The sequence below is a fragment of the Polaromonas sp. genome (assembly GCF_010365105.1).
Taxonomy (GTDB): Bacteria; Pseudomonadota; Gammaproteobacteria; order Burkholderiales; family Burkholderiaceae_C; genus Polaromonas.
Map to the genome: position 1 here is coordinate 113381 of NZ_JAAFGZ010000003.1, position 84913 is coordinate 198293.

The window sequence follows — 84913 nt, forward strand, 5'->3', positions numbered from 1 at the left end:
ACTTCACCCATAAGGCCTGGCACGACACTTCAGAAACCATCGGCAAGGTCCAGTATCCGCTGATCGGCGACCCGAGCGGTAAGCTGACGCGTGCGTTCCAAGTCATGATTGAAGAAGGCGAAGACGCTGGACTGGCCTACCGCGGCACCTTCGTGATTGATCCCGAAGGCAAGATCAAGACCATCGAAGTTCATGACAACGGAATTGGCCGCGACGCCGCCGAATTGCTGCGCCGCGTGAAAGCTGCTCAATACGTGGCATCCCACCCCGGTGAAGTCTGCCCTGCCAAGTGGACCGAAGGCGCCGAAACGCTGAAGCCTTCTTTCGACCTGGTCGGCAAGATCTAAAAAGCTGAGCTTGCGCCACAGCCCGGGCGCAATTGCTCCCGGGCTTTTTTTGTCCCAAATTTCCATTTGAAAGCAAGTCCACCATGCTCGACGCCAGCACAAAAGCCCAGCTGAAAAGCTACCTCGAACGCGCCACGGCACCGATCGAAATCGTTGCATCACTTGACGACAGCAAGGCGTCGAGCGAGTTGCTGTCGCTGCTCAGGGACATTAGCGATGTATCGGCACTGGTCAGTGTCAGCGAAAGCTCGAGCGACAATCACCGCAAGCCGTCGTTCTCCATCAATCGCCCCGGCGAAAATCACGGTCCGCGCTTTGCCGGCCTGCCAATGGGACACGAGTTCACTTCGCTGATCCTGGCCCTGCTGCAAATTGGCGGCTACCCGCCCAAGGTGGATGAAGCGATCCTGGAACAGATTCGCGCACTTGATGGAGACTTCAAGTTCGAAATTTATGTCTCGCTGACCTGCCACAGTTGCCCCGACGTGGTGCAGGCACTCAACCTGATGGCCGTCCAGAACCCGCGCATCACGAACACCATGATTGATGGCGCCCTGTTTCAGGACGAGGTTAAGGAACGCCAAATCATGGCGGTTCCCACCGTGTACCTCAATGGGACCGAGTTCAGCCAGGGCCGCATGAGCCTGGAAGAAATACTGGCCAAGATCGACACCAGCGGTATCGACCGTGAAGCGAAAAAAATCTCGGCCAAGGCGCCGTTTGACGTTCTCATCGTTGGTGGCGGCCCGGCCGGTGCTGCTGCAGCGGTGTACGCAGCACGAAAGGGCATTCGCACGGGCGTGGTGTCGGAACACTTTGGCGGTCAGGTGCTTGACACCCTGGGCATCGAAAATTTCATTTCGATCCAGCATACCGAAGGCCCTCAATTTGCTGTCGCGCTTGAGCAGCATGTCCGTGATTACGATGTCGATATCATGAATCTGCAGCGCGCCAAGGCGCTGGTCACCCAAGCCGGTCCAGGCAAGAACATGATCGAGATCCAGCTCGAAAGCGGCGCATCACTTCAGGCCAGATCGGTCATCATTTCTACCGGCGCACGGTGGCGCAATATCAACGTGCCCGGCGAGCATGAATACAAGAACAAGGGCGTCGCCTATTGCCCGCACTGCGACGGCCCTCTATTTAAGGGAAAGCGCGTGGCGGTCATCGGAGGCGGCAATTCAGGCGTCGAGGCGGCCATCGACCTGGCAGGCATCGTCGGACATGTCACGTTGATCGAATTCGACAGGGTGCTTCGCGCAGATGACGTGTTGCAGCGCAAGTTGCACAGCCTTCAGAACGTCACCGTGTTCACGCATGCCCAGACGACTGAAATTACAGGTGACAGCCAGAAAGTCAACGGGCTTGTGTACAAGGACCGATCTACTGGCGAATCACACAAAGTAGAACTTGAGGGCGTGTTTATTCAGATTGGCCTGGTTCCCAACACCGACTGGCTCAAGGGAACGGTTGAGCTTTCAAAGCATGGCGAAATCGTGGTTGACGCAAGGGGCCAGACTTCATTGCCAGAGGTTTTTGCAGCAGGCGATGCAACCACCGTACCCTTCAAGCAGATCATCATTGCAGCCGGTGATGGCGCCAAGGCAGCATTGAGCGCTTTTGACCACCTGATCCGGACATCGGCGCCTGTGGTCGAACTGGAGCCGGTTCTGGCAGAATGATTTGCATAGACGGGAAAGACGGCAACGCATGACACTGCAAGAATGGCCATGCGCAACTATCCAATAGTAAAGAATTTACTGTGGGTAAATTTTTAAAAAATTTACCCACATGTCATCCGTACTTTACTTCGCACCAGACAATCGCCAGCGATAGAAAAAAAAGCCTGCTATTTTTAAAATAGCAGGCATTTCAATGCGGTTAAGCTTGTTTGGCTCCTCAACCTGGGCTCGAACCAGGGACCTACGGATTAACAGTCCGGCGCTCTACCAACTGAGCTATTGAGGAATCTAGCCTCAAATTATAGCGTCAAATTTCAGAGCTTTTGAGAATGTCTTCGTTTCGGCAATGTTTTTAGGTCAACATGACCGAAACCATCTATAGATGGCGGCAGGTAGGAAGGCAAACAGCAATTTATCGAGCAATCCGACAATTACCGGGGTCAAGCGTGCGTAAGACGACCTACGATTGCACGTGCATCCATACTGTCAGTCTTGCCCATTACCCACGCGGAAAATTTCATGATCAAAACATCAACGGATAAAAATAAAATCAAATTTCTTCTTTTGGAAGGCATTCATCCATCGGCCATTGATGTGCTGAAGGCAGCGGGCTACACGCAGATCGAAAGCCTGGCCGGTGCCATGCCCGACGACGAACTCAAGCGCAAGATTGCGGATGTCCATTTTGTCGGCATCCGATCACGCACACAACTGACTTCAGATGTGTTTGCCCATGCGTCGAAACTTGCAGCAGTCGGCTGCTTTTGTATTGGCACCAACCAGGTCGACCTGATAGCAGCACGCGAACGCGGCATTGCAGTATTCAATGCGCCCTTCTCCAATACCCGCTCGGTTGCTGAACTGGTGCTGGCAGAAGCTATCTTGCTGCTACGCGGGGTTCCTGAAAAAAGTGCTGTCGCACACCGGGGCGGCTGGCTCAAGTCTGCCGAAAATGCTTACGAGATTCGCGGCAAGACCCTGGGCATCGTGGGGTACGGGTCGATTGGCACGCAACTGTCGGTGTTGGCCGAGGGACTTGGCATGCGCGTAGTGTTTTTCGATGTAGTCACCAAACTGCCTCTCGGCAATGCACACCAGGTGGGCAGCCTGAAAGATCTATTGGCGCAGTCTGATGTCGTTACCCTGCATGTTCCGGAAACGCAGGCAACACAATGGATGATTGGCGCTACCCAGCTTGCTGAAATGAAACCGGGCAGCGTGCTGATCAATGCCTCACGAGGAACAGTCGTTGCGATTGAACCGCTTGCCGAAGCCTTGCGACAGAAAAAACTGCTTGGAGCTGCGATCGATGTATTTCCAGTCGAACCGCGCAGCAACAAGGACATGTTCGAATCACCCTTGCGCGGCCTGGACAATGTCATCCTGACGCCGCACGTTGGTGGTTCAACGATGGAGGCGCAAGCCAACATTGGTATCGAGGTTGCCGAAAAACTGGTGAAATACAGTGACAACGGCACGTCAACATCTTCCGTCAATTTTCCCGAAGTGGCCTTGCCCGCCCATCCTGGCAAACACCGTTTGCTGCATATTCACCGCAATGTACCGGGTGTGCTGTCCGAAATCAATCGCGTATTTTCCGATAACCACATCAACATCGCTTCCCAGTACTTGCAGACCAATGATGCGGTCGGTTACGTTGTCATTGATATTGATGCAACGCATTCCGACATGGCACTTGCCAAGCTGGCAAATGTCCCAGGAACCATTCGCAGTCGCGTTCTTTTCTAGAGCGTATCCGCTCTAACTATCAAAGACTGTGAAGGAACCGGGCCGAATAAAGTGGGATCGAAGCCAAATTTGGAGGTGCAAATCATGCCCTGGCAACGAGGAAAAGCGTATGCGAAGGATCTGCGTGAGCGGGTATTTGCGGCAACGGGCACTCTTGGGCAGATGGCTGTTCGATTTGGCGTGAGTGCGTCATATGTGTCGCGAGTGCGTTCGCGCCACAGCCGACTGGTCCAGGCCAGCCCAGGGGTTCAAGGCAACCACATGCCGCTGCGTCTGGGGCCGTTCAAGCCCGATTTGCTCAAGCAAGTTGCCTTGGCGTCCGAGCAGACGCTGGCTCAACTTTGCCAGTAGGTCAAAGCCGAGCACGGCATTGCCGTGGGAACAAGGGCGATGTGCAAGACGTTGGCCCGGTTCGGGCTGACGCTAAAAAAAAGACGCTCTATGCCCGCGAGCAGCAGCGCCCCGACGTTGCACAGGCGCGAGCGGCCTGGAAGTCCGAGCAGCCCGTGATGCAGGCGGGGCGGTTGATCTTTCTTGATGAAACGTGGGCCACCACCAGCATGACGCCCACCTGGGGCCGCTCGCCAAGAGGCGCGCGCTGTGTGGGCTATGCCCCTCAAGGCCACTGGCACACCACGACGTTTGTCTGCGCGTTGAGTGTCCGGGGACTCCTGGCGCCCTTGGTGCTTGCCGGCCCATCAACGGCAATGCCTTTGTAGCCTGGATTGAGCAATTCCTTGCGCCCGAGTTGCGGGCCGGGGACACCGTGGTGATGGACAACCTGAGCTCTCACAAAGTCGCCAGAGTCCAGGCAGCCATTGAAGCGGCAGGCGCGACGCTACGCTAACTGCCGCCCTACAGCCCGGACCTCAACCCGATCGAGCAAAGCTTTTCCAAGCTCAAGACCTTGCTGCGCAAAGCTCAGGCACGCACGCTCCAAGCACTGTGGAGCGCCGTTGGCGCCTTGCTGGACCTTTTTGGCCCTAGCGAATGCGAGCGCTACATTCGCCATTGCGGCTATTGCCAGTTAGGGTGAAACCGCTCTAGCATTGCGCGTCATCGACACCCAAAACCGAATCTTGGAAAATTACAGAAAATAAGTTGCTTTATCCGATCAATGCGCCAAGCCGCACAGTCAGATCAATTAGAACAAGCCACGACTCGCCGCAAAGCTCACCGCTTGCGCGCGTGTGCGGACATTGAGTTTTCGGTAAATATTCTTGATGTGCGTGTTGACAGTCTGGGCACTGATAACCAGACGGGAGCCAATTTCAGTGCTTGTGTAGCCTGAAGCAACCAGTTTAAGAACCTGCTTTTCACGCTCCGACAGCTTTTCCTTGTTTTTGCTTTCCTGCAGAGCTTGCGTCTGGGTCTGGGGCTGTTCAAACTTGTTGAGCAATCGACGTGCGAGATTGGGAGTGATCGACGCGCCACCATTGACGACCTGGAGAACAGCTTGCGGAAAATTACCAAACCAGGAATTTTTGACCAGGTAACCGGTGGCACCCAGTTCAAAGGCATGCAAGGCATGCTGCTCGTCTTCCATTGCCGAGATAACAATGGCCTCCGCCATGGGACGAACGGTCTTCATGTACTCGATCAGCGCAAAACCGGTACCGTCTCCCAAGTTGAGATCGACCAGCATCACATCAAACTCATTTTGGCTGATCAGGCGACGGCCTTCCTTGACACTGCTTCCCTGACCCAGCAGATTGATGCGCAGGTCGGCCAACAATTCATGTGCAATGACGCGGCTCATGTGTGGATCGTCATCAATCAACAGCACACGAACAGGTTGTTCCGCCTGGCCTGTCAAAAATCCAGGCCACATCGACGGCAAGCCGCTGTGCGGCGCCAAATTGTGACTAGACGACATGGCTGTGTTTTTTATCAGAAAGTCTGAAGCGACTTGTGATTCGTTACGAATTTCCATGGTTTTTCCCTTGCCTTTCGCTTCCAGACTATTTTTTTAAGCATGAGACATTCGGTTGTCAGCTTACTGACTTTTACGGATGTTTATCTGGAAATTTGTTACTTATTTACTCCTCATGCTTACACCGTAGAGCCTATTGATACGCAAAACCAAGGAAAAATCTATCGGTCATGGGCCTTATTTACTTTTAGTAACGTGAATTTCTCACGGATACTCATCTTTTCAATCTTGGAAAACATGTTGAAGGTCAGTCTTTATGTTCAGTCAAGAGCAATGGCTGAGCTTTCCATAACTTTTGAATTACAAAAAACTATGTAACCGACAAAAGTGCCCGTGGATGGCATGGACAAATGCCTGTTAGCCAGCCCTTAGCGCCGCCTTCAGATCACGCCCAATCTCGGGCCGCTCCGCAAACGGATCGGTCGGATGGGTCTGCTGCACGATGCATTCCATGCGGTTTTTCACATTTCCCAGCGCCTTGGGATGGCTGAAGATGTAGAACTGGTCAGCCGCCATGGCGTCGAACACTTTTTGCGCGACCTCCGCCGCCGTCACCTTGCCGGAACCCACGGCCTTGTCGGTCATGGCCTGTCCAATCAGCTGGCTTCGCGTCGGTTTTTCAGCCTCCACGCCAGCGGGACGGTTGCGGTGACTCTGGCTGATGCCGGTGGGCACGAAATACGGACACAGCACGCTGGCGCCGATCTGGTCGCTGACCAGCCGCAAGTCCTGGTAAAGCGTTTCGCTCAGGGAGACCACAGCATGTTTGCTGACGTTGTAGACACCCATATTGGGGGGATTGAGCAGCCCGGCCATGCTGGCGGTATTGACGATATGTCCCTGCCATGACGGGTCTTTGGCGGCAGCGGCCAGCATCATGGGTGTGAACAGCCGAACGCCGTGAATGACGCCCCACAGATTGACGCCCAAAACCCATTCCCAGTCCTTGACCGTGGTTTCCCAGACCAGTCCGCCCGATCCGACGCCGGCGTTGTTGAAGACAAAATGCGGCGCGCCAAATCGCTCGAACACCGCCTGGCTCATGGCTTCCATCTGCTGTGCATTGGCTACGTCGAGCCTGAAGGAAAGCACCTCTGCGCCCGCCGACGTCATCTCGGCACTGGCCTGGTCCAGCGCGTCCTGCTGCACATCGACCAGCACCAGGTTCATGCCCAGTTTTGCGCCAATGCGCGCACATTCGAGGCCAAAGCCCGAACCGGCGCCGGTCAGCACGGCGGTCTTGCCCCTGAAATTCGTGATCATCTGTAACTCCTTGAAAATTAAATGCTGCGCAACATTTCGATATGGGCAATGCCGTCTTCGAAGTAAACCGGCCCGGCCTTGTGAAAGCCATGCTGTCGATAAAAACCCTCCAGATGGGCCTGCGCGCCTATCCTGATCACTTGCGCGCCCCACGCCTGCAACAGGCAGTCCACGGCGTGGCGCATCAGGGCATGCCCTGCCCCGGTGCCCCGCACAGCAGCCCCGGTCGCCACGCGGCCAATGCTGGCTTCGGCAAACTTGCGGCCCGCGTCAAAACAACGGGCATAGGCCACCAGTCTGCCTTGCAAGCTGCCCAGCAAATGGATCGCCTGCGCGTCGGCACCGTCCATGTCCTGAAAAATGCAGGCTTGCTCGACCACAAAAACTTCACTGCGAAACTGAAGCACGGCATAAAGCTGGGCAGCGCTCAGCTGATCGAACGCCAGACAACGCCATTCAATGCCGTTCATGCCGACTCGGCGGCCTTGAGCAAATAGCCGACGCGCGGGAAATGCACATGCACCAGACCGGCCTGTTCGTCGGTGCGGCGCAGCGTGTAATGCATCCGGGTGGCGGCCACCAGTTCGCCCTGCGTCGGCTCCTGGCCGAAGGTCTCGGCACAGACCTGCACCGCGCTGCCCAGTGCAAGTCCATGCTCATTGAGAAAAACATCGTCGTGCAGGGCAGAAGGTGTGGACGCGGCGGCAACCGCGATGGCTTCCTGCGCACTGGATTTTTCCATGGCACCATGGCCAATCGCGGCCATGCGGTCCATCCATTCCGGCACCGCCGGCGTGGCATCGAGCAGTCCGGCGAGTACCGAGGTGCGCACCCTTGTGAACCACAGCGGGTGGTACATCGCGAAGTCGGTGATGCACGGCATGTCGCCCAGCAGGAAAGGCCGGTCGTCGAGCATGTCGGACAGGCGGCGCAAATACGACCGGTATGCCGCGGCAGCATCCTGCGGGCGCTGGCGGGCCATGCCGCCGCTCATCGCCTTGCGGTCCTGGGCAAACGCCTGGGCTGATTCAGGTGGTGCGTGCTCGAACAGCTGGGCGAATCCCCTGGGCTGCAGGTTGTACGCCATCGAAGTCCAGAACAGCGTGGTGTCGGCCCATTGCGCCAGGGTGCGCGCCATGCCCTTGCTGGGCTCGGGGTACAGCGGGGGCAGCGGCGCGATATGCTCCAGCACGTCGGCAATCAACGCCGTGTCGCAGTAGATGTCGGCGCCAATCTGCAGCACCGGCGCCCGGCGATAGCCACCGGTCAGGGCGATCAGGTCGGGCTTGGGGCTCACCATCGGGATGACCACCGACTTCCAGGGAATATTCTTGTAGCCCAGCATCAGCCGGACTTTTTCGGAAAAGGGCGAGGACGGGTAGTGGTGAAGGATCAAGGTCGGCGGCGTGGTCATGCAGTACTCCTGAAAAATTGGGATTATTGGACGACTCAAACTTGTCGGGGCATGGCCCGGTCGATGATGCTGTCGAAATCGGTGCCTGAAGCCAGCGTGCCGAAGGTCTGGCCCCAATGGCCGGCCAGGCGCGAGTCGCAAAAGGCGTCTGCCACCGCAGCCGGGGCGCTGCGCCACAGCAGCGCGGCCTGCAAGGCCAGCGCCACATCCTGCGCGAGGCGCCTGGCCTGCCATTCGGACGCCAGGTCTTCAAGACGCGCGGGCAAGGCGGCGGCCAGCCGGTCAAGCGCCGGATGCGCGCCTTTGGCGACCAGCAATTCCTGCACCAGCGCGGCCACGGCGTCCGGCTTGCGCAGGGCGCGCAGCAGGTCCAGCGCCATGATGTTGCCCGCGCCTTCCCAGATCGAATTGACCGGCATTTCGCGGTAGATGCGCGCCATGACGCCTTCGCCGCCCTCCTCCACGTAACCGTTGCCGCCCAGGCATTCCATGGCTTCCTGCGCAAACTGGCTGCCGCGCTTGCAGATCCAGAACTTGGCCACCGGCGTCAGCAGGCGCGACAAGGCTTGCTCGTGCGCGCTGTCTTGATGATCAAAACACCTTGCAAGCCTGATGGAAAGAGCGCAGGCAGCTTCACTTTCAATCGCAAGGTCGGCCAGCACGTTGCGCATCAGCGGCTGCTGAATCAGCGGCTTGCCAAAAGCGGTGCGCTGGGTCGTGTGGTTCAGCGCCAGGCTGAGTGCCTGCCGCATCAGCCCGCTGGTGCCCAGCGCGCAGTCGAGCCGCGTCATGGTGCCCATGGCGAGGATTTGCGGCACGCCCCGGCCTTCCTCGCCGACCAGCCAGGCGCTGGCAGCGCTGAACTCGACCTCGGCGCTGGCATTGGCCTTGTTGCCGAGCTTGTCCTTCAGGCGCTGGATCTGGATGGCATTGCGCGTGCCGTCGGGCAGCACGCGCGGCAAAAACAGGCACGACAGACCGGCCGGCGCCTGCGCCAGGATCAGGAAGGCGTCGCACATCGGCGCCGAGAAGAACCATTTGTGGCCGGTCACGGCAAAACGCTGGCCCCAGGCATCGCTGCCGTCAGGCGCGGCCTGCGTGGTGTTGGCGCGAACGTCCGAGCCGCCCTGCTTTTCCGTCATGCCCATGCCCATGGTGACGCCCGGCTTGTCGCGCCAAAGCTTGAGCGCCGGGTCGTAGTGGCGACTGGTGAGTTTGGGCGCCCAGTCGGCGTAGATCGCTGCATTGCTGCGCAGCGCCGGCGTGACGGCATAGGTCATGGACACCGGACACAGGCTGGACGGCTCCAGTTCAGTGAACAGCATGAAGCCTGCGGCGCGTTCGACATGCGGGCTGCGCCCACCCCGGCCCTTCCCCAGAGGGGGAGGGAGTAAGTCAAGCGGTTCCTGCGCAGGAGCGTCGCCTTTTTCAGCCCACGGCGCGCCATGCAGCCCCGCACCCACCGATGCTGCCATCAGCGCGTGGTAGCTCGGGTGAAATTCGACTTCATCGAGGCGCCGGCCGAAACGGTCATGGGTGTGCAATTCGGGCAAATGCACATTGGCCAGCCGCGCATGTGCCTGCATCCCGGCCGTTCCCAGCCGGGCGCCGAGTTGCATCAGTCCGGTTGTATCCAGCCCCGGCGCGTTGAACTTCAACGCATCGCGCAAGGGCCGGTTGCCCTCGAACAGGTTGTAGTTGACCAGCGGCTCGGGCTGGTTGAAGACTTCATGGGTTCTGTCCATGGCGGCCTCCTGGCTTGCAAACAAGCTAGTTCAGCTTGACCAGTTGCTTGCCGAAGTTCTTGCCCTTCAGCAGGCCTAGAAAGGCTTCAGGCGCAGCTTCCAGTCCTTCGGCAATCGACTCGCGGGGATGCAGCTTGCCGGTGGCGACCAGCGTGGCGAGTTCCTTCAGCGCTTCCGGCCAGATCTCCATGTGCTCGCTGACGATGAAGCCCTGCACCTTGAGGCGATTCGTCAGGATCAGCGCCGGGTAAGTCAGCGGCAGCGGCTTGCCGTCATAGCCGGCAATCATGCCGCACACGGCAATGCGGCCAAAGGCATTCATGCGCAGCAGCACGGCATCGAGCACCATGCCGCCGACGTTTTCAAAGTAGCCGTCGATGCCGTCGGGACACGCTTCTTTCAGCGCCCTGGACAGCGATGCCGCGTCCTGGTGCAGCTTGTAGTCGATACAGGCGTTAAACCCGAGTTCCTCGACGGCGTAACGGCATTTTTCCGGGCCACCGGCAATGCCGACGGTGCGGCAGCCGCGCGCCTTGGACAAGGCCGCAAACGCGCTGCCGACAGCACCGGTGCCGGCGCTGACCACCATGGTTTCACCGGCCTTGGGCGCAATGACCTTGACCAGGCCATACCAGGCCGTGACGCCCGGCATGCCGACCGCGCCCAAATAATAGGACAGCGGCACATGCGCGGTATCGACCTTGCGCAGCGCGCCGGGCTCGTCGGCGTTCACCACGCTGTAATGCTGCCAGCCGCCCATGCCGACCACCTTGTCGCCTGCCTGGAACTTGGGCGAACGACTTTCCACCACTTCGCCGACGGTGCCGCCGCCCATCACTTCACCCAGCGGCTGCGGTGCGGTGTAGCTTTTGGAGTCATTCATGCGGCCGCGCATGTAGGGGTCAAGGCTGAGGAAATGGTGGCGTACCAGAACCTGGCCGTCCTGCAAGGCAGGGGTTTCAGTGCTGACCAGCTTGAAATTGCTGGCGCTGGCTTCACCGGCGGGCCGGTTGTCGAGCAGGAATTGTTGATTGGCGGGCATAAAAAATCTCCTTGGGTTGGCTTGTCGTTCTGAAATCAGAATTTACTATGAAATCAATAGCTGTCAGCGCAGGTACAGCATGCGAAAAAGCATGATTTGACCTATAAAAACCGGTTTTCAATCGGTTGAAATCGGGCCACCGGGCGAACCGGACACCTGCGCATTCCCTGCAGTGCCGGCTTGGCGCCTGACGTATTTGAAGGTGCCGGTCGCGTGGGCGCACGCCTGGCCTTTGGCATCGTAAATCGTGGCTTCGGTAAAAGCCAGCGACGCGGTGCGGTGCATCAGCCGGCCCTTCGCGATGAGCTGGCTGCCGTCGCCCGGCGCGGGCCGCATGAAGCTGGTTTTCATCTCGATGGTGACCACGCCCATGTCTTTTTGCACGCTGCGCGCGGCCACCGCCATGGCCACGTCGAGCAGCGTCATGCAGGCGCCGCCATGGGTGACGGCAAAGGAATTGAGGTGTTCGGGCCGGGGCGTGTAGCCAAGCGTTGATTCGCCACCCTCGAACCGTTCGAGCGTGAAGCCCAGCAGCGTGACAAAAGGAATTTCTGCGCCGAAGTTCATGACCTGCCTAACAAAATGGAAGCATCACCTTCAACCCCGCAGGGGCCGCGGAACCGGCTTTGCCGGGCCGCAGGCGCAGCGACCCCTTCGGGGGGCAGCGAACCACACGAAGTGGGGAGCGTGGGGGCCATTCCTAACCACCCGTGATGACCGACACGCCGCCATCGACCGCCAGCCACTGGCCTGTGATGTGCTTGCCGGCATCCGACGCATACAGCACGCACAGACCCTTCAGGTCTTCGTCGTCGCCCAGACGGCCCAGCGGCGCATGGGCAGCTAGCTTTTCCTCGCCCATGGCCTTGAGCGTGCCCACCGTCATGCGGCTGGGGAAAAAGCCCGGGCAAATCGCATTCACGGTGATCTGGTTCACGCCCCATTCACAGGCCAGCGCGCGGGTGAAATTGATGACTGCGCCCTTGGACGTGTTGTAGGCAATGGTGGTCATGCCGCGCGGGTTGCCGCCCAGGCCGGCAATCGACGCCACATTGATGATGCGGCCGCTCTTGCGCGGAATCATGCTGTGCTTGGCGATGTGCTGCGACAAGATGAAGTAGCCGCGCACGTTGAGGTTCATCACCTTGTCCCAGGCATCGACCGGATGGTCTTCGGCGGGAGCCCCCCAGGCGGCGCCGGCGTTGTTGACCAGAATGTCCACATGGCCGAAACGCTTGATGGTTTCATCGGCCAGAGCGCGGATGTCAGCCTCTTTGGAGCAGTCGGCGGCAATCCAGTCCACGTCGATGCCGGCGGCCTTCAGCACGGCGGCGGACTCCTCCAGGTCTTCGGCCTTGCGGGAACTGAGCATGACGCGGGCGCCTGCTTCACCAAGCGCCTGTGCCAGTTGCAGGCCCAGGCCACGCGAGCCGCCGGTAACAAGTGCGGTTTTGCCCTTGAGGTCGAAAAGTTGCTGGATGGTACGGGTCATGGATCAGTCTCCTTGCAGGGTTTGTTGAATTTCGTAGTCGGACGGGTTCAAAACAGGCATCATTCTTTAATTTTCGAACGTATATAGATCAGGAAAAAGCCGATGGCCGCTGCCAGCGCGCCGCCCATCATCATCAGCCAGCCCGTGTCCTCGTCGCTGCGCTCGACCCAGACGCCCCAGACCAGGGCCAGCAGTCCACCATAGATCAATATCCAGGTCAGCGCACCCAGGCGTGCCAGGGATTTATTGATCTCGGCTCCAGCCGATTTCTTGAAATAGCCCATCAGAAAGACGCTTCAGGAAAGTCGGCACATGTGCGGTCGCGGTTGCAGACCACCTGAAGCCAGGCGGCTGTTTTTGGCAGCTCATAATGGTAAAAGTAGCGCATTGCGCCCATCCTGCCTGTATTTTCAGCTATTGATTGTGTAGCATCCGACGCTTGCACGGCCAGCGCCACGTCCAGCCATATCCAGGCCAGTACGGTATGGCCGAAAGCCTGCATATAGGGCACGGCATTGGCCAGCGCATCGCCGGGTTCGCCTGTGGCCCAGGCCGCCCGTGTGGCTTCGCGGACTTGTTCCAGCGCTTCGGCCAGCGCATCGGCATGGGTGGCGAGCTCGGGCAGGTGGCTGGCACGGGCGGCCGTGGCCGTGATTCGCGCGGCCAGCAGTTCAAGGCCCCGACCGCCTTCCATCAGCACCTTGCGGCCCAGCAGATCCATCGCCTGAATGCCGTGCGTGCCTTCGTGGATCATGTTCAGCCGGTTGTCGCGCCAGTACTGCTCGACCGGAAAATCGCGCGTGTAGCCGTAGCCGCCAAGCACCTGGATCGCCAGCGAATTGGCTTCGAGGCACCATTCGCTGGGCCAGCTCTTGGCGATGGGCGTCAGCACTTCGAGCAGCAGCCGCGCCTCGTCGGCCGCCTGCGGGGCGGCGGTGTGCTGCTCATCGACCAGCCGGGCGCAGTAGAGTTCGAGCGCCAGCGCACCCTCGCAGTACGACTTTTGCGCCAGCAGCATGCGCTTGACATCGGCATGCTCGATGATGCGGCTTTGTGGAGCGGAAGCGTCCTTGCCGGCGCCCGTCATGGGCCGGCCCTGCGGCCGGTTCCTGGCGTAGTCGAGCGACGCGTGATAGCCCGCCATGCCGAGCATGGTGGCCGCCATGCCGATGGCGATGCGCGCCTCGTTCATCATGTGGAACATGCAGCGCAGGCCTTCATGCGGCTTGCCGACGAGATAGCCGACCGCGCCGGCCTCTCCATTGACGGGGTACTTGCCTTCGCCAAAGTTAAGCAGCGTGTTGGTCGTGCCGCGCCAGCCGAGCTTGTGGTTGAGCCCCGCCAGCGCCACGTCGTTGCGAACGCCGGTCAATTCGCCGTCGTTACCGACCAGCTTCTTGGGCACGATGAACAGCGATATGCCTTTGGTGCCGGGGATCAGGCGACCGTCGGCGCCGGGAATCTTGGCCAGCACCAGGTGGATGATGTTGTCGGTCAGCTCGTGCTCGCCGGCCGAAATCCACATCTTGTTGCCCTTGAGGCGATAGCGCGGGCCAAGCGGGTCGGACTCGAAATCAGCGCCGTCGGGCAGCGCACGCGTGGTGATGTCGCTCAGCGAGGAACCGGCCTGCGGCTCCGATAGACACATAGTTCCCGAAAAACGGCCTGAAAATTCGTTTTTGGCGAACACGTCCTTTTGCATCGGCGTGCCATGCACCATCAGCAAATTGGCATTGCCCGTGGTCAGCAGGCTGGACCCCATGCTGACCGACGCCATGGCAAAAAAAGCGTTGGCGGCGGCTTCGACCGTGTAAGGCAGTTGCATGCCGCCAACGTTGTAGTCCTGCGCGGCGCCAAGCATGCCCGACGCGGCATAAGCCTTTTGCGCATCGTGCGTGGCTTGCGGCAGGATGACTTTTTCACCGTCAAACTGCGGCTCCTGCGTATCGACCAGGCGGTTGAACGGCGCGTATTTCTCGCGCGCGATGCGCTCGCAGGTGTCGAACACCGCATCAAAGGTTTCACGGCTGTGGTCGGCAAAGCGCTCGCGCTGGTTGAGCGATTCGGCGCCCAGCCAGGGGTAGAGCAGAAAATCGATGGTGGAACGAAGGCTCATGGGGTGATCCTCAAGGCAAGGGCTGCAGCGCAAACCGGACACCGAAGATGCGAAGATTTCGCAAAAAGTTACAAAAACCCAATGAGGCCAGGCTTTGCAATTTCTTCGGCGTGCCGGACAGGTTTGTTGCCAAGCCGGTTTTACAGCACTTCAAAAATACCCGCAGCGCCCATTCCGCCGCCAATGCACATGGTCACGCAGACATGCCTGGCACCGCGCCGCTTGCCTTCGATCAGCGCATGGCCGGTCAGGCGCTGGCCGGTGACGCCGTAGGGGTGGCCGACGGCAATCGCGCCGCCGTTGACATTGAGCCGGTCCATGGGAATGCCCAGCTTGTCGGCGCAATACAGCACCTGCACGGCAAAGGCTTCATTCAGCTCCCACAGATCAATGTCGCTGACCTTCAAGCCCAGCTTGGCCAGCACCTTGGGAATGGCAAACACCGGGCCGATGCCCATTTCGTCAGGCTCGCAGCCGGCGACGGCAAACCCCAGGAAGCGGCCCAGCGGCGCCAGGCCCTTGCGTTCGGCGGTTTTCTCGTCCATCACCACCACCGCGCCGCCGCCGTCCGAGAACTGGCTGGCATTGCCGGCCGAAATCAGGCCGCCGGGAATGGCAGAGCGCAGGCCGCTGATGCCTTCCTGGGTGGTGCCGGCGCGAATACCCTCGTCCTGGCTCACGGTGACCTGTTTGGTCATCAAGCCCATGACCTTGTCGGCGACGCCCATGGTCACGGTGATGGGCGCAATCTCGGCCTCGAACAGGCCGGCGGCCAGCGCAGCCGTGGCTTTTTGCTGGCTGGCGGCGCCGTATTCGTCCATGCGCTCGCGGCTGATTTCATAGCGCTTGGCGACCTGCTCGGCGGTCTGCAGCATGTTCCAGTAAATCTCGGGCTTGTTCTTGAGCAACCAGTCTTCACGCGCCATGTGGGTGTTCATTTCCTGCTGGACACAGGAAATACTTTCAACGCCACCGGCGACAAAAATATCAGCCTCGCCGGCAATGATGCGTTGCGACGCCAGCGCAATCGCCTGCAAGCCGGAGGAGCAAAAGCGGTTTACGGTCATGCCAGAGACAGTGACAGGGCAACCGGCACGCAGGGCAATCTGGCGCGCAATGTTGTAGCCCGTTGCACCTTCAGGGTTGGCGCAGCCGATGATGACGTCGTCGACTTCACCGGCTTCGATGCCGGCGCGTGCAATGGCATGCTGGACGGCATGGCCGCCCAGTGTGGCACCGTGCGTCATGTTGAAAGCGCCCTTCCAGCTCTTGGCCAGAGGGGTGCGTGCGGTGGAAACAATTACAGCTGAAGTCATGAAAATCTCCGAATAGGGGCTTGGGCGTTAGGGGCAGCGGATCAGTTGAAGGATTTGCCTTCAGCGGCCAGCCGGGCCAGCAGCGGCGCGGGCTGCCAGAAACTGGCATCGTCCAGCGGATTCCTGGCAAAGCGCTTCATCGCCTGCACCACGTTAAAGAGGCCCACCTGGTCGGCGTACAGCATCGGGCCGCCCCGGTAGAGCGGAAAGCCGTAGCCCATCAAATACACCATGTCGATGTCGCTGGCCTTGGAGGCAATGCCTTCTTCGAGGATGTGCGCGCCTTCATTGACCAGCGAATACACCAGCCGCTGGACGATTTCCTCATCCGAAATCTTGCGCGGCGTGATGCCCAGCGAGGCGCGGTGATCCTCGATCATCCTGACCACTTCCGCATTGGGAATGGCGTCGCGTTTGCCGGCCGCGTAGTCGTACCAGCCAGCGCCGGTTTTTTGGCCAAAGCGGCCTTTCTCGCACAGCAGGTCAGCGGTCTTGCTGTACTTCATGCCTGGTTTTTCCTGGTAGCGGCGCTTGCGAATCGCCCAGCCAATGTCGTTACCTGCCAGGTCGCCCATGCGGAACGGCCCCATAGCAAAGCCGAATTTCTCAATCGCCTTGTCCACCTGCGCCGGCGTGCAGCCCTCGTCGAGCAAAAAGCCACCCTGCCGGCCGTACTGCTCAATCATGCGGTTGCCGATGAAACCATCGCACACGCCCGAGACCACGGCCGTCTTGCGGATTTTCTTGGCAACGGCCATGACCGTGGCCATGACGTCCTTGGCGGTCTTGTCGCCTCGCACCACTTCGAGCAGCTTCATGATGTTGGCCGGGCTGAAGAAATGCAGGCCGACCACGTCCTCGGGACGCTTGGTGAACGAGGCGATCTGGTTCAGGTCCAGCGTGGAGGTGTTGGAGGCCAGAATCGCACCAGGCTTCATCACACGGTCGAGTTCAGTGAAAACTTTTTCCTTGACGCCCATTTCTTCGAACACGGCTTCGATCACCATGTCGGCATCGGACAGGTCGTCGTAGCTCAGCGTGGTGCTGAGCAGGCTCATGCGCTGCTCGTACTTGTCCTGCTTGAGCTTGCCTTTCTTGACCTGCGATTCGTAGTTTTTGCGAATCGTGGCAATGCCCCGGTCCAGTGCATCCTGCTTCATCTCCAGCATCTTGACGGGAATGCCGGCGTTCAGGAAATTCATGGCAATGCCGCCACCCATGGTGCCGGCGCCAATGACGGCAATCGAATTGATTTCACGTTTTGGCGTGTCGGCAGGCACGTCGGGAATTTTGGATGCTGCACGCTCGGCCATGAAGATATGGCGCAGCGCGCGGCTTTCGGGCGTGAACATCAGGCTGGTGAAGAACTCGCGCTCAATGCGCATGCCTTCGTCAAATTTCTGCTTCGTCGCTGCTTCCACCGCATCGACGCACTTGAGCGGTGCGGGGAAATTCTTCGCCATGCCCTTGACCATGTTGCGCGCGAACTGGAAATAGGCATCGCCGTTGCGGTGCTTGCACGGCAGGTCGCGCACCAGCGGCAGCGGGCGGGTGTCGGCAATCGCCTGGGCAAAGGCAAATGCCTCGTCGGCCAGCGTCTCAGGCGACGAGGCCATCTTGTCAAACAGCTTCTGGCCCGGAATTTGCGCCAGCATTTCGCTCTTGACCGGCTCGCCGCTGACGATCATGTTCAGTGCCGGCTCGACGCCCAGGGCGCGCGGCAAACGCTGGGTGCCGCCCGCGCCCGGCAGCAGGCCGAGCTTGACTTCCGGCAGCGCCACGCTGCAGCCTGGTGCGGCAATGCGGTAATGGCATCCCAGCGCCAGTTCCAGACCACCACCCATGCAGACCGAATGAATCGCGGCCACCACCGGCTTGGACGAATTTTCAACTGCCAGGATGACGCTCAGCAGATTGGGTTCCTGCATGGCCTTGGGCGAGCCGAACTCCTTGATGTCGGCGCCGCCCGAAAAGGCCTTGCCGGCGCCGGTGATGATGATGGACTTGACGGCCATGTCGTCGTTGGCCTTTTGCAGGTCGTTCGTGATGCTCAGCCGTGTGGCATGGCCCAGGCCGTTGACGGGCGGATTGCTCAGGGTGATGACTGCCACCGAGCCGTGAACTTCGTAGAGGGTTGTCATTGCGATTGTCTTTCCTTGATTGAAATTTCAGTGGTGAGGCAACGGCCAGCAAACAGCACCGTGGCGGGCAACTGGCAAGCGCCAGGAAAATAGTACGACCGTTCTTTTCTTATTGTAGGGAGGCTTGCGGGAGTCACTAAGCGCGAAAGATACGGGTTTACCCGGTTTTTGTCCCAGCCGTGACAAACCCGCCAGATTCTTACACCTCCAGCCACTCCTTTCGGATATAGGCATCGGCGCGCAGGCTGTCAGGCGTGCCGTCGAACACAATGCTGCCGTGGCCCATGACCAGCGCCCGGTCCGAAATGGCCATGGCGATCGTCAGTTTCTGCTCGATCAACAGCACCGAAATACCTTTGGCCTTCAGGGTTTGAAGGTACTGGCCGACCAGCTCGACGATCTTGGGCGCCAGGCCTTCGGTCGGCTCGTCGATGATGATCAGGTCCGGGTCGCCCATCAGCGTGCGGCACAGCGTGAGCATCTGCTGCTCGCCGCCTGACAGCACGCCCGCTTCGGTGTGCTGGCGCTCGCGCAGCCGGGGGAACAGCGCATACATGTCGTCGAACGACCAGCGCGAGCCCTTGCCCGAACCCTTCTGGCCGAGCAACAGGTTCTGGTACACGGTGAGCTTGGGAAAAATGTCGCGGTTCTCGGGCACGTAACCCAAGCCCAGATGGGCAATCTGGTAGGCCTTCCTGCCGACGATTTCTGCATTTTTCCAGAGGATGGAACCCTTGCAATCGACCAGCCCCATGATGGCCTTGGCAGTGGTCGAACGGCCAGAGCCATTGCGTCCCAGCAGGGCGACAATTTCACCCGGCCGGACGTCGAAAGAAACGCCATGCAACACGTGGCTCTTGCCGTAATAGGCATGGAGGTCGGTGAGTTTGAGCATGGAAGAGGCGACGCTGCCTTTGAGGTCATGTTGCATGTCAGTGTCCCTGCCCTTGCGCATCCGCCACCGATGAGCCCAGGTAGGCTTCCTGCACCCGCTGGTCGGCGCGAACGGCTTCGGGCACGTCATAGGCAATGATTTCTCCATAGACCACCACGGCAATCTTGTCGGCAAGTCCGAACACCACGCCCATGTCGTGTTCGACCGTCAGCAGGGTCTTGCCCACCGTGACTTCCTTGATGAGGGTGATGAAACGGCTGGTTTCGGAGCGGCTCATGCCCGCCGTCGGCTCGTCCAGCAGGATCACCCCGGCGCCGCCCGCAATCGTGATGCCGATTTCCAGCGCGCGCTGCTCGGCGTAGGTCAGGTTGGTGGCGAGGACATCGCGCTTCTTGTCGAGCTTGATCATGGCCATCAGTTCGTCGGCCCTGGCATTGGCGTCAATCAGGTTGGCGAGGAATTTGAGGAAGGTGTATTTGTAGCCCAGGCTCCACAGCACGCCGCAGCGCAGGTTCTCGAACACGCTGAGCTTGGGAAAGATGTTGGTGATCTGGAAACTGCGCGACAGCCCCATGCGGTTGATCTCGAAAGGCTTTTTGCCGTTGATGCGCTGGCCGCCCAGCAGCACGTCCCCGCTGCTGGGCTCGAAGCGCCCGCTGATCAGGTTGAACAGCGTCGATTTGCCAGCGCCGTTCGGCCCGATGATGGCCACCCGTTCGCCCGCGTTCACGGCCAGGTTGATGCCGCGAATGATCTCGGTCTTGCCGAAGCTTTTTCTAAGGTTTTTAAGCTCCAGCGCAGGACTGGCGTGAGGCGCAATGTCAGATTTCATAGCAGCTCCCGGCGTTTTATTTCGGTTTCAATCTCGTCCTGGGTACGGCTCCATTGCATCCGGAACTTGCGGCGTGCCAGTTCGAACAGCCCCAGTCCAACCAGGAAAACAAGAGCCGAAGCCATCCAGGTGCCGGTCCGGGTGGCGTTCAGCGTCAAGCCCATGAACTTCAGTTCCGGGCCGACCGCTGCGTTGAGTTGCAGGTGATAGATCATCTCGACCATGGCGGCAGCGCCCATCAGGGCGGCGAAGGCGGTGACGGCCAGCGCCAGATAGCCAGGCCAGAGTGGCCTCAACTTGCCAAACGACGCGACCCGCAGGTTCATCATGATCAGGCTGGCCAGGCCGCCGGGCGCATACATCACCATGAACAAAAAGATCAGGCCGACATACAGCAGCCAGGCCATCGACAGCTCGGACAGGAGAATGAGCGACAGCACCAGTAGCCCAGCCCCGATGATCGGCCCGAAAAAGAAGGTGGCGCCGCCCAGGAAGGTGAACAGCAAAAGGCTGCCCGAGCGCACGCCGCTGACCACCTCGGCGGTCACGATTTCCGAGTTGATGGCCGCCAGCCCGCCGCCGATGCCGGCAAAGAAGCCGGCAATGATGAAGGCGTAGTAGCGCACGCGCTGGGTGTTGTAGCCGATGAACTCGACCCGCTCGGGGTTGTCGCGCACCGCATTCAGAATGCGGCCCAGCGGCGTCCGGGTGAAGGCGAACATGGCGGCAGTACAAAAAAAGCAGTACACGGCGATCAGGTAATACACCTGAATTTGCGGACCAAAGGTGATGCCGAATACCGGCTGGCCGTAGGCGCGATTCGTGGTGATGCCGCCCTCGCCGCCAAAAAATCCGGGAAACATCAGCGACATGGCAAACACCAGTTCGCCCACGCCCAGCGTGATCATGGCAAAGGTAGTGCCGGCTTTCTTGGTGGTGACATAGCCGAGCAGCACGGCAAAGAACAGTCCCGACAGGCCACCGACCAGCGGTATCAAACTGAGCGGGATGAAAAAACGGCCGCTGGCCGCCAGGTTCATCGCGTGGATCGCCAGGAAGGAACCCAGCCCGGCATACACCGCATGGCCGAAGCTGAGCATGCCGCCCTGCCCCAGCAAAATGTTGTAGCTCAGGCAGATGATGACCAAGTAGCCGGCCTGCGACAGCATGGTCAGCGACAGGCTGCTCTTGAACAGCAGCGGCGCGGCGATCAGCAGCAGTGCATACAGCGACCAAATCAGCCAGCGGCCGATGTTGAGAGGTTTGAACTGGTAATGCCTGCTTGGTGTGTTTGTTGTGGTCATGTGCTGGTTTCCTTAACCTTCCCGCGTACCCAGAAGGCCCTTGGGCCGGAAGATCAGGATCAGCACCAGAAACAGAAACGGCAGGATGGGCGCGACCTGCGAAATGGTCAGCTTGAGCAGTGGATAGCCAAAGGTTTCGGGCGTTACCGCGTAATTGAAATGGCTAAGGAGCGTCACCAGCGACTGGTCCATGGCCACGGCAAAGGTCTGGATCAGGCCAATCAGGATGGACGCCAGAAAAGCGCCGCTGAGCGAGCCCATGCCGCCCACCACCACCACCACGAAAATGATGGCGCCGACCGAGCCGGCCATGGCGGGCTCGGTGATGAAGGTGTTGCCGCCGACCACGCCGGCCAGTCCGGCCAGCGCCGCGCCGCCACCGAACACCAGCATGAACACCCGGGGCACGTTGTGACCCAGGGCTTCCACCGTTTCCGGGTGCGTCAGGGCAGCCTGAATCACCAGCCCGATTCGGGTGCGTGTCAGCAGCAGCCAGATGCCGGCCAGCATGGCCAGCGAGATGAACATGATGAAGGCGCGCGACTTGGGAAAGTTGGTGCCGAACACGGTAAACAGCGGCCCCTGCAAACCTTCGGGCAGCACGTAATTGACCGCCGCCCGGCCCCAGATGAGCTGCACCAGCTCGAGCAGCAGGTAAGACAGGCCAAAGGTCACCAGCAGTTCCGGCACATGGCCGAACTTGTGGACCTTGCGCAGACAAAAGCGCTCAAAGGCCGCGCCCAGGGCAAACACCACCAAAGGCGCGAACAGCAGCGACCACCAGAAGCCGATGACCTGTGACAGGCTGTAGGCGACATAGGCGCCGACCATGTAAAACGAAGCATGGGCAAAGTTGAGCACGCCCATCATGCTGAAGATCAGCGTCAGGCCGGAGCTGAGCATGAACAGCAGCAGCCCGTAGCTCAGTCCATTGAGCATGGAGATGGTAAAAAACTCCAGATTCATCGTGTCGTGCCCGGAAAATAAATGAAAAGGCCCGAGCTTGTCGGGCCTTGGAGGTTCAAAGCCGGCCTGTCAGCGTCTGGTTAAAGACCTGCTCAGGAAGGCCGCTTCATCTGGCACGAGGTTGGCGTGCTGGCCACATAGGCTTCGTAATACTTCACCGGCACAAAGGTGTAGCCGGTGTTTTCAGAGTCATACGGGTACTTGCCGCCGGCTTTTTCCCAGCGGTCAATAAACAGGCCCTGCTGCAACTGGTGGTCAGTCTTGCGCATCTCGACCTCGCCGTTGAAGCTCTTGAAACGCAGGCCTTCCATGGCCTTGGCGACCAGAGCAGGCTCGGTCGACTTGGCCTGGGCCATGGCCTCTGTCAGGATGGTGAAGGCGTGATAAATGGCGCCGGTGTACATGTCGTCATTGAATTTCTTCTTGAATTCGGCCATGGCCTGCTGGATGTCGCCGCCCAGGTTCAGGTGGTTGTAAGAAACCTGATAGACCCGACCCGCCGAAGCGGCGCCCATGGCGGTTGGCGTGCCGGTTACGCCGCCATAGTAGGTGTAGAACTTCACATTGTTCAGCCCGGCCTCGTTGGCGGCCTTGATCAGCAGCGACAGGTCCGAGCCCCAGTTGCCGGTGATGACAGTGTCGGCACCCGACTGCTTGATCTTGGCCACATAGGGTGCGAAGTCGCGCACCTGCGCCAGCGGATGCAGGTCGTCGCCGACGATCTGGATGTCGGGCCGCTTGGTGGCCAGATTGGCCTTGGCAAACTTGGACACCTGCTGGCCGTGCGAATAGTTCTGGTTGATCAGGTAGACCTTCTTGATGTCTGCCTGGTCCTTCATGAAGGCGGTCAGCGCCTCCATCTTCATCGACGTGTCGGCGTCGAGCCGGAAATGCCAGTAATCGCACTTGCTGTTGGTCAGGTCCGGGTCAACTGCTGCGTAGTTCAGGTACACCACTTCCTTGCCCGGATTGCGCTCGTTGTACTTGGACAGCGCGTCGATGATCGCCAGCGCCGGGCCCGAGCCGTTGCCCTGCACCACGTAGCGCGCGCCCTGGTCGATGGCCGACTTGAGCGCGTTGGTGGTTTCCTGCGGGCTGAGCTTGTTGTCGATGCCGATGATCTCGAACTTCACGCCGGCCTTGTTTTTCTGGCTGAAACGCTCGGCCAGAAACTGGAAGCTCTTGAGCTGGTTGGTGCCCACCGCCGCCATCAGACCCGACAAGGGGTCGAGCCAGGCGATTTTCACCGTCTGGTTCAGGTTGACCGCGCCGGCCGCTGGCGCAGCCGCCCTGGCGGGCGCGGGTGCCTGGGCCAGGCTCAGGCCCGAATACAGCAGGGCCGATGCGGCCACGGCGATTGCTACACGCCGGCGAACCAAATAACGATGGGTTGTCATCCCTTGTCTCCTGAATAATGGGTGGAACTGCAAACGGACCGAACCAGTCAGTCACCGGCAAAGGTTAGGGGAAAAGCTCTTTCACCCTGTCAGGGAATCCCCTATCGGATGTCGCTAGAGAGACTGTTGCCCCCACGGTCGCCCACTGCGTGTGGCTTCCTGCCCCCCGAGGGGGCCACTGCGCCTGCGGCCCGGCGAAGCCGGTTCCGCAGCCCCACTCTGGCTTGGAGAGTGCCATGCCCCCACGCTTGTTGCTTCGCGTACTGCCCCCGGGGCCGTTGCGCTTTCACCTGCGGTCCTGGCTGGCATGGGCATGGCGTCACGCATTAATCGCTTTCAAGCCTGTGGCAATTGGTAATCCTTGAGCAACTCGCGCAGCCGTGTCTTGAGCATCTTGCCGGTCGCGCCCAGTGGAATTGCATCGACGAAGACCACGTCGTCGGGAATCTGCCATTTGGCGGTCTTGCCTTCGTAGAACGCCAGCAGTTCCTCACGGCTGACCTCCATACCGGGCTTTTTCACCACCGCGATGATAGGACGCTCGTCCCACTTCGGGTGCGCCATGCCGATGCAGGCGGCCATGAGGATGGCAGGATGCGCCACGGCGATGTTCTCGATGTCGATCGAGCTGATCCATTCACCACCCGACTTGATCACGTCCTTGCTGCGGTCGGTGATCTGCATGTAGCCGTCGGCGTCGATGGTCGCCACATCGCCGGTCGGGAACCAGCCGTCCACCAGCGGGTCGCTTGTGCCTTTGTAGTATTCGCGGATGATCCACGGCCCCTTGACCAGCAGGTCGCCATAGGTCTTTCCGTCCCATGGCAGTTCCTTGCCCGAGCCGTCCACAATCTTCATGTCCACGCCGTAGATGGCCCGCCCCTGCTTGAGGCGGATCTTCATCTTCTCGTCGGCCGACAGGCTGTCGTGCTTGTTCTTCAGGGTGCACAGCGTTCCCAGCGGGCTCATTTCGGTCATGCCCCAGGCATGCAGCACTTCCACGCCGTAGTCGTCGTTGAATGCCTGGATCATGGCCGGCGGGCAGGCCGAGCCGCCAATCACCGTTCTGCGCAGGCTTGAAAAACGCAGGCCTGCAGGTTTCATGTGCGTCAGCAGCATCTGCCAGACGGTAGGCACGCCGGCGGCATAGGTCACTTTTTCGGCCTCGATCAGCTCATACACCGACTTGCCGTCCAGCGCAGGACCCGGAAACACCAGCTTGGCGCCGGTGAGCGCTGCCGAATACGGAATACCCCAGGCATTGACGTGGAACATCGGCACGACCGGCAGGATGGCATCGCGCGCCGAGATGCTCATCACGTCGGGCAGCGCCGCTGCATAGGCATGCAGCGTGCTGGAGCGGTGGCTGTAGAGTGCCGCCTTCGGATGGCCGGTGGTGCCGCTCGTGTAGCACATGCTCGACGCTGTGTTTTCATCGAAGCTTGGCCAGTCGTAATCGCCCGCCTCCCCGCCCATCCAGCTTTCATAGCTTTGCAAGCCGGGAATACCGGTATCTTGCGGAAGCTTGTCCGCATCGCACAGGGCGATGTAGTGCTTGATGGTGGTGCAATTGGCATGCACCGCCTGCACCAGCGGCAGGAAGCTCAGGTCAAAGCACAGCACCTGGTCTTCGGCATGGTTGGCGATCCAGGCGATCTGCTCCGGGTGCAGGCGCGGGTTGATGGTGTGCAGCACCCGGCCCGAGCCGCTGACGCCGTAGTACAGCTCGAAGTGCCGGTAGCCGTTCCACGCCAGCGTGGCGACACGGTCGCTGAAACCGAGCTTCAGCGCGTCCAGCGCATGGGCCACCTGGCGCGAGCGCCGGGCTGCTTCCCGGTAGGTGTAGCGATGGATGTCGCCCTCGACCCGGCGCGAAACGATTTCCGCGTCGCCGTGGTGGCGCGCAGCAAACTCGATCAGTGATGAAATCAGCAAGGGCTGGTCCTGCATTAAACCTAACATCGTCTGCGTCCTTTTTTTATCGCCCGGTCGGGCATGCCATGAAAATCGTGTGAACCGGCCTGCATGGTACAGGCCGCTTTTCACGGATTGCTTCGGGAAAGTGCCTACCTACGCCGCCTTGGCGACAGGCTGCAACGCAAAACACAACACTTACCCCTTGCTGCACAGGGCTGCTTGCCCTACTACACAATAAAGTCATGAGCACTGCCTTGGACATCCCCTTCACCCTCCACCCGCCGTCTGCCGTGCCTGATATGGCCTGGACCAACTCCTTTGCCACGCTGGGCACGGATTTCTTCACCGAACTGAAGCCTCAGCCGCTGCCTTCGCCCTACTGGGTTGGACGCAACCGTGCGCTGGCCCGTGAACTGGGGCTGCAGGACGAGTGGCTTGAATCGGCCGAGACGCTGGCCGCGCTCACCGGCAACCAGTTGCTGCCCGGCACCCGGCCACTGGCCAGCGTGTACAGCGGACACCAGTTTGGCGTCTGGGCCGGTCAGCTGGGCGATGGCCGGGCCATCCTGCTGGGCGAAATGCAGACACGCAAGGGACCGCAGGAAATCCAGCTCAAGGGCGCGGGCAAGACGCCGTATTCGCGCATGGGCGATGGCCGGGCCGTGCTGCGCAGTTCGATCCGCGAATTTTTGTGTTCCGAAACCATGCACGGGCTGGGCATTCCCACCACGCGCGCGCTGTGCGTGACCGGGTCGGACGCGCCGGTGCGCCGCGAAGAAATCGAAACCGCGTCCGTCGTGACGCGTACCGCGCCGAGCTTCATCCGCTTCGGCCATTTCGAGCATTTCAGCCACCGCAACCAGCACGTCCAGTTGAAAACCCTGGCCGACTACGTCATTGACCGCTTTTATCCCGAATGCCGGGAAGCGAAGCAGCCTTATGCAGCCTTCCTGCAGGCGGTCAGCGAACGAACCGCGCACATGATGGCGGCCTGGCAGGCCGTCGGCTTTTGCCATGGCGTGATGAACACCGACAACATGAGCATCCTGGGGTTAACGATCGACTACGGCCCGTTCCAGTTCCTCGATGCGTTCGACCCCGGCCACATCTGCAACCATTCGGACGAACAGGGCCGCTATGCCTACAACCGTCAGCCCAACATGGCCTACTGGAACCTGTTTTGCCTGGGCCAGGCCTTGCTGCCGCTGATAGACAACCAGGAAGACGCGCTGGCCGCGCTGGAATCGTACAAAACCGTGTTTCCCGAAGCCCTGCAGGCACGGATGCGCGCCAAGCTGGGCTTGCCCGATGCGCAGGAAGAAGATCAGGCGTTGATTGAAAGCACCTTCCGGCTGCTGGCGGCCAACAAGGTGGACTACACGATCTTCTGGCGCCGGTTGTGCGGCTTTACCGCGCAAAGCGGCCATGAACCGGTACGCGACCTGTTTTTCGACCTGGAATCGTTCAATGCCTGGGCGCTACAGTATTCAGAGCGCATAGCACCCGTGGATATTGCGCAAAGAGCCGATTTGATGCTTAAAAGCAATCCAAAATACGTGTTGCGCAACCACCTGGGTGAAGAAGCCATCCAGGCGGCGAAACTAAAAGACTTTTCGCAGGTCGACACCTTGCTGACGCTGCTGCAGGCCCCGTTTGACGAGCATCCCGGCCACGATGGTTTTGCCGGTTTTCCGCCCGACTGGGCCTCTTCGATTGCCATCAGCTGCAGTTCCTGATCACCTCCCACCCCCCGTTATCCAACACAACAGGACCCCACACCATGAGCGCCAAAATCCAGAAAACCGATGCCGAATGGAAAGCCCTGCTGGCTGAAAAAGGCGCGGAGCCCGTGGCGTTCAACGTCACCCGCCACGCCGCAACCGAGCGCCCCTTCACCGGCAAATACGATGCCAACCAGGCCGAAGGCACCTACCGCTGCATCTGCTGCGACGCCGAACTGTTCGACTCGTCGGCCAAGTTCGACGCGGGCTGCGGCTGGCCGAGCTTCTCAAGGGAAATCAAGGACGGCGCGATTGAAGAGCATGTGGACCGCGCCCACGGCATGACGCGAACCGAAACGGTTTGCGCGAATTGCGGCGCGCACCTGGGCCATGTGTTTCCCGATGGACCGACCGACACCGGCCTGCGCTATTGCATGAACTCGGCATCGCTGGATTTCAAGAAGCTGTGAGCCCCCACGCTCCCCACTGCGTGTGGTTCGCTGCCCCCCCGAGGGGGCCGCTGCGCCTGCGGCCCGGCAAAGCCGGTTCCGCGGCCCTTGCTGGGTTAGAGCGGGCAAACTGCCACTGTCTGCAGTCCCCGCTGCTGCTTCTTCAAAACCAAAACCGCTCCGCCATAATCACGCCATGAAAATTTTGTTCGATTTCTTGCCGATTGCCCTGTTCTTTGGCATGTTCAAGTACGCCGAAGGCAACAAGGACTGGGCGGCCAGCACTGCCACCGACTGGCTGGGCTTTATGGTTTCAGGCGGTGTCGTCGGTCCGGCCGAGGCGCCGGTGCTGCTGGCCACGGTGGTGGTGATTGTGGCCACGATGGCGCAGATCCTGTGGCTCAAGGCACGCGGCCGCAAGGTCGATACCATGCTCTGGGTCAGCCTGGGGCTGGTCACTGCGCTGGGCAGCGCCACCATCTACTTTCACAGCGAAAGCTTCATCAAATGGAAGCCGACCGTTCTCTATTGGGTGATGGGCGCGTCGCTGCTGGTGGGCGAACTGGTGTTCCGGAAAAACGGCATCAAGTCGCTGATGGGTGCCCAGATGAGCCTGCCCGATGCGGTATGGCGCAAGGTCAACTTCAGCTGGGTGGCATTTTTCGCCGCCATGGGGTGCATCAACCTGTGGGTGGCCTTCAACTTCCCGACCAGCACCTGGGTCAACTTCAAGCTGTTTGGCGGCATGGGCCTGATGCTGGTGTTCATCCTGGCGCAGGCATTTTTCCTCAACAAGCACATCAAGCCGGACACCACGCCATGAGCCACTCTCCCAGCGAAAACACCGCACTGCCCGTGCGTGTCAAGGAAATCGAGCAGCAGCTCCATCAGCGCCTTGCACCGACCCTGCTGCAAGTGCTGGACGAAAGCGCGGCCCATGCCGGCCATGCCGGCGCCAATGCGCAGGGATTCGGTTCGCACTTTCGGGTTCGCATTGCCAGCCCGGCGTTTGCCGGCAAGAGCCGGGTAGCGTGTCACCGGCTTGTGTATGATGCAATGCAAAATTTCATCGACCAGGGCCTGCATGCCCTGGCCATTGAAATCGTCAAAGACGCTTGATGGTCTTCGGGTTAAACCGGCCCGCTTGATCTTTCGCAACAGTGACGGCCCTCTGGCTGGAACAATCACCCCTACAAACACCCTTCCTAAGGATTTTCACTTGATCATGAAGAAACAATTTTTAATGGCCACGGCCATGGCGAGCCTGCTGGCGCTGAGCGCTGGCGCCATGGCCCAAAACCTTGCCATCGTCAATGGCAAGGCCGTTCCCAAGACCCGGCTGGACGCGCTGGCCCAGCAGGTGGCCAAGGCCGGCCGCCCGGTGACGCCGGAAATGGAAGGCCAGTTGCGCGAAGAAGTCATTGCCCGCGAAGTGTTCATGCAGGAAGCCGAAAAGCAGGGAATTTCCGGCAGCGACGACTTCAAGGCACAGATGGAACTGGCGCGCCAGACCCTGATGATCCGCGAGTTGTTCGCCAACTACCAGAAAGCGCATCCGGTCACGGATGCCGACCTGAAGGCCGAATACGACAAGTTCGCCGCAGCCAATGGCGGCAAGGAATACAAGGCGCGCCACATTCTGGTCGAAAAGGAATCCGAAGCGACGGCCATCATTGCCAGCCTGAAAAAAGGCGGCAAGTTTGAGGACATCGCCAAGAAGCAATCGAAAGACCCTGGTTCCGGCGCCAAGGGCGGCGACCTGGACTGGGCCAACCCGTCCAGCTACGTGCCCGAGTTCACCGAAGCGCTGCTCAAGCTGAACAAGGGCCAGACGACCGACACGCCGGTCAAGTCGCAGTTCGGCTACCACGTCATCCGGGTGGACGACATCCGCTCGGCGCAACTGCCCGCGTTTGAAGAAGTCAAGCCGCAAATTGCCCAGCAGATGCAGCAGCAAAAGCTCTCGGCCTTCCAGGAAGAATTGCGCAAGAAAGCCAAGATCGAATAAGCAGGACGCTTGAAGCATAAAAAAACGCGGCCAAGGCCGCGTTTTTTCATGGATGGCCCGGCATCACACCCGGGGCGGGTCGGTTTCCCTCTCCGGATGGCGGTGCTGCGCAATCCCCTTGATGAAGGCGGCGACAGCATCGGCCGCACTTTTCGAAGCGGCGACGATGATCCCGCTATCGGGTTTGCCGTCTGGCAAGGTGGTTGGCACGCCCGCTTTTTCCAGCAGTGCGGTGGAAGCACCCAATACCAGCATCGTCTTGCCATGCCGGTACTGGTCCTTGATGAACTCCATGGTGTGCCCGTCCAGGGCCAGCGCATCGACGCCCGCCTGTCCATCGGGAAGCACCAGCGCATCGAACAGGAAACCTGGTTCGTTTTCAAGCGAGGCATCGGCGTCCAGCGTGTCGCCTTCTGCCGTGGCCACGGAGCCGATGTGGGGCGCCACCAGTCGCGGAACCGCACCCTCGGCCAGCAAAGCCGCCTGCACTTGAGCCACCAACGCACCCATGACGCCTGGCGCAATCAGCATGGCAATTTTCCTTGCCTTGATGCTGCCGTCGCCCGGCCGTGCCAGCAGCGACAGCATCGGTGAAACGGTCACCTCGGGCGCTGCTGGCTGCGCTAGCGCCGGCGGCATGGCGTCGGGAAGACTCTCCATGCCCAAGCCTGTGGCTACCTTCTGCGCCAGTTCTTCCGACGCATTGCGCAGCATTGACACGGTGCGCTGGCGAATCGCCGGCACCGTGACCTTGCTCAGCTCGAAGCGAAAGGCAGCGGCAATATGCGCTTTCTCGGCCAGCGTCTGGCTTTCGTAAAACAGCGTGGCCTGGGTGTAATGGTCGGCAAACTTCTCGGGCTTGCCACGCACCTTGGCTTGCTCTTCCTGCGCCTGCAGCCGTGCCGGCACGGTGACAAAACCCTGACCCGCACCCGCCTGGAAAGGACAGCCACCAGCCAGTGAATTCGGCTCATAGCTCACCCGGCCGCGATGAATCGCCTGGCGGTGCATGCCGTCTCGCTGGTTGTTGTGTACCGGCGCAATCGGCGAATTGATCGGGATTTCATGGAAATTCGGGCCGCCCAGGCGGGAAATCTGGGTATCGACATAGGAATGGATGCGTCCGGCCAACAGCGGATCATTTGAAAAATCGATGCCCGGCACGACATGCGCGGTGCAAAAAGCCACCTGCTCGGTTTCGGCAAAAAAGTTGTCCGGATTGCGGTTCAGCACCATTCGCCCGACCGGCTGGACCGGCACCAGTTCTTCGGGAATGAGCTTGGTCGCGTCCAGAATATCGAAGCTGAACTGCTCGGCCTGCGCTTCGGTGAAGATCTGCACACCCAGTTCCCACTCAGGGTAAACGCCCGCTTCAATGCGCTCCCACAGGTCGCGGCGGTGGTAGTCAGGGTCGGCGCCGGAAATTTTCACCGCTTCGTCCCAGACCAGCGAATGCGTGCCGTATTTGGGATTCCAGTGGAACTTGACGAACACCGACTCGCCGGCGTCATTGACGAAGCGAAAACTGTGAACGCCAAAGCCCTGCATGGTGGAAAGACTGCGCGGAATGGCCCGATCCGACATCACCCACATCAGCATGTGGGTCGATTCGGGCATTAACGAAACAAAATCCCAGAAGGTGTCGTGCGCGCTGGCAGCCTGCGGCATCTGGTTGTGCGGCTCGGGCTTGACGGCATGCACCAGGTCGGGAAACTTCATCGCGTCCTGAATGAAAAACACCGGCATGTTGTTGCCCACCAGGTCCCAGTTGCCCTCGTCGGTGTAGAACTTCACGGCAAAGCCGCGCACGTCGCGCGCCGTATCCTTGGATCCGCGCTCGCCGGCGACGGTGGAAAACCGCACGAACACCGGCGTGACCTTGCCAGCCTCCTTGAACGGCGCGGCCTTGGTGTATTGCGTGAGCGGCGCGTAGCATTCAAAAAACCCGTGTGCGCCGGAACCCCGTGCATGCACGATGCGCTCGGGGATACGCTCGTGGTCGAAATGGGTGATTTTCTCGCGCAGCACAAAGTCTTCAAGCAGCGCCGGCCCGCGCAGGCCGAACTTCAGCGAATTCTGGTTGTCGGCTATGGGCACGCCCTGGTTGGTGGTGAGCATCTGGCCCGACGAATCCACACGCACGCGGTCCAGCGTCTCGATGATGGCGTTTACGCCTTCGGGTGCAATGGTCCCAGTCTTGTCGCTGCTGTTTTCTTCAGACAGCGTGCTGCCGCTGGGCAGCCTGGAGTCCGGTTTGACAGTGACGCCTTGTTGGGGCGAGATGGCATTTTCAAATCCGTGCTCGGCAGGCTTGGTCGGGTTGAAGGGCATGGCGGCGGCCAGCGCTTCAGTTTGCAGCATTTTTTCAACATGCTTGTCGCCACCTGAATCAGGCTTCACCTTGGCAGGGCCGCTATCGGTATTGCGGGCGGCTGCCTTGGCGGGAGTGTTGCTTGAAGAATTTTTTCCGGTATTTTTTCGGCCATCGGCCGATGGGATGGTTTTGGGCATGGAGGTTGGGAATGAGCCGGCAGGATTGCCAACCGTCACAATACCCAAGCACGCTGGAGCAATCTGTAGGACGTGACCGTTTGCCCGGGAAAGCATTTTGTGGAACGTGAAAGTTGTTCCTGCATCCTGTGGATAACTTTGTTGATGAGCCCCTGCAAAAGCTGCCAAAGCGAGACAAGGCGGGGCTTGAGCCGGGATGCCAAAAATTAAGGCAGAAACGGCCAGACCTGTTTCAAAGCATTCAACCCCATCAGCAGACCGATCAGCACCGGCTGGTGCAGCAGATAGTAACTGAGGCTCCAGCGCCCCAGTCCGGCCAGAGCGCTGATGGCCGGAAGGGCTGGCTTTGCCTGAGGAGCCAGCCACTGCGGCCGCACGCGCTGCACCCAGTTGCCTGCTGCCATTCCCCACCACATCACCCCTAGCCACGGAATCAGCGGAACGTAGTCTTCAGTGACAGGTTTGCGGCTGACCAGCCCCAGCCAGTTGAAGATTTTCTGGTTGAGAAAATCCATTTCAGGCCAGGCCGCATGCGCTCCGGCCGCCCAAAACTTCATGGCAATGGCGGCGCTGCCCAGCAGCCACAGCCAGCGTCCCCAGCCGGCCGTCAGGCGAACGATCAACAGCATCACCGCCAGGCCATGGAGCACGCCAAAATAAATAAAGCTTTGCGGATACATCGCGTAGGAGCCGGCGCTGACCAGCAGCGCGCTGCCCGCCACTTGCGCCCAGCGCCGCCAGAACCGGGGCCAGCGCTGACCCCGGTGCACTGCAACCGCCTGCCCCAGGCCCGCTGTGAAAAGAAACAGGCTGACGATGACGTTGCGCTGCCAGGTCCAGACGGGATTGACGTAGAAATCCTGCTGCAGGTAGCCAAAATGGTTGAGGTCAAAACACAGGTGATAGACAGTCATCCAGACAATGGCCGCACCGCGCAGGGCATCGAGGGAGTCAAGGCGGCGAAAAGACATGGCGCAGAGTGTACGCAGATGTTTTTTTGCTACGCTTGAGGCGCATTAAGTAATAACCCCACACCCGCGTTCGCGCAAGTTCGTTAACATCCTTCAAGCCAAATAGTACGGTCGTTCTATTTCTCAAAACCCCATAGGGACAAGCATGAAAACAATGTATTTACTGGGCGCCGTTGCGGCAGCTTCGTTGCTGGTGGCCTGCGGAGGCGACTCGGCCGACAACCTGGGTGTCGTAGACAACACTCCGGCGCGCGGCGCACTGATCCAGAGCCCGCCGCCGCGCACGGCCTTCTTCACGGCAGGCGATTTCGCCGCCAAGCTCAATGCCAGCGCCAATGGCCGCAACCTGCTGGCCGTGGCCGGCACACCCAAATGCGGTGTCGATGTTCAATACATCAAGTACGGCACCGTCGGCGGCGCTGGCGAAGCGACCGACGCCACGGGCGCGCTGATGACGCCCTCTGGCGGTCCGGACTGCACCGGCAGCCGGCCCATCGTGCTGTACGCCCATGGCACGACAACCGTGAAAAGCTATAACCTGGCGAACCTTCTGGACGAAACCAGCGCGGCCTATTCCGAAGCCGCGCTTATTGCGGCCGTCTATGCGGCACAGGGTTTCATCGTGGTGGCGCCCAACTATGCAGGTTACGACGCATCCAAACTGGCCTATCACCCCTACCTGAATGCCGACCAGGAATCCAAGGACATGATGGATGCGCTGAGCGCGGCCCGCAAGGCCCTGCCCGGCCTGATCCAGCCGGTGAAGGACAACGGCAAGTTGTTCATCACCGGTTACTCGCAAGGCGGCCATGTGGCCATGGCCACGCACAAAGCCATGCAGGCCGCCGGCCAGACCGTCACGGCCAGCGCGCCGATGTCCGGCCCGTATGCGCTGGCAGCCTTTGGCGATGCGGTGTATTACGGCAACGTCAACCTGGGCAGCACGCTGTTCACGCCACTGCTGATCAACAGCTACCAGAAGGCCTACGGCAACATCTACAGCCAGCTGACCGACATCTACGAGCCCGCCTATGCCAGCGGGATCGACACCTTGCTGCCGACTGACACGCCGCTGTCTTCGCTTCTGGCACCCGGCGGAAAACTGCCGCAGACCGCCTTGTTCAGCCGCACGCCGCCCACGGCGCCGGCCGGTTCGCCGCCCTCGCTGCAGCCTACGCTCAACGCCATCAGCCCTCCGACCACACCGCCTGAACTGGCGCCGCTGTTTGCCCTGGGATTTGGCACCAGCAACCTGATCACCAACCAGTCGCGCCTGAATTACCTGCTTGACGCGCTGGCCAACCCGGATGGTGCTGTGCCAAAGCTGACCAACGCCCTGCCCCCTGCCAACCCTGCCAATCCGATGCGGGTGGCGGCCAAAAAGAACGACTTGCGCAACTGGACGCCAACGCGCCCGGTGCTGCTGTGCGCCGGCAGCGGCGACCCGACGGTGTTCTACAACGTCAACACCCAGCTGATGCAGGGTTTCTGGTCCAGCCCGTCGCCGGCAGCGCCGGCCGCCGGCTTGCTGACGGTGCTCAACGTGGACTCGGCACCCACCGGCGCCAGCGATCCTTATGCGGCAGCCAAAGCCGGTTTTGCGCAGGCCAAGGCGGGCACCGCACTGGCAGCCGTGGCCGCTGGCGCTTCGGATGGCGGCGCCTCGGCGGTGGTACAGGCTTACCACGGTGGCCTGGTTCCGCCGTTCTGCAATGCCGCTGCACGCGGATTCTTCCAGCAGGTCACGGCCTCCGGTTTGTAAATTACAGGAATATTTTTCTCATGAATCACAAGCAATTGGCCATCGCAGGCATTCTGGCAGCTTGCGCAGCAGCACCGTCCATGGCGCAGCAAAACACCATCAAACTGGGCATTTCCAACGTTCAGCCGCATTCAAGCGCCAGTGATTTCTCGGGACCGTTCACCCCCAGCGGTATCAGCCTGGAAGTGCGCGACAAGACGACACCCTTCTTTTCGTACACCCGCGAACTCAGTGACCAGTGGGATGTGGAACTGGCGCTCGGCTTTCCGCCCAAGCACGACATTGCCCTGAAGGTCAGCAACCCTGCCCTGCCAGGCAGCGCCCAGGCCTTGTCCGGACAGGTGGGCGCCACCATCCGGCAGGTGGCGCCCACCCTGTTTGTGAATTACAAGTTTCTTGAAAAAACCAGCGTGTTGCGGCCCTTCGTGGGCGCGGGCATCAACTACACGCGTTTTGACAAGACCCATTCGACGGCCGCTGGCGATGCGCTCAATGGCGGCCCCACTTCGATTTCGCTCGAAGACTCGGTTGGCCTTGCGCTGCAAGCTGGCGTGGCCTGGCGGCTGAGCAACGAATGGTCGGTGTCGGCGTCGCTGGCAACGGCGCGGGTGACATCGAAAATCACCACCAACACGCTGGGCATCGAGCGCCATGCGGACATCACCTTCAAGCCCAGGGTGTTTACGGTGGCAGTCGGTTATTCGTTTTAAAAGGGAACGGTTCAACATCCTGGCAAGGGATTTGAACCGTATCTCCAGAAGGAAAAAGGGGGCCTTGTGCCCCTTTTTCTACGCCGAAACAACCCCCTACCGGCAGGAAAGATCAACTCCGGCATCGGTCCATCGCCATAATTCAGGCCATGCACCTGCCACCCCAAATCACCCGTCTCCCGCATGCGGGCCACAACTGCCTGCAACTCAAGACCCGCCACGGCACCGCCATCCTTGCCCTGCACGGCGCGCATCTGCTGTCATGGGTGCCGACAGGCCAGCGCGAGGTGTTCTGGCTGTCACCCCAGTCCCTGCCCGAACCGGCGGCCATACGCGGCGGCGTGCCGGTGTGCTGGCCGTGGTTTGCCCGGCAGGGCATGCCCGCCGATGCGCTGCAGCACGGCCCGGCTCGCAACCTGCCGTGGCAAGTCAGCGCGGTACATGCCAGCAGCGACGATGAAATCAGCCTGAGCCTGGCGCCTTGCGCCGATGTCTCCCTTGCCGCCCTGGCGCCCGATCTGCAGGTCAGCCTTCAACTCACGCTGGGCCGGACGCTGCGCCAGACGCTGCACACCCGCAACCTGGGCACGCAGACGTTTCAACTGACGCAAGCGCTGCACAGTTATTTTGCCGTCAGCCACGCGGCGCAGATGGGCATCGAAGGACTGGATGGCCTGCCCTACCGGGACAAACTGCGCGGCATGGCAGCCGACATCCAGCAAACGCCGTTTGTCCTCGACCAGGCATGCGACCGCATCTACCATGCAGCGCCAGATGCCGGCAGCGCTTTCACCGGCCGCTATGCGCTGGCCGACGCGGGCTGGCAGCGTCGCATCGTCATGCAAACGCGCGGCAGCCGGTCGGTGGTGGTGTGGAACCCCGGCAGCGAAGGCGCACGCAAGATGGCCGACGTGCCCGACGACGGCTGGCAGGATTATTTCTGCATCGAGGCCGCGAATGCCGGGCCGGATGTTATTGCGCTGGCGCCCGGCGCCGAACACTGGCTGGGGCAAACTTTAAGCATCGAATAAGCCTTTTGCGCAGGACTGGTGGGCGCAATCTGCTATCTATCCGATAGCAAATCGCACCATTCTCGAAACCGCTTGTTCAGCCGACCCACTGGCGCGCGTTGTGCCACAGCTGCATCCATGGGCTGGCAGTGCTCTTGTCCAGGCGGGTCCAGCTCATCTGCACGTTGCGAAACACCCGCTCGGGGTGCGGCATCATCGCGGTGAAGCGGCCGTCTGCCGTGGTGACGGCCGTCAAGCCGCCGGCGCTGCCGTTCGGATTGGCCGGATAGGCGTCGGTCGGCTGGCCATGGTTATCGGTAAACCGCATGGCCGCAATCGCCTTGCCGGCATCGCCCCGGTGCGCAAAGTTGGCATAGCCTTCACCATGCGCCACGGCAATCGGCAGGCGCATGCCGGCCATGCCGGCGAAGAACAGGCTGGGCGATTCCAGCACTTCCACCATCGACAGACGGGCTTCAAAGCGCTCGCTGCGGTTGGTGGTGAAGCGCGGCCAGGCCTCGGCACCCGGAATGATGTCGGCCAGTTCGGCAAACATCTGGCACCCGTTGCACACGCCCAGGCCAAAGGTGTCGCTGCGGCCAAAGAAACCGCTGAACTGCTCGGCCAGCTGCGGATTGAAGGTGATCGAACGCGCCCAGCCGATGCCCGCGCCCAGCGTGTCGCCGTAGCTGAAGCCGCCGCAGGCAACGACGCCGGCAAAGTCGGCCAATCGGGCGCGGCCGGTCTGCAGGTCGGTCATGTGAACGTCGATGGCCTCGAAACCAGCCTGCGTGAAGGCGTAAGCCATTTCCACATGCGAATTGACGCCTTGCTCGCGCAGCACGGCGACTTTGGGGCGCGACAGCATCAGGGCGGGGGCTGAAAGCGGGGAGCCCTCAACCCTGCCCTCTCCTAATGGGAGAGGGAGCAAGCCCAGAGGAAGAGGCAGAAAGCCCGCAGGCAGGAAGACATGCAGACCGGGGTCTGACGGTTCACCGGCGGCGGCATGTTCGGCATCGGCGCCGGCCGGGTTGTCGCGCTGCTGGCAAATCTTCCAGCTCACGGCGTCCCAGACCTGGTGCAGGTCCTGAAGCTTGGCCTTGAACACCGCCTTGGTGTCGCGCCAGACCTGCACTTCACCCTTGCCGACGTCCAGCGACGCATGCGCCGGCCGGGTCTTGCCGATGAAATGGCTGAATCTGGACAGCCCGTGCGAGCGCAGCGTCTGCATCACGTCATTGCGCGCATCGGTCCGCACCTGGATCACAGCGCCCAGTTCCTCATTGAACAGCGCCTTGAGCGTCAGCTCGTCGCGGCGGCCGCTGACCTGCGACGCCCAGTTCTTGCTGTCGCCCATTTCCATGCGGCTGTCGCTGATGCCGTCGCCCTCGACCAGCAGCATGTCGATGTTGAGCGACACGCCGACATGGCCGGCAAAGGCCATTTCGCAGGCCGTGGCGAACAGGCCACCGTCGCTGCGGTCGTGGTAGGCCAGGATTTTTCCCTGCGCGCGCAGTTCATTGATGGCGTTGACCAGGTTGACGAGGTCTTGTGGGTCGTCAAGGTCGGGCACTTCGCCGTCTTCGAGATGGAGCGTTTGCGCCAGGATCGAGCCGCCCATGCGGCGCTGGCCCTTGCCCAGGTCGATCAGGATCAGCGTCGTGTCGGCTTCAACGGTATTGAGTTCCGGCGTGAGCGTGCCGCGTACGTCCGCCAGCGTGGCAAAGGCGCTGACGATCAGCGACACCGGCGACGTGACTTTTTTGGCCGCGCCATCGCCCTCGTCCTTCCAGACGGTGCGCATCGACAGCGAATCCTTGCCGACCGGAATCGACACGCCCAGCGCCGGGCACAGTTCCATGCCGACGGCCTTGACGGTTTCATACAGCGCCGCGTCCTGGCCCGGCTCGCCGCAGGCAGCCATCCAGTTGGCTGACAGCTTGACGCGCGGCAGCTCGATGGGTGCGGCCAGCAGGTTGGTGATGGCTTCGGCCACGGCCATGCGGCCTGACGCAGCGGCGCCGCCCGAGCCCATGGCGGCCAGCGGCGTGCGCTCGCCCATGCTCATGGCCTCGCCGCCAAAGCCCTGGTAGTCGGCCAGCGTCACGGCGCAATCGGCCACCGGCACCTGCCACGGGCCGACCATCTGGTCACGGTGCGTCATGCCGCCCACGGTGCGGTCGCCGATGGTGATCAGGAAACGCTTGGAGGCCACCGTCGGATGGCTCAGCACGTCGATGCAGCTTTTTTGCAGGTCAACGCCGGTCAGGTCGATGGGCTTGATCGTCTGCACAACGGTTGTCACGTCGCGGTGCATCTTGGGCGGTTTTCCAAGCAGCACGTTCATCGGCATATGAACTGGAACCCCCACGCTCCCCACTGCGTGTGGTTCGCTGCCCCCCGAGGGGGTCGCTGCGCCTGCAGCCCGGCGAAGCCGGTTCTGCGGCCCCGGCTGATATGGAAGGCCAGTGCTTACTTCGTCTGTGACGATCAACTCTCTTTCTTCGGTCGCCACGCCAATGACCGCAAACGGGCAACGCTCACGCTCGCAAAACGCCTCGAACTGCGCCAGCGACTCGGGGGCAATCGCCATCACATAGCGCTCCTGGCTTTCGTTGCTCCAGATTTCCTTCGGGCTCAAACCACTTTCTTCGAGCTTGACGGCGCGCAAATCAAAGCGCGCGCCGCGCCCGGCGTCGTTCACCAGTTCGGGAAAGGCGTTCGACAAGCCGCCGGCGCCCACGTCATGAATCGCCAGAATCGGATTGTGCAGCCCCAGCTGGGCGCACTGGTTGATGACTTCCTGCGCGCGCCGCTCGATTTCCGGGTTGCCGCGCTGCACCGAATCAAAGTCCAGGTGCGCCGCATTGGCGCCCGACGCCATGGAACTGGCCGCGCTGCCGCCCATGCCGATGCGCATGCCGGGGCCGCCGAGCTGGATCAAGAGCGTGCCCGCCGGAAACAGGATTTTGTGCGTCAGTTCGGCATCAATCGTGCCGACTCCGCCGGCAATCATGATCGGCTTGTGGTAACCCCAGCGCTGGCCGCCAACGGTCTGCTCGTATTCGCGGAAGTAGCCGTTCAGATTCGGGCGGCCGAACTCGTTGTTGAATGCCGCGCCGCCCAGCGGGCCTTCGGTCATGATCTGCAGCGGGCTGGCGATGTGGCCGGGCTTGCCGTAGTCGCCATCGAACAGTCTGGACACCGTGAAGCCCGTCAAACCGGCTTTCGGTTTGGAGCCGCGCCCGGTCGCGCCCTCGTCGCGGATTTCGCCGCCTGCACCAGTCGATGCACCGGGAAACGGGGAAATCGCCGTCGGGTGGTTGTGCGTCTCGACCTTCATCAGCACATGCGTCAGCACGTCGTCCATGGCGCTATAGCTTTGATAGCTGCTTGCGCCCGTCAGGTCTGCGGAAACGGTCGATTTGGCATAAAAACGCTGGATTTTCGCGCCTTCCATGACCGAAGCGTTGTCCGAATAGGCCACCACCGTGTGATGGGGATTGAGTTTTTCGGTGTTGCGGATCATGCCGAACAGGCTCTTGTCCTGCGGCACGCCGTCGATGGTGAAGTCGGCGTTGAAGATCTTGTGCCGGCAATGCTCGCTGTTGGCCTGCGCGAACATCATCAGCTCGACATCGGTCGGGTTGCGTTGCAACTGGGTGAAAGCCTTGACGAGATAGTCGATCTCGTCGTCGGCCAGCGCCAGACCGAACTCGCTGTTGGCCTGTTGCAGCGCGTCCTTGCCGCCGTGCAGCACGTCGATGGTTTGCAGCGGTGCGCCCTGCAGTTCGGTGAACAAACCCGCTTCGGCCTGTGCGCGGTCGGTGACCACGCTTTCCGTCATGCGGTCGTGAAGCAGCACTGCCACCTGCTCGCGCTGGGATGCCGTCAAGGCCGACTTGCTGAAAAAGCCCGATTTCAGGCTCAGCCGGTATTCGGTGATACGTTCGATCCGCCGCACTGCCAGACCGCAGTTGTGCGCAATGTCCGTCGCCTTGGACGCCCAGGGCGACACCGTACCGAAGCGTGGCGACACGATGAACGGCGCACTGTCAGTGGCATTTCCAACCGGCTGTTCGCACGGTTCGCCATAGCTGAGCAAGGCCGCCAAACGGGTTTTCAGGGCCGCCGAAGGAATCTCCTCGGTGGCGACCAGATGCACAAACCGGGCGCTGATGCCAACGATCTTGTCGTGGATGGCTTGCAGGCGGGGAAGGAGTTGCTGGACGCGAAAATCGCTCAGGGCGCTGATGCCGTGGGCGTCGCCCTCAAAGGTAGTCAGGTGCAGGGTCACGGTAGCGGTGGCCTTTTGGATTGAAAAGTGGTGGAGAGCAGCCGGCAAGCTGTCTTGGTCGAATCTGAAACACTTTGCTGGAAATAGATTCCCGGCAAAAGGCCAAAATCTGCGAGGTTCGCATCAAGCAGCAATTTTATCAGCGCACCGGCCGGCCCAGGACGCGCCGCCAAAACCCCTGCTGCCCCGGTGAAAAACGCGCGCCAAGCTCCGGTGGGATAATTCCGGCATGAGTATTACTATCAAAGATGCAGCCGGTATTGAAGGCTTGCGCGTGGCGGGCAGGCTCGCCGGCGAGTTGCTGGATTACCTGACCCCTTTCGTCAAACCTGGCGTGACCACCAACGAAATCAACCAGTTGGCGCACGACTACACCATCAACGTTCAAAAGGCGATTCCAGCCACGCTCGGTTACGGCCCGCCGAGCTACCCGCCCTACCCCAAGTCGCTGTGCGCCTCGCTCAACCACCAGGTGTGCCACGGCATTCCGAACGACAAGCCGCTGAAAAAAGGCGACATCCTGAACTTGGACGTTACCGGCATCAAGGACGGCTGGCACGGCGACAGCAGCCGCATGTTCCTCGTCGGTGAATGCTCGATAGCCGCCAAGCGGCTTTGCCAGGTCACGTACGAAGCCATGTGGCACGGCATCACGAAGGTCAAGCCCGGCGCGAGACTGGGCGATGTTGGCTATGCAATCCAGACTTTTGCCGAAAAAAACGGCTACACCGTAGTGCGTGAATTTTGCGGCCACGGCATTGGACAAAAATTCCATGAAGAGCCGCAGGTGATGCATTACGGCCGCCCCGGCACGATGGAGGAACTCAAGCCCGGCATGGTGTTCACCATCGAGCCCATGATCAACATCGGCAAGCGCGACATCAAGGATGGCCCGGAAAAAGACGGCTGGAGCATCGTGACGCGCGACCATTCGCTGTCGGCGCAATGGGAACACATGGTGCTGGTCACCGAGACCGGCTACGAAGTGCTGACGCTGTCGGCCGGCAGCCCGCCGATTCCGGATTTTGTACAGCAGCCATCGCTCGAAAAAACCGCCGCCTGATCCCGGCCCCGTTGCGGGACCATCTTGTTCGACTCTTTCACGGTCAGGCCATGCCTCTATGACTGAACTGACGCCCTTTCGCGAACAATACAGCGCCGGCAAGGCTGGCGTGATCGCCGCACTGGCAGGCAGCGGAGCCTCGACCCGGGGTATCCACGGGCTGCTGCAAAAGCTGGGACAGCTGACCGACAACACCTTGCGGCACCTGTGGCAGCTGGCCGAATTTCCGCCAGACGCCTGCCTGATCGCAGTAGGCGGCTTTGGCCGGGGCGAGCTGTTTCCGCATTCCGATGTCGACGTGCTGTTGCTTCTGCCCGACGACTCGGTCGATGTCGAAGACAATCCGGCCCTCAAGGCCAAGGTCGAAGGCTTCATCAGCAGCTGCTGGGATTGCGGGCTGCACATTGGCTCCAGCGTGCGCACGGCGGCCCACTGCGTCGAGGAAGCGACCAAGGACGTCACCGTGCAGACCTCGCTGCTCGAAATGCGGCTGGTGACCGGTTCGGCCGAGGGCTACCAGCGCCTGCAGGCGCAGCTTGACGCGATTCTTGATCCCAAGGCATTTTTTATCGCCAAGACGCTGGAAATGCGCCAGCGCCACAACAAGTTTGACAACACGCCCTACGCACTGGAGCCCAATTGCAAGGAGTCGCCGGGCGGGTTGCGCGACCTGCAGGTGGTGCTGTGGGTGGCGCGCGCCGCCGGCCTTGGAAAATCCTGGGACGAACTGGCCAAAAACGGGCTGGTCACCACGTTCGAGGTCCGGCAGATCAAGGCCAACGAGGCGTTGCTGAGCCTGATACGCGCGCGTCTGCACATCATTGCCGGCCGGCGTGAAGACCGTCTGGTGTTTGACCTGCAGACGGCGGTGGCCGAATCCTTTGGCTATTGCGCCCAGTCCGGCAACCGGGGCGAACGCACGCCCGCCCTGGACGCGGCACAGGTCGTACTGCCGCTGGACAGGGCTGTGTCGCCCCGGGGCGGCCGGGCGGCCAGGCGCCCGCCGGCGCGTCCCAGCGAAGCGCTGATGCGCCGCTATTACTGGACGGCCAAGGCGGTCACCCAGCTGAACCAGATCCTGCTGCTCAACATCGAAGAGCAGCTCAGCCCGTGCAACTATCCGCTGCGCCCGCTCAACGAGCGCTTCTTTGACAAGGCCGGCATGCTCGAAGTGGTCAGCGACGACCTCTACCTGCGCGAGCCGCACGCCATCCTGGAAACCTTTCTGCTGTTCGCAACCCACGTCGGTATTCGCGGCCTGTCGGCACGCACCCTGCGCGCGCTCTATAACGCCCGGGGCATGATGAACGCGAAATTCCGCACCGACCCGGTGAACCGGGCAACCTTTTTGCGCATCCTGCAGCAGCCCCAAGGCATCACCCATGCCATGCGTCTGATGAACCAGACCTCGGTGCTGGGCCGCTACCTCTGGGTGTTTCGAGGCATCGTCGGGCAGATGCAGCACGACCTGTTCCACGTCTATACCGTTGACCAGCACATCCTGATGGTGCTGCGCAACATGCGGCGTTTTTTCATGGCCGAGCATTCGCATGAGTACCCGATGTGCTCGCAACTTGCCGCAGGCTGGGACAAGCCCTGGATCCTGTACATTGCCGCGCTGTTTCACGACATTGCCAAGGGCCGCGGCGGCGACCATTCCGAGCTGGGCCAGAAGGAAGTGCGCATTTTTTGCCGCCAGCACGGCATTGCCGCCGAAGACACCCGGCTGATCGAATTCCTGGTGGGCGAACACCTGAGCATGAGCCGCGTCGCCCAGAAGGAAGACCTGAGCAACCCGGCGGTGATTGCCGCGTTTGCACGGCGGGTCGGCAATGAACGCTACCTGACCGCCCTGTACCTGCTCACCGTGGCCGACATTCGCGGCACCAGCCCGAAGGTCTGGAATGCCTGGAAAGGCAAGCTGCTCGAAGACCTCTACCGCTACACGCTGCGCGTGCTCGGCGGCCGCGCGCCCGATGCCGCCGCCGAGATCGAGGCCCGCAAGCGCGGCGCGCTGACGCTGCTGGCCCTGCATGCCGAACCATTTCAGGCGTACAAGGCGCTCTGGGACACGCTGGACGTGAGCTATTTCATGCGCCACGAAGCCGCCGACATTGCCTGGCATGCGCGGCACCTGTCGCGCCACATCGGCAAGGCGGTCGTGACGGTGCGCGTGCGCCAGTCTGCGACCGGCGAAGGCATGCAGGTGCTGGTCTACACGCCCGATGCGCCGGACCTGTTCGTGCGCATCTGCGGTTTTTTTGACAAGGCCGGCTTCAGCATTCTGGACGCCAAGGTACACACCACCAATAACGGCTTTGCCCTGGACACCTTCCAGGTCACCAGCGAGCCACTGGAAGAGCACTACCGCGAACTGGCCACCATGGTAGAGGTGAACCTGGGCCGCATCCTGGAAGAAAAAGGTCCGCTGCCACCACCCAGCAAAGGCCGGGTGTCGCGCCGCGTCAAAAGCTTTCCGGTAACCCCACGCGTCGATTTGCGGCCGGACGAGAAAGCCCAGCGCTGGCTGCTCAGCGTGTCGGCCAGCGACCGGGTCGGCCTGCTTTACCTGATTGCCCGGGTGCTGGCCAATCACCACATCAACGTCAAGCTGGCCAAGGTGACGACCCTGGGCGAGCGCGTCGAGGACACCTTCCTGATCGACGGGCCGGAACTGCAGCACAACAAGGCGCAGATCGCGATTGAAACCGAGTTGCTGAAGGCGTTGAGTGATTGATACATCCCCATCGTCCTCACTGCGCTTCGCTGCGTGTAGTTCCTTTCCCCCTTGCAGGGGGCGACGCTTGGTGCAGACGGGGAAGCGCAGAGTCTCTGCCTGACCTGAGTGATTTTTTGCCCGGTCAGTCGTCGCTGGACGCGTCCAGGCCGGGGAACAGCACCTCGGTGTAGCCGAACTGGCTCAGGTCCCGAATGCGCATCGGGTACAGCTTGCCGATCAGGTGGTCGCATTCATGCTGCACCACGCGCGCATGAAAACCGTCCACGGTGCGGTCGATCGGATCGCCATACTGGTCAAAGCCGGTGTAGCGGATGCGCGAGAAGCGCGGCACCATGCCGCGCAGGCCGGGCACCGACAGGCAGCCTTCCCAGTCGCTTTCCTCTTCAACGCCCAGCGGCGTGATCACCGGATTGACCAGCACCGTGCGCGGCACGACCGGAGCCTCGGGGTAGCGCGGGTTCAGCTGGTCACTGCCAAAAATCACCACCTGCAGGTCTTCGCCGATCTGCGGCGCGGCCAGGCCGGCACCATTGACCGACTGCATGGTGTAGAACATGTCCGAGATCAGGACATGCAGCGCATCAGTGTCGAAGGCTGCCACGGGTTGCGCGATGCGCAAAAGCCGCGCATCGCCCATTTTGAGAATTTCACGAATGGTCATGGCCGCAAGCATAGCGGCTGGCGGCACAATCATGAACATGGCCATCCAAGACCCCTCGCGTCCCCTGCCGCCGATCGCTCCCGCACCGCCCGGCAGACGCATGCTGCCGGGGCCGGTGCGCTGGCTGCTGCTGGCGCTGGCGCTGGTTTGCCTGGCGTTGGGCATCGTCGGCATCTTTTTGCCGGTGCTGCCCACCGTGCCGTTTGTGCTGCTGGCCGCCTGGGCCGCCAGCCTCAGCTCTCCCCGGCTGTCGCGCTGGCTGGACCAGCACCCGCAGTTTGGCAAGCCGCTCAATGAATGGCGACGGCACGGCGTGGTGCGCCGGCGCGCCAAGTGGGCGGCGACTGTTGCCATGGCCGTCAGCGCCACGGCCTCGCTGGTGTTGCTGGGCGCCCACTGGGCCGCGCTGCTGGCCGTGGCCTGCATGGCGTGCGTGCTGGCCTGGCTGTGGCGCAGGCCGGAACAGCCGGCCGACTGATCTACAGCGGTTCGCCAGCGGGCGCCTCCACCCGCTCCAACCTGCGTCAATCCGGCGCCTCCCGTGAGCGGGCCTACTCAGTGGTGCTGGCGCTCCAGTAAGCCTGGCGCACCATGGGGAGCGCCGACAGATGGGCAACGATGGTGTCCATGATGGCGCCATCGACCGACGTGGCCGCCAGCGTCGCCTGAATCTTCACGTTGCGCTCGCCAAAGGGCAGCACCTCCAGGTCGCGCGTCGGGTAGTTCAGGTCTTCAAGTTCCTGCTCAAGCAAGGCCATCGCCTCTTTTTGCCGTTCGCTGCTGGTGACAACGTAAACGCTGTTGGTGACCTCGGCCGAGGTGACATCGAGCGGCTGGCGGTTGATCTGGTCCACGATGGGCCGCAGCAGCGTGTTGGCCGCCAGCACGAACAGCGAGCCCATGATGGCCTCGACCACCAAGCCGGCGCCGCAGCAGGCACCCACGGCGGCAGAGCACCACAGCGTGGCGGCGGTGTTCAGGCCGCGCACATTGCCTTCCTCGCGCATGATCACGCCAGCACCCAGGAAGCCGATCCCCGAGACCACGTAGGCTACCACCCGCACCGCGCCCTCGGCGCCAAACAGCGTGGTGGCCATGTCGACAAAAATCGTCGCGCCCAGCGCCACCAGCACATTGGTGCGCAGGCCGGCGGTGCGCTGGCGGTACTGGCGCTCCAGACCAATCAGGCCGCCCAGCACGAAGGCCGTCGTCAGACTGACCAGGGTGTCAAACAAGGAGGAATAATTAAGGATCTGAATCGCTGGCATAGGCCGGTGATTGTCTGCTCAAACATTCATGGCTTTTTGGCGCTACCGGTTCCGTCGGCAGGCGTCTCAAGCAAGGTCCGCAGTGCTGCCTCATCTAGGATGGCCAGTCCCAGCGCCTCGGCCTTGACCAGCTTGCTGCCCGCCTCGGCGCCGGCCACGACGTAATCTGTCTTCTTGCTGACCGAGCCGGCCACCTTGCCGCCGGCCAGCTCGATCATGTCCCTGGCCTCGTCACGGCTCAGACCCGGCAAGGTTCCGGTCATCACAAAGGTCTTGCCTGACAGCGGCTTGGCTGCCACCGTCACAGGTTCGCTTTCTTCCCAGGTCACGCCACAGGCGCGCAGTTGCTCGACCACTTCGCGGTTGTGCGGCTGGTCAAAGAAGGTGCGGATGCTCGTGGCGACGATGGGCCCGACATCGGCCACTACAAGCAACTGCTCCTCGCTCGCATCCATGATGCTGTCCAGCTGGCCGAAATGGCGGGCCAGCGCCTTGGCGGTGGCTTCGCCCACATGCCGGATGCCCAGCCCGAAGACAAAGCGCGGCAAGGTGGTGTGCTTGGACTTTTCCAGCGCGGCCACCAGCTTGTTGGCCGACTTGTCCGCCATGCGGTCCAGACTGGCCAGCGACGTGAATCCCAGCTTGTACAAGTCAGGCAGCGTGCGGATCACGCCCGTATCGACCAGTTGCTCGACCAGCTTGTCGCCCAGGCCTTCGACCTCGACCGCCCGCTTGTGGGCATAGTGCAGGATCGCTTCCTTGCGCTGGGCGGCGCAGAACAGGCCGCCGGTGCAGCGGTAATCAGCCTCGCCCTCTTCCCGAATCGCCTTCGAGCCGCAGACCGGGCACTGTCGCGGCATGCTGAACTGCAGCGTGTCCAGCACGCGTTTTTCAGGCAGCACGCCGACCACTTCGGGAATCACGTCGCCGGCGCGGCGAACGATCACCGTGTCGCCGACGCGCACATCCTTGCGCCGCGCCTCGTCCTCGTTGTGCAGCGTCGCATTGGTCACGGTCACGCCGCCGACAAACACCGGTGCCAGCTTGGCCACCGGCGTCAGCTTGCCGGTGCGCCCGACCTGGATGTCGATGCCCAGCACCGTGGTCAGCTGCTCCTGCGCCGGGTATTTGTGCGCCACCGCCCAGCGCGGCTCGCGGCTGACAAAACCCATCCGGCGTTGCAGCGCCAGGGGGTTGACCTTGTAGACCACGCCATCGATGTCATAGGGCAGGCTGTCACGCTGCTGGCCGATGGCTTGGTGGAACGCTATCAGTTCAGTAGCGCCTTGTGCAAGCCGGGTCTGCGCAGCAACCGGAAAACCCCATGATTTCAGGGTTTGCAACAGCTGCAAGTGGGTTTCAAACAGCGGGCCACCGTCTTCAGGCGGTGTGACCTCGCCCAGGCCATAGGCAAAAAAACTCAGTCGGCGCTCGGCAGCAATCGCCGGGTCCAGCTGGCGAACACCGCCGGCCGCCGCATTGCGCGGGTTGACAAAGGTTTTTTCGCCTTTTGCGCCTTGGGCAATCTTGTCCCGCTGCCGTTCATTCAGCGCCTCGAACTCGTCGCGGCGCATGTAGACCTCGCCGCGCACTTCGAGGACAGCAGGGATGGCAAAGACCGGCAGCGAACCACCCGAAGCAGCGAGCATGGCAGAGCCCTCTTCATGCAAGTCAGGGCCGCGGGACTGGCTTTGCCAGACCGCAGGCGCAGCGGCCCCCCCGGGGGGCAGCGAACCACGCGAAGCGGGGAGCGTGGGGGCATATATTCTGAGTGGAATCTGCCGGATGGTGCGGATGTTCTGCGTCACGTCTTCGCCCATCTCACCGTCTCCGCGCGTGGCGGCCTGCACCAGCACGCCATGTTCATAACGCAGGCTCATCGCCAAGCCATCGAATTTCAGTTCGGCCACGTATTCGACCGGGGGGTCGGATTCCTTCAGCCCCAGTTCCTTGCGCACCCGGTTGTCGAAATTCCGGGCGCCGCTGGCCTCGGTGTCGGTTTCAGTGCGGATGCTGAGCATCGGGATGCGGTGGCGCACGGTGGCGAACTGGCCAAGGGGTTTGCCGCCAACCCGCTGTGTCGGCGAATCCGGGCTCTGCAACTCGGGGTGCGCCGCTTCAAGCGCCTGCAGTTCCCTGAACAGCCGGTCGTATTCGCTGTCCGGAATGCCGGGCTGGTCAAGCACGTAGTAACGGTGCGCATGCAGGTCGAGTTCGGCGCGCAGGGCGGCGATGCGCTCGTGCGTCGGCACGGCTTCTTGCGCCGCAGGCTGGGGTGTTGGCTGGGCAAACAGGTCAGAAGTGGCCATGAAAAATATCGGGAGGCTTCAAAAAAATCGGCCGCCTCAGACAGCCGGAAAATGGGTCAGAAATCAGGACATCACGAAAACAAACGTCGGCCCAAAGCCGAGCCGGCAGACAGTTCGCGCGCGTCCATGCGGTCATACAACTCCTCCAGGTCAGCATGGATCGCCTCCATGGCCTCGGGCCTGACCAGAATGGCGTTGTCGTCGATGATCACGCCGTCCATACTGCCCGCCAGGGCAATCGCCACTTCGCACATGCGGGCAAATGGCCGTTCCGAGCGCAGCACCTGCGGCACGTCGAGCGACAGCGCCACTTCATACAAGGCAGTCTGCTCGGGGTCTTCGGCCTGGGCGGCCTGCGAGTCAAAGCTCAGCCCCAGGATCGGGCCATGGCCTGCCTGGCTGGCCGGCAGCAGCATGCGTCCGGGCGTTGAGGAGGGAATGAAACCCTGGCCGGCCGCACATTGCTGCACATAGCCCGGGCTCCATGCGGTCTTCACGGCGCGCAGCTTGAAGCTCAGCTGCGCATCGTGCGCACCAGCGAACTGGTCGAGTTCCCGGGCCCTGGCCACCTCACCCTGCATTTCGGCAAACTCGACTTCGCCGCCAATCGCATCCGCAAAGGCCTGCGTCTTCATGACGAATTCAGAATATTCGATGGCGTTCAGCGCACCCGTGCGGTTGGCCAGCTGGACGCCGCACTGAAAGGCGCTGTAGCGATGACCGGCAGCGGGGATTTCCCATTCGCGGCTGTCGTCGCGCAGTCCCTCGATGGCGAAAGGCTTGCTGCCGACCCGGCGCGTGCTGGGCATGGCCGCCAGTGCGGCTTCTCCGGCTACTGGCGACGCCAGCGTGACAGGTGCGATCGCGTCAATCAGGATGTCGAGGACGGGTTTTCTCTCCGGCGTGGTGAGCTGCGTCAGCGCAGCCAGGCCGGCATCGGTGTCAAAGCTCGGTTCATGCCGTTCCGGCAGTCCATCGCCGTCATCCAGCTGAAGATAGTTCTCCTGTCCTGGCGCTGCTGCGGGTTCGGTGTCGGGCGCGGGCTTGGGCGTGGCTTGCTTGGGCAGGTTCTTGCGTGCAGACCAGGCGCCATGGGCAACGATGCCGACCAGGACCAGGCTGCCACCAACTGCCAGACTTATTTGTAATGTGCTCATGTTGTTTGATGGGTTCAGGCTATTTCGGCAAGACTCAGGGCGGCCTGCATGTCAACGGCGACGATGCGGGACACGCCCTGCTCCTGCATGGTCACGCCAATCAACTGCTCGGCCATTTCCATGGCGATCTTGTTGTGGCTGATGAATAAAAACTGGGTCTCTTTGCTCATGCTGGACACGAGTTTGGCATACCGCTCGGTATTGGCATCGTCGAGCGGCGCATCCACCTCGTCAAGCAGGCAAAAAGGCGCCGGATTGAGCTGGAAAATCGCGAACACCAGCGCAATCGCGGTCAGCGCCTTTTCACCGCCCGAGAGCAGGTGGATGGTCTGGTTTTTCTTGCCGGGCGGCTGCGCCATGACCTGCACCCCGGCATCCAGGATTTCTTCGCCGGTCATCACCAGCCGGGCATTGCCGCCGCCGAACAACTCGGGAAACATGCGGCCGAAGTGACCGTTGACGGCGTCAAAAGTGCTCGACAGCAAATCGCGCGTTTCCATGTCGATCTTGCGGATGGCGTCTTCCAGCGTTGCCATGGCCTCGTTCAGGTCGGCCGACTGCGCATCCAGGAACTGCTTGCGTTCCCGGGCAATGCCCAGTTCGTCCAGCGCGGCCAGGTTCACCGCGCCCAGCGCATGCACATCGCGCTGGATGCGGTCGATTTCGCCCTGCAGTCCGTTGACCCGGACATTTCCGGCCTGGATCGACGCCTCTACTGTTGGCAGTTCGGCCTGCGCATCGATCAGCAACTGGGCATATTGCTCGAATCCCAGCCGCGCAGCCTGCTCTTTCAGCTGGAATTCGGTGATGCGCTGGCGCAGCGGATCAAGTTCGCGTTCCAGAGCGGCTCGGCGCTCGTCGCTGCTGCGCAGCCGGTGGGTCAGGTCGTCGTACTGGCTGCGCTGGGCCAGCAACTCGGCTTCGCGCGCCATCTTGGAATTCAGCGCATCCTGAAGCCCGCCCTGCGCCGCCGCATCGGTCAGCCGCGCCAGTTCGTCCCGGGCGCGGCTTTCCTCGGCAGCAATCGACGACGCCTGGGCGGCGGCAATGGCGATGGAACGCGCCAGTTCCTCGCGCCGCGCGGCCAGGGTGCGCAGCGCAAACTGCGCTTCCTGCAGTTGCCGCTCCAGCGTGCGCTGCTGCTCGCGCGATTCGGCGCGGCGGCGCTCTGAGGCAATCACCCGGTCTTCCAGCTGCGCATGGCGTTCCTGGCTGTCGGCCAGCTGCATGTCGAGTTCTTCAAACCGGCCCTCGGCGGTGATCTTGCGCTCCTGCAATGCCTCAAGCTGGGCTTCGATCTCGGCCATGTCTTGCTGGATCTGCTGGCTGCGCGCACGCGCCTGCTCGGCCTGTTGCGTCAGGCGCAGCACTTCGACCTGCAGCGCATGGCTCTGGTTCTGCCCTTCTCCCGCCTCACGCCGGGCCGTCGCCAGACGCTGGCTGGCGTCCTGGTAGCTGGCTTCGGCACGCGCCAGCGCCGCCCGGGCCTCTTCGCTGATCAGGACTTGCGCGCGCAGGCTTTTTTCCAGGTTGTCGATCTCCTGCGCGCGGGCCAGCAGACCGGCCTGCTCGGAATCGGGCGCATAAAAACTCACGCTGTGTGCGGTGACGGCATGGCCGCCCATCACATAGATCGCCTCACCGGGCGCCAGCCGGTCGCGCGCAGCCAGGGCATCGTCGAGCGTCGGCGCGGTGAAGCAGCCATCCAGCCAGTCGTCCAGCAGCGCCGACAGCCCGGCATCGTTCAGGCGAAGCAGATCGGCCAGCGGCTTGAGAAGCAGTGTCGGGTGGGCGCGGCTTGGCGCGGGGGCCTGCGGCGGCGTGTAGAACGACAGCTTGGCGGGTGGTCCCTGCACCTGGCCGCGCGCGTCGGTGCCGGCAAAACCGCGCACGATGTCGAGCCGGCTAACTTCCAGCGCGCCCAGGCGTTCGCGCAGCGCGGCCTCCAGTGCGTTTTCCCAGCCCTGCTCGATATGCAGGCGGCTCCACAGGCCCTGCAGGTTTTCAAGGCCGTGCCGGGCCAGCCAGGGCTTGAGCTTGCCGTCGGTCCTGACCTTTTCCTGCAACGCCTTGAGCGCCTCCAGCTTCGCCGACAGGTCGGCGCGCCGGGCCGATTCGGCGTTGGCCGCCTGCTGAAGGGAACGCCGCGCGTCGTCAAGCTGCGGCACGGCTTCGGTCAGTTCCTGCAATCTAGCCTGCGCCACGGCCTGCGCTTCACGGGCCTGCTCCAGTTGCGAATTCAGGCTGGCCAGCCGCGCCTCGTCGGGTATGCCCTGCGCCTTGCGGTCGGCCGACAGCCGCTCGTGGCGCAGGCCCAGCGTTCGCAGCTGCTCTTCAACATGGCGCTGTTCGGCGGCCAGCACCTGGAGTTGCTGCTGCACCTGCGTCACGCCGGCGCGCTGCCCATTCGCAGCGGCCTGGGCCTGGCGCAGCGCCTCTTCAAGCGCCGGCAGCTGGTCTTGCTGCTCCTCCAGCTGGGCGGCCAGCAGTTCGGCTTTTTCCTCGGCGTCAAAGCTTTGTCCGGCCAGGCTTTCGGACTCGACCGCCGCGTCTTCGCCGCGCGTGGCCCATTGCGCGGATTGCTCTTTCAGCTGGACCAGGCGCTGTTCGACGCGCAGCCGGCCATCGACCACGAAGCGGATTTCCGCCTCCAGCCGGCCCACCTCGGCGCTGGCTTCATACAGTTTTCCCTGCGCCTGGTTGACCTGGTCGCCCGCCGCATAGTGCGCCTGGCGGATGGTTTCCAGATCGGCCTCGACATGGCGCAGATCGGCCACGCGGCTTTCCAGGTCGTTGACCGACTTTTCGGCATCCAGCCGGACACGGGTCTGGTCGGCCTCGCTTTCGGTGCGCTTCAAAAACCACAGCTGGTGCTGCTTCAGGGTGCCGGCGGCCTGCAGCGTGTTGTAGCGCAGGGCAACCTCGGCCTGCTTTTCGAGCCGCTCCAGGTTGGCATTGAGTTCGCGCAGGATGTCATCGACGCGCGTCAGGTTTTCGCGCGTGTCGCTCAATCGGTTGGCGGTTTCACGGCGGCGTTCCTTGTACTTGGACACGCCGGCGGCTTCTTCGAGGAACAGGCGCAGTTCCTCGGGCTTGGACTCGATGATGCGGCTGATCGTGCCCTGGCCGATGATGGCGTAGGCGCGCGGCCCGAGCCCGGTGCCCAGGAACACGTCCTGCACGTCGCGCCGGCGCACCGGCTGGTTGTTCAGGTAGTAGCTCGACGTGCCGTCGCGCGTCAACACCCGCTTGACGGCGATTTCCTCATACTGGCCCCACTGGCCGCCGGCCCGGTGGTCGGCATTGTCGAACACCAGTTCGACGCTGGCGCGGCTGGCCGACTTGCGGGTGGTGGTGCCGCTGAAGATCACGTCCTGCATCGACTCGCCGCGCAGCTCCGACGCCTTGCTTTCGCCCAGCACCCAGCGCACGGCATCCATGATGTTGGACTTGCCGCAGCCGTTGGGGCCGACCACGCCGACCAGTTGCCCCGGCAGCTGGAAATGGGTGGGGTCGGCAAAGGACTTGAAACCGGCTAACTTGATCGAATTGAGACGCACGGCTGACCTGAGTTGTTGAGCCTGGGGCTGACGCGTTGATGCTTTTGACGCTTGTGAACCCGCAGCGCCATTGGCGGGCGGCACACGGTCTGTGATGTTACCCGAGCGAAGGGCGGTTTTCAGAACCGCAAAGGCCGCCACTGCCCTATGCGGTGCGCCCCGGCCCAAGCCATATCACTCTACATTGAACACGCACAATTTTTTAGTCCAAACAAGCCACTTGCGCAGGCAGGCGATACTCAAGCAGCTATTGAATTCATAGTAAGCAGCACGCAGCCCCATGCTAAAACTGCTCGCCATGGTCCGGTTCACTGGCTCCCTGGCTCCCTGGCTCCCTGGCTCCCTGCTGGCCGACAGCGGCGAGCGCATCCTGCAGAAAACCGAAGGCTGGAGGACAGCGCTGATGCTGCAACAGACAAGTGAAGGCGCAACAGGTGGCCGGTGGATAATCGCGCCCCATGAATCCCCTGCTTTCCCGCCTTCAGCCTTACCCCTTCGAGCGGCTGCGCCAGTTGCATGCCGATATCACGCCCAACCCAGCCTACCAACCCATCAGCCTGGGCATCGGCGAGCCACGCCATGCCACGCCGCAGCTCATCAAGGATGCGCTGACCGGCAGCCTGGCGGGCTTGGCCAGCTACCCCGGCACGCTGGGCGAACCCAAGCTGCGCCAGACCATGAGCGACTGGCTGGCCCGGCGCTACGGCGGGCTGAAAGTTGACCCGGCAACCCAAATCCTGCCGGTCAATGGTTCCCGCGAAGCGCTGTTCGCGCTGGCGCAAACCGTGATTGATCCGGGCCGGCCGGGCGCGACGGTGATCAGCCCCAATCCGTTTTATCAAATCTACGAAGGCGCGGCGCTGCTGGCCGGCGCGCAGCCGTGGTTTGCGCCCAGCGACCCGGCGCGCAACTTCGGCATCGACTGGGCGGCCGTGCCCGAAGCCGTGTGGGAAAAAACCCAGCTGCTGTTCGTCTGCTCGCCGGGCAACCCGACAGGCGCGGTGATGGGACTGGACGAATGGAAACTGCTGTTTGAACTGAGCGACCGCTACGGCTTTGTCATTGCCTCCGACGAGTGCTACAGCGAGATTTATTTTCGCGACGAGCCGCCTTTGGGCGGACTGGAAGCGGCTGCCAGGCTCGGCAGGCATGACTTCAAGAACCTGATTTCTCTGACCAGCCTGTCCAAGCGCAGCAACGTGCCCGGCCTGCGCAGCGGCTTTGTCGCCGGGGATGCGGCGCTGATCAAGTCGTTTTTGCTCTACCGCACCTACCATGGCAGCGCCATGAGCCCGATCGTGCAAACCGCCAGCATCGCCGCCTGGGCCGACGAGGCGCATGTGGCGGACAACCGCGCCCAGTACCGCGAGAAGTTCGCGCAGGTCACGCCGTTGCTGGCGAAAGTAATGGACGTGGCACTGCCCGACGCCGGTTTTTACCTGTGGGCGGCCGTGCCCGAGGCCTTCGACGGCTCGGACACGGCGTTCTCACGGGAATTGCTGGCTCTTTACAATGTCGTGGTGCTGCCGGGCAGCTACCTGGCGCGCGAGGCGCAGGGGTTCAACCCCGGCGCCGGCCGCATCCGCATGGCGCTGGTCGCTGAAACCGCCGAATGCGTCGAAGCCGCCCGGCGCATCGTCCAATTCATTCAATCCAAAGCTCACTGAAAAACTCAAAATGACACAAGCCAATCTGCAAGCCACCATCGACGCCGCCTGGGAAAACCGCGCCAACCTGTCGCCCGCTGCTGCGCCCAAAGAAGTTCTGGAAGCTGTCGAGCACGCCATCGAACAGCTCAACAATGGCTCATTGCGCGTGGCCACCCGCGACGGCGTGGGCCAGTGGACGGTGCACCAGTGGCTGAAAAAAGCCGTACTGCTGAGCTTTCGCCTGAAGGACAACGAACTCATGCGCGCCGGCGAACTGGGCTTTTATGACAAGGTCCCCACCAAATTCGCCCACCTGAGCGAGCAGGAAATGCGCGCCACTGGCGTTCGCGTCGTGCCGCCCGCCGTGGCGCGCCGGGGCAGCTTCATTGCCAAGGGCGCGATTTTGATGCCCAGCTACGTCAACATCGGCGCCTACGTCGATGAAGGCACGATGGTCGATACCTGGGCTGCCGTCGGCTCCTGCGCGCAGATCGGCAAGAACGTACACCTGTCGGGCGGCGTAGGCATTGGCGGCGTGCTGGAGCCCATGCAGGCGAACCCGACCATCATCGAGGACAACTGCTTCATCGGCGCGCGTTCCGAAATCGTCGAAGGCGTGATTGTTGAAGAAAACTCGGTGATATCGATGGGCGTTTACATCGGCCAGAGCACACCGATTTACGACCGTGAACTGGACACCGTGAGCTACGGCCGCATTCCGGCCGGCTCGGTCGTGGTGTCGGGCAACCTGCCCAAGGCCGGCGGCAAGTACAGCCTGTACTGCGCGGTGATTGTCAAGCGCGTGGACGCCAAGACCCGCGCCACGACCAGCCTGAACGACCTGCTGCGCGACTAGAAATGGCCCCCACGCTTGCCACTGCGTGTGCTGCACTGCCCCCCGAAGGGGCTGCTGCGCCTGCGGTCTGGCAAAGCCAGTCCCGCGGCCCCTGCTGGGTTGGCGCGGGCAGCCACGGGCTTCAATTCGCAAGCTGCGCACTTTGCTCACATTGCCCCTGCAGCGCGAGCAAGCTTTAACAACCATGATCCAAGGCTGAACCATGAGCACGATGGAAAGAATTCTGCGGTTGATGGTGGACAAGAAGGCGTCTGACGTTTACCTGTCGGCGCACTCGCCGGCCATGATCAAGATCAATGGGCAGTCCATGCCGATCAATGCGCAGATCCTGCCGGCAGATGCCACGCGCACGCTGCTGGCCGAAGTGCTGCCGCCCGCACGGATCGAGGAACTCGATGAAATCGGCGAGCTGAACATGGCGCTGCTGGTCGAAGGGATGGGCAATTTCCGCATCAGTGGTTTTCGCCAACGCAGCACCTACGCAGCCGTCATCCGCTACATCCCGAACAAGATTCCGGCGCTGGCCAGCCTGAACCTGCCGCCGGTGCTCGGCGAGCTGATCATGGAAAAGCGCGGCCTGATCCTGATGGTGGGGGCAACCGGCGCCGGCAAAAGCACCACGCTGGCCTCGATGATCGACCGGCGCAACGAAACCACGACCGGGCACATCCTGACGATCGAAGACCCGATCGAGTATTACTTCACCAACAAGAAGTCGGTCGTTAACCAGCGCGAAGTCGGCAGCGACACCCAGTCGCTGCAGATGGCGCTGAAAAATGCGCTGCGCCAGGCGCCTGACGTGATCATGATCGGCGAGATCCGCGACCGCGAAACCATGTCGGCAGCGATTGCCTATGCACAGTCGGGCCACCTGTGCCTGGCCACGATGCATGCCAACAACAGCTACCAGGCGCTTAACCGCATCCTGAGCTTCTACCCGGTCGAGGTGCGCCCGACCATGCTCGGCGATCTGGCGGCAGCGCTGCGGGCGGTGGTTTCCCAGCGCCTGTTGCGCAGCCAGAACAACGACCGCATTCCTGCAGTGGAAGTCATGCTCAACACCAAACTGGTGGCCGATCTCATCGAGAAAGGCGATTTTTCGGGCGTCAAGGAAGCCATGGAAAAATCCATGGCCGAAGGCTCGCAAACCTTCGAGCAGCACATCGCCAAACTCATCACCGACGGTAGGGTAGCGCGCAAGGAAGGCCTGGCAAATGCCGATTCCCCGACCAACCTGATGTGGCGGCTTGAAAACGATTTCATCGCAGGCAAGGCCAAGGCCGACGAGTCCGGCATCAACCCGGATGACGAACCATCGTTTACCGAGATCACCTTCGACGTCAGGCACTGAACTCACCATGTCCCGAACACTCCACCTTGCAGAGCAACTGATTTCCCGCGCTTCAGCGACGCCCGACGATGCGGGCTGCCAGGATCTGCTGATCGCGCGGCTTACACCGCTGGGTTTCAGCTGTGAATCCATCGTCAGCGGACCCGAACACTTCCGGGTCACCAACCTGTGGGCAAAATTTGAGGGTTTCAAGCCTTCTGCTCATGCTGCATCTACTCAAGCAGCTATCGAATCCATAGCAAATCCAGACAACGCAGAAAACAGCGCCAAGACGCTGGTGTTTGCCGGCCACACCGACGTCGTGCCGACTGGCCCGCTGGAGCAGTGGCACAGCCACCCGTTCATGCCCAGCCACCGCGCAGGCAACCTGTACGGGCGCGGTGCGGCCGACATGAAAACGTCGATTGCCGCCATGGTCGTGGCGGTCGAGGAATTCCTGGCGGCGCATCCCCGGCCGGCGCTGTCGATAGCTTTTTTGATCACCAGCGACGAGGAGGGCCCGGGGCTTGACGGCACGGTCGTCGTCTGCAACCAGCTCAAGGCGCGCGGCGAAGTGCTGGACTACTGCATCGTCGGCGAACCGACCTCTGTCAAAAACCTGGGCGACATGATCAAGAACGGCCGGCGCGGCACGCTGAGCGGCAAGCTCACGGTCAAGGGTGTGCAGGGCCACATCGCCTACCCGCACCTGGCCAAAAACCCGATCCACCTGTTCGCGCCCGCGCTGGCTGAACTCGTTGGCACGCAGTGGGACCAGGGCAATGATTTTTTCCCCGCTACCAGCTGGCAGGTGTCCAACCTGCACGCCGGCACCGGCGCAACCAACGTGATTCCGGGCGACCTGGTGGTGGACTTCAATTTCCGCTTCTGCACCGAATCAACGCCCGAAAGCCTGCAGCAGCGCCTGCTGGCCATTTTGAGCCGGCACCAGTTCGAATACGACCTGAAATGGACATTGGGTGGCCTGCCCTTTTTGACCACGCCCGGAACGCTGGTCGATGCGGTGCGCGGCGCGATTCTGGCCGAGACCGGCGTGCAGACCGAACTGTCCACCACCGGCGGCACCAGTGACGGCCGTTTCATCGCCAAGGTCTGCCCGCAGGTCATTGAACTCGGGCCGGTCAATGCCACCATCCACCAGATCAACGAATGCGTGGCGGTCAGCTCGATCGATCCGCTCAAGAACATCTACAAGGGCGTGCTTGAACGTCTGGCGGGCCTGGCATGACGACAACCATCCCCGCTCCCACCGTGACCGTGCTGGCGCTGATCGAGCAGATGGCCGACCGGCTGGACGCCGCCGGCTTGAGCTTTGCCGACGGGTACGGCCAGGGCACGACCAACGCCTTCGACGAAGCCGCCTGGCTGGTGCTGTGGAAACTGGGTTTGGAGATCGACGACCTGGAATCGGTCGAAACCCGGCCGGTGGCGCCTGAAGACCAGGCACAGGTCGCCCTGCTGGTGGACCAGCGCATCAGCACGCGCCAGCCCGCCGCTTACCTCACGAACGAAGCCTGGCTGATGGGCGTGCCGTTTTATGTCGATGAACGCGTGATCATTCCGCGCTCGCTGATCGCCGAGTTGCTCGATGACGGCAGCATCGACGACTGGCTGAGCGACGAGACGCAGCGTGTGCTCGATTTATGTACCGGCAACGGCAGCCTGGCGGTGCTGGCGGCCATGGCCTATCCGGAAGTGGTGCTGGACGCCGCCGACATCAGCCTGGATGCGCTGGCGGTGGCACGCATCAATGTGGACCGGCACCAGCTGGGCAGCCGCATCACCCTGGTCGAATCGGACGGTCTGGCCGCATGCCCCGGCCATTACGACCTGATCCTGTGCAACCCGCCGTATGTGAACGCCGTCAGCATGGCCGCGCTGCCCGCCGAATTCAGGGCTGAACCCATCTTGGCGCTGTCGGGCAATATGCATGGCGGAAGCGACGGCATGGACTTCATTCGCGGCCTTTTTCTGACCATTGCCGCGCAAATGAACGAAAATGCGGTGTTGGTGCTGGAAATCGGCAACGAGCGCGAGAATTTTGCACGCGCCTTTCCGCACCTGGAGCCGCTCTGGTTTGAAACCAGCGCCGGCCCTGACCAGGTCTTGCTGCTGACGCGGGAACAGCTGGCCTGAACCTTGGCTTTCGTATTTCGGACCGCAAGCGCTTTGCCGGGCGCCCTGCGGTCAGACCTTATTTCTTCAGTCTGTTTATAAATGATTACCCTTAAAAACGTGGTGCTGCGTCGCGGCTCCAAAGTGATTCTCGACAGCGCGTCTGTCACCCTGAACCCTGGCGAGAATGTCGGCCTCGTGGGCCGCAACGGCGCGGGCAAGTCCTCGCTGTTCGCCATGCTCAACGGCACGCTGCACGAGGACGGCGGCGAATACTACATTCCTGCGCAATGGAAAATGGCGCAGGTGGCGCAGGACATGCCCGAGACCGAGCAAAGCGCCACCAGCTACGTGATCGAGGGCGACGTGGTGCTGCTGGCTGCACAGGCCGAAGTCGATGCGGCCGAGCTCAGCGGCGACGGCGACCGCATGGCGCATGCCTACATGGACCTGTACGACTCCGGCGCGCACGACGCGCAGGCGCGTGCGCAGGCCTTGATCCTGGGCCTGGGCTTCAAGCTCAGCGAACTCGACAACCCGGTCAACAGCTTTTCCGGCGGCTGGCGCATGCGCCTGCAGCTCGCCCGCGCGCTGATGTGCCCGTCGGATTTGCTGCTGCTCGACGAGCCGACCAATCACCTGGACCTGGACGCACTGGTCTGGCTGGAAGCCTGGCTCAAGCGCTACCAGGGCACGATGCTGGTCATCAGCCATGACCGCGAATTCCTCGATGCCGTGACCGATGTGACGATGCACATCGAAAGCGCCAAGCTGACCCGCTACGGCGGCAACTACAGCAAGTTTGAAGACCTGCGCGCCGAGCAGATGGCGCTGCAGCAAGGCGCTTTCAACAAGCAGCAGGACAAGATTGCCCACCTGCAGAAGTTCATCGCCCGCTTCAAGGCCAAGGCCAGCAAGGCCAAGCAGGCGCAAAGCCGGGTCAAGGCACTGGACCGCATGGAAAAAATCGCGCCATTGCTGGCCGAAGCTGATTTCACTTTCGAGTTCAAGGAACCGGCCAACTTGCCCAATCCGATGCTGTCGATGCAAAACGCCTACTTCGGCTACCCCGCGCCGGAAGACGCCCCCGAAGGCACGCCGCCCACCGTCATCGTGCAAAACGTCAGCAAGTCGGTGCTGGCTGGCCAGCGCATCGGCATTCTGGGCGCCAACGGCCAGGGCAAATCAACATTGGTGAAAACCGTGGCGCGCGCGCTGGCGCCGATTGAAGGCGAGATGACCGAGGGCAAGGGCCTGAACATCGGCTACTTTGCGCAGCAGGAACTCGACGTGCTGCGCCCGGCGGACAACCCGCTGGAGCACATGATCCGCCTGGTCAAGGAAGTCAGCGCTGCCGGCAAGCTGGGCAACCAGCCGACCCGCGAGCAGGACTTGCGCAGCTTTCTGGGCAACTTCAACTTTGGCGGCGACATGGTCAAGCAGGCCGTCGGCAGCATGAGCGGCGGAGAAAAAGCCCGTCTGGTGCTGTGCATGATCGTCTGGCAGCGGCCAAACCTGCTGCTGCTCGACGAGCCAACCAACCACCTGGACCTGGCCACGCGCGAGGCGCTGTCGATGGCGCTGAACGAGTTTGAAGGCACGGTGATGCTGGTCAGCCACGACCGCGCCCTGCTGCGCGCAGTCTGCGACGAGTTCTGGATGGTCTCGCGCGGCGGCGTCGCCCCGTTCGACGGCGACCTGGACGACTACCAGCGCTACCTGCTCGACGAGGCCAAGCGCATGCGCGAGGAAGCGAAGAAGTCGAACAACAGCGCAGCCGCTCCGGCTGCTACCAAAAAAGTAGCTGCCAGCGCAGATGCAGCAAGCGCAACAAGCCATTTTGATGCCAAAAATTCGTCCGGAAAGAAAGATGACGCCCAGCGCCGCCAGCAGCAATCCGATGCTGCCAAGCCGCTGCGCAAGGACCTGGAAAAAATCGACCGCCAGATGCTCAGCATGAACAGCGAAAAAGCCAACCTGGAAACGCTGCTGACCACCTCCAGGTCGCCGGCAGAAATTGCCCAGGCCGGCAAGCGCCTCAAGGTGATTGAAGCCGACCTGGCCAAGCTGGAAGAGCGCTGGATGGAAGTGACGGAAAAGCTCGAAGCTGCCGCCGCCTGAAACGCCACAGACCGAGCCGGTGATTGGCCAGAGGCGATGGGTGGCAAGCCTTGCCGTGTGATAAAAACCATTGCACGCAAGACGCCATCCCATGAAAGGTTTTTGAGCCATGCCCACTGCCCTGCAACTGGCCGCTGATGACGCGGCGCTTCAAGCAGCTGTCATTCGCAGCCGCAAGCTGCTCCACAAGCGGGCGATGTTCGCAGCCGTGGCCAGCGCCGTGCCGGTGCCCGGCCTGGACTGGGCAGTGGACGCCGCGCTGCTGTCCAAGCTGATTCCCGCCATCAACAAGGAGTTTGGTCTGGCACCCGAACAGATCGACCAGCTCGACCCCGGCAAGCGAGAACAGGTGCAAAAAGCCGTGGCCATGGTCGGCTCGGTGCTGGTGGGAAAGTTCATCAGCCGCGACCTGATCATCAAGGCCAGCACGAAGATTGGCACACGCATGGCCACCAAACAACTGGCCAAGTACATTCCGCTGGCCGGCCAGCTGGTGGCGGCCAGCGTGGGTTATGCGGCCATCCGCTACTTTGGCGAAGAGCACATGAAGGACTGCATCCGCGTGGCCCAACAGGCGCAACTGCGGTTGAACTGAAGCAGCCCAACGGCTGGCGAACCAGTCAGGCAAAGGCCTTTACTGCCTGAAAAACAAAAAAGGTGCTGGCTGCGTGAACAGCCAGCACCCCGTCAGGGCAGCAACCGCTGAGGTTTAAACGGTTTCCATCCGGTCCCTGATCTGCTGCAGGGCGCCCGGATCGTCCATCGACGTCAGGTCGCCGGCATCGCGGCCTTCACACACCGCCTGGATGACGCGGCGCAGCAGTTTGCCGCTGCGCGTCTTGGGCAAGGCAGTCACAAAACGAACCCGCGCCGGCCGGGCCACTGCGCCCAGGTCACCGTCCACCCGCTTCATGATCTCTGCTTCCAGTTTGGCGCAGGCCGCGCTGTCGCCCATCACGCTCGAATCCTTCAGCACGACAAATGCCATGGCGACCTGGCCCTTGAGGCCATCGGCCACGCCCACCACTGCCACTTCGGCCACTTGCGCATGTCCGGAGATGCTTTCCTCGATCTCGCGCGTGCCGAGCCGGTGGCCGGCGACGTTGATCACGTCATCGGTGCGGCCCAGGATGAAGAAGTAGCCGTCAGCGTCGCGGATGCCCCAGTCGAAGGTGCTGTACACCAGCTTGCCCGGAATGCTTTTCCAGTAGGTGTTGACGAAGCGCGCGTCGTCCTGCCAGATGGTCTGCATGAAACCCGGAGGCGTCGGGCCTTCGATGACGACCACGCCTTTTTCACCTGGCGCAGTGAGTTCTTCGCCGGTCGCTTCGTGCAGCAGCTTGACGTTGTAGCCGTACATCGGAATGCCGGGGCTGCCGAACTTGCTCGGCATTTTCTCGACGCCATTGGCAATCGTCAAAATCGGCCAGCCGCTTTCGGTTTGCCAGTAGTTGTCGATGATCGGCACATTGAGGCCTTCGCTGATCCAGCGCGCTGTCGGTTCGTCCAGCGGCTCGCCGGCCAGAAACAGTGCGCGCAGGCTGGACAAATCGTATTTGGTCAGCAACGCCGGGTCCTGCTTTTTCAGCACGCGCACGGCGGTGGGCGCGCTGAACATGACGGTGACCTTGTACTTTTCAACCAGTTCCCACCAGATGCCGCCGTTGGGCTTCTTGTCCATGCCCTGCGTCGGCAGGCCTTCGTACATGATGGTGGCCATGCCGGCAATCAGCGGGCCATAGACGATGTAGCTGTGGCCCACGACCCAGCCGATGTCGCTGGTCGAGAAGAAGGTTTCGCCGGCGTGGCCGTCGAAGATGTGTTTCATGCTGGCGGCCAGCGCCACGGTGTAGCCGGCGGTGTCGCGCTGCACGCCCTTGGGCTTGCCGGTGGTGCCGCTGGTGTAGATGGTGTAGCTGATGGCGGTCGAGTCCAGCCATTCGCACGGCACTTGCGCGTCGAAATGCGTTTCGCGCAGTTCGTTCCAGAGGTGGTCGCGACCGGCCACCAGTTCCATCTTGGCCAGACCCCGGTCGGCCAGCAGCACGGCGCCCGGCTTGTGGCTGGACAGGCGGATGGCCTCGTCGAGCAGCGGCTTGTAGGGCAGCGCCTTGCCACCGCGCGAACCGCCGTCGGAGCTGACGATGACCTTGGGCGCGGCGTCCTCGATGCGCGACGCCAGCGAGCCACTGGCAAAACCGCCAAACACCACGCAGTGGATGGCGCCGATGCGCGCACAGGCCAGCATGGCAAAAGCCGCCTCGGCAATCATCGGCATGTAGATCAGCACGCGGTCGCCTTTTTCAACGCCGAGGGCCTTCAGGCTGGCGGCCATGCGCTGCACTTCGGCATGCAGGTCGGTGAAGGTGTAGGTTTTCTCGGTGCCGGTTTCGCTGGAGACGGCGATCAGTGCGGCCTGGCCGGCACGGTCTTTGAGATGCCGGTCCACGGCGTTATGGCACAGGTTGGTCAGCCCGCCTTCATACCATTTGACAAACGGCGGATTGTCGTAATTGCAGACGCGGTCAAAGGGTTTGTGCCAGTCGATCAGCCCGGCCTGCCCGGCCCAGAAGGCATCGGGCTGGTCGATGGATTGGCGGTAGAAGTCTGCATAGCTTGTCATCATTGGTCTCCGGAATTTTTAAGGCAGCTGTCGAGTTGAATTTAGACCGCCCTGCGGCCGCTGGGTTTGCGCGTCATCAAGGTGCTTGGCTTTTCCGCAACACAGACCCACGAATTTCGTTCACATCACGGTCAGGCTGGGGAAAATCCGTAACCCGGATGTCAAGAAACTGAATTCTTAATTATGGACAGCGGTCTTTCTGCAAGCTGACGTCAAGCATCAGAGGTTCGTATGAGCGCTATTTTTGCTATTATAAAAGTAGCATCAAACACCCGCCCATATTGCGAAAAAGCCACTTTTTACACCAAAAACTGAATTTTTTCAGTTTTTCCTGCTACCTTTGGCCATTTCGGATTAAATCGGCGGCTGATCCATTCGACGCAGAACTTCATGAGCGCAGCAGAAGATCCCGGCTTCAATGCCCGCCTGTGGCGTCGCTTTGCAGCGATTGCGCGGCCCTACTGGTTTTCAGAGGAGCGCTGGCGCGCCCGGGGCCTGCTGCTTCTGCTGGTCGTTTTGCTGCTGGGGCAGACCGCTTTCAACGTGCTGTTCAACCAGGAAACCGGCGAGTTCACCTCGGCCCTGGCTGCGCGGGATGCCGGGCGCTTCTGGGCTTCGATCTGGCGCTACACGGCCATTCTTGTGGCGGCGGTGCCGATCTACGCCCTGTACTACTACGTTCGCGACACGCTTGGACTGCGCTGGCGACGCTGGCTGACGGATTCCTTCCTGGCGCGCTATTTCGACCAGCGCGCCTACTACCGGCTGGGTGCTGCCGCCGGCATCGACAACCCCGACCAGCGGATTGCGGAGGACATCAATACCTTCACCCAGCAATCACTGTATTTTTCAATGATCGTGCTGGGCTCGGTGCTGCAGCTGGCCGCATTTTCGGCCGTGCTGTGGTCGATTTCGCGGGGGCTGGTGTTGTTCCTGATCGGCTATGCGGTGCTGAGCACCGTGTTCACCGCTTCAGCGTTTGGCAAGCGGCTGATCGGGCTGAACTTTCGCCAGCTGCAGCGCGAGGCCAATTTCCGCTTCGGCCTGGTGCGGGTGCGCGAACATGCCGAGCCGATTGCCTTTCACGACGGCGAGGCGCGTGAAATGACGGCGCTGCAAGCCATCTTCGCCAGGGTTTATGCCAACTACCAGCAGGTGCTGCGCTGGCAGTTCGGTCTCAACCTGTTCCAGTACGCCCATGGCTTCCTGACCATCGTGCTGCCGACAGTCATCATTGCCGGCGATGTGCTGTCGGGGCGGCTGGAAGTCGGCCGTGCCATCCAGGCGGCGGGTGCGTTTGCCGCCATCCTGAGCGCGCTGACGGTGATCGTCGAGCATTTTGAGAGCCTCAGCCGTTTTTCAGCCGGCGTCGAGCGGCTGCATGCCTTTTCCGATGCCCTGCAAGCCAATGCCAGCCGCCCGGCCGACGCTGACGACAGCGTGCAGCATATCCAGACACTGCACGGCTTCGAGCTGTCGCTGGATCGGGTGACCATCCTCACGCCCGGCCGCGAGCACCTGCTGCTGCGCGAGCTCACGCTGTCGGTCAAGCCCGGCGAGGGCTTGCTGATTTCCGGTCCCAGCGGCACCGGCAAGAGTTCCCTGCTGCGGGTGATTGCCGGACTTTGGACGGCGGGCTCGGGGACAATCACGCGCCCGGCCGCATGGGGCATGCTGTTCATGCCCCAGCAGCCCTACCTGCTGCTGGGCGACCTGCGCAGCCAGCTGACCTATCCGCACACGGACCGCGACATTTCAGACGAGGAACTGCTGCACTGGCTGGAACGGGTGAACCTGCCGACGCTGGCCGAGCGCTTCGGTGGCCTGGGCGCCGAACTCGACTGGGCCCGGGTGCTGTCGGTCGGCGAGCAGCAGCGGCTCGCCTTTGCCCGCGCGCTGCTGGCCCGGCCGCGTTACCTTCTGCTGGACGAAGCCACCAGCGCCCTGGATGCCGCCAACGAGGAGTTGCTGTACCGCCAGCTGGCCGGCCTGTCGATCACGCCGGTCAGCATCAGCCACCATCCGGCTGTGGCGAAATACCATGAATGGGTGCTGGAACTGCCCGGGGAAGGCCGGTGGACGCTGAACAGAGCAAGCGGCCGTCAGTGACGTGCAGGGCGACGCTGAATCACTTCACCAGCGCGAGCAATTCCCTGAACGCGTCATGCTCACAGGTGCGCGCCCATTCAAAAGCCACCATCTCGGTGGTGACCAGTTCGGCGCCGTTGCCGGCCAGCCGGTCGAACGCGGCGTCGCGGTTGCGCTCGCTGCGCGAGCTGCAGGCGTCGGTCACGACCCACACGTCGAACTCTTCTTCGAGCAATTCGAGCGCGGTCTGCATCAGGCAGACATGCGCTTCGCAGCCGGCCATCACGATCATGCTGCGGCCCTCCTCCTCGGGCTCTGCAGGCTTTTGCAGGTGCTTGGGCAGGCTGCGCGCATTGCCGCCGGTCGGCGCCTTGCGCACCGGCGGACGCAGCCATTCGACCAGGCCGTCGGCGGCGGCGCTGAAATGCATCTTGGCCATGGTCTTGCCGCCGGCCGAATCAATCGCCGCCTGCAACTCGGGCAGGTTCTGGCCGAGTTTTTCAGGGTTTTGCGCCGTGCCCCAGACCGGCACCTCCAGGATGCGGGCCATGCGCGCCAGCCGCAAGGCATTGGCCACGACGATTTCATTTTCAAAAATCACCGGCATCAGGCGGATCTGGTAATCGACCAGCACGAGCTGGGAGTCGTCGGCATCTAGCAACATGGTTATTCCTTAGGGTTGGCGGCCATTATCCCAGCCCTTGCGGGGGGGTGAATTCAGCCACACATGATGACTTCCTGGGCGCAGCAGGTGCCGTTGTTGCCTTCAGCGTGCGAACCATTGGCGCCGCAACCAGGTTATCCATCGGGACGCAGGCTTGCGCACATAGGCTGTCGCTGCCTTCTTGATGGCTTCGGCCTGAGTCGGGTAGGCGTGGATCACCTGCGAAATTGTTCCAAGGCCAATGCCGGCGACCATGGCCAGCGACAGGTCGTTGACCATCTCGCCAGCGTGGCGTGCGACCACGGTGGCGCCCAGAATTTCGTCGCCGCCTTCGCGCACATGGACTTTCACAAAGCCGTTTTCCTCACCGTCGGCAATCGCCCGGTCGACCTCGTGCATCGGCACGGTGAAGGTCTTGACGGGAATGCCGCGCTCGCGCGCCTGCCGGACATATTGACCGACATGTGCAATCTCGGGGTCGGTGTAGGTACACCATGGAATCGTCAACGCACTCACCCGCGCCCGACCAAAGCACAGCGCATTGCGAACGACGATATGCCCCGACGCCTTGGCGATGTCCGTGTACCGGTGCTCCAGGCAAACGTCTCCAGCCGCAAAAATACGCCGGTTGGTCGTGCGCAGGAAGTCGTCGACGACGATGCCTTTGTTGGCGTCGTAGGCCACCCCGGCGGCTTCCAGGTTCAGGCCCGAGAGCGCTGGCAGACGGCCGATGCCGGTGAGAATTTCGTCCACAGCGATGGTTGCAACATTCCCATCGTTGAGCGTTTCGACAACTTTTTTACCGCCTTCCATGCGCGCGTTGACGGCCTTGGTGTTCAGGTGAATCTCGACGCCGTCGCGCGCCATTGACTCGGCCAGCAACTGGGCGGCATCACGTTCTTCCTTTGGCAGGAACAGCGGCTCGGCATGCGCAATGATGGTGCGGCAACCAAAACGGCACAGCGCTTGTGCCACCTGGCAGCCGAACGGGCCACCCCCGATGACCAGCAGGCTCTTGGGCAGCGCGGTCAGATCGAACAGCGTCTCGTTCGTCAGGTAGCCGACCTCGTCCAAACCGGGAATCGTCGGCAGCAACGAACGCGAGCCAGTGGCGATCAGCGCCTTTTTGAAGTGCAGGCGCTGCCCGTCCACATCAACCGAGTCGCCATCCACAAAACGCGCTGTGCCGAAGAAGAGGTCAACCCCGGCCGCAGCAACAGCATGTGCCGAGTCGAGGCAGGCAGCGCGTGCACGGATGCGGCGCATTCGCTGCATCGCCAGCGGGAAGTCGACTTCGACCGTTGGCGGCGATTTGGCGCCATAGGCCTCGGCATTGCGCATTTCTGCATACAGGCGCGAGGTGCGGATCAGCGCCTGAGACGGAACACAGCCGGAGTTCAGCGACACCCCTCCCAGCAGGTTCTTTTCAATAAGCGCCACGCGGGCGCCCAGTGCCACGGCAGCACGCGCCGCCACCAGCCCCGCCGGCCCGGCACCGATAACCAGCAGGTGATAGGGTTTTCCGGTTGGCGGGTTGTGCCAGCCGGCTGGCCGGCCGTTGAGACGGCCATTCGCATCGCCGGAATCGACAGCCGCAAGGCCAGGCAATGGAGGGTGTTGGAGCATGAGAAAGCGCCTGTGAACAGGCTGCCTACAGCCAGCCGCCCTTGAAACCTGCCCGGCGCAGACCTGCGCGCAGGTACGGGTTGGCGCGGCCCAGCTTCCACAGCAACCCGCTGCGGTGGTTCTCGATCATCAGCACCAGTATTCCCTGGTCAAGGCCGAATTCACCCGGGGCAACCCAGCCGTTGGCACCCGCCTCGGTCACAGTCGGGTTGAAGCCGCTGGCACGAATAAAGCGGGTGTCGTCAGCGCCAGAGCGAGCCTTCAGCGCGCGCAGAGCAGGCAGCACGAGTTCGGGCGCGAACACCAGCGACGACAGCGTCGCCGAGGCGCAAAGCGTTCCGTCGTCCGGGCCGTAAGGCACGCCGCGCGCTGCGTAGCCATAAAACGACTGCTGCCGCCCGGCGATGCTGCGCGCCACGGCTTGCGGCCCGTCGCCCGCCGACAGTCCCCAGCAGTCAGCGCCGTAACCCGCAAAACTGCCGGGGTTGCGCATCGCATACTCGCGCTGCACATAGGTCGCGCGCCGGCTGTTCTCGAAATAGTCGCAGTCCTTTTCGCGCATGAAAGCGTCGCGGATGCCGCGAAAGTCGATCCAGGCATGCGAGAACTGGTGAATGAACAGTGGCCCGGCCACCAAAAAGTCGTGGCCGTACAGGTTTTCCCACTGGTAGGTCATGGTCCAGGCGCTGAAGCTCTTGTCGGTCAGCGCATGGGTCGGCGAGCCCAGACCGAGCACATAAAGCAAAATTGCCTCGCTGTAGCCTTCCCAGCCGTAGTTGAGAAAGCCGCATTCCGGTTTCCAGCCATGCGTCACCGCGCCGCTGTCTCGCTGGGCCCAGCGCCAGTCAACGCGGCGGTACAGCGCATCGGCCAGCGCGCGCAACTCGGTCTCCTCAGGCGTGTCGGCGTCAAAGTAGGTCGCCGCTGTCAGGACGCCCGCCATCAAAAAGCCGGTATCGATCAGCGATACCTCGGAGTGCCACACCCGCGTGCCGCTTTCCATGTCCAGAAAGTGGAAGTAGAAACCGCGATGGCCCGTGGCACAGGCGCTGCCCGACTGGTCACTGGCCATCAAAAAGCGAAGCGTCACCAGCGTGCGTTGCACCGCATCGGAGCGCGCCATCCAGCCCCGTTCGACGCCAACCGGATAGGCCGACAGCGCGAAACCGATCACCGCAATGCTGCACGGCGCGCCCTCGCGCGTGGTGTCGGCAACCAGGCCGTTGCGCGGGTTGTAGGCCTTGAGGAAGTAGTTGAAGGCCGCATGCTGCAACGGGTCGAGCAAGGCGTCATCGGCCACATCGGCCGCATCCGTCTTGACGGCCCTTTCAACGTTGGCAGCCGTCACGGCATTCATGGCGTGGCAATGGCCTTGTCCACAATCGCTTGCGCTTCCTTGAGAATGCGCTGCAGATGGTCGCTGCCGCTGAAACTCTCGGCGTAGATCTTGTAGATGTCTTCGGTACCTGACGGGCGGGCAGCAAACCAGCCGTTTTTGGTGACGACCTTGATGCCGCCAATCGCAGCATCGTTGCCCGGCGCACGGTCGAGCACGGCCGTGATTGCTTCACCGGCCAGTTCACGCGCGGTGATGGCTGCCGGGGCCAATGCCGAGAGCAGTTTTTTCTGCGCTACCGTGGCTGGCGCCTCGACGCGGTCAGCAAAGGGCTCGCCAAGCGCGTGCACCAGTTCGGTGTAAACCTGGGCCGGGTCGCGCCCGCAGCGCGCAGTGATCTCGGCCGACAGCAGCGCCGGCACCAGGCCATCCTTGTCGGTGGTCCAGACCTTGCCGTCGCGGCGCAAAAATGCGGCACCCGCGCTTTCCTCGCCCCCAAAGCCCAGCGAGCCGTCCAGCAGACCGGCTGAAAACCACTTGAAGCCCACCGGCACTTCATACAGCTTGCGTCCCAACCGGGTCGTGACGCGGTCGATCAGACTGGTGCTGACCACCGTCTTCCCGACAGCGGCGTCCGCGCTCCACGCGCTGCGGTGCCTGAACAGGTAATCGATGACCACCGACAGGTAATGGTTGGGCGGCATCAGGCCGGCGCTGGGCGTGACAATTCCGTGGCGGTCGTGGTCGGTGTCGCAGGCAAATGCGATGTCAAAGCGGTCCTTCATGTCTTGCAGGCGCTGCATCGCATAAGGCGACGATGGGTCCATGCGAATCTGCCCATCCCAGTCCAGCGTCATGAAGCTGAAGGTCGGGTCAACCACATCGCTGACGACGGTGAGGTCAAGGCGATGCTGCTCGGCAATGCGCGCCCAGTAATGCACGCCGGCACCGCCGAGTGGATCAACGCCAATGCGCACTTTGGCATCGCGGATCAGGTCGAAGTCGATCACGCTGCCGAGGTCTGCAACGTAGGCGGTAACGTAGTCGTGCCGGTGCGTGGTTGAAGCGCGCAGTGCCTGCGCGTACGGCAAACGCCGGACACCTCTCAACCTGGCTTCGAGGAATTTGTTCGCAGCGGCTTCGATACCGGCGGTGATGTCGGTCGCCGCAGGTCCACCGTTTGGCGGGTTGTACTTGAAGCCACCGCTGTCTGGCGGGTTGTGCGAAGGTGTGACGACGATGCCGTCGGCCAGCCCGGTGCTTCGCCCCTGGTTGTAGGTCAGGATGGCATGCGAGATGGCCGGTGTTGGCGTGTATTCGTCATTTGTCGCCAGCATCACCTCGACGCCGTTGGCAGCCAGCACCTCAAGCGCGCTCGCGCAGGCCGGTTGCGACAAGGCATGGGTGTCGATGCCCAAAAATAACGGCCCGGTGATGTTCTGGCTTTGGCGGTACTGACAAATGGCCTGGGTGATCGCCAGAACGTGCCATTCATTGAACGAGAGCTCGAACGACGAGCCGCGATGGCCCGAGGTGCCGAAGGCCACGCGCTGGGAAGGTACCGAGGGGTCGGGCACGCCGGTGTAATAGACGCTGACGAGACGCGGTACGTTGACCAGCAGCGAACGCGGCGCTGGCTTGCCAGCCAGGGGACTGATGACAGCGGACATGGTGAAAAACTCCCGAATTGGGTCGAAAGCGATTCAGCTTAACGCAGACGCCGTTGGCACTGGTAATGCCGGTAATGCTGGTACTGCTGGTACTGCTGGTACTGCTGGTACTGCCGATAACGCCACATGTTCCCGGCAGCGATGCCGAAATGTGCCACGCCTTGGGTATTGGGCAAATCCGCCCATGCGCTTTGGCACCGCGCGTACCTCGGCAACCACGTCAACGCCATCAACGAAAAGCTTCTGGCTCGCCGGCGCATGCAACGCCACGTGCAGCACCGATCGCTTTTCAGTCGTGTTGCTCATGTCAGCGCGGAACAGGGCTTCGATGCGTCCACCGGGTTCATGCCAGGCACTTGCGCTTTTCTTCGATGCATGAAAGAAGTGTCTGCCAGGAGGCGGCGAAGGCATCGGCGCCCTCACGCTGCAAGCGCGCAGCCAGTTCAGCGTCATCCACGCCTTCGCCTTTGAACGCTTGCAGCACCGTCTCGGCGTCGCCTCCATCGCTCGCAAGCGCGGCGCCCACTTTGCCGTGATCGGCAAAAGCCAGCAAGGTTTTCTCGGGAATCGTGTTGATGGTGTCGGGCGCCGCCAGCCCTTCGATGTACAGCGTGTCCGGCGCTGCCGGGTCCTTGGTGCCGGTGCTGGCCCACAGCACCCGCTGCGGACGAGCCCCGGCTTGCGCCAGCTTCAGCCAGCGCGGGGATGCGAGCAGGTCGCGATAAGCCTTGTAGGTGCGCATGGCGATGGCCAGCCCCAGGCGGTTCTGCAGCGATGCCGAAACCACCGGCTTGACGGCGACGTCCCAGCGGCTGACAAACAATGAGGCCACCGAATGCACTTCGGGATCAAGACCGGCGGCAAGGCGGCGTTCAATGCCGCGCATGTAGGCTTCGGCCGCTGCAAGGTAGTGCTCGCGCGAAAAAAGCAGGGTGACGTTGATCGGCACGCCTGCAAAGATCGATTCCTCGATGGCCTCGACACCGGCCGGCGTTCCAGGGATCTTGATGAACAAATTGGGCTTTTGCGCCACCATGTGCAGCGACGCCGCACTGCGGACCGTCTTTGTGGCGTCACTTGCCAGCAGGGGTGACACCTCCAGCGAAACCCAGCCGTCAGTGCCCTGCGTGGTGTTGAAGACTGGTCGAAACAGATCGGCCGCCGACGTCAAGTCTTCGAGCGCCAATGCAAAGAACAGGTCTTCATTTGACTCGTTGAGCGGCGCCAGACGCGCAATCGCCTCGTCGTACAAATCGCCGTGGCCGATAGCATGCTCGAAGATCGTCGGGTTCGACGTCAGCCCCGTCACGGACCAGTCGGCGATGTAACGCGCCAGCGTACCCTTGACAAGCATTTCGCGGCTGATGTTGTCAACCCACAGGCTTTGGCCGAGGTCGTGCAATTTTTGGGTATTGGCGTTGAGGGTCATGTCATTTCCAGTGTGGTGTGCGCCCCGACTGAGGGCGTGTTGCGCAACCGCGAGAAGTCGAGGTCGACAAGTTCGCCGATGCGTTCGATGGTGAGGTCGGCGGCGGGTTGGGCAGCGACGGCCGCCAGGTCCAGGGCGTAATGGCCCTGGCGCGGGAAGATAGTGGTGAGTTGTTCTTGCCACACTGACTTCATGGCCGCAAGAATGCGCAGCTTGTCATCGACCATGACGTAATGGCGGGCCGGATAGTGACGCTGCACGGCATCCAGCATCTTTTCCTTGTGGACACACACCAGCGCACGGCCATTGACTGCATCCCAAAGCCCCGAGCGCTGCAGCTTGTACGGCTGGAACACGACATCGCCATCGGTCAGGATCACGGCCGTGGCCAGACACTCCAGGTGCTTGATGACCTCCAGCGCACGCGGATACAGCCGATCGGCAAACGGATAGTCGATGAGGAAAGGCGACATCATCAGCAATCGCTGCTCGTCGGCGCTTCCGGTTTGAGTTCAAACCGGAAGCGCTGCAAGGCGCCGAGGTAGTCCACATAACCCAGTTCTTCGCGCAACGCATCGAAGATCGTCCAATAGCGCTGGGGACAGTCGGCCCCGAATTCGCTTTCCAAATGGGCATGCAGGTCGGCTATGATGCGGTCACCGTCAAGCAGCGTGTTGTCAACATCCAGCAAAAAACCACTTCGGCGGTCATTCAGCACCGCCCACACCATGCGGGTGGTGCGTTGCGGAATCAGTTTGCGGATCACGCCAGCCGCCATCTTTTGCGATCAACGCATCAGACTCGGCAGGCCCCCAGCTTCCCGGTTCGTAGGGCACGACCGGATGGTGCGTGTTCAGTACCGGCTCGACCACGCTCCAGGCCGCCATCACCGAGTCCACGTCGGTGAACAGCGCGTCGTCACCGACCATCGCATCGCCAAGCAGGCGTTCGTAGGTGGACATCGAACTCGGCTCTTCTTCCCCCAGATACAGCTCGCGCTGAACCCCGATGAATTCCTTGCCCGGACGCTTGACGCGGGCCGCCAGTGCGATGCCGGCCGCCGGCTGCAGGCGAAAGCGGAAGTAGTTGGCGCGGCCACCGGACGGCCCGGAATCGTCAAACAACTGTTGAGGCGGCGGGTGCATCTGCACCTGCACTTCGACCACGGAACCGGGCAGCAGCTTGCCGGCTCGTACATACCAGGGCACGCCGGCCCAGCGCCACGAGTCGATGAAAAGGCGCAGCGCACAAAAGGTCTCCACATCAGAGTCGGGCGCGACACCTTTTTCATCGCGGTAGCCGATGTACTGGCCGCGCACCAGGTCAGCGGGTTTGAGCGGCAGCATCGCCCGCAGCACGCTGGCCTTGGCGGTGTGCACGGCGTCGAAGCTCTGGTAGGCCGGCGGCTCCATGGCCAGCAGCGCGATGACCTGGAACAGGTGGTTTTCCACCACGTCGCGCAGGCAGCCTGCACTCTCGTAAAAAGTGCCGCGCGCACCAACGCCAAAATTCTCGGCCAGCGTCACCTGCACGCTGGCGATGTGGTGACGGTTCCACACCGGCTCCAGAAACGAGTTGGCAAAGCGGAAGTAGAGGATGTTCATGATCGCCTCTTTCCCCAGGTAGTGGTCGATGCGAAAGATCGACGACTCGGGGAACACCGCCTGCGCCGCCGCATTCAGCGCACACGCCGACGCCAGATCACGGCCAAAGGGCTTCTCGACAATCACGCGCCCATCCTGCGCGAGGCCCGAGCTGCCCAGGCTCTCGATCACGGTGGCGAACAGGGATGGCGGAATGGCCAGGTAGAACGCCGGACGTTTTGCCCCTTTCAACGCCGCCTTCAGCGCGCTGAAAGTGGCAGCGTCGTTGTAGTCGCCGCTGACGTAATCGAGCAGTGCGATCAGACGGTCGAACGCAGCCGGGTCATCAATGCCGCCTTCATGTTCCTCGTGCAACAAGCTGTCGCGCACACGGTCCTTCCACTCCTGAATTCCCAACTTTGACGACGCAACGCCAATCACCGGCACCGTCAGGTGTCCTTTCTTCACCATCGCGTACAGCGCCGGAAAGATTTTCTTGGCGGCAAGGTCGCCAGTGAAGCCGAAAACGACCAGGGCGTCAGCATGCGGCTGCTCTGCGGTGACGCCGGTACGCGCAGCGACGCTCATTTCCCGTCTCCCTCGGGCTTTTCATGATGACCACCGAATGCGTGCCGCATGGCAGACAGCATCTGGTTGGAGAAATCTGCCTGACCCCGCGACGCGAATCGCTCGTGCAAGGCAGCGCTCAGCACCGGCGTCGGAACGGCTTCGTCGATTGCCGCTTGCAGGGTCCAGCGGCCTTCTCCGGAATCCGAAACGCGTCCGGCAAAGCCTTCAAGCTGTGGATTCTTCAACAGCGCGCCGGCCGTCAGGTCAAGCAGCCAGGAACCGATGACGCTGCCGCGGCGCCAGACCTCTGCAATCTCGGGCAGGTTCATGTCATAGCAGTAGAACTCGGGGTCGCGCAACGGAGTGGTTTCCGCATCAATGGCTTGCTCTCGCTGACCGACGTCGGCATGGCGCAGCACATTGAAGCCTTCGGCATAGGCCGCCATCACGCCGTACTCGATGCCGTTGTGCACCATCTTGACAAAGTGGCCTGCGCCTGACGGACCACAGTGCAAAAAACCGTCTTCGCTTGGGGCGATCGGGCCGCTGCGGCCAGGCGTGCGGCCTGCAGAAGCGACACCCGGTGCCAGCGCCAGGAAAATCGGCGTCAGATGCTCGACGATGGTCGGCTCACCGCCAATCATCAGGCAGTAGCCACGATCTTCACCGGCCAGGCCGCCACTGGTGCCGACATCGACATAGTGCAAGCCGGTTTCCTGCAGACGCTTGGCACGGCGCACGTCATCTCGGTAAAAGGAATTGCCGCCGTCGATGACGATGTCGCCCGGGTCCAGATGCGGCAGCAGTTCGTCGAGTGCCTGGTCGACACTTGCGGCCGGCACCATGAGCCAGATGGCCCGTGGCTGCGTCATCCTGGCGACAAGTTCTTCGACCGATGCAGCGCCGACAGCGCCTTCGGCATGCAGCGCGGCAATAGCCTCGGCTTGCCTGTCATGCACGACACAGGCGTGGCCTGCCTTCATCAGGCGCCGCGTCATGTTGGCACCCATTCGTCCCAAACCGATCATTCCCAGCTGCATATATTTCTCCTTTGGATAGGGTGTTGATCAATGATCCTGCGGCAAGTTCACGACCACCGCGTGTACCCGACCATCATCGACAAGATTAATCATGTCACCCTCCGTTTTGACGCCGTCGTGGACAACGCCTGGTGCACCCCCCGCATTGGCGCGGCGGCAGGTGATGTTGTACTGCGCCGTGCCAAAGCGGTATTGCACATCGAAATCCTTCCAGTGCGGCGGCAGGAGCGGACGAATGCACAGGCGGCTGCCGTGGCGTTGCAGACCAAGCAACGACTCGACAATCAACCGGAGCATCCAGCCGGCTGAGCCGGTGTACCAGGTCCAGCCGCCCCGCCCGGCGTGTGCCGCATTGGCATAGACATCTCCGGCCACCACATAAGGCTCGACTTGGTAGATGGCGACATCTTCAGCATTAACTGCATGGCTCACCGGGTTCAACAGATCAAACAACGTCCATGCGCGCTTGGTGTCACCGAGGGCCGCGAAAGCCATTGCCGCCCACGTGGCGGCGTGCGTGTACTGACCCCCGTTTTCGCGCACCCCCGGCAAATAGCCCTGGATATAACCGGGCGATGGCTTGCTGGTGTCGAACGGCGGGTCGAGCAGCTGCACAAGCCGTGTGTCGCGATGCACGAGATGCTTGTCAAGGGAAGCCATCGCGGCGCGGGCGCGGTCGGATGGCGCAGCCCCCGACAAGACCGACCAGCTTTGTGCAATCGAGTCGATCCGGCATTCGGTGTTGGCTGCGGAACCCAGCACCGAGCCGTCATCAAACCAGGCACGCCGGTACCAGTCGCCATCCCAGGCCGATGCCTCAGTGCGCTGACGCAGCCCCTCGGCCTCGTGTTCGCAGCATTCGGCAAAGGCCGTGTCCCCACGCGCACGCGCGAGAGGTGCAAACCGGCTCAGCACGTCGTAGAGGAAAAATGCCATCCAGACGCTTTCACCACGGCCTTCGGCGCCCACCAGGTTCATGCCGTCATTCCAGTCGCCCGATCCCATCAAGGGCAGGCCATGTGCGCCCCAAACCAGCGCACGACGGATGGCGCGTACGCCGTGGTCATACAGACTGGCGGTCTCACTTGCGACCTGGGGCTGCTCGTAGTTCGACGCTTCGCCCTCCTTCAGCGGCCGGCTCTGGAGGAAAGGACAAGGGGCGTCGAGAACGCCACTGTCGCCAGTGACCTCGACATAACGGCAGGTGGCCAGTGGCAACCACAAGAAATCGTCGGCACAGCGCGTGCGAACGCCCTTGCCCGAAGGCGGATGCCACCAGTGCTGCACGTCGCCTTCCACAAACTGGCGCGACGCAGCGCGCATCAGATGCTCCCGAACAAGGTCGGGGGCAGAATGCACCAGCGCCATCACGTCCTGCAACTGGTCGCGAAAGCCGAATGCACCACTCGACTGATAAAAAGCGGTTCGGCCCCACAGGCGCGAGGCAATGACCTGATACGGCAGCCAGCCATTCACCAGCATGTTGAGCGCAGGGTCGGGCGTTTGCACCTGGATCGCATCGAGCGTCTGCCGCCAGAACGCATGCACGGCGTCAAGCGCCCTGCCAGCCGCGCCGGGTTGCCGCCAGCGACCCACCAGATCACGCGCCTCGTCGGCTGTCTTGCCAGCACCGAGCATGAACACGATCACCTGTTTTTGCCCTGGTGCCAGTTCGAAACGGACGCGCAGCGCAGCGCACGGGTCCAGCGCGGCACCGACCCGGCCCGACAGTCGCGCCTGCGCCATGGCGGCGGGCGCAGCTGCACTACCCGCCGGACCCAGAAAATCATCACGGTCACCACAGACATCGTCCGTCCCCTCCACGCCATCGGCATGAACATCAAAAAACGCGGTGCGGCCTGCGAAATCCGTGTTGTAGCCATTGCGGGCGAACACCGTGCCGGTCTCGGCATCAACGGTCGTCACCACCTGCATTTGTGTTTTTGAGCGTTCGTCGCCCAGCACCCAGTCGACACAGCCGGTGACCGACAGTTGGCGCTGCCGGTCCGATTTATTTTGAACTGTCAGCACCGAAAATTTGACCGGGCTGTCGATGGCGACATACATGCAAAGTTCGGACTCGATGGCGTCTTCGGCATGCTCGAAAACGCTGTAGCCGAAGCCGTGGCGTGTTGTGTAAGCGCCGGCAGCCCGTGTGGGCAACAGCGTGGGTGACCAAAAATAGCTACTGGTGTCGTCGCGAATGTAGAACGCTTCCGTGTTGGGATCGGAAACCGGGTCGTTGGACCAGGGTGTCAAGCGGAACTCGTGGGCGTTCTCGCTCCAGGTGTTTGCGCTGCCGCTTTCCGACACCAGCGTGCCAAAGTCAGGGTTGGCCATCACATTGACCCAGGGTGCGGGCGTCATGTGCGCGGCCGATGTCGTGATGACATATTCACGACCGTCGGCCGAAAAACCGCCCAATCCGTTGAAAGCCAGAAGATTGCGCGGCGCATCAACTCCATCGGCTTCAGGTGCAGCAGCTTGCTTTGGCGCGTCGCCGGTCGTGCTTCTCGTAACCAAGGAAATATGCGCAAGCTGCGCAGCAAGCGTGTCGGCGTCGGTCACCACAATCCTTGCGGCGCTTTGCAGCAGGATGCGATCACCGTCTTCAAGTGCCGAGCCATCGAGCACAAAAATGCCGCCGGGTTTGCCGACCCGAGCCGCACCGGGACCGGCATCAATCCGTTGCCGAACCTGGTCCAGCAAGCGCGGCGCACCGTCATCTGAAGGCGCGCACAACACAGCCAACTCGGTGCCAAGGCCAAACGCTTTCCACCAGCTCTGCGCCTGCACCATCTGTGCAACCACCTCAGCCGGCTCCGCGCCGGTCAACTGCAGCAACACGATCGGCAAGTCGCCCGAGATGCCAAACCCCCAGAGATCAGACTGCCCACGGTGGTTGCGCTCGATAACGCTGGCGTCAGCACGCAGTTCAGCCGCCGGATACACCAGCGCTGCCGCCATGCGCTGATACAGCAATGCGTCGGTGTTGCTCATCGCGGAGGTGCGCTGAATGGTTTGGCGGTAACTGCAAGCCTGTTCCACCATTTGATTCGCCGCCCCTGCCCTTCTAAACTTTTGCGCCAGTGCCACGCAGGCGTCATGGGTCGAAGCGACACCGGTCAGCCAGTCAATCGTGATTGACGCACCGGCCTCAAGCACGAACGGCACCTGGATGGCCGCGACGGCGTCAAGCACAGGTCCGGCAGTGCCCGACAGCGCAGCGTCATGGTCTAGCGCCTGCGGATCAGCCGCATCAAGGCCACGGCCGACAAAACGCATGCGGTCGGTTTCGAAGGTCAACGAGCCAGCCCCGGCGCCACTGACCACCGCGGTATGAAACAGCCATGGCGTCGGGTCAGCCGAAGTGCTGGGTCGCCGGGTGGCGAAGATCGTTTGCAATGACGAATCGATGGTTGTTTCGACGAACAGCTTGCTGAATGCCGGGTGTGTCGAGTCGGTGGCGGATGGACTCAGCACAATCTCGGCATAACTGGTCCCGCTGAAGGTCTGGCGCCGGCTGCTGCAATTTTTAAACACCACGCGGCGTAACTCCACCGGTTGGTCAATCGCAACGGCGAATTCGCTGCGGGTTTCCAACACGTCATCGCACCACCAGACGATGGCGCCCCCTTCGCTGAAGTCATGTCCAGCCATCCCGGCGGACGCTGTCTTGTTTCGCACAAAGCAACGCGTGCCGCCAAGATCAAACGTCGGATCCGTGCAGCGGCGCGTCACCGCCAAGCCCTCCCAGCAACTGCTTCCATGCCCTGACGCCGTGACCGTCAGGTGGTACGCACCATTTGAAAGAAATTGAAGTTGGGGCATGGCTGAAGTTGGCTACATAAGGCAACACAGTAAACGACTTGATCAAAGCGCGCGCGCAACATATGTCGCCGTCTGTTTGAGGGTGAACAGACCAGGGCTGGTGCAGCGGAGAGCGGGCAGGCATGCGATTGCGTTGCGTTGCATCGCGTCATAGCATCGCAGCGAATGGATAGTCAGTACAGCCAAGACCTACCCAGCTTTTTAAGCCGTTTGTGCTGCCTTTACTGCAGTGAACGCGATCAAGCAATCCAACAAATGGCCGTCAATGCGCCTCTGCTCTTGCTAGCACTAAAGTGTGTGCAACGCCTGACTTGGATGTTGAAGATGCTGACCTCTGGCCCCACCGTCTGTGACCCATCAGGTATATCCTTCTGGCACAAGCTGAGGCACATTACTACAGACAATTCGGCAATCAGGCTGTCATGGCGACGGGATGAATTAACCCAACAATTCCCACAACAACCGGCGGGGTTCAGAACTTCAAGTCTCATCTGAAGCACCTCAAATAGCGGCATCCACCGGACAGCGTCAAAAGCCACACACTGATAGAACGGCATCAAAAAGCAGGGTATTCCCATGATTTATGTCTCAGCGCCGGAACACGGCGAACCGTCTGATCCCGCAATGAAAGCCCACGCACTCCACGCCACGGTGACCGCGCTGCTGGCCGGCGACAAGGGCCTGCTCGCGATGGATGAGAGCACCCCGACCTGCAACAAGCGTTTCGCCGCGCTCGGCATTGCGCAGACCGAAGAATCGCGCCGGTCCTGGCGCGAGTTGCTCATCACGACCCCGGATCTGTCCAACAGCATCAGCGGCGCAATTCTTTACGACGAGACCATTCACCAGAGCCGGCAAGACGGCACGCCGTTCGTCAAGCTGATGGCAGACGCGGGCATCGTCGTCGGGATCAAGGTTGACACCGGCGCAAAGGCTTTGGCCGGGCATCCCGGCGAGTCGGTCACCGAAGGGCTTGACGGGCTGCGCGATCGATTGACAGGCTATGCCGCACTCGGCGCCAGGTTTGCCAAATGGCGCGCCGTGATCGCCATCGACGCGGCCCTGCCCAGCACTGCATGTATCGCGGCCAACGCCCATGCGCTGGCGCGTTATGCCGCCTTGTGCCAGGAAGCCGGACTCGTGCCCATCGTCGAGCCCGAAGTGTTGATGACAGGCGACCACACGCTTCAGCGTTGCGCCGAAGTCACCGAACAGGTGCTGCATGAAGTTTTTGAGCAGTTGCATGTTCAGCGCGTGCTGCTCGAAGCCTTGCTGCTCAAACCAAACATGGTGCTGCCGGGCCTGACCTGCGCGCACCAGGAAAGCGTTGACGAGGTGGCAGACGCCACGGTAACAACCCTGCTCCGCGCCGTACCAGCCGCCGTACCCGGCATCGCTTTTCTTTCAGGCGGCCAGAGCCCTGAGCTGGCTTCTGCACGGCTGAACGCAATGAACCGGCGCTTCAAAGGACGAGCCCCCTGGGCGCTGACGTTTTCATTCGCGCGCGCCATTCAGCAGCCCGCGCTTGACATCTGGCGCGGCGAGCCCGGCAATGTGCAGCAAGCACAGCGTGCATTGCAGCAGCGCGCTGCCTGCAACCGTGCCGCGCGGCAAGGCAAATACGCCGACCTGGCCGATGCCGCCGACTGAATCATCCAGAAAGTCACCCATGACCACTCCGCTTGACCTTGAATGCATCAACACCCTGCGCTTTTTGTCGGTTGACATGGTGCAGCATGCCAACAGCGGCCACCCTGGCCTGCCCTTGGGGGCGGCCACCATGGCTTATGCGCTGTGGACCCGCCATCTGAAGCACCATCCGGCCAACCCCCTGTGGGCCGACCGTGACCGCTTCGTGCTGTCGGCCGGGCATGGCAGTGCCTTGCTCTACAGCCTGCTGCATGTCACCGGCTATGACCTGTTGCTGGACGACCTGAAACAGTTCCGGCAATGGGGCAGCAAGGCCCCCGGGCATCCGGAGCGCGGCCACACACCGGGTGTCGAGATCACCACCGGCCCGCTGGGCCAGGGCATGGCCAATGCCGTCGGCATGGCAATCGCCGAAGCGCATCTGGCGGTGCGCTACAACCAGGGCGGACATGTGCCGGTCGACCACCGCACTTGGGCTCTTGTCAGTGACGGCGACCTGATGGAAGGCGTGGCCGCCGAGGCTGCGTCGCTGGCCGGCCACCTGCAACTGGGCAAGCTCGTCTGCCTGTACGACGACAACCGCGTGACGCTGGCGGCGGGCACCGACATCGCGTTCAGCGAAGACCGTGCCCTGCGCTTCCAGGCCTACGGCTGGCAGACGCTGGTGGTCGATGACGGCAACGACCTGGAAGCAGTTAATGCAGCGCTCAATGCGGCGCAGTCCGAAACCACACGGCCGTCACTGATCCTCGTGCGCACGCACATTGGTTTCGGCTCGCCGGAGCAAGACAGCTTCAAGGCGCACGGCTCACCGCTCGGCGTCGAGGACGTCAAGCGCACCAAGAAGGCCCTCGACTGGCCGCTTGATCCGCCATTCTTCGTACCAGAACCTGCACTCGCCCATTTCCGCGAGGCGCTGGTGCGCGGCGAGAAAGCCGAGGCCGACTGGAACGTGCGCTGGCGCGCCTACGCCGAAGCATTGCCAAGCCTGGCCGCCGAATTGCAAGGCCGGCTGCGCGACGAACTGCCTGCGGGATGGGACGCCGATATCCCGGTGTTTGCCGCCGATGCCAAGGGCATGGCCACACGGGTCTCGGGTGAACGGGTCATCAACGCCATCGCCACTCGCCTGCCCGCGCTTTTTGGCGGTTCCGCCGACCTGGACCCATCGACCAAAACTGCGCTTAAAGGACAAGGCACCTACAACCCGCCGCTGGTTGCGGGCGAAGACGCGCAGGGCAGTGATTCCGGTGGCTGGAGCCGGGCCGGCCGCAACCTGCACTTCGGGGTGCGCGAACATGCGATGGGCGCCATCGTCAACGGGCTGGCGGCGCATGGCGGCTTTCTTCCGTATGGATCGACCTTTTTCGTTTTTTCCGACTACATGCGGCCCCCCATCCGACTGGCCGCGCTGATGGGCCTGCACGTGGTGCATGTATTTACCCACGACAGCATTGCCCTGGGGGAAGATGGTCCGACGCATCAACCGGTCGAACAGCTCGCCAGCCTGCGCGCCATGCCAAACCTCACGCTGATCCGTCCGGCCGACGCCAACGAAACCGCCGTGGCCTGGAAAGTGGCGGTCGAGAGGCGCGATCGGCCGGTGCTGCTGGTGCTCACCCGTCAGGACCTGCCCACACTGGACCGCAGCCAGCATGCCAGCGCCGAGGGCTTGCGGCGGGGGGCTTACGTCTTGCAGGAACTGACTGCAGACGGTGCGAAAGCCGGTACGCCCGATCTGATCCTGCTGGCCAGCGGTTCGGAAGTCACCTTGATTCTGGCCGCTGCCGAACGCCTGCACGCCGATGGCTTGTCGGTGCGCTGCGTGTCGATGCCCAGCTGGGAGTTGTTCGAGGCGCAGCCGCCCTCCTACCGGGACGAAGTGCTGCCGCCAGAGGTTCATGCGCGACTGGCAGTCGAAATGGGAGCGGTGCAGGGCTGGCATCGTTATGTCGGCGATCAAGGGGATGTGCTCGGGGTCGAACACTTTGGCGCATCGGCACCAGCCAGTGTGTTGCTGGAAGAATTCGGATTCACGGCAGACAACGTGGTGCTGCGCGCCCGCCGCGTGTTGGCCAAAGGGTCCGCGAATGGATTAATGCATTAAAAAATCAAGACAGCGCTGGCCGTTCGACTGACTACTTCACTGATTGACCGATTGGAGAACAACGATGAACCGTCCGCTGAAAATCGCCGCTTCCGTGCTAGCGGCCGATTTCACACGGCTGGGCGAAGAAGTCCGTGCCGTTGACCAAGCCGGCTCCGACTGGATTCACCTCGACATCATGGACGGGCGTTTCGTTCCGGACATCTCGTTCGGGCCGGGCATCGTAAAGGCGATTCGGCGCAGCACGGACAAGCCGCTCAATGTGCACCTGATGGTGGTCGAGCCCGAGCGCCTGCTTGAACGCTACCGCGACGCCGGTGCGGATCACCTGCTGGTTCAGGCCGAGCCTGGATCAACCGTTCATCTGCATCGTGTGCTCAGCCGCGTTCGGGATCTGGGTTGCCGGCCCGGCGTGGTGATTGATCCGGCCACGCCAATCGTCTGGATTGAGCATGTGCTGCACCTGGTGGACATCGTGCTGGTGATGACGGTGAACCCCGGCTTTGGCGGCCAGGCGTTCCTGCCCGAAATGCTGCCCAAGATCGCTGCCTTGCACAGCCTTTGCACTGAGCGCGGGATCAATCCACATATTCAGGTGGATGGCGGGGTTGATCCGGAGACGGCACGCGCCTGTGTCGCTGCAGGCGCCGACGTCCTGGTTGCAGGAAGCGCAATTTTTGGTTCAAAAGACTACGCGGCAACGATTGCGCAGATGAAAGCCAATACGCAATGACTGCAGTATTCCTGAATTTTGCTATTTAATTGAGCCACTTGCACAATCCAGAAAGTGGTGAATTAGTGGCTTTGCGAAGATGCAAATTTGAGAGGTGAAAGAGTAGGCGCAGCCACTGGGAAG

General features: G+C 61.9%; 65 protein-coding genes, 1 tRNA gene and 1 pseudogene (1 of these 67 only partly in view). 28 read left to right on the plus strand and 39 right to left on the minus strand.

What is annotated here, in order from left to right; translation table 11 throughout:
• A protein-coding gene (gene ahpC, locus GZ092_RS03000; RefSeq protein ID WP_293634234.1) for an alkyl hydroperoxide reductase subunit C crosses the window boundary here: on the plus strand, nucleotides 1-347 show its 3' portion. The gene continues 226 nt to the left of window position 1, outside the view; the window shows 347 of its 573 coding nt (coding positions 227-573); the start codon falls outside the window, past its left edge; it ends in the stop codon at nucleotides 345-347.
• Between the two features lie 83 nt (nucleotides 348-430).
• Nucleotides 431-2029 (plus strand): alkyl hydroperoxide reductase subunit F, encoded by a 1599-nt coding sequence (gene ahpF, locus GZ092_RS03005; protein ID WP_293634235.1) that lies wholly within the window; start codon nucleotides 431-433, stop codon nucleotides 2027-2029.
• 210 nt (nucleotides 2030-2239) lie between these two features.
• On the opposite strand, the gene GZ092_RS03010 is transcribed toward ahpF, so the two are convergent.
• Nucleotides 2240-2315 (minus strand) — tRNA-Asn (locus GZ092_RS03010).
• A gap of 233 nt (nucleotides 2316-2548) precedes the next feature.
• On the opposite strand from GZ092_RS03010, the gene serA reads away from it, so the two are divergent.
• The 4 genes and pseudogenes from serA to GZ092_RS21195 all read left to right on the plus strand — a co-directional run bounded on the left by serA (nucleotide 2549) and on the right by GZ092_RS21195 (nucleotide 4814).
• Nucleotides 2549-3778 (plus strand): phosphoglycerate dehydrogenase, encoded by a 1230-nt coding sequence (gene serA / locus GZ092_RS03015; RefSeq protein WP_293634236.1) that lies wholly within the window; start codon nucleotides 2549-2551, stop codon nucleotides 3776-3778.
• A gap of 162 nt (nucleotides 3779-3940) precedes the next feature.
• Nucleotides 3941-4129, plus strand: a complete 189-nt coding sequence (locus GZ092_RS03020; RefSeq protein WP_293634237.1) for a hypothetical protein — start codon at nucleotides 3941-3943, stop codon at nucleotides 4127-4129.
• A 41-nt stretch (nucleotides 4130-4170) separates the two neighbouring features.
• Nucleotides 4171-4497 (plus strand): hypothetical protein, encoded by a 327-nt coding sequence (locus tag GZ092_RS03025; RefSeq protein WP_293634238.1) that lies wholly within the window; start codon nucleotides 4171-4173, stop codon nucleotides 4495-4497.
• Between the two features lie 29 nt (nucleotides 4498-4526).
• A pseudogene (locus GZ092_RS21195) lies at nucleotides 4527-4814 on the plus strand (transposase).
• Between the two features lie 108 nt (nucleotides 4815-4922).
• On the opposite strand, the gene GZ092_RS03030 reads toward GZ092_RS21195, so the two are convergent.
• From GZ092_RS03030 to GZ092_RS03115, 18 genes are all read right to left on the minus strand, one after another.
• A complete protein-coding gene (locus tag GZ092_RS03030; protein WP_293634348.1) occupies nucleotides 4923-5654 on the minus strand; it encodes a response regulator transcription factor in 732 nt (243 codons plus the stop codon).
• A gap of 414 nt (nucleotides 5655-6068) precedes the next feature.
• Nucleotides 6069-6974, minus strand: coding sequence for an SDR family oxidoreductase (locus tag GZ092_RS03035; RefSeq protein ID WP_293634239.1), 906 nt, complete (start codon nucleotides 6972-6974; stop codon nucleotides 6069-6071).
• Nucleotides 6975-6991: 17 nt separating this feature from the next.
• Nucleotides 6992-7444 carry a GNAT family N-acetyltransferase gene (locus GZ092_RS03040; protein WP_293634240.1) on the minus strand — a complete coding sequence of 151 codons (453 nt, stop codon included), beginning with the start codon at nucleotides 7442-7444 and terminating at the stop codon, nucleotides 6992-6994.
• Nucleotides 7441-8388, minus strand: a complete 948-nt coding sequence (locus tag GZ092_RS03045) for a glutathione S-transferase family protein (RefSeq protein ID WP_293634241.1) — start codon at nucleotides 8386-8388, stop codon at nucleotides 7441-7443. The genes GZ092_RS03040 and GZ092_RS03045 overlap by 4 nt, the downstream gene beginning before the upstream one ends.
• Nucleotides 8389-8423: 35 nt before the next feature.
• Nucleotides 8424-10133, minus strand: a complete 1710-nt coding sequence (locus tag GZ092_RS03050) for an acyl-CoA dehydrogenase family protein (RefSeq protein ID WP_293634242.1) — start codon at nucleotides 10131-10133, stop codon at nucleotides 8424-8426.
• A gap of 25 nt (nucleotides 10134-10158) precedes the next feature.
• Complete coding sequence (locus GZ092_RS03055) at nucleotides 10159-11175, minus strand: NADP-dependent oxidoreductase (RefSeq protein ID WP_293634243.1); 1017 nt, start codon at nucleotides 11173-11175, stop codon at nucleotides 10159-10161.
• Between the two features lie 117 nt (nucleotides 11176-11292).
• On the minus strand, nucleotides 11293-11742 hold the full coding sequence (locus GZ092_RS03060) for a PaaI family thioesterase (RefSeq protein WP_293634244.1): 450 nt from the start codon (nucleotides 11740-11742) through the stop codon (nucleotides 11293-11295).
• 133 nt (nucleotides 11743-11875) lie between these two features.
• On the minus strand, nucleotides 11876-12667 hold the full coding sequence (locus GZ092_RS03065) for an SDR family oxidoreductase (protein WP_293634245.1): 792 nt from the start codon (nucleotides 12665-12667) through the stop codon (nucleotides 11876-11878).
• Nucleotides 12668-12726: 59 nt separating this feature from the next.
• Nucleotides 12727-12951, minus strand: a complete 225-nt coding sequence (locus tag GZ092_RS03070) for a hypothetical protein (RefSeq protein WP_293634247.1) — start codon at nucleotides 12949-12951, stop codon at nucleotides 12727-12729.
• Nucleotides 12951-14783, minus strand: a complete 1833-nt coding sequence (locus GZ092_RS03075; protein WP_293634249.1) for an acyl-CoA dehydrogenase — start codon at nucleotides 14781-14783, stop codon at nucleotides 12951-12953. Before GZ092_RS03075 ends, GZ092_RS03070 begins: the two co-directional genes overlap by 1 nt.
• A 140-nt stretch (nucleotides 14784-14923) precedes the next feature.
• Nucleotides 14924-16099: an acetyl-CoA C-acyltransferase gene (locus GZ092_RS03080; protein ID WP_293634251.1), complete on the minus strand. Its 1176-nt coding sequence runs from the start codon at nucleotides 16097-16099 to the stop codon at nucleotides 14924-14926.
• A gap of 41 nt (nucleotides 16100-16140) precedes the next feature.
• Nucleotides 16141-18240 (minus strand): 3-hydroxyacyl-CoA dehydrogenase NAD-binding domain-containing protein, encoded by a 2100-nt coding sequence (locus tag GZ092_RS03085; RefSeq protein ID WP_293634253.1) that lies wholly within the window; start codon nucleotides 18238-18240, stop codon nucleotides 16141-16143.
• Nucleotides 18241-18439: 199 nt separating this feature from the next.
• Nucleotides 18440-19135: an ABC transporter ATP-binding protein gene (locus GZ092_RS03090; RefSeq protein ID WP_293634350.1), complete on the minus strand. Its 696-nt coding sequence runs from the start codon at nucleotides 19133-19135 to the stop codon at nucleotides 18440-18442.
• A gap of 37 nt (nucleotides 19136-19172) precedes the next feature.
• Complete coding sequence (locus GZ092_RS03095) at nucleotides 19173-19967, minus strand: ABC transporter ATP-binding protein (protein ID WP_293634255.1); 795 nt, start codon at nucleotides 19965-19967, stop codon at nucleotides 19173-19175.
• Nucleotides 19964-21271: a branched-chain amino acid ABC transporter permease gene (locus GZ092_RS03100; protein ID WP_293634257.1), complete on the minus strand. Its 1308-nt coding sequence runs from the start codon at nucleotides 21269-21271 to the stop codon at nucleotides 19964-19966. The genes GZ092_RS03095 and GZ092_RS03100 overlap by 4 nt, the downstream gene beginning before the upstream one ends.
• Before the next feature lie 12 nt (nucleotides 21272-21283).
• Entirely contained in the window at nucleotides 21284-22237 is a 954-nt protein-coding gene (locus GZ092_RS03105) for a branched-chain amino acid ABC transporter permease (RefSeq protein ID WP_293634258.1), read from the minus strand.
• 92 nt (nucleotides 22238-22329) lie between these two features.
• The gene (locus GZ092_RS03110) at nucleotides 22330-23634 is read right to left on the minus strand and encodes a branched-chain amino acid ABC transporter substrate-binding protein (RefSeq protein ID WP_293634260.1); all 1305 of its coding nucleotides are present in this window, start codon (nucleotides 23632-23634) and stop codon (nucleotides 22330-22332) included.
• Nucleotides 23635-23970: 336 nt separating this feature from the next.
• A complete protein-coding gene (locus GZ092_RS03115) occupies nucleotides 23971-25596 on the minus strand; it encodes a 3-(methylthio)propionyl-CoA ligase (protein ID WP_293634262.1) in 1626 nt (541 codons plus the stop codon).
• Nucleotides 25597-25850: 254 nt separating this feature from the next.
• On the opposite strand from GZ092_RS03115, the gene GZ092_RS03120 reads away from it, so the two are divergent.
• From GZ092_RS03120 to GZ092_RS03140, 5 genes are all read left to right on the plus strand, one after another.
• Entirely contained in the window at nucleotides 25851-27287 is a 1437-nt protein-coding gene (locus GZ092_RS03120) for a protein adenylyltransferase SelO (RefSeq protein WP_293634352.1), read from the plus strand.
• A 44-nt stretch (nucleotides 27288-27331) separates the two neighbouring features.
• Nucleotides 27332-27742 carry a peptide-methionine (R)-S-oxide reductase MsrB gene (gene msrB / locus GZ092_RS03125; RefSeq protein WP_293634264.1) on the plus strand — a complete coding sequence of 137 codons (411 nt, stop codon included), beginning with the start codon at nucleotides 27332-27334 and terminating at the stop codon, nucleotides 27740-27742.
• A gap of 175 nt (nucleotides 27743-27917) precedes the next feature.
• The gene (locus GZ092_RS03130; protein ID WP_293634266.1) at nucleotides 27918-28544 is read left to right on the plus strand and encodes a septation protein A; all 627 of its coding nucleotides are present in this window, start codon (nucleotides 27918-27920) and stop codon (nucleotides 28542-28544) included.
• Nucleotides 28541-28840, plus strand: a complete 300-nt coding sequence (locus GZ092_RS03135) for a BolA family protein (protein ID WP_293634267.1) — start codon at nucleotides 28541-28543, stop codon at nucleotides 28838-28840. The genes GZ092_RS03130 and GZ092_RS03135 overlap by 4 nt, the downstream gene beginning before the upstream one ends.
• A 106-nt stretch (nucleotides 28841-28946) precedes the next feature.
• Nucleotides 28947-29729 (plus strand): peptidylprolyl isomerase, encoded by a 783-nt coding sequence (locus GZ092_RS03140; protein ID WP_293634354.1) that lies wholly within the window; start codon nucleotides 28947-28949, stop codon nucleotides 29727-29729.
• A 63-nt stretch (nucleotides 29730-29792) separates the two neighbouring features.
• On the opposite strand, the gene GZ092_RS03145 is transcribed toward GZ092_RS03140, so the two are convergent.
• Together GZ092_RS03145 and GZ092_RS03150 are read right to left on the minus strand one after the other, a co-directional pair.
• Nucleotides 29793-32240 carry a catalase gene (locus tag GZ092_RS03145; RefSeq protein WP_293634268.1) on the minus strand — a complete coding sequence of 816 codons (2448 nt, stop codon included), beginning with the start codon at nucleotides 32238-32240 and terminating at the stop codon, nucleotides 29793-29795.
• A 206-nt stretch (nucleotides 32241-32446) separates the two neighbouring features.
• Nucleotides 32447-33211, minus strand: a complete 765-nt coding sequence (locus GZ092_RS03150; protein WP_293634269.1) for a heparan-alpha-glucosaminide N-acetyltransferase — start codon at nucleotides 33209-33211, stop codon at nucleotides 32447-32449.
• A gap of 145 nt (nucleotides 33212-33356) precedes the next feature.
• On the opposite strand from GZ092_RS03150, the gene GZ092_RS03155 reads away from it, so the two are divergent.
• The 3 genes from GZ092_RS03155 (at nucleotide 33357) to GZ092_RS03165 (ending at nucleotide 36714) form a co-directional block, all read left to right on the plus strand.
• Nucleotides 33357-34973 carry a prolyl oligopeptidase family serine peptidase gene (locus GZ092_RS03155; protein ID WP_293634270.1) on the plus strand — a complete coding sequence of 539 codons (1617 nt, stop codon included), beginning with the start codon at nucleotides 33357-33359 and terminating at the stop codon, nucleotides 34971-34973.
• A gap of 20 nt (nucleotides 34974-34993) precedes the next feature.
• Nucleotides 34994-35683 carry an OmpW family outer membrane protein gene (locus tag GZ092_RS03160; protein WP_293634272.1) on the plus strand — a complete coding sequence of 230 codons (690 nt, stop codon included), beginning with the start codon at nucleotides 34994-34996 and terminating at the stop codon, nucleotides 35681-35683.
• Nucleotides 35684-35832: 149 nt separating this feature from the next.
• Nucleotides 35833-36714: a D-hexose-6-phosphate mutarotase gene (locus GZ092_RS03165; RefSeq protein WP_293634274.1), complete on the plus strand. Its 882-nt coding sequence runs from the start codon at nucleotides 35833-35835 to the stop codon at nucleotides 36712-36714.
• A 76-nt stretch (nucleotides 36715-36790) separates the two neighbouring features.
• On the opposite strand, the gene purL is transcribed toward GZ092_RS03165, so the two are convergent.
• Nucleotides 36791-40990 carry a phosphoribosylformylglycinamidine synthase gene (purL, locus tag GZ092_RS03170; RefSeq protein ID WP_293634276.1) on the minus strand — a complete coding sequence of 1400 codons (4200 nt, stop codon included), beginning with the start codon at nucleotides 40988-40990 and terminating at the stop codon, nucleotides 36791-36793.
• 229 nt (nucleotides 40991-41219) lie between these two features.
• On the opposite strand from purL, the gene map reads away from it, so the two are divergent.
• Complete coding sequence (map, locus tag GZ092_RS03175; protein WP_293634278.1) at nucleotides 41220-42053, plus strand: type I methionyl aminopeptidase; 834 nt, start codon at nucleotides 41220-41222, stop codon at nucleotides 42051-42053.
• A 58-nt stretch (nucleotides 42054-42111) separates the two neighbouring features.
• Nucleotides 42112-44790 (plus strand): [protein-PII] uridylyltransferase, encoded by a 2679-nt coding sequence (locus GZ092_RS03180; RefSeq protein ID WP_293634280.1) that lies wholly within the window; start codon nucleotides 42112-42114, stop codon nucleotides 44788-44790.
• A gap of 124 nt (nucleotides 44791-44914) precedes the next feature.
• Here the strand turns inward: GZ092_RS03180 and def are convergent, their stop codons facing one another.
• Nucleotides 44915-45454, minus strand: a complete 540-nt coding sequence (gene def, locus GZ092_RS03185; RefSeq protein ID WP_293634282.1) for a peptide deformylase — start codon at nucleotides 45452-45454, stop codon at nucleotides 44915-44917.
• A gap of 31 nt (nucleotides 45455-45485) precedes the next feature.
• Between def and GZ092_RS03190 the strand changes: the two genes are divergently transcribed.
• Nucleotides 45486-45932, plus strand: coding sequence for a YbaN family protein (locus GZ092_RS03190; protein ID WP_293634284.1), 447 nt, complete (start codon nucleotides 45486-45488; stop codon nucleotides 45930-45932).
• 73 nt (nucleotides 45933-46005) lie between these two features.
• Here the strand turns inward: GZ092_RS03190 and GZ092_RS03195 are convergent, their stop codons facing one another.
• From GZ092_RS03195 to smc, 4 genes are all read right to left on the minus strand, one after another.
• Nucleotides 46006-46722 (minus strand): MgtC/SapB family protein, encoded by a 717-nt coding sequence (locus GZ092_RS03195; RefSeq protein WP_293634286.1) that lies wholly within the window; start codon nucleotides 46720-46722, stop codon nucleotides 46006-46008.
• 26 nt (nucleotides 46723-46748) lie between these two features.
• Nucleotides 46749-49031, minus strand: coding sequence for an NAD-dependent DNA ligase LigA (gene ligA, locus GZ092_RS03200; protein WP_293634288.1), 2283 nt, complete (start codon nucleotides 49029-49031; stop codon nucleotides 46749-46751).
• Nucleotides 49032-49102: 71 nt separating this feature from the next.
• Nucleotides 49103-50188 (minus strand): cell division protein ZipA C-terminal FtsZ-binding domain-containing protein, encoded by a 1086-nt coding sequence (locus tag GZ092_RS03205; RefSeq protein WP_293634290.1) that lies wholly within the window; start codon nucleotides 50186-50188, stop codon nucleotides 49103-49105.
• 14 nt (nucleotides 50189-50202) lie between these two features.
• Nucleotides 50203-53748: a chromosome segregation protein SMC gene (gene smc, locus GZ092_RS03210; RefSeq protein WP_293634292.1), complete on the minus strand. Its 3546-nt coding sequence runs from the start codon at nucleotides 53746-53748 to the stop codon at nucleotides 50203-50205.
• 458 nt (nucleotides 53749-54206) lie between these two features.
• Between smc and dapC the strand changes: the two genes are divergently transcribed.
• The 7 genes from dapC to GZ092_RS03245 all read left to right on the plus strand — a co-directional run bounded on the left by dapC (nucleotide 54207) and on the right by GZ092_RS03245 (nucleotide 62435).
• Entirely contained in the window at nucleotides 54207-55415 is a 1209-nt protein-coding gene (gene dapC, locus GZ092_RS03215) for a succinyldiaminopimelate transaminase (RefSeq protein ID WP_293634294.1), read from the plus strand.
• A gap of 10 nt (nucleotides 55416-55425) precedes the next feature.
• The gene (gene dapD / locus GZ092_RS03220; protein ID WP_293634296.1) at nucleotides 55426-56253 is read left to right on the plus strand and encodes a 2,3,4,5-tetrahydropyridine-2,6-dicarboxylate N-succinyltransferase; all 828 of its coding nucleotides are present in this window, start codon (nucleotides 55426-55428) and stop codon (nucleotides 56251-56253) included.
• 202 nt (nucleotides 56254-56455) lie between these two features.
• Complete coding sequence (locus GZ092_RS03225) at nucleotides 56456-57604, plus strand: PilT/PilU family type 4a pilus ATPase (RefSeq protein ID WP_293634298.1); 1149 nt, start codon at nucleotides 56456-56458, stop codon at nucleotides 57602-57604.
• 7 nt (nucleotides 57605-57611) lie between these two features.
• Nucleotides 57612-58832, plus strand: a complete 1221-nt coding sequence (dapE, locus tag GZ092_RS03230) for a succinyl-diaminopimelate desuccinylase (protein ID WP_293634300.1) — start codon at nucleotides 57612-57614, stop codon at nucleotides 58830-58832.
• Nucleotides 58829-59740 carry a 50S ribosomal protein L3 N(5)-glutamine methyltransferase gene (gene prmB, locus GZ092_RS03235; protein ID WP_293634302.1) on the plus strand — a complete coding sequence of 304 codons (912 nt, stop codon included), beginning with the start codon at nucleotides 58829-58831 and terminating at the stop codon, nucleotides 59738-59740. The genes dapE and prmB overlap by 4 nt, the downstream gene beginning before the upstream one ends.
• A gap of 81 nt (nucleotides 59741-59821) precedes the next feature.
• Complete coding sequence (locus tag GZ092_RS03240; RefSeq protein WP_293634304.1) at nucleotides 59822-61840, plus strand: ATP-binding cassette domain-containing protein; 2019 nt, start codon at nucleotides 59822-59824, stop codon at nucleotides 61838-61840.
• 109 nt (nucleotides 61841-61949) lie between these two features.
• Nucleotides 61950-62435 (plus strand): hypothetical protein, encoded by a 486-nt coding sequence (locus tag GZ092_RS03245; RefSeq protein ID WP_293634306.1) that lies wholly within the window; start codon nucleotides 61950-61952, stop codon nucleotides 62433-62435.
• A 114-nt stretch (nucleotides 62436-62549) separates the two neighbouring features.
• On the opposite strand, the gene GZ092_RS03250 is transcribed toward GZ092_RS03245, so the two are convergent.
• On the minus strand, nucleotides 62550-64463 hold the full coding sequence (locus tag GZ092_RS03250; RefSeq protein WP_293634308.1) for a propionate--CoA ligase: 1914 nt from the start codon (nucleotides 64461-64463) through the stop codon (nucleotides 62550-62552).
• 390 nt (nucleotides 64464-64853) lie between these two features.
• Between GZ092_RS03250 and GZ092_RS03255 the strand changes: the two genes are divergently transcribed.
• Nucleotides 64854-66572 (plus strand): ABC transporter ATP-binding protein/permease, encoded by a 1719-nt coding sequence (locus GZ092_RS03255; protein WP_293634310.1) that lies wholly within the window; start codon nucleotides 64854-64856, stop codon nucleotides 66570-66572.
• Between the two features lie 19 nt (nucleotides 66573-66591).
• On the opposite strand, the gene GZ092_RS03260 is transcribed toward GZ092_RS03255, so the two are convergent.
• From GZ092_RS03260 to GZ092_RS03305, 11 genes are all read right to left on the minus strand, one after another.
• Nucleotides 66592-67215, minus strand: a complete 624-nt coding sequence (locus GZ092_RS03260) for an isochorismatase family protein (protein WP_293634312.1) — start codon at nucleotides 67213-67215, stop codon at nucleotides 66592-66594.
• Nucleotides 67216-67317: 102 nt separating this feature from the next.
• Nucleotides 67318-68841, minus strand: a complete 1524-nt coding sequence (locus GZ092_RS03265; protein WP_293634314.1) for a mercuric reductase — start codon at nucleotides 68839-68841, stop codon at nucleotides 67318-67320.
• A 25-nt stretch (nucleotides 68842-68866) separates the two neighbouring features.
• Entirely contained in the window at nucleotides 68867-70198 is a 1332-nt protein-coding gene (locus tag GZ092_RS03270; protein WP_293634316.1) for a glucoamylase family protein, read from the minus strand.
• Nucleotides 70195-71847, minus strand: a complete 1653-nt coding sequence (gene pgm, locus GZ092_RS03275; protein ID WP_293634318.1) for a phosphoglucomutase (alpha-D-glucose-1,6-bisphosphate-dependent) — start codon at nucleotides 71845-71847, stop codon at nucleotides 70195-70197. The genes GZ092_RS03270 and pgm overlap by 4 nt, the downstream gene beginning before the upstream one ends.
• Before the next feature lie 33 nt (nucleotides 71848-71880).
• The gene (locus tag GZ092_RS03280; RefSeq protein ID WP_363254203.1) at nucleotides 71881-72300 is read right to left on the minus strand and encodes a hypothetical protein; all 420 of its coding nucleotides are present in this window, start codon (nucleotides 72298-72300) and stop codon (nucleotides 71881-71883) included.
• Nucleotides 72191-73276 (minus strand): transaldolase, encoded by a 1086-nt coding sequence (gene tal / locus GZ092_RS03285; protein ID WP_293634322.1) that lies wholly within the window; start codon nucleotides 73274-73276, stop codon nucleotides 72191-72193. The genes GZ092_RS03280 and tal overlap by 110 nt, the downstream gene beginning before the upstream one ends.
• The gene (locus tag GZ092_RS03290; RefSeq protein ID WP_363254205.1) at nucleotides 73273-73752 is read right to left on the minus strand and encodes a hypothetical protein; all 480 of its coding nucleotides are present in this window, start codon (nucleotides 73750-73752) and stop codon (nucleotides 73273-73275) included. The genes tal and GZ092_RS03290 overlap by 4 nt, the downstream gene beginning before the upstream one ends.
• The gene (locus GZ092_RS21200) at nucleotides 73752-74042 is read right to left on the minus strand and encodes a hypothetical protein (RefSeq protein ID WP_363254207.1); all 291 of its coding nucleotides are present in this window, start codon (nucleotides 74040-74042) and stop codon (nucleotides 73752-73754) included. The genes GZ092_RS03290 and GZ092_RS21200 overlap by 1 nt, the downstream gene beginning before the upstream one ends.
• Nucleotides 73984-75447, minus strand: a complete 1464-nt coding sequence (zwf, locus tag GZ092_RS03295) for a glucose-6-phosphate dehydrogenase (protein WP_293634324.1) — start codon at nucleotides 75445-75447, stop codon at nucleotides 73984-73986. Before zwf ends, GZ092_RS21200 begins: the two co-directional genes overlap by 59 nt.
• Complete coding sequence (gnd, locus tag GZ092_RS03300; protein ID WP_293634326.1) at nucleotides 75444-76469, minus strand: phosphogluconate dehydrogenase (NAD(+)-dependent, decarboxylating); 1026 nt, start codon at nucleotides 76467-76469, stop codon at nucleotides 75444-75446. Before gnd ends, zwf begins: the two co-directional genes overlap by 4 nt.
• A gap of 27 nt (nucleotides 76470-76496) precedes the next feature.
• Nucleotides 76497-80300, minus strand: coding sequence for a hypothetical protein (locus tag GZ092_RS03305; protein ID WP_293634328.1), 3804 nt, complete (start codon nucleotides 80298-80300; stop codon nucleotides 76497-76499).
• 624 nt (nucleotides 80301-80924) lie between these two features.
• On the opposite strand from GZ092_RS03305, the gene GZ092_RS03310 reads away from it, so the two are divergent.
• From GZ092_RS03310 to rpe, 3 genes are all read left to right on the plus strand, one after another.
• Nucleotides 80925-81950: a class I fructose-bisphosphate aldolase gene (locus tag GZ092_RS03310; protein WP_293634330.1), complete on the plus strand. Its 1026-nt coding sequence runs from the start codon at nucleotides 80925-80927 to the stop codon at nucleotides 81948-81950.
• A 19-nt stretch (nucleotides 81951-81969) separates the two neighbouring features.
• On the plus strand, nucleotides 81970-84057 hold the full coding sequence (gene tkt, locus GZ092_RS03315) for a transketolase (RefSeq protein ID WP_293634332.1): 2088 nt from the start codon (nucleotides 81970-81972) through the stop codon (nucleotides 84055-84057).
• 64 nt (nucleotides 84058-84121) lie between these two features.
• The gene (gene rpe, locus GZ092_RS03320; RefSeq protein ID WP_293634334.1) at nucleotides 84122-84790 is read left to right on the plus strand and encodes a ribulose-phosphate 3-epimerase; all 669 of its coding nucleotides are present in this window, start codon (nucleotides 84122-84124) and stop codon (nucleotides 84788-84790) included.
• Nucleotides 84791-84913: the final 123 nt, after the last annotated feature.

Bases quoted from the DNA above. Each gene is read 5' to 3' on its own strand.
- ahpF (WP_293634235.1), top strand. From the start codon at position 431: ATGCTCGACGCCAGCACAAAAGCCCAGCTGAAAAGCTACCTCGAACGC.
- serA (WP_293634236.1), top strand. From the start codon at position 2,549: ATGATCAAAACATCAACGGATAAAAATAAAATCAAATTTCTTCTTTTG.
- GZ092_RS03020 (WP_293634237.1), top strand. From the start codon at position 3,941: ATGGCTGTTCGATTTGGCGTGAGTGCGTCATATGTGTCGCGAGTGCGT.
- GZ092_RS03030 (WP_293634348.1), bottom strand. From the start codon at position 5,654: ATGTCGTCTAGTCACAATTTGGCGCCGCACAGCGGCTTGCCGTCGATG.
- GZ092_RS03035 (WP_293634239.1), bottom strand. From the start codon at position 6,974: ATGATCACGAATTTCAGGGGCAAGACCGCCGTGCTGACCGGCGCCGGT.
- GZ092_RS03040 (WP_293634240.1), bottom strand. From the start codon at position 7,444: ATGAACGGCATTGAATGGCGTTGTCTGGCGTTCGATCAGCTGAGCGCT.
- GZ092_RS03045 (WP_293634241.1), bottom strand. From the start codon at position 8,388: ATGACCACGCCGCCGACCTTGATCCTTCACCACTACCCGTCCTCGCCC.
- GZ092_RS03050 (WP_293634242.1), bottom strand. From the start codon at position 10,133: ATGGACAGAACCCATGAAGTCTTCAACCAGCCCGAGCCGCTGGTCAAC.
- GZ092_RS03055 (WP_293634243.1), bottom strand. From the start codon at position 11,175: ATGCCCGCCAATCAACAATTCCTGCTCGACAACCGGCCCGCCGGTGAA.
- GZ092_RS03060 (WP_293634244.1), bottom strand. From the start codon at position 11,742: ATGAACTTCGGCGCAGAAATTCCTTTTGTCACGCTGCTGGGCTTCACG.
- GZ092_RS03065 (WP_293634245.1), bottom strand. From the start codon at position 12,667: ATGACCCGTACCATCCAGCAACTTTTCGACCTCAAGGGCAAAACCGCA.
- GZ092_RS03070 (WP_293634247.1), bottom strand. From the start codon at position 12,951: ATGGGCTATTTCAAGAAATCGGCTGGAGCCGAGATCAATAAATCCCTG.
- GZ092_RS03075 (WP_293634249.1), bottom strand. From the start codon at position 14,783: ATGAGCCTTCGTTCCACCATCGATTTTCTGCTCTACCCCTGGCTGGGC.
- GZ092_RS03080 (WP_293634251.1), bottom strand. From the start codon at position 16,099: ATGACTTCAGCTGTAATTGTTTCCACCGCACGCACCCCTCTGGCCAAG.
- GZ092_RS03085 (WP_293634253.1), bottom strand. From the start codon at position 18,240: ATGACAACCCTCTACGAAGTTCACGGCTCGGTGGCAGTCATCACCCTG.
- GZ092_RS03090 (WP_293634350.1), bottom strand. From the start codon at position 19,135: ATGCTCAAACTCACCGACCTCCATGCCTATTACGGCAAGAGCCACGTG.
- GZ092_RS03095 (WP_293634255.1), bottom strand. From the start codon at position 19,967: ATGAAATCTGACATTGCGCCTCACGCCAGTCCTGCGCTGGAGCTTAAA.
- GZ092_RS03100 (WP_293634257.1), bottom strand. From the start codon at position 21,271: ATGACCACAACAAACACACCAAGCAGGCATTACCAGTTCAAACCTCTC.
- GZ092_RS03105 (WP_293634258.1), bottom strand. From the start codon at position 22,237: ATGAATCTGGAGTTTTTTACCATCTCCATGCTCAATGGACTGAGCTAC.
- GZ092_RS03110 (WP_293634260.1), bottom strand. From the start codon at position 23,634: ATGACAACCCATCGTTATTTGGTTCGCCGGCGTGTAGCAATCGCCGTG.
- GZ092_RS03115 (WP_293634262.1), bottom strand. From the start codon at position 25,596: ATGTTAGGTTTAATGCAGGACCAGCCCTTGCTGATTTCATCACTGATC.
- GZ092_RS03120 (WP_293634352.1), top strand. From the start codon at position 25,851: ATGGCCTGGACCAACTCCTTTGCCACGCTGGGCACGGATTTCTTCACC.
- msrB (WP_293634264.1), top strand. From the start codon at position 27,332: ATGAGCGCCAAAATCCAGAAAACCGATGCCGAATGGAAAGCCCTGCTG.
- GZ092_RS03130 (WP_293634266.1), top strand. From the start codon at position 27,918: ATGAAAATTTTGTTCGATTTCTTGCCGATTGCCCTGTTCTTTGGCATG.
- GZ092_RS03135 (WP_293634267.1), top strand. From the start codon at position 28,541: ATGAGCCACTCTCCCAGCGAAAACACCGCACTGCCCGTGCGTGTCAAG.
- GZ092_RS03140 (WP_293634354.1), top strand. From the start codon at position 28,947: ATGAAGAAACAATTTTTAATGGCCACGGCCATGGCGAGCCTGCTGGCG.
- GZ092_RS03145 (WP_293634268.1), bottom strand. From the start codon at position 32,240: ATGCCCAAAACCATCCCATCGGCCGATGGCCGAAAAAATACCGGAAAA.
- GZ092_RS03150 (WP_293634269.1), bottom strand. From the start codon at position 33,211: ATGTCTTTTCGCCGCCTTGACTCCCTCGATGCCCTGCGCGGTGCGGCC.
- GZ092_RS03155 (WP_293634270.1), top strand. From the start codon at position 33,357: ATGAAAACAATGTATTTACTGGGCGCCGTTGCGGCAGCTTCGTTGCTG.
- GZ092_RS03160 (WP_293634272.1), top strand. From the start codon at position 34,994: ATGAATCACAAGCAATTGGCCATCGCAGGCATTCTGGCAGCTTGCGCA.
- GZ092_RS03165 (WP_293634274.1), top strand. From the start codon at position 35,833: ATGCACCTGCCACCCCAAATCACCCGTCTCCCGCATGCGGGCCACAAC.
- map (WP_293634278.1), top strand. From the start codon at position 41,220: ATGAGTATTACTATCAAAGATGCAGCCGGTATTGAAGGCTTGCGCGTG.
- GZ092_RS03180 (WP_293634280.1), top strand. From the start codon at position 42,112: ATGACTGAACTGACGCCCTTTCGCGAACAATACAGCGCCGGCAAGGCT.
- def (WP_293634282.1), bottom strand. From the start codon at position 45,454: ATGACCATTCGTGAAATTCTCAAAATGGGCGATGCGCGGCTTTTGCGC.
- GZ092_RS03190 (WP_293634284.1), top strand. From the start codon at position 45,486: ATGAACATGGCCATCCAAGACCCCTCGCGTCCCCTGCCGCCGATCGCT.
- GZ092_RS03195 (WP_293634286.1), bottom strand. From the start codon at position 46,722: ATGCCAGCGATTCAGATCCTTAATTATTCCTCCTTGTTTGACACCCTG.
- ligA (WP_293634288.1), bottom strand. From the start codon at position 49,031: ATGGCCACTTCTGACCTGTTTGCCCAGCCAACACCCCAGCCTGCGGCG.
- GZ092_RS03205 (WP_293634290.1), bottom strand. From the start codon at position 50,188: ATGAGCACATTACAAATAAGTCTGGCAGTTGGTGGCAGCCTGGTCCTG.
- dapC (WP_293634294.1), top strand. From the start codon at position 54,207: ATGAATCCCCTGCTTTCCCGCCTTCAGCCTTACCCCTTCGAGCGGCTG.
- dapD (WP_293634296.1), top strand. From the start codon at position 55,426: ATGACACAAGCCAATCTGCAAGCCACCATCGACGCCGCCTGGGAAAAC.
- GZ092_RS03225 (WP_293634298.1), top strand. From the start codon at position 56,456: ATGAGCACGATGGAAAGAATTCTGCGGTTGATGGTGGACAAGAAGGCG.
- dapE (WP_293634300.1), top strand. From the start codon at position 57,612: ATGTCCCGAACACTCCACCTTGCAGAGCAACTGATTTCCCGCGCTTCA.
- prmB (WP_293634302.1), top strand. From the start codon at position 58,829: ATGACGACAACCATCCCCGCTCCCACCGTGACCGTGCTGGCGCTGATC.
- GZ092_RS03240 (WP_293634304.1), top strand. From the start codon at position 59,822: ATGATTACCCTTAAAAACGTGGTGCTGCGTCGCGGCTCCAAAGTGATT.
- GZ092_RS03245 (WP_293634306.1), top strand. From the start codon at position 61,950: ATGCCCACTGCCCTGCAACTGGCCGCTGATGACGCGGCGCTTCAAGCA.
- GZ092_RS03250 (WP_293634308.1), bottom strand. From the start codon at position 64,463: ATGACAAGCTATGCAGACTTCTACCGCCAATCCATCGACCAGCCCGAT.
- GZ092_RS03255 (WP_293634310.1), top strand. From the start codon at position 64,854: ATGAGCGCAGCAGAAGATCCCGGCTTCAATGCCCGCCTGTGGCGTCGC.
- GZ092_RS03260 (WP_293634312.1), bottom strand. From the start codon at position 67,215: ATGTTGCTAGATGCCGACGACTCCCAGCTCGTGCTGGTCGATTACCAG.
- GZ092_RS03265 (WP_293634314.1), bottom strand. From the start codon at position 68,841: ATGCTCCAACACCCTCCATTGCCTGGCCTTGCGGCTGTCGATTCCGGC.
- GZ092_RS03270 (WP_293634316.1), bottom strand. From the start codon at position 70,198: ATGAATGCCGTGACGGCTGCCAACGTTGAAAGGGCCGTCAAGACGGAT.
- pgm (WP_293634318.1), bottom strand. From the start codon at position 71,847: ATGTCCGCTGTCATCAGTCCCCTGGCTGGCAAGCCAGCGCCGCGTTCG.
- GZ092_RS03280 (WP_363254203.1), bottom strand. From the start codon at position 72,300: ATGACGCTGAACTGGCTGCGCGCTTGCAGCGTGAGGGCGCCGATGCCT.
- tal (WP_293634322.1), bottom strand. From the start codon at position 73,276: ATGACCCTCAACGCCAATACCCAAAAATTGCACGACCTCGGCCAAAGC.
- GZ092_RS03290 (WP_363254205.1), bottom strand. From the start codon at position 73,752: ATGATGTCGCCTTTCCTCATCGACTATCCGTTTGCCGATCGGCTGTAT.
- zwf (WP_293634324.1), bottom strand. From the start codon at position 75,447: ATGAGCGTCGCTGCGCGTACCGGCGTCACCGCAGAGCAGCCGCATGCT.
- gnd (WP_293634326.1), bottom strand. From the start codon at position 76,469: ATGCAGCTGGGAATGATCGGTTTGGGACGAATGGGTGCCAACATGACG.
- GZ092_RS03305 (WP_293634328.1), bottom strand. From the start codon at position 80,300: ATGCCCCAACTTCAATTTCTTTCAAATGGTGCGTACCACCTGACGGTC.
- GZ092_RS03310 (WP_293634330.1), top strand. From the start codon at position 80,925: ATGAAAGCCCACGCACTCCACGCCACGGTGACCGCGCTGCTGGCCGGC.
- tkt (WP_293634332.1), top strand. From the start codon at position 81,970: ATGACCACTCCGCTTGACCTTGAATGCATCAACACCCTGCGCTTTTTG.
- rpe (WP_293634334.1), top strand. From the start codon at position 84,122: ATGAACCGTCCGCTGAAAATCGCCGCTTCCGTGCTAGCGGCCGATTTC.